Origin of the sequence: Pseudomonas marginalis (assembly GCF_001645105.1) — a bacterium.
GTDB lineage: Bacteria > Pseudomonadota > Gammaproteobacteria > Pseudomonadales > Pseudomonadaceae > Aquipseudomonas > Aquipseudomonas petroselini.
The window spans coordinates 1-113,761 of sequence record NZ_LKEG01000044.1 but is presented as its reverse complement, the minus strand read 5'-3'; the positions used below and the strand labels follow the sequence as shown (position 1 = coordinate 113,761).

Sequence of the window (113,761 nt, the reverse complement as noted above, 5' to 3'; positions counted from 1 at the left end):
CAGCTCGCCGTCGGTGCCGTATAGCTTCTCGGTGACGATCAAGCGTGTGCCGGGCGGCAAGGTCTCCAACTGGCTGCACGACACCCTGCACGAAGGCCAGGAGTTGGCGGTGCACGGGCCGGTGGGCCTGTTCAACGCCATCGATTATCCGAGCCCGAAAGTGTTGTACCTCAGCGGTGGTGTGGGGATCACCCCGGTCATGTCCATGGCGCGCTGGTTCTACGACACCAACGCGAATGTCGACATGACGTTTATCCACAGCGCCCGCTCGCCCAAGGACATCATTTACCACCGCGAGCTGGAGCACATGGCGTCGCGCATCGATAACTTCAGCCTGCACCTGATCTGTGAGAAACACGGGTTGGGTGAGCCGTGGGCAGGTTATCGCGGTTACCTGAACCACAAGATGCTCGAACTGATGGTGCCGGACTTCCTGGAGCGCGAAGTGTTCTGCTGCGGGCCTACGCCGTACATGAACGCGGTGAAGCGCCTGCTGGAAGTCGCCGGTTTCGACATGGCGCGCTACCACGAAGAATCCTTCGGCGCCACGCCACCCGAAGCCCGTGCTGATGCGGTGGAGCAAGCCGAACAAGCTGCCGACGCACCGGAAATCGATCTGGCGGATCTGCACCAGGTGGAATTCATTGCGTCGGGCAAGAGCATTCGCGTCGCACCGGGCGAAACCGTGCATGCGGCGGCGGCCAAGCTCGGCCTGTTGATCCCGAAAGCCTGTGGCATGGGGATTTGCGGCACATGCAAGGTGATGAAGCTGGGGGGCGAGGTTGAGATGGACCACAACGGCGGGATCACCGAGGAGGACGAAGCCGAGGGCTACATCCTGTCGTGCTGCAGTGTGCCGAAGGGTGATGTGCGGATCGAGTTCTGATTAACGAAGCGCGTCTAAATGTGGGAGGGGGAGCTTGCCCCCTCCCACAGTCAGTGCTTAACGCACAAACAGGTTGATGATGTACGCGCCGGATGCTGTCATTTCAAACTCTTTACCGGTGACGGTGAAGAGCCTTGAAGGCTCGACAATAGTGTCGCCGAGATTCGCCAGCTTCCTCAGGTCGTCCAGGCTGACGAGTGTGGCGTTGGTGCCGTCTCGAAGTTGCGAGTCCGTCGTGTAGCATTGAATTTCCATGATATTGCCCTCTATCGGATTTCCATTTCCAGCCGACTATTCGGCAGGCAGTCAGCCCCGAAAGAACGCGTCCGTTCGTTCGGGGTGCAGAGATCCTATCCAAGGCAGGGGGTAGATAGATACTGTCAGAAACACGTACAAACAGTCTCTGCTAAGAGGCTGAAAGGCCCGTCGTTTCAGGCCTCCATCACTTTCCGAATATCCGCCGCCAATTCTCTTACACGCTCTTCCTCGGTATCCCACGCACACATGAAGCGTGCGCCACCTTTGCCGATGAAGGTGTAGAAGCGCCAGCCCTTGGCGGTCAGCGCGGCGATGGCCGGTTCCGAGAGTTGCAGGAATACGCCGTTGGCCTGCACCGGGAACATCAGCTCCACACCGGGAATATCCGCCACCAGGCTGCTCAGCAACTGGGCGCAGTGGTTGGCGTGGCGGGCATGCTTGAGCCAGGCGTCGTTTTCCAGCAGGCCTACCCACGGGGCGGACAGGAAGCGCATTTTCGACGCGAGCTGGCCGGCTTGTTTGCAGCGGTAGTCGAAGTCTTCGGCGAGCTTGTGGTTGAAGAACAGGATGGCTTCACCCACGGCCATGCCATTCTTGGTGCCGCCAAAACACAACACATCCACGCCGGCCTTCCAGGTCAGGTCGGCCGGCGAGCAGCCGAGGAACGCGCAGGCATTGGAGAAGCGTGCGCCGTCCATGTGCAGGTTCAGCCCCAGTTCCTTGCAGGTCACGCTGATGGCGCGGATTTCTTCCGGGGTGTACACGCTGCCGACTTCGGTGGCCTGGGTCAGGGTGACGACGCGCGGTTTCGGGTAGTGGATGTCCTGGCGCTTGAGGGCGATCTCGCGGATCGATTCCGGGGTCAGCTTGCCGTTTTCGGTGCGGGCGGTGAGCAGCTTGGAGCCGTTGGAGAAAAACTCCGGCGCGCCGCATTCGTCGGTTTCGACGTGGGCGGTTTCCGAGCAAATCACGCTATGGTAGCTCTGGCACAAAGAGGACAGCGCCAGGGAGTTGGCGGCGGTGCCGTTGAAGGCGAAGAACACTTCGCAGTCGGTTTCGAACAGATTGCGGAAACCGTCGGCGGCGCGGTGGGTCCATTCATCATCGCCGTAGGCGCGCTGATGACCCTGGTTGGCTTGTTCCATGGCGGCCCAGGCTTCCGGGCAGATACCGGAATAGTTGTCACTGGCGAATTGTTGGCTCTTGTCGGTCATGGCCCATTCCTGTGGTCGATGTTGGTGCGCACTGTAACCAAGATTGTCGCGGGTGCGCACGCACTGTAAATGCAAAGTCACTGGGGAATTATGCACGGTACTGAAACGATGCCTGTCGGACGCGTCCGTGATGGCGCTCTGGATCTGCTCAAGTGGCTGGCGCTGGTGAGCATGGTGCTGGACCACCTGCGGTATGTCGGTTTGAGCCTGGATGGCCTGTATGTGCCGGGGCGCCTGGCGTTTCCGTGGTTTTGCCTGGCGATTGCGGCGAATTTGCATCGGGCGAGAAACGCACCTGTCACGGGCCAATGGCGTTACCTGGGATGGCTGCTGCTGTTCAGTGTGATCAGCGAAGTGCCCTATCGAATGTTTATCGACGATGCCGATACGTTGAATGTGTTGCCGACCTTGGCGCTGGGGTTGCTGGTTGCCCGAGGATGGCATCAGAAGACGCTTTTTGATCGAGGATTGGCGGTGATTGCCGTCATAATTGCCGCGGTATTTTCGACGAAGTTAATGTTCGGTTTCTTCGGTGTATTACTGCCATTGGCGATGTTGCTGGTGTTTCGTCGGCCTTGGTATTTCAGCCTGATGCCGGGCGTGGTTTGCGTCGCGGCCAATCAATGGCAGATTTTGCTCAATAGCGGCAGTCTGGTTGCCATGCTCGGGTTGGTGATGTGCCTGATCGCGCCATTAGCTGGATTGTTCTTGTTGCGACATGGGCAAAACATCTCGCCACCCGCCATGCGCCGCTGGGCCTACACCCTCTATCCCCTGCATTTCCTGCTGCTGCTACTCATCCGCCAGATCCTCGCGTAATCCCCTGTGGGAGGGGGCTTGCCCCCGATAGCGGTGGGCCAGCTTGCAGATGCAGTGGCTGACACCCTGCAATCGGGGGCAAGCCCCCTCCCACATTTTTTCCGCGTTGTTCCTGCTATGTCGTAAACGCACCTTTGCGTGGCGTCCGTAGGCATTTGACCTGCCTGCACCAGCCCTACCATCGCATCAAAGGGCCCTGCATGGGCCTCAACAATACGAAAGGCTGGGAGAGACGCGATGTTCAGCAAAAAAGACCAGATCCAGGGATATGACGACGCACTGCTGGCGGCCATGAATGCCGAAGAGCAGCGTCAGGAAGATCATATCGAGCTGATCGCGTCAGAGAACTACACCAGCAAACGCGTGATGGAAGCCCAAGGCAGCGGCCTCACCAACAAATACGCCGAAGGCTATCCGGGCAAGCGCTACTACGGTGGCTGTGAGCACGTGGACAAAGTCGAGGCCCTGGCCATTGAGCGCGCCAAGCAGCTGTTCGGTGCCGATTACGCCAACGTGCAGCCGCACTCCGGCTCCTCCGCCAACAGCGCGGTGTACCTGGCGTTGCTGAACGCCGGTGACACCATCCTCGGTATGAGCCTGGCCCATGGCGGTCACCTGACCCACGGCGCCAAGGTGTCGTCCTCGGGCAAGCTGTACAACGCCGTGCAGTACGGCATCAACACCGACACCGGCCTGATCGACTACGACGAAGTCGAACGCCTGGCCGTCGAACACAAGCCGAAAATGGTCGTGGCGGGTTTCTCTGCCTATTCCAAGACCCTGGATTTTCCACGCTTTCGCGCCATCGCCGACAAGGTCGGTGCGCTGCTGTTCGTCGACATGGCCCACGTTGCCGGCCTGGTTGCCGCCGGCCTGTACCCGAACCCGCTGCCGTACGCCGATGTGGTCACCACCACCACCCACAAGACCCTGCGCGGTCCCCGTGGCGGCCTGATCCTGGCCAAGGCCAACGAAGAAATCGAGAAGAAACTCAACGCTGCCGTGTTCCCTGGCGCCCAGGGCGGCCCGCTGATGCACGTCATCGCCGGCAAGGCCGTGTGCTTCAAGGAAGCCCAGGAGCCTGGCTTCAAGGTCTACCAGCAACAAGTGATCGACAACGCCCAGGCCATGGCCAGCGTATTTATCAAACGCGGCTACGATGTAGTGTCCGGCGGCACCGATAACCACCTGTTCCTGGTCAGCCTGATCCGTCAGGGCCTCACCGGCAAGGAGGCGGACGCCGCCCTCGGTCGCGCCCACATCACCGTCAACAAGAACGCCGTGCCGAATGACCCGCAGTCGCCGTTCGTGACCTCGGGCCTGCGCATCGGCACCCCGGCGGTGACCACGCGTGGTTTCAAAGTGCCGCAGTGCATCGAACTGGCCGGCTGGATCTGCGACATCCTCGACAACCTCGGTGATGCCGATGTCGAGGCCAACGTGGCCAAGCAAGTGTCTGCCCTGTGCGCTGATTTCCCGGTTTATCGCTGAGCGCGGTTTTGGAGTAATGACTATGCAACGCTACTCAGGCTTCGGCCTCTTCAAGCACTCACTCAGCCACCACGAAAACTGGCAGAAGATGTGGCGCACGCCGACCCCTAAAAAGGTCTACGACGTGGTCATCGTCGGCGGCGGCGGGCATGGTCTGGCGACTGCCTACTACCTGGCAAAAGAACACGGCATCACCAACGTGGCGGTGGTCGAGAAAGGCTGGCTGGGCGGCGGTAACACCGCGCGCAACACCACCATCGTGCGCTCCAATTACCTGTGGGACGAGTCGGCGCACCTGTACGAGCACGCGATGAAACTGTGGGAAGGCCTGTCCCAGGACCTGAACTACAACGTGATGTTCTCCCAGCGTGGCGTCTACAACCTGTGCCACACCCTCCAGGACATCCGTGATTCCGAGCGCCGCGTGAGCGCGAACCGCCTCAACGGCGTGGACGGCGAACTGCTCAACGCGAAGCAAGTGGCCGACGAGATCCCGTACCTCGATTGCTCGAAAAACACCCGCTACCCGGTACTCGGCGCCACCGTACAACGTCGCGGCGGCGTCGCCCGTCACGATGCCGTGGCGTGGGGCTTTGCGCGTGCCGCCGACGCCCTCGGCGTGGACTTGATCCAGCAGACCGAAGTGATCGGCTTCCGCAAGGAAAACGGCGTGTGCATCGGCGTGGAAACCAACAAGGGCTTTATCGGCGCCAAGCGCGTCGGTGTGGTGACCGCCGGTAACTCCGGGCACATGGCTTCGCTCGCCGGGTTCCGCCTGCCGATCGAATCCCACCCGCTGCAAGCGTTGGTGTCGGAGCCGATCAAGCCGATTATCGACAGCGTGATCATGTCCAACGCGGTGCACGGTTACATCAGCCAGTCCGACAAGGGCGACCTGGTGATCGGCGCCGGTATCGACGGCTACAACGGCTACGGCCAGCGTGGTTCGTACCCGGTGATCGAACACACCATCCAGGCCATTGTCGAGATGTTCCCGGTGCTGTCCCGCGTGCGCATGAACCGCCAGTGGGGCGGCATCGTCGACACCACGCCGGACGCCTGCCCGATCATCTCCAAGACCCCGGTGCCGAACATGTTCTTCAACTGCGGTTGGGGCACCGGTGGCTTCAAGGCCACGCCGGGCTCAGGCAACGTGTTTGCCGCCAGCCTCGCCAAGGGTGAAATGCACCCGTTGGCCGCGCCATTCTCCATCGACCGTTTCCACAACGGTGCGTTGATCGACGAACACGGCGCTGCGGCCGTCGCCCACTAACAGGAGAAATTCCCTATGTTGCATATCTTCTGTCCTCACTGTGGAGAACTGCGCTCCGAAGAGGAATTCCACGCGTCCGGCCAAGCGCACATCCCGCGCCCGCTGGACCCGAACGCCTGCACCGATGAAGAGTGGGGCGACTACATGTTCTTCCGCGACAACCCCCGTGGCCTGCACCACGAGCTGTGGATTCACGCCGCCGGTTGCCGCCAGTACTTCAACGCGACCCGCGACACCCTGACCTACGAAATTCTTGAAACCTACAAGATCGGCACCAAGCCGCAATTCACCGCCAAGGCTGCTGGAGAGAAGGTATGAGCCAGACCAATCGCCTGTCCAACGGTGGCCGCATCGACCGCAATAAAGTCCTGACGTTTACCTTCAACGGCCAGAGCTACAAAGGCTTTGAAGGCGACACCCTGGCTGCAGCCCTGCTGGCCAATGGCGTCGACATCATCGGCCGCAGCTTCAAGTACTCGCGCCCTCGTGGCATCTTTGCCGCCGGCGCCGAAGAGCCGAACGCCGTGCTGCAGATCGGTGCGACCGAAGCCACGCAAATCCCTAACGTGCGTGCCACGCAACAGGCGCTGTACCAGGGCTTGGTTGCCACCAGCACCAACGGCTGGCCGAACGTCAACAATGACGTGATGGGCATTCTCGGCAAGGTCGGCGGCAAGCTGATGCCGCCGGGTTTCTACTACAAAACCTTCATGTACCCGCAATCGTTCTGGATGACCTACGAGAAGTACATCCGCAAGGCGGCTGGCCTTGGCCGCTCGCCGACCGAGAACGATCCGGACACCTACGACAACTTCAACCGTCACTGCGACGTGCTGGTGGTGGGCGCAGGCCCCGCCGGCCTGGCCGCTGCCCTGGCGGCTGCGCGCAGCGGTGCCCGCGTGATCCTCGCCGATGAGCAGGAAGAGTTCGGCGGTTCGCTGCTGGACTCGCGCGAAAGCCTCGACGGCAAGCCGGCTGCGGAATGGGTCGCCAGCGTTATCGCGGAACTCAAGGCGCTGCCGGACGTGGTGCTGTTGCCTCGCGCCACCGTCAACGGCTACCACGACCACAACTTCCTGACCATTCACGAACGCCTTACCGACCACCTCGGTGACCGTGCGCCGATTGGCGTGGTGCGCCAGCGTATCCACCGTGTCCGCGCCAAGCGTGTGGTGCTGGCGACCGGTGCGTGCGAGCGCCCGCTGGTGTACGGCAACAACGATGTGCCGGGCAACATGCTCGCGGGTGCAGTCTCGACTTACGTGCGCCGCTACGGTGTAGCACCGGGCAAGAAACTGGTGTTGTCGACCAACAACGACCACGCCTACCGCGTTGCGCTGGACTGGCTCGACGCTGGCCTGCAAGTGGTGGCAGTGGCTGATGTGCGCCACAACCCACGCGGCGCCCTGGTTGAAGAAGCCCGCGCCAAAGGCATTCGTATCCTCACCGGCAGCGCCGTGATCGAAGCCCGTGGCAGCAAGCACGTCACCGCTGCCCGTGTGGCCGCGATTGATGTGAAAGCGCATAAAGTCACCAGCCCAGGCGAGTGGCTGGAGTGCGACCTGGTGGCCAGCTCCGGCGGCTACAGCCCGGTGGTCCACCTGGCCTCGCACCTGGGCGGCAAGCCGACTTGGCGTGAAGACATCCTCGGTTTCGTACCGGGTGAAGCCCCGCAGAAACGCGTGTGCGTCGGCGGCATCAACGGCGTCTACAGCCTCGGCGATTCGCTCGCCGATGGTTTCGAAGGCGGCGTGCGCGCGGCCAGTGAAGCGGGTTTCGCCCCGGTAGAAGGTACGCTGCCCAAAGCCCTGAGCCGTCTGGAAGAGCCGACGCTGGCGGTGTACCAAGTGCCGCACGACAAACCGACTGCACGGGCACCGAAGCAATTTGTCGACCTGCAAAACGATGTGACCGCCGCCGCCATCGAACTGGCGACCCGCGAAGGTTTCGAGTCGGTCGAGCACGTCAAGCGCTACACCGCGCTCGGCTTCGGCACCGACCAAGGCAAGCTGGGCAACGTCAACGGTCTGGCCATTGCGGCGCGCTCGCTGAACGTGACCATCCCGCAGATGGGCACCACCATGTTCCGCCCCAACTACACGCCGGTGACCTTCGGCGCGGTGGCGGGGCGTCACTGTGGGCACATCTTCGAACCGGTGCGCTACACCGCCCTGCAAGCCTGGCACGTCAAGAACGGCGCCGAGTTTGAAGACGTCGGCCAGTGGAAACGCCCTTGGTACTTCCCGCGCAACGGTGAAGACCTGCACGCCGCGGTGAAACGCGAATGCCTGGCCGTGCGCGACAGCGTCGGCCTGTTGGACGCGTCGACCCTCGGCAAGATCGACATCCAGGGCCCGGACGCGCGTGAGTTCCTCAACCGCATCTACAGCAACGCCTGGACCAAGCTCGACGTGGGCAAGGCGCGCTACGGCCTGATGTGCAAAGAAGATGGCATGGTCTTCGACGACGGCGTAACCGCCTGCCTCGCCGACAACCACTTCTTGATGACCACCACCACCGGCGGCGCCGCCCGCGTGCTGCAGTGGCTGGAAATCTACCAGCAGACCGAATGGCCAGACCTCAAGGTGTACTTCACCTCGGTCACCGACCACTGGGCGACCATGACCCTGTCCGGCCCCAACAGCCGCAAGCTGCTGAGTGAGGTCACCGACATCGACCTGGACAAGGACGGCTTCCCGTTCATGACCTGGAAAGAAGGCCTGGTCGGCGGTGTGCCGGCGCGAGTGTTCCGCATCTCGTTTACCGGTGAGCTGTCGTACGAAGTCAACGTGCAGGCCGACTATGCCATGGGCGTGCTGGAACAGATCGTCGAGGCCGGCAAAAAGTACAACCTGACCCCGTACGGCACCGAAACCATGCACGTGCTGCGGGCCGAGAAGGGCTTCATCATCGTCGGCCAGGACACCGACGGCTCGATGACCCCGGACGACCTGAACATGGGCTGGTGCGTCGGCCGCACCAAGCCGTTCTCGTGGATCGGCTGGCGTGGGATGAACCGTGAAGACTGCGTGCGTGAAGAGCGTAAGCAACTGGTGGGCTTGAAGCCGATCGACCCAACCGTGTGGCTGCCGGAAGGCGCGCAGTTGGTGTTCGATCCGAAGCAGACGATCCCGATGAAGATGGTCGGCCACGTCACCTCGAGCTATGCCCACAACTCCCTCGGCTATTCGTTTGCGATGGCGGTGGTGAAGGGCGGCTTGAAGCGCATCGGTGAGCGGGTGTTCTCGCCGCAAGCGGATGGCAGTGTGATCGAGGCGGAGATTGTGTCCTCGGTGTTCTTCGACCCCAAGGGTGAACGGCAGAACATTTGATAGACCGAGTCGCCTGCATCGGGGGCAAGCCCCCTCCCACATGTTGAAATGCATTCCCCTGTGGGAGGGGGCTTGCCCCCGATGAGGCCAGAACAGTCACCACAGAATTCAGGACAGGTGCTCTATGACAGCAGCCAACGTATACCAACAACGCCCCACCACCGGCGCCAAAGCCGAGTCGTCGCTGCACCATGCCGACCTCGCCAGCCTGATCGGCAAGGGCCGCAAGAACGCCGGCGTGACCGTGCGTGAAAAGAAACTCCTCGGCCACCTGACCCTTCGTGGCGATGGCCACGATGCAGCCTTCGCCGCCGGCGTACACAAAGCCCTCGGTATTGAGCTTCCAGGCGCCCTGCAGGTCATCGTCAAAGGCGAAACCAGCTTGCAATGGCTCGGCCCGGATGAGTGGCTGCTGGTCGTGCCAAGCGGTGAAGAATTCGCCGCCGAGCAAAACCTGCGTGCCGCCTTGGGCGACCTGCATATCCAGATCGTCAACGTCAGCGGCGGCCAGCAGATCCTTGAGCTCAGTGGCCCGAACGTGCGCGATGTGCTGATGAAGTCCACCAGCTACGACGTGCACCCCAACAACTTCCCGGTGGGCAAGGCGGTGGGCACGGTGTTCGCCAAGTCGCAACTGGTGATCCGCCACACGGCTGAAGACACCTGGGAGCTGGTGATCCGTCGCAGCTTCTCGGATTACTGGTGGTTGTGGCTGCAGGATGCCTCGGCTGAATTCGGCCTGAGCGTCCAAGCCTGAGGAATCACCCATGAGCCGCGCACCCGATACATGGATTTTGACCGCCGACTGCCCCAGCGTGCTCGGCACGGTGGACGCGGTCACCCGCTATCTGTTCGAGCAGGGTTGCTACGTTACCGAGCACCATTCGTTCGATGATCGGCTTTCCGGGCGATTTTTTATTCGCGTGGAATTCCGCCAGCCCGACGGTTTTGACGAGCAGGGTTTCCGCGATGGCCTGGCCACTCGTGGCGAAGCCTTTGGCATGATCTTCGAGCTTACGGCGCCGAACTACCGGCCAAAAGTGGTGATCATGGTCTCCAAGGCCGATCACTGCCTGAACGACCTGCTGTACCGCCAGCGCATCGGCCAACTGTCGATGGACGTGGTTGCGGTGGTGTCCAACCACCCCGATTTGAAACCTTTGGCCGACTGGCACCAGATTCCCTACTACCATTTCCCCCTCGACCCCAACGACAAACCGTCCCAGGAGCGTCAGGTGTGGCAAGTGGTGGAAGATACCGGCGCCGAATTGGTGATCCTTGCGCGCTACATGCAAGTGCTGTCGCCGGAGCTGTGCCGCAAGCTGGATGGCAAAGCGATCAACATTCACCACTCGTTGCTGCCGGGGTTCAAGGGCGCCAAACCGTATCACCAGGCGTACAACAAGGGGGTGAAGTTGGTGGGCGCCACGGCGCATTACATCAACAACGATCTGGATGAAGGGCCGATCATCGCCCAAGGTGTGGAGGTGGTGGATCACAGCCACTATCCCGAGGATTTGATTGCCAAGGGGCGGGATATCGAAGGGCTGACATTGGCGCGGGCGGTGGGTTATCACATTGAGCGGCGGGTGTTTTTGAACGCCAATCGGACGGTGGTGCTCTGACTGGCGCCAATCGGGGGCAAGCCCCCTCCCACAGTTGACCAAGTTCTGCCTTTGGAATGCGGTCGAATGTGGGAGGGGGCTTGCCCCCGATGAGGCCCTCACAAACAACGCAAGAAAACAGCATCTGTACCCGAGCACTTAAACGCGCTGCCCCCCAAATGGGCAACGCAGTTCCATAAAAACAACAGCGAGGTGAAAGCATGTCTGGTAATCGTGGTGTCGTGTATCTCGGCAACGGCAAGGTCGAAGTACAGAAAATCGACTATCCCAAAATGCAGGACCCCCGTGGCAGGAAGATTGAGCACGGCGTCATCCTGCGCGTGGTCTCCACCAACATCTGCGGCTCCGACCAACACATGGTGCGCGGCCGTACCACTGCCCAGACCGGCCTGGTGCTCGGTCATGAAATTACCGGTGAAGTGATCGAGAAGGGCAGCGATGTCGAAAACCTGAAGATCGGTGATCTGGTTTCGGTACCTTTCAACGTGGCGTGCGGCCGTTGCCGCTCGTGCAAAGAACAACACACCGGCGTGTGCCTCACCGTCAACCCGGCGCGTGCCGGTGGCGCCTACGGCTATGTCGACATGGGCGACTGGACCGGCGGCCAGGCCGAGTACGTGCTGGTGCCGTACGCCGACTTCAACCTGCTGAAACTGCCGGACCGTGACAAGGCCATGGAGAAAATCCGCGACCTGACCTGCCTCTCCGACATCCTCCCGACTGGTTACCACGGCGCCGTCACTGCCGGCGTTGGCCCTGGCAGCACCGTGTACATCGCCGGTGCCGGCCCTGTGGGCTTGGCCGCTGCGGCTTCCGCCCGCTTGTTGGGTGCTGCGGTGGTGATCATCGGCGACGTCAACCCTATCCGTCTGGCTCACGCCAAGGCCCAAGGCTTTGAAATTGCCGACCTGTCCCAGGACACGCCGCTGCACGAGCAGATTGCTGCACTGCTCGGCGAGCCGGAAGTGGACTGCGCTGTTGACTGTGTGGGCTTTGAAGCACGCGGCCACGGCCATGACGGCGTCAAGGCAGAGGCACCGGCCACGGTGCTCAACTCACTGATGGGCGTCGTGCGCGTGGCCGGCAAGATTGGCATCCCCGGCTTGTACGTTACCGAAGACCCAGGTGCTGTAGACGCCGCCGCGAAAATGGGCAGCCTGAGCATCCGTTTCGGCCTGGGCTGGGCCAAATCCCACAGCTTCCACACCGGGCAGACACCGGTGATGAAGTACAACCGCCAGTTGATGCAGGCGATCATGTGGGACCGTATCAACATTGCCGAAATCGTCGGCGTGCAGGTGATCAGCCTGGATGATGCCCCGCGTGGGTATGGCGAGTTTGATGCGGGTGTGCCGAAGAAGTTTGTGATTGATCCGCATAAGTTGTTCAGTGCGGCATAAAGAGCAGGGCAAATAATAAGGGCGACCCCAGGGTCGCCCTTATTATTTATTGTGAGTTGAGCCGCAGGTAGGGAGTGGCTGTTACACCCTCTTCAACGACAGTCTTTCCGCCATAGTCACAACGTAGCCTTCCCTCTGTCTGGGTGATGGTCTCTGCCTTGAGTGCGTACCTGGGGGCTAGATAATCGTCATCTGTTCCGGCTGTCTGGCCCTTCCATGTCCTGCCCCTGGTGTGGGCCGATTCGCCGTAGGGCGGTGGCAGGTCAGGGTCCGTGTAGGGTTTGGAGTGGATGTCGCTGACGGCTGGGCATTGGCCGATGTCGATGGCCTGGCCCGATGAAGCCTGGTGTGGCCTGCGAAAATCGAGAAGGTTGAGTGCGGTAGCGGCAGCAAAAATATTGGGTATCAATCCGATCATGTCGTCACAGTTCCTTTGTTTGTGGCTGAACCTTCGCGTCGAAAATCGTGAGAAGGCTGCCTTGGGTGGGCCGTGCCGGGCCTATAGTTCCGCAAGAACGTCGACGGCTGGCTGAGGATTTGTGAACGTGAACGGTCGGAATGATTCGGGTGACGTTTTTACTGATGCGTAAATGAGCACTTGGAAATTGCCAGGGCTTCGCAATACGTGCCTTTCCACTCGCCAATAGGAGGGATAAGGTTCCAGGCAGACACAGGTTTGAGCGCGACCGAAAAGCTCGCGTCGTTATTCATGGGGCCCTTATAGGTGCAGGTGACGGTTTTGTTGTTTGCATCGTACCGGGCATCGTGAAAGGTCGAATCATTCAAGTACGATGCGGCAGCCAACGGGTTTTCACCTGTCCAGGCCCGTCCATCAGGTTGTGACGCCTCATAGCGGTAACCACCCTTGATCATCTCCGTTTGTTTGATGGCTTGTATCGAGGGACAGGTGGAGGTCGCTGCACCAACAGTGTTCACCAGGGCCATCGTGGCCAACATACCTGCAAGTAGTGAGCTTCTCATTACCCACCTCCTGTGGGTTGCGGGAAGCCTTATGCTGGGGATTATTCTCCGTCGATGGCTACTGTGAGAACTGACAGTGCTTTAGAAGAAGTCGAGATCAAACCACGGTTTTTTATTGCCAGGGACGAAAGATGCTGGCCTATCGCGCTGCCAGCGCCCCTTGGTACACCGTCGGCCCCGTCGGTTGTTTGCTCACCGACCCACCCTTGGTCTCCGAACTCACCATCAACTCCACCGGCTTGCGGATGCTTTTCTGCTGACGCGGGTTAAGTCCGATAATGCCTTTGCCATCTTCCGGCAGCAGCCCAAGCGACACCGGTGCGCTGCCTTCGGGCATGGCCCACAGTTCCAGGCTGCGTTCCGGCTCAGCTGCTGCCGTGGCGATCGGTTCTACTTCGAGGTAATCCTTGTGCGCCATGATCTGTGCCGCAGGTTGCTGGGCAGTGGTCACCAGGGTGGCGGCAGACTTGACGTTGTCTTGGGTGTAGAGCGCGCCGCCAAGCCCGGCGACGATGGCCACGCAGACACCGATAAACAGGTGCGGGCGGCTCCAGAATGGGGTTTTTTGTTCAATTACTTGGGGGCGGGTGGCGCTCATATGGCTGTTCCTGGCGAGTCTTGAAGTCATTTCATGGACTCTGGTAGGCCGATTGGGTTCCTCGGCCGACCCGGAACAATGTGCCGGATACCCAGTCAAACGCCTGCTTTCGCCCCTACACCCAGAGGTTGTTTCGATGAAGATTTCACGCGGTTTCGCCCTTTCCTGCCTGATGACCCTGGCGGCCGGCCCGGTGTTTGCTGCAGGGTTCAGCCTTGGCGATGCGGCCAATGCCATTTCCGGCATGCAGGGTGGCAACAACAAGGCGGCTGCTGCGGCACCGTCTTCCGAGACGGCTGGGCTGCTCAGCGCCCTGACCTCGCAATTGAACATCACTCCTGAACAAGCCGTAGGCGGTACGGGTGCCATGCTGGGCCTGGCCAAGAACAAACTGAGCGGCAACGACTATTCGCAACTGGGCAATAGCGTGCCGGGCCTCGACCAACTGTCGGGCAACAATGCGTTGGGTAGCCTCGGGGCATTGAGCGGGATGCTCGGCCAGGCCGGCGGCAGCAAGACCAGCGGCCTGGACGGTTTGCTGGGTAACGTGAAGAACACCAACGACCTGAACACCGCGTTCAGCGCCCTGGGCATGGACAGTGGGATGGTCGGCCAGTTTGCCCCGGTGATCCTGCAATACCTGGGCGGGCAGGGTGCCAACAGCTCGTTGCTGGGCAAGCTGGCCCAGGCCTGGGGCACCGGCAGTTAAAGACGCTCCGCGCGCAGTTGCTCGATGCGTGCGTCTTTCTCCGTCCAGAGCTGGTTGACCCAGTTCTGGACGGTCTGGCGAAACGCCGGATCGTTTTCGTAATCCCCTTGCCACAATGCCGGATCCAACTCACGGGTCTGGATGTCAATGATCACCTTGGGCACCGCGCCGCTGATCAAGTCCCAGAACCCCGGAATCTTTTGCTGCGGATAGACCACGGTCACGTCCAGCACGGCGTCCAACTGTTCTCCCAGCGCCGCCAGCACAAACGCCACGCCGCCCGCCTTGGGCTTGAGCAAGCGAGTAAATGGCGACGCCTGCTGCTTGCGTTTGGCCTCGCTGAACCGCGTGCCTTCGAGGTAATTGACCACCGTCACCGGCTGGCGCTTGAACAGCTCGCAAGCCTCCTGGGTGATCTTCAAGTCCTGCCCCGCGAGTTCCGGGTGCTTGGCCAGGAACGCCTTGGTGTAGCGCTTCATGAACGGGTAGTCCAACGCCCACCAGGCCAGGCCCAGGAAAGGCACCCAGATCAGCTCTTTTTTCAGGAAGAATTTGAAGAACGGCGTGCGCCGGTTCAGGGCCTGGATCAGCGCCGGGATGTCGACCCAGGATTGGTGGTTGCTGATCACCAGGTAGCTGGTGTCACCGCGCAAATCGCCGCCGCCGCGAATGTCCCATTGGGTGGGGATGCACAGCGCGAAAATCAGCTTGTCGATTTCTGCCCAGGTCTCGGCGATCCACATCACCGCCCACGACATGTAATCACGATAGCGGCCGGGGGCCACTAGCTTGAGCAGGGCAAACACCATCAGCGGGCCGATCAGGACCAGGGTGTTGAGCAAGAGCAGCAGTGAGACAAAACAGCCGGTGAGCAGGCGGCGCATAAGTAACTCTTGGAATCCTGTGGGCGGGCCATGATAAGCAGCTTGAGTCTAGAGGCCAAATCCCAATTCGCCGGACGAATGTTTCACAATGTGCCGGTTATGCTGGGGTGAGCTAACTAAGTGCTGCCTTTGCGGTCTAGAATCCGCCTACTTCTTTCCGAGGAAATCACTTCGTGAAACTGCTCCTTGCCTCCCTCGCCCTGGCTGCCCTGCCTGTCATGGCCGCCGAACCGACCCTTTACGGTCGCTACGAATACATCCAGTTGCCGGAGATCGGCGAAACCTTCAAGGCCAAGATGGACACCGGCGCGCTGACCGCCTCGCTGTCGGCCCGCGACATCGAGACCTTCACCCGTGATGGCGACGATTGGGTGCGCTTCCGCCTCGGCGGCAAGGATGCGTCCAATAAAGTCTACGAACACAAAGTCTCGCGCATCAGCAAGATCAAGAGCCGCGCCGACGAAGACGACGACAAGGACGAGCCGACCGTGGCCAAACGTCCGGTGGTCGACCTCGAAATGTGCCTGGGCAACGTCAAGCGCACCGTCGAGGTCAACCTCACCGACCGCAGCAGCTTCAACTACCCGTTGCTGATCGGCGCCAAGGCCCTGCGTGAATTCGGCGCTGCGGTAAACCCGGCGCGTCGTTACACTGCGGACAAACCGGACTGCTGACGGACCACCATGCCGCATATCCTGATTGTCGAAGACGAAGCGGCGATAGCCGACACACTGATATTCGCCCTGCAAGGCGAGGGCTTCACCACCACCTGGCTGAGCCTCGGCCAGGAGGCGCTGGCCTATCAGCGCCAGACGCCGGCCGACCTGGTCATCCTCGACATCGGCCTGCCGGACATCACCGGGTTTGAAACCTGCAAGCAACTGCGCCGGTTCAGCGAGGTGCCGGTGATGTTCCTCAGTGCCCGGGATGGCGAGATCGACCGAGTGGTGGGGCTGGAGATCGGCGCCGACGATTATGTGGTCAAGCCGTTCAGCCCACGGGAAGTGACGGCGCGGGTCAGGGCGATCCTTAAACGGATCGGCCCAAGTGCTGCGCCTGCGGTGTTCCAGGTTGATCTGGAGCGCATGCAGATCAGTTATCGCAGCCAGCCTTTGAGCCTCACACGCCATGAATTCCGCTTGCTGCAAAGCCTGCTGGAACAGCCCGAGCGCGTCTTCAGCCGCGAGCAACTTCTGGATGCGGTCGGTGTGGCGGCCGATGCAGGCTACGAACGCAATATCGACAGCCACATCAAAAGCCTGCGCAGCAAGTTGCGCAGCGTGGCCGCCGATGCCGAGCCGATCCAGACCCATCGCGGCCTCGGCTACAGCTACAGCCCGAGCAACAGCTGATGCGCCTGGGGCTACGGATTTTCCTGGTGTATGCCCTGTTTATCGGCCTGACCGGCTATTTTGTGCTCAGCACCGTGATGAAGGAAATCCGCCCCGGTGTGCGCCAATCCACCGAAGAAACCCTGGTGGACACTGCCAACCTGCTGGCCGAGATCCTGCGCGATGACGTGAAGAACGGCACCCTCGGCCAAAGCCACTGGCCGGAACTGCTCAAGGCCTATGGCAATCGCCAGCCGGGCGCGACCATCTGGGGGCTGCCGAAAAACCAGGTCAACCACCGTATCTACGTGACCGACGCCAAGGGCACCGTGCTGCTCGACTCCTCGGGTGAAGCGGTGGGGCAGGACTATTCCAAGTGGAACGACGTGTACCTGACCCTGCGCGGCGAATACGGCGCCCGTTCCACCCGCAGCGAACTCGATGACCCTACCTCGTCGGTGATGCACGTCGGTGCGCCGATCCGTGACAACGGCCAGATCATCGGCGTGGTCACCGTGGCCAAGCCCAATAGCTCGTTGCAGCCCTATGTCGACCGCACCGAGCGTCGCCTGCTGTGGTATGGCGCCGGCCTGGTGATTCTGGGCCTGCTGCTGGGCGCACTGTTGTCGTGGTGGCTGAGCGTTGCGCTACGTCGGTTGACGGCTTACGCCGAGGCGGTCAGCGAGGGCCGGCGCGCCGAGTTGCCGCATTACCGTGGCGGTGAGCTCAAGCAGCTCTCCACCGCCGTGGAGCACATGCGCACGCAGTTGGAGGGCAAAGCCTACGTCGAACACTACGTACACACACTGACCCACGAATTGAAGAGCCCATTGGCCGCGATACGCGGTGCGGCCGAGCTGTTGCAGGGCGATATGACCCGCGAACAACAGCAGCGCTTCGTCGGCAATATCGACAGCGAAAGCGCGCGCCTGCAGCAGTTGATCGAACGCTTGCTGAACCTGGCGCAGGTCGAGCAACGCCAGGGCCTGGAAGCGCAGGCCAGCATCCCGTTGGCGGCCATGGTCGATGAGGTGCTCAACGCCCAATGTGCGCGAATTGAAGGTGCTGGGCTGCAAATCGAACAAGCGATTGCGGCGGATGTGAAGGTCTATGGCGAACCCTTCTTATTGCGTCAGGCACTGGGCAACTTGCTGGAGAACGCGCTGGACTTCACACCGCCCGGCGGCCTGTTGAGGTTCGGCGCACAGACGCGACACAACGACGTGCAGGTGAGCTTATTCAACCAGGCCGCGCCGATTCCCGACTACGCCCTGCCACGCTTGAGCGAGCGCTTCTACTCACTGCCACGCCCGGCCAGCGGGCGCAAAAGCACCGGCCTGGGCCTCAACTTTGTCGAGGAAGTGATGAAGCTGCACGGCGGCGCGCTGCAGATCGGCAATGTCGAAGGCGGCGTGCAGGTGGTGCTGCATCTCCACACAGTCTCCACATTGCCCACATAAATCCCCCACACAGGCTGCCCAGACTCTCCCCATCAAAACAGGGAGAGACCCATGAACCGCAGCCTGCTTTTCAAACTTGGCGCGATTGCGCTGCTGATCCTGCTGTTGCTGATTCCATTGCTGATGATCAACGGCATCATCAGTGACCGCCAGCAACTGCGCGATGGCGTCCTGATGGACATTGCCCGCAGCTCCAGCTACGCCCAGCGCCTCACCGGCCCAGTGATGGTGGTGCCGTATCGCAAGACCGTGCGCGAGTGGAAGCTCAATGAAAAACTCAACAAACGCTACGAAGTCACCCGTGAAGAGCGCGGTCGTCTGTATTTCCTGCCGGACCGTTTTGAGCTTGACGGTAAAGTGCAAACCGAGCTGCGTGCACGGGGCATCTACCAGGCGCGGCTGTTCCATGCCGACAACCGCATCAGCGGGCGTTTCGAGTTGCCTGCGCAGTTGGGCATCACCGAAGATTTTGCCGATTACCGCTTTGACCCGGCGTTTCTGGCGGTGGGTATCAGCGATATTCGTGGCATCGAAAACGCGCTGAAGCTGGAACTGGGCAGCCAGCGCCTGGAGTTCGAACCGGGCTCCCAGGTGGATTGGCTGGGTGAGGGCGTGCACGTGGCGCTGCCGGAGCAGGACAGCAAAAAGCCCTATGTGGTGGACTTTGCCTTTGACCTGCGCCTGCAAGGCACCGAACAACTGCAAGTGGTGCCGGTGGGTAAGACCAGCCAGGTGTCACTCGCCTCGAACTGGCCGCACCCCAGCTTCATCGGCAATTTTCTGCCGGCACAACGCGAGGTGACCGACAAAGGCTTTACCGCCAACTGGCAGACCTCATTCTTCTCCACCAACCTCGAGCAAGCCCTGCAAACCTGCCTGGACAAGCAAGGCTGTGAGGACTTCAACAACCGCAGCTTCGGCGTGAACTTCATCGACCCGGTGGATCAGTACCTCAAGAGCGACCGCGCGATCAAATACGCGCTGCTGTTCATCGCATTGACGTTTGCCGGTTTCTTCCTGTTCGAAGTGCTCAAAAGCCTGGCGGTGCACCCGGTCCAGTACGCCTTGGTGGGTGTTGCGCTGGCGTTTTTCTACCTGCTGCTGTTGTCGTTGTCCGAGCACATAGGCTTCGCTCTGGCCTACCTGATCTCGGCGAGCGCCTGTGTGGTGTTGATTGGCTTCTACGTGTGCCACGTACTGCGCAGTGTGACCCATGGCCTGGGCTTTTCGGCCGGGCTGGCGGCGTTGTATGGCTTGCTGTACGGGCTGCTGAGTGCCGAGGATTATGCCTTGCTGATGGGCTCGCTGCTGCTGTTCGGCCTGCTGGGCACGGTGATGGTGCTGACGCGCAAACTGGACTGGTATGGCGTGGGCAAGCGCAAGGTGGCCGCTCCATTGGAGTTTGATCTGGAGGCAGTGCAATGATCGGATTGCGGGAGGATCAGCAGATGAAGGCGCAGTTGGTGGCCAGGATAAATCAGCTATTTCCTGATCTACGCGGACCCCGTGTAGTGAGCGGGCTAGCCCCGCGCTGGGCTGCGCAGCAGCCCCAAAACCAGCCGCTGAGGAGTGCCTGATACACCCTTGGCTGCTTGATTAGGGCTGCTGCGCAGCCCAGCGCGGGGCAAGCCCGCTCACTACAGAAAGGCTGTCGGCCCGGCGTGGGGGGCTTGAGGTCACACGGGCGGTTGCGTCTCCAACATCGACGGCCGCTGGCTGACCTCGGCGTACCACGCGGCAAGCTGCGGGGTATCCGACCGCCATTGCATATCAGGGTGACGGAAATCGAGGTAACCCAAGGCGCAGGCCACGCTGATGGCGGCGATGTCGAAGTGGCTGGTCAGTTCGGCAATCGCATCAGCCTCTAACTCGGCCAGGGTGCGACGGATCTTGTTGCGCTGCTCGTCGAGCCACGGGGCCCAATGCTTCTCCACCGGGCGCAGGGCGCTTTCGTAACGCACCAGCACGGCGGCATCCATGATGCCATCGGCCATCGAGGCCAGGGTCAGGCGGCGCCAGCGGGCCGAGCCGTCACGAGGGATCAGCGGGTTGCCGACGTGCTGGTGGTCGAAGTAATCGAGGATCACCCGGCTGTCGTGCAGCACCGTGCCGTCGGCCAGGCACAGCGCTGGGATCTTGCCCACGGGGTTGTCTTGTACCAGCTGCGCATCCGGGTTGACCGGGGTCGGCATGCAGCCGTGAAGGGCGACGCGGTCCTGCTGGCCGGTTTCGATCAACAGCACGCGGACTTTGCGCACAAACGGCGAAGCGGGGTTGTGGAACAAGGTCATGCTGGGAGTGGACATGGGCATTCCTCGGAAAGAGCAGTGGGGTAACCGACGGCGTCCTCAGCCGCGCCGGGTTTATCGGCGGAGCACGCCAGGGCACCCAGTTTAATCAGTGCCCAATGAGGCCGGTGGTTAGTTTTTTTCTGGCGGGATTGCTCTCAAGTAGTTGTAAACCGTGGCCCGGGAAATATCGAAGTACTCGCCGAAATAATCGACGAAGTTGCGAATGTCCAGCAGGCCACTGGCTCTGGCTTGGGCCAGGGCGTACATGATCTCGGTGCGACCAAAGTCACTTCGCCGCACGCAGTGTTCGACGGATATGGCCTCGACGATGTCGTTGAGCTTTTCCCGCCAATCCGCGCTGAACAACGGCGCGGGTCGCGCTTGAGGTTGCAGGCCCACGGCGAAGCCGCTGAGTAGCTTTTGCACCTGAGATAACGCCGTCATATCGAAGTTCAGACACAGCAGGGCGACGATGTCGCCCTCTTCGGAGCGGGCCGCGATAGAGATTGAGCGCAGCGTGCGGTTATTGGGGCCAGCCTTTTCATACGGACCGATGACATCCAGCCCCTGGTCCAGCTCCGGCAGATTGCAAATCAGCGAGGCATCCCCGACTTTGCGCTTGGAGAAACCATTCGCGATGTGCACGATCAATCCGCTGCGGATATCGTGAACCACCGCTTCCAGGTCGGGAAAAAGCAAGGCAGCGATGCCGTCTGCCGCTGCATTCATGAACGCGATATTGGCCATGGGGAAATAAAGCACTTGAATGTGAAGGGACTGATTGTACGGAGTCGACCCTGCCTTTGACAGGTTGTCCGGTCTTGGCGATACCTGCGCGCTCAGCGGTGGATCTGCGCCAGGAAGGCTTGAGCCCGGTCGCTCTTGGGCTCGGTAAAAAACTGCTCTGGCGGCAGGTCTTCCACAATACGTCCCGCGTCGAGGAACAGCACCCGTTCGGCGACCTGGCGAGCGAAGCCCATTTCGTGGGTGACGCACAGCATGGTCATGCCGGTGTCGGCCAATTTGACGATGACGTCCAGCACTTCGTTGACCATTTCCGGGTCGAGTGCCGAGGTGGGTTCGTCGAACAGCATGATTTTCGGCTCCATGCACAGTGCCCTGGCGATCGCCACCCGCTGTTGCTGGCCGCCTGAAAGTTGGCTGGGGTACTTGTTCGCCTGGCTGTCGATACCGACCTTGCTCAGATAATGCCGTGCGTGTTCTTCGGCGCGCCTGCGTGACAGGCCGCGTACCGATATCGGGGCCAGGGTGCAGTTTTGCAGGACCGTCATGTGGGGGAACAGGTTGAAGTTCTGGAACACCATGCCAATCTCGCGCAACGCTTTATGCCTGGCCGGCGAAGGTTTCCCGAGGTCGGTATCCAGCGCTCGGATGACCCCGCTCTCGGCAATTTCAAGGCGGCTGATGCAGCGAATCAAGGTCGACTTTCCCGAACCGGAAGGGCCGCACAGAACGATGCGCTCACCTTGGCTGACGTTAAGGTCGATGGCGTGAAGGACCTGGAAGTTGCCATACCATTTGTTCAATCCACTGATGTGCACCACGGACTTTCGCGTGGGCGGGGCAGAAAGGGAACGACCGTCTGGTGCGGTGATGTACGAATTCATGACTAGCCCTCTGGACCGCAGTGTGTGGGGGAGACCGGATTACCCGATGTGCTTGCTCAGTGACCGTTCCAGTCGTTTGAGCGCGCGTCTGACGACTTCGACGATGACCAGGTACAGCACCGCCGCCCAGAGGTAGATCTGGAAATCGAAGGTGCGTGAGAAGGCCAGTTTGGTAACGCCCATCAGGTCATAAATAGTGACCAGCGAGGCGATGGAACTGGCCTTGATCATCAGGACCAGTTCGTTACCCAGCGGCCCGATGGCGACCAGCAGCGATTGCGGCAGGATGACTTTTCTCAAGGTGGTCCAGCGAGACAGGCCCAGGGTTTGCGAGGCTTCGCGCTGGCCCGGTGCGATGGCGGTCAGGGCACCGCGCATGATCTCGGCTTGATAGGCCGCCGTGTTCAGGGTGAAGGCCAGCAGGGTGCAGAGCCAGGCATCCCGGAAGAACCACCAGAGACCGAACTCTTGCCAGAAGCCTTTGAAAGACCCCAGGCCGTAATACAGCATGAACAGTTGGACCAGCAGCGGCGAACCGCGAAAGAAGTACACATAGACGCCAGTGAAGCCGCGCACCCAGCGATAGGTCGACAAGCGGCCCAAGGCAATCAATAGACCTAGTAATGCCCCGAGGCTGAAAGAAATCGCCACCAGTTTGCCGGTTACCAGCAAGCCGTCGATAAAGCGTGGGGCGTAACGTTCAAGCAACGCCACGTTGAGCAGCGTGCTCCACAGGTTCTCGCTGTTCATGGCTTGGCACTCTGTTGGTGGCGGCTGAAACAGCGTTCGAGCACATGGAACACGCGGCCGGACAACGCCGAGAAAAACAGATAGCCCAAGCAGGCCACGGTGTAGAACAGCATGGGTTCTTTGGTCACGCTGACTGCCAGGCTGGTCTGGCGCATCAGGTCGACCAGGGAGATAGTCGAAACCAGCGAGGTGTCCTTGAGCAGTGACAACCAGTTGTTCGACAGGCCGGGCAAGGCGATGCGTGTCAGTTGTGGCAGGACCACCCTGCGAAAGGTCGTGCCCTTGGACAAGCCCAGCATGGCGGCCGCCTCCAGCTGACCCTTGGGCAGTGTCTTGAGGGCGCTTAACCAGATCTCGCTGGAAAACGCGGCAAACACCAGGCTGAAGGCAATCATGGCCGCGACGAAGGTGTTGATGGCTACCTCGCCCTGGTAACCCATGGCGGCAAATAGCTTTTGTGCGGCGATCTGGCAGCCGTAATAAATGATCAGCAGGGTCAGTAGTTCGGGCAGTCCACGGAATACCGTGGAAAATGCCGTGGCACCAGTCCGTAGCCAGCGCCATCTGGACCGCGCCGCCAGCGCCACTGCCACGCCCAGCGGCAAACCGAGCGGCACGCAGGCAAGGGCCAGGGCGATCGTGACCAACGCACCTGCGAGCAGCGCCGAGCCCCAGCCATCGCTGGCAAAAGATAACAATGACAGTTGTTCGAGCATGCCAGAACCCTCTCGCGAAATTTGACCTGCACGGGCGCGCGGTGCTCAAGATCAGCACGGCGCCGCAGTGCCGGAGGAGCGTCCCGGGCCAGTGCCCGGGCCCCGAAGGTCAATAGATATCGAAGGCGAAGTAGCGGCTGGCGATCTTTTTGTAAGTGCCATCGGCGACGATTTCGTCCAGCGCCCGGTTCAGCCGCTCGCGCAACGCGACGTCTTCCTGGCGTACCGCAATGGCCGCATCGGTGTTGGTGCCGTCAATGTCCCCGAGGATCTTGCAGCAGTCTTTGCCGGCACTTTCTACCCATGCCAGCAGTGGGTATTTGTCGGCGATGACACCGTCCAGGCGCCCGGCCGCCAGGTCGCTGGCGGCTTCGTCCTGGGAGGGGTAGAGCTTCACCGTGGCGCCGGCCGCGCCATAGTGTTCTTCGGCGTAGATGGCTTGTGTCGAATAAGACTGGGCGCCCACCGTCAGGCCTTTAAAGTCGGTCTGGGCATCGCGGATGCCTGAGTCGTTGGCCACGGCGACCGACAACGGTGTGCGGTAATAGCGGTTAGTGAAGGCGATTTTCTTTTTGCGCTCTTCGGTGACATTCATCGAGGCCACTATGGCATCGTATTTTTTCGCCAGCAGCGCGGGAATCATGCCCTCCCAGTCCTGAGTGACAAAGGTGCAGGTGACCTTCATTCGCTCACACAGGGCGTTGGCAATGTCGATATCGAAGCCGTGCAGTGTGTTGGTGGAATCCACGTAATTGAACGGTGGATAAGCCCCTTCGCTGGCAATGCGCAGTGTTTCAGCGTGTGCCGCACCCGCGACGGTGCAGAGTAGCCAGAGGGATGCTATGGAAATCGTACTAAGCGGCTTTTTCATTTGAATACCTACCTTATTGTTATTGTTTATTCAGGTGTTGATTCGGTACCTAGGCGGGCGTGACGTTGTCCGCATCGCCAGGCGCCACGGCCCGGACCAACCCGACCGCCAGGGTGGCGATGGCAATGTCCTGGGCTGCGAGGCCGGTCAGGTCAGCGACGGTCACGTCGTCAGCGTTGATGCGCCCTTGGAGGCTGCCTGCCAACACGTGCCCCAGGGAGATGTCGGCAGTGTTGGTGACCAGCCCGGCGCGAAGGGCATGCCCCAGTTCACCGCGCTCGGCGCATTGGCGGTGGTCGTCGGTCATGATGACCTGGGCCATCGCCAGAATGTGCGGGTCAAGTTCCTGTTTGCCCTGGCTGTCCGCGCCCAGGGCGACGATATGGGTGCCAGGTTTTACGGCGGACACCGGAACAATTGCCTGGGTTGACGGCGTGCAGGTGATGACGACATTGCAGTGCTCGAACACCTCCTCAACCGTGGCCAGCGCGTGAACCGACAAACCGTGATGCCCCAGTTTCTCTGCCAGCCGGGCGGCTTTGGCCGGGTCCCGCCCCCAGATAAAGACCCGGTCGGTCCCCAGGAGGTGTGCGGCCCAGTGTGCCTGGTGTTCGGCCTGATGCCCGGTGCCGAGAATACCCAGCGCGGTGACCTGTGGCGGAGCGCCGGCCTTCGCCGCCAATGCCCCGGCGGCGGCTGTCCGCCAACTGGTCAGCCAGCCTTCATCGTTGAGGATGGCGATGATCTTGCCGGTGTGTGAGCTGAAGACCAGCATCAACCCGTTATTGGTGTCCAATCCCTTGGACGGGTTCTCATAGAACCCCATGGCCAGTTTGACGACGAAGGTTTCCCCGCCCCGCAAATAACCGAGCCTGATATGACAGTCCCCAGGAGGTTCCTGGAACAGCAGCTCGCCGGACTTGGCACTGATGACGTTGTTTTGGGCATGTTGCATACAGGCATCGCGCACCACGCGCAGCATGTCGTCGCGCTTCAGCACAGTGCGCAGGTCGGCAAGGTCATAGATGGGAAGCGTCATTACGTATTGCCCCGCAAACTGTCGGCACAGGATGTGTGACCTGGGGCAGAGATTAAGCGTATTTAGATGCTTTGTATAAGTTGTTATTAATGTCTAATTATTGCTGAGAAGCGATCTATTGATTGCCCCGATTCAACGGTGCAGCACCCCCCAGAGCGCAATGACTGCCGGAACCCCCAGCCCCAGCCAACTCAGCGAATCCCACAGCCCATCCCCCAATAACGCCGCGAACAACCCTGCCGCCGTAAGCAGGCCTATCCCCAGCGGGAAGGCAAACACCTTCCAGAAGTTCGACTGGCGCGGCTTCATGGCTTGCCCGCCTTGCGCCGGACAACCCACAGGTAGACGCCGCTGCCCAGCACGACAATGGTCAGCACATCCAGCACCGCCCAGAGGACCTTCATCGGCATGCCGCCGTAGTCACCGAAATGCAGCGGCTGGGACATGCCCATGGCGTCCATGTACCAGGGCCGTTCGGCAATGGCGGTGACGGCCAGGGTGCTGGCGTCGATCAGCACTGGTGTGAGCAGGTGCGAGGTCAGGTGGGTGCTGCCCTTCATGAACACGGCGTAATGGTGCTCACTGGAAAAGCGCGTGCCGGGGAAGGCGATGAAGTCCGGCTCCATGCCGGGCGCGGCTTTGGCAGCGATGTTCAGCAGCTCGGTGGCCGGTGCGCGCTGGGTCAGTGGCGGGGCGTTTTTGTAGGGCTCGATCATTGCGCTGAGACTGTCCTGGCGCCAGGCGGCGATGATCAGGTCGGCGCAGGCGCTGATCACGCCGGTCACACCCACCACCAGCGCCCAGGTCAATGTAACCACGCCGATCAGGTTATGCAGGTCGAGCCAGCGCAGACGGGTGGATTTGTCCTGGCGCACGGTGGCGAACTTCAAGCGGCGCATGAACGGCAGGTAAAGCACCGTGCCCGAAATGATCGCCACGACAAACAGCACCCCCATGAACGCCAGCAACCACTTGCCCGGCAGGCCGGCGAACATATCCACATGCAGGCGCAGCAGGAACAAGGTGAAGCCGCCGTTGGCCGCCGGGGTTTCCAGCGCGTCGCCGGTGCGCGCGTCGAGCATGAAGGTGTGCGACGAGTTGGGCTCAGTGCCTGCGGTGGCCGCCATGATCGCGATCACGCCGTTCTTGTCATCTTCGTCCCAGGCCAGGTACTGCATGGCTTCGCCGGGCCGATGAGCCTGCGCCTTGGCCACCAGCTGTTCCAGGTTGAGCTGCGGCGTGTCGGCAGGCATCTGCGCCAGTTCCGGCTCGTTGCCCAGCAGGTGGTCGATCTCGTGGTGAAACACCAGCGGCAGGCCGGTGAGGGCGAGCAGCAGCAGGAATACCGTGCAGATCAGGCTGGTCCAGGTGTGGATGAAGGACCAGCGGCGGATGGTTTTGCTTTTCATTTTTTCAACCTTCAGACACACCAAAGCCGCCCACTGGGGCGGCCTGGTGGTTAACTCAGCCGATTACCACTGGTAGGTAGCGCTGGCGACGACGCTGCGTTGGTCGCCGAAGTAGCAGTAGTTACCATCACAGGTGGACAGGTAGTCCTTGTTGAACAGGTTGGTGGCGTTCAACTTCACCGATGCACCTTTCAGGCTGTTGTCCAGCCGACCCAGGTCGTAGTGCACTGCACCATCGAACACGGTGTAGGCATTGGCCTTGCCCAGCCAGGTGTTGGCCTGATCGCCGTAGGTATTACCGGTGTAGCGGGCACCGAAGCCGATTCCGAAACCGTCGAGCGGGCCGGTGTGCCAGGTGTAGTCGGTCCACAGCGAGGCTTGCTGGTTGGGCATGAGTTGCAGGCGGTTGCCTTTGTATTGGCCTTTTTGCACTTCGGATTTGGCCAGCGTGTAGGCGGCGATCACCTTGAGGTTTTCGGTTACGTCAGACACCGCTTCCAGTTCCAGGCCCTTGACCTTCACTTCGCCGGTCTGGTCGGTGATGGAGACACCACCTGACTGGAAGCTGGTAACCAGCACATTTTTCTGGGTCAGGTCGTACACCGCTGCGCTCAACAAGGTGTTGGAACCGGGCGGCTGGTACTTGACCCCCAGTTCCCATTGCTTGCCTTCGGTGGGTTTGTACGATTCGGTTGGCGAGACGCTGGCGTTGCTCGCTGGCTGGAAGGATTCGGCATAGGACAGGTACGGCACGAAGCCCGAGTCGAACACATAGCTCAGCGCCGCGTTGCCGCTGAAGTTCTTGCTGCGGTCAGTGTTGGTTGCGTCGCTTTGGTTGAAGTAAGTGGTGCCTTGGTGCACCCAGTCTTCACGACCGCCCAAGGTCAGGCGCCATTTGTCCAAGGCCATCTGGTCTTGTACGTAAAGGCCGGTTTGTACGGTTTTCTGGTTGTAGTCGTAAAAAGGTCGGACAGTGGTCGGGCGCACCGTCGGCTGGGTGTTGATCGGGTTGAAAATGTTGGTATCCGACGCTGTTCCGAAAATTGCGCGGTAGGACGTATCGGTGCGCTGGTGATCAAGGCCAAGCAGCAAGGTGTGGGTGATATCGCCGGTAGCAAAATCCGCCTGGAAGTTGTTGTCTACCGCGAACTGTCCGATGTTCTCGTCAACGTTGGTCGTCGAACGGCTGATATCGCCCGCTGCATTAGCGGGAGAGAAGGCATAGGAACCCACGGTCAACTGCTGGAACGACAATTCCGACTTGGTATAGCGCAGGTTCTGCTTGAACTGCCAGGTGTCGTTGAAGCGGTGTTCGAAGGCGTAGCCCAGCGCGTAGTAGGTGCGGTCGTAGTACTCGTAGTCTGGATCGCCCAGGTTCTTGTGGTGGGAAACCTCGCCCAACGGTGATTTGATCTTGGTGCCCTGGATCGGCAGGAACTGGCTGGTGGTACCCGTATCGTCGCGGGTGAATTGCGAGAGCAGCGTCAGTTTGGTGTCGGTGTCAATGTTCCACGTCAGGCTCGGCGCAATGTTGTAGCGCTTGTTGTCGATATGGTCGACCTGAGTCCCTGCATCGCGCACCACGCCGCTGAGGCCATAAAGGAACTGGCCTTCATCGTCGATCTTGCCGGTGCTTGCGAAGTTGATCTGGCGGTAGTTGTCGCTGCCGTACTGCACTTGGATGGCGTGGCTGGATTCGTCGCTGGGGCGTCGGCTGACCATATCCAGCAGGCCGCCCGGAGGGGTCTGGCCGTAGACCGACGAAGCCGGGCCGCGCAGCAAGGCGAGGCGGTCGAGGTTCCAGGTTTCGGCTTTCGGGTTGGCATACACACCGCGCGGCAGTGGCAGGCCGTCGAGGAACTGGGTCGGCTCGAAGCCGCGCACACGCATCCAGTCATAACGGGTGTCGCTGCCGTAGCTGGCAGACACGATGCCGGGCATGTATTTGACCGCGTCATCCAGGTTCTGGACGTTGCGGTCCTGCATCTGCTCACGGGTGGCGACGGAAATCGAGCGCGGTGCCTCGACGAGCGCGGTGTCGGTCTTGGTGCCTGAGGCGGTGCGCTTGGCCAGGTAGCCGTCTACCGGACCCCAGGCGCTTTCATAACTGTCCTGGCCGGTGATATTGGTGGTGGGCAACGCCACGGCCCCCTCCGGCACAGCCACCAACGTATAAGTCCCCGCACTGCTTTGCTCCAACTGCAAACCCGTCCCACGCAGCGCCTCACGCAGCGCTCCCGGCGCATCGAACTGGCCCTGGACCGGCGCCGAGGTCTTGCCCGACGCCAGCGCCGGGCTGAGGGTCAGCGCGAGGCCGCCCTGGCTGGCGATCTGGTTCAGGGTGCTGGCCAGTGGCGCCGCCGGCAGGTTGTAGGCGCGCACGCTGGACGCCTGTTCGGCGGCGACCAGCGCGGTGCTGGCCAGCGGGGCGCTGAGGGCAATGGCCACGGCTAACAGGCTGGGGCGCAACAAGGTGTCTAGCGTGCGGGACATACGGCGGCTCCTGAATGGAAATATTTCTCAATTGCCTAGGTGCCGAACGAGAAGTGAAAAGTGATAGGGGGGGATGGAAATATTTTTTGTCTGGGGTATTTGAGGGGGTTGGCAGGGCCTCTTCGCGAGCAAGCGATAGCCAAGGCACCGCCAAACCTAAGGCTTACGCGTAACCGTCACCCACCACGGTGTGTGCTGCTCGATCTGCACCGGCAGCGTCGGCAGCAGCGCGTTGAGCGCCAAGGTGGTGTCGTGCAGCGGGAAGCTGCCGGTGATGCGCAGGTCGGCCACGTTTTTATCCACGCCCAGGTAACCGGTGCGGTAGCGGCTCAGCTCCTCGACCACATCGCCCAGGCGAGCGTTGTCCACCACCAGCATGCCGCGGGTCCAGGCGTCGGTGGCCGGGGTGACGGCAAGCGTAGGGCCCAGACCGTCGCTGCGCATCAGCACTTGCTGGCCTTCCTTGAAAATCTGTTCCCGGTGCAGGGCTTCGGGCTGAGCGGCCACCGCCGACTGCAGCACGCTCAAGCGCGTGGCGTCGTCTTCGCGCTTGACGATAAACCGCGTGCCCAGTGCCCGCAGGCTGCCGTCGCGAGTTTGCACATAGAACGGGCGTGCGTCGTGGTGGCCGGTCTCGACCAGGATTTCGCCTTCCTGCAACACGATCAGTCGGCGTTTTTCATCAAAACGCACATCGATAGCGCTGTGGGTATTGAGGTTGATCAGCGTGCCGTCCGCCAGTTTCAGCGTGCGCTGCTCGCCGGTGGCGGTACGTTGGTCAGCCAGCCAATAGTGGACCGGCACATAACGCTCACCGGCAAACAACGCCAGGCCAATTACCACGGCGATACTCGCCAGACCACTGCCCAACTTGCGCACACGCTGGCGAATGCCCTCACGCGATTGCAACAACGCCGCCCGCGCCGGGCCCGAGGCCGCACTGAAACGCTGGTCGAGCATGCCCAACTGCCGCCAGGCGCGGGCGTGCTCTTCATCGCTGGCCAGCCATTTGTCGAATTCTTCGCGCTCCACCACGCTGCCGTCGCCCGAATCGAAGGACAGTTGCCAGGCAATCGCCGCATCCAGCACACGGGCCGAGACCGGCTTGGAACTGATCACGGTCACTGCGGCTCGCCATACAGCGCGATGTAGCACTGGCGAATGCCCTGAGCCAGGTATTGGCGCACGCGCGGCACCGACACGCCGAGGCGTTGGGCGATGTCTGCGTGGCCCATGCCGTCCAGGCGGTTGTAGAGAAAGGCTGCGCGGGCCTTGCTCGACAATTTGCCGAGCAGGCGGTCGATAGCCTTGAGGTCTTCGAGGATCAGTTGCTGGGCTTCCGGCGAAGGGTGTTCGCTTTCCGGGATCAGCATCAGTTCGGTGAGGTAGGCCTGTTCCAGGGCGGCGCGACGGAAATAATCGAACAGCAGGCCCTTGGCGATCGCGATGAGAAACGCGCGGGGCTCGCGGGGTTCGCGCAACTCGTCACGGCCAAGCAGGCGCATGAAGGTGTCCTGGCTCAGGTCCTCGGCGCGGCTAGGACAGGCCACATTGCGTCGCAGCCACGCCAACAGCCAGCCACGATGGTCGCGATACAACGCGCCAACAAGCTCACTGTGTGGGTTCTGGATTGACGACAAGGCAGCACCTGGCAAACGCGATGTTTAAACTAACGAGAATTATTCGCGATTGTGTCAGAGCCGTGGGGTGGGCGCAATTGGCGTCTGTCGGTTTGAAGGGGGGACGCTTTTGGGGTGAGTGGGCTTGCCCCGCGCTGAGCTGCGTAGCGGCCCCAAAAACTGATTTCACGGTTTGCCGGGCAGAACGCGGTGTTTTTATTGGGGTGGCTGCGCCACCCAGCGCGGGGCAAGCCCGCTCACTACGAGGATCAGCGGCGTTAGAAAGAGGGCGCGTGTTGGCGCCGTTTCCATTGGCTCAAACGCTCTTGCAACGCCTGAGGCGTGTCGATGTGTTGTGCACGCGCGCGGCTGAACAGGATGAGCATCAGCTCGGCCGTGGCCAGGGCATCGGCGCTGGCGTGATGGCGTTCGCCCACGTGCAGGTTGAAGTGGTTGATCCAGTCGTCCAGCCCGGCTTCGCGGATATGGGCTTGCGGGCATAGCAGCGGGGCGATGTCGGCCACATCCAGAAACGGATGGGCCAGGCGGTAACCCAGGCTGTCCTTGAGCGCCCGGCACAGCATGTGTTGATCGAACGGTGCATGGAAGGCCAGCAACGGGCTGTCGCCGACGAACGACATGAAGTCCAGCAGGGCTTCCACCGGGTCGCTGCCGGCGGCGATCGCACTGGGGCCGAGGCCGTGGATTAATACGCTGGGGCTGAGTTTTGTCTCGGCGCGTTGCAGTGTGCGTTCGAACAGCTGGGAGAAGTCCACCGCGCCGTCCTCGATCACCACCGCGCCAATGGACAGCACTTGGTCACGGTTGAGGTTCAGGCCGCTGGTTTCCAGGTCCAGCACGACCCAGCGTTGGCTGCGCAATGAACCGTCGCCCAATGCCGCGGGCTTGGGCAGTTGCTCCAGTCGTCGTTGTTGCGCCGCGTCGAGCCCTGGTTTTTTCTTACGCAGCCAGCCGAACAAACTCACAGCTGATACCGCAATGTCAGGCTGCTTTGCAGGCGCTGGGCCTGGCGCAGGGATTCGCGCAGGATGCGCCGATCCAGGTGGTTGAGGCTCTCCGGGTCGACACGGTTGGAGTAGGGCTGGTTCTCACGAGTCTGCAACTGATGCTGTTGCATGCGGGTTTGCTGAATAAAGTGGTAAGCCTCTTCATAGGCCGCGCCGTCCAGGGGCTCGATCACGGCCTTGACCACCAGCTGGCGCAGGCGTTCCAGGGTGTTGTTGGCGTGGATACCGTTAGCCAGGGCCAGCAAGCGCGCGCCGTCGACAAAGGGCGTGAGGCCCTGCACCTTGAGGTCGAGGGTGGCTTTCTCGCCGCCTTTACGGGTCAGCACAAATTCGCGGAAACGTCCGACGGGCGGCCGCTGGCGCAACGCGTTCTCGGCCAGCATGCGTTGGAACAATCGGTTATCCGCGACCTGATCCAGGATGCCTTGGCGCAGTTGCTCGCAGCCACGTTCATCGCCCCACACCACGCGCAGATCGAAATAGATGCTGGAGCCCAACAGATTCTCCGGCGTCGCCTCGCGGATAAACGCCGCGAAACGCCGCGCCCATTCGGCCCGCGACAAACACAGCTCGGGGTTGCCGGCCATGATGTTGCCCTTGCACAGGCTGAACCCGCACAGCGCCAGGCTCTGGTTGATCTGCTGCGCGAGTGGCAGCAAACGCCCACGAATCTCGGCCGCTTCGGCGGCGTCCCTGGCGTCAAACAGGATGCCGTTGTCCTGGTCGGTGTACAGCGTCTGTTCACGACGGCCTTCGCTGCCAAAACACAACCAGCTGAATGGAACGCCGGGGTCGCCTTTTTCGGCGAGCGTCAGCTCAATCACGCGGCACACGGTGTGATCGTTGAGCAGCGTAATGATGTGGGTGATCTGGGTAGACGATGCGCCATGGGCCAGCATGCGCTCCACCAACTGGCCGATCTCACCGCGAATCGCCACCAAATTATCCACACGCGGCGCGTTGCGGATAGTACGGGCCAGGTGCACCAGGTCCACGCGTTGCAGGGAAAACAGGTCGCGCTCGGACACCACGCCGCACAGGCGCTGGTCCTTGACCAGGCACACATGGGCGATATGCCGTTCGGTCATGGCGATCGCGGCGTCGAAGGCGCTGTGGTCCGGGGTCAAGAAGAAGGGCGCCTGGGTCATGTGGCCGTCGATGGCCTGGCTGAAGTCGCTGGCGCCATCGGCCACCACCTGGCGCAGGTCGCGCAGGGTAAATATTCCCAGGGGGGCTTTGTGCTCATCGACGATTACGATGCTGCCCACCTGCTGCTCATGCATCAGCGTCACCGCTTCGCGCAGGGGTGTGCTTGGGCTGCACGTGACCGGATGGCGCATGGCCAATTCGCCGAGGCGGGTGTTCAAGGAGTATTGAGTGCCGAGGGTTTCCACGGCTTTTTGCTGAACCTGCTGATTGACCTGGTCCAACAGGCTGCTGACGCCACGCAGGGCAAAGTCGCGAAACGGGCTGGACAGCGCGAACAGCTTGATAAACGCAGGCTTGTTCAGCTGCAGGCAGAAGGTGTCTTCGGCGGCCTTGTGCTCGGTGCGGGTCGCCCGCTCACCCAGGAGTGCGGCCAGCGGGAAGCATTCGCCGGTGGTGATTTCGAAGGTGGTTTCAGCGGTTTCTTGATTGGCCACGGGCCGCTCACCGACGACCCGGCCCTGCTTGACGATGTAAAAGTGTTCAACCGGCCCGCCCGACGGTTTGAGGATGCTCTCACCGGGGCCATAGAAGCGTAACTGGCACTGTTCCACCAAAAATGCCAGGTGGGCGTTTTCCATCTGGTTGAAGGGCGGGAAGCGTTGCAGGAACTGCAGGGTGCCGTGAATGTTCTGCAACACAGCAGTTTTCCCCGCTTGGGCGAAAGCATCAGCTTTACTCATAACAGTGACCGCAATTTTTTTGTCGTTATCGTCCTTCATGGTCGACCCCTGCGCGGCGGGTGCCCATTGGACGTAAGTCTAGGTCGCTGAAAATGCCGCAGAACTAGGGAAAAACCTTACATGACTATCGTCCAAACCCCGTAGAACACCCACTAGGCAAACTTTCCGACGAAGTGCACATTGATCGCCCTCCCGCAGATGTCTGACGAGTGTGCTGGGAGATTGATGAGAATTGCTGAGAACCGTATGTCCGATCACGATATTTTGAGCGATGCCGAGCGCGAGGCGCTGAGCGCCGTGATGCTGGAGCCTGATTTACCGCCACAACGCGTATTGATTGTTGACGACGACAAGGATGCGCGTGAACTGCTGGCGGAGATCCTGGGGCTGGACGGTATTCGCTGCATGACCGCTGAGAATGGTGAGGCGGCGTGGAATTTGTTGAAGTCCAGCAGCTCTATCGGTTTGCTGATCACCGACCTGCGCATGGCGCCCAGCAATGGCTTGGAACTGATCCGCCAGGTGCGTGAATCCACCCGTGCGGCATTGCCCATCATCATTATGTCGGGGGATGCGGAAGCGCCGGATGTGATCGATGCGATGCATTTGAGCGTGGTGGACTTTCTGCTCAAGCCGATTGATAGCGTGAAGTTGGCGAAGTTGGTCAAGCGAGAGTTGGGGATGGCGTCCTGATTCTGCGGTGTATATAACGGCCTCATCGGGGGCAAGCCCCCTCCCACATGTTGCTGCGCCGCCTATTAGTTGTGGGAGGGGGCTTGCCCCCGATAGCGCCAGTTCAGCCACCACAAGCCCAAAGAAAAAGCCCCGATCTCTCGATCAGGGCTTTTTCATTTACAGGCCGTTTTTAGCCTTGAACTCCCGACGCCGACGGTGCAGCACCGGCTCGGTGTAGCCGTTGGGCTGCTGGGTGCCTTCAATCACCAACTCCACCGCTGCCTGGAACGCGATGTTGCTGTCAAAATCCGGTGCCAGCGGTCGATACAGCGCATCCCCGGCATTCTGACGGTCCACCACCGGCGCCATGCGCTTGAGGCTTTCCATGACCTGGGCTTCGGTGACGATGCCGTGGCGCAGCCAGTTGGCGATGTGCTGGCTGGAAATGCGCAGGGTGGCGCGGTCTTCCATCAGGCCGACGTCGTTGATGTCCGGTACTTTCGAACAGCCGACGCCCTGGTCGATCCAGCGTACGACATAGCCGAGGATGCCCTGGGCGTTGTTGTCCAGCTCGTTGCGGATTTCTTCGTCGGACCAATCGGTGTTGCTGGCCAGAGGAATGGTCAGGATGTCGTCCACCGAGGCGCGCTCGCGCTTGGCCAGTTCGGCCTGGCGGGCGAATACATCAACCTTGTGGTAATGCAACGCGTGCAGTGCGGCGGCGGTTGGCGACGGTACCCAGGCGGTGTTGGCACCGGCCAATGGGTGGGCGATTTTCTGCTCGAGCATCGCCGCCATCAGGTCGGGCATGGCCCACATGCCTTTACCGATTTGCGCACGACCTTGCAGGCCGGTGCTCAAGCCGATATCAACGTTCCAGTTCTCATACGCACCGATCCATTTTTCCGACTTCATGGCGGCCTTGCGCACCATCGCGCCGGCTTCCATGGAGGTGTGGATCTCGTCGCCCGTACGGTCAAGGAAACCGGTGTTGATAAACACCACGCGCTCGCTGGCGGCCTTGATGCAGGCCTTGAGGTTGACCGTGGTGCGGCGCTCCTCGTCCATGATCCCGACTTTGAGGGTGTTGCGCGGCAGGTTCAGCACGTCTTCGATACGGCCGAACAGCTCGTTGGTGAACGCCGCTTCTTCCGGGCCGTGCATCTTCGGTTTAACGATGTACACAGAACCGGTGCGGCTGTTCTTGCGGCTGCTGTTGCCGTTCAGGCTGTGGATGGCCGCCAGGCTGGTGAGCAGGCCGTCGAGGATGCCTTCGGGGACTTCGTTGCCGTCTTTGTCGAGGATCGCGTCAATGGTCATCAGATGACCCACGTTGCGCACGAACAGCAGCGAACGGCCATGCAGCGTCACGTCCTGGCCATCCACGCCGGTATAAACGCGGTCGGCGTTCATGGTGCGGGTGAAGGTCTTGCCACCCTTGGCCACTTCTTCGGCCAAGTCGCCCTTCATCAGGCCGAGCCAATTGCGGTAGATCACCACTTTGTCATCGGCATCCACGGCGGCGACGGAGTCTTCGCAGTCCATGATGGTGGTCAGCGCGGCTTCCATCAGCACGTCTTTGACGCCGGCTGCGTCGGTCTGGCCGACCGGGGTGCTGGCGTCGATCTGGATTTCGAAGTGCAGGCCGTTGTGTTTCAACAGGATCGCAATCGGCTCGGCCGCAGGGCCTTGGAAACCGATCAACTGCGCATCGTCGCGCAGGCCACTGTTACTGCCGCCTTTGAGGCTGACAATCAGCGTGCCATCGACGATCTTGTAGCCGGTCGACTCCGCGTGGCTGCCGGCGCTCAGCGGTGCGGCTTCATCGAGGAAGGCACGGGCGAAGGCGATCACCTTGTCGCCCCGCACCTTGTTGTAGCCCTTGCCCTTTTCGGCGCCGCCGGCTTCGCTGATGGCGTCGGTGCCATACAGCGCGTCATACAGTGAACCCCAGCGCGCATTCGAGGCGTTGAGGGCGAAGCGGGCGTTCATCACCGGCACCACCAGCTGAGGGCCGGCCATGCGGGCGATTTCGTCATCGACGTTTTGGGTCGTGGCCTGGAAGTCTGCGGCTTCTGGCAGCAGGTATCCGATGTCTTGCAGGAAGGCCTTGTAGGCCACCGGGTCGTGCGCTTTACCGGCGTGAGTCTGGTGCCAGGTATCGATCCGCGCCTGGAAATCGTCGCGCTTGGCGAGTAGGGCTTTGTTCTTCGGTGCCAGGTCGTGGATGACCTTGTCGGCACCGGCCCAGAACTGGTCGGCAGTGATGCCGGTACCGGGAATGGCTTCGTTGTTCACGAAGTCGAACAGGACTTTGGCGACCTGCAGGCCACCGACTTGAACGTGTTCAGTCATTGCTTGCCTCACTCTGCGGAGCTATGCGCTTTTTCAGATTTCATTATGTAGTGCACGGTTGGGCATACTACATGATGACTTGCGGTTGTGAAAATTAGACTAAATACGTCGATTAGCGACCCACTTTGGTCGTACGGTCACAGCGGAGAACCGGATGTTCTCAAAAAACTATTGGATTGTTCCAGATAAATATAAAAATGGTACACGATTTGTTATCGAGGGCCTTCGGGTCCACCTTGTAGGTTGAATTCCAGAGGGCTTTGCCATGGACCATCTTGTACTCACAATTATCGCCGCCGACAAACCCGGCCTGGTTGAACGTATTGCGCAGAACATTGCTGCCCACGGTGGCAACTGGCTGGAAAGCCGCATGGCCCATATGGCCGGGCAGTTTGCCGGGATCCTGCGGGTCAGCGTGCCTGCCGAGCACCGTCAGGCATTGGTGGGCGCGCTGGAGGATTTATCCACACACGGCATTCGTGTGTTGGTGGGCGAGGGCAGTAGTGGGCAAGCCTCGGCCTCTAAATCGATCATGATGACGCTGGTCGGCAATGACCGTTCGGGCATCGTGCGCGAGATCACGGCGCTGCTGAGTAAGCAAGGCGTGAACCTTGAGAGCCTGAGCACGGATGTACGCCCGGCGCCGATGAGCGGTGATCCGCTGTTTACCGCCGAGGCGCTGCTGCAGGTGCCGACAGCGTTATCCCTGGATACCTTACAACTGTCCCTTGAAACCTTGGCCGATGACTTGATGGTGGAGCTGCACCACGAGGAATAATCTACCCACAGGGTTATGCATGGAAATCTTGCATGGGCCTGTGGATAACCTGTAGAGACCCGGCGCCAGGCCACGCTGGCCGGGCTTCTTCGTCAGTTGAGCAAAAAACGAGCAGTTTCAAGGGCTTGTGCACAAATGGCGGGGATCAGGCTGTGGATAACCTTGGGGTGGATGTCTGCAAGCCATGACCGCTGTGGCTTGCAGAGGGTTGTGCGTTTTTTGATCAGCGTTTGCGCACGCTCAACCAGATATCCACGCTGTACACCACCAGGCCCGCCCAAATGAAAGCGAAGGCGGTCAACGTGCTCGGCGCCAGGTGTTCACCGAACAGCAGCACGGCTTCCAGCAGCACCAGGGTCGGCGCCACATATTGCAAGAAGCCCAGGGCGGTGTAGGGCAAGTGCCGTGCGGCGGCGTTGAAACATACCAGCGGGATCAACGTCACCGGGCCAGCGGCCACCAGCCACCACGCCTCGGACGTACTCCAGAACGCCATCTGTGCACTGTGGGCCGAGGGGTTGAACAGCAACCATGCCACGGCAATCGGCACCAGCATCCAGGTTTCTACCACCAGCCCCGGCAGCGCTTTCACCGGTGCCTGCTTGCGAATCAGCCCGTAGAAACCAAAGGTCAGCGCCAACACCAGCGACACCCAGGGCAGGCTGCCCACTTGCCACACCTGTTGTGCCACACCCACTGCGGCCAGCCCAACGGCAACCCACTGCAGACGACGCAGGCGTTCGCCCAGGATCAGCATGCCCAACACCACATTCACCAAGGGGTTGATGTAGTAACCCAGGCTGGCTTCCAGCATGCGCCCGCTGTTGACCGACCACACATAGGTCAGCCAGTTACCCGCGATCAACGAACCACTGAGTGCCAGGATCGCCAGGCGTTTGGGGTTGTCGCGCAGTTCGCGGAACCAGCCTGGGTGTTTCCAGACCATCAACAGCAACGCGCCGAACAGTGCCGACCACAGCACGCGATGCACGATGATCTCGGCGGCGGGCACGCTGGCGATGGCTTTGAAGTAGAGCGGGAACAGACCCCAGATGACATAGGCGCTCAGGCCCAGGATGTAGCCCTTGCGGGGGTTGGCGGCTTGCATTGCAGAATCCTTGCTTAGGCAGCTAACAAAGCGCGATTGTAAGGATATTTGTCCGGCGATGGGATCTGCGTTGCTTTATGTGAGAGGGGGCTTGTTCCCGATAGCGGTGTATCAGCCGACTTTTCATCAACTGACAGATTGCTATCGGGAGCAAGCCCCCTCCCACACGTTACCCACCCGTCAGAACAGTTTCAGGGGTTCTTCATTGAGCGCCGAGAGTTGCTCGCGCAGCGCCAGCACCTGGTCACCCCAATAGCGCTCGCTGCCGAACCACGGGAAGCTGTGGGGGAACGCCGGGTCATCCCAGCGTCGTGCGAGCCAGGCGCTGTAATGCATCAGCCGCAAGGCGCGCAGGGGTTCGATCAACGCCAGTTCACGTGGGTCGAAATCGTGGAACTCCTGATAGCCGTCCATCAATTCCGACAGCTGGCCCAGGCATTCCTGACGATCTCCGGCGAGCATCATCCACAGGTCCTGTACCGCCGGGCCCATGCGGCAGTCATCCAGGTCGACGATGTGGAACATCTCGTCGCGGCACATCATGTTGCCGGGGTGGCAATCACCGTGCATGCGGATGTTCTTGTGCGGTGTGGCCTTGTACACCTCTTCCACACGCTTGAGCAGGTCGCGGGCCACGGACTCGTAGGCCGGCAACAGGCTCTTGGGGATGAAGTTGCCTTCCAGCAGGGTGTTGAGGGAGTCGTGACCGAAATTCTTAACGCCCAAGGCTTCACGGTGTTCAAACGGGCGGGTGGAACCCACCGCATGCAAACGGCCGAGCAATTGGCCAAGGCGATACAGTTGATCGAGATTACCCGGCTCCGGCGCCCGGCCGCCGCGGCGTGGGAACAGGGTGAAACGGAAACCGGCATGTTCGAACAGACTTTCGCCGTTGTGGATCATCGGGGCGACCACTGGAACGTCGCACTCGGCCAGCTCGAAGGTGAAGCGATGCTCTTCAAGGATCGCTTCGTTGGTCCAGCGCTGCGGGCGGTAGAACTTGGCGATCAGCGGTTCCGAATCTTCGATGCCCACTTGATAGACGCGGTTTTCGTAGCTGTTCAGCGCCAGAACGCGAGCATCGCTGAGGAAACCGATGCTTTCGACAGCGTCGAGCACCAGGTCGGGGGTGAGTGTTTCAAACGGGTGGGCCATGCGAACTCCTGCGCGCAGCAGAGCGCCGCGTCCGGCCGGGTATGGTAACGCACAGAGGTCGAGATAGGGGGCGACTGTGCCATTGCTATCGGGAGCACGCCCCCTCCCACATTGGACCGCGTACTGTGGGAGGGGGCTTGCCCCCGATGAGGCCCGGTCAGGCGCCGACGATCCCACCATCATCCCGCCGAATCGCCATCACCGACGACCGCGGCTTGCCGTTCGGCAGATGCTCCGGCCAGGTCGAACCGCCGGTTTCGCCTGGGTGCTGGATGCCCACAAACAGCGTCTTCTGATCCGGCGAGAAGCTGATGCCTGTCACTTCACAGGCCACCGGCCCGACCATGAAGCGGCGTATCTCCCCGGTGGAGGGGTCCGCACACAGCATCTGGTTATTGCCCATCCCCGCGAAGTCACCGGCGTTGCTGTAGTCGCCATCCGTAAGAATCCACAAGCGCCCGGCCTTATCGAAGCCCAACCCATCGGGGCTGTTGAACATGTTCTGTGGGTTGATGTTCGACGAACCGCCCTTCGGCGTGCCGGCGTGAACGCCAGGGTTGCCGGCCACCACAAACAGGTCCCAGCTGAATTCGCTGGCGCCGTGGTTATCGGCGTCGGCCTTCCAGCGCAGGATCTGGCCGTAGACGTTTTTCTCGCGCGGGTTGGGGCCGCCCACCGGCTGGCCGTCCTCACCGCGCTTGGCGTTATTGGTGAGGGTGCAATAGACCTGGCCATCGGTGGGGCTGACCACGATCCATTCCGGGCGGTCCATGCGCGTGGCTTTCACCACACTGGCGGCCAGGCGCGCATGGATCAGCACTTCGGCTTGGCTGGCGAAACCGGTGCTGGCGTCGATGCCGTTTTTACCGTGCGTCAGCTCGACCCATTGGCCTTTGCCCTTGGGATGGTCGGCGTTGCCGTCGCCCGCATCGAAGATCGCTACGTACAAGGTGCCGTGGTCGAGCAGGTCTTTGTTGGCTTTGGGGTTCTTGTGGTTGATCTTGTCGCGGCTGACGAACTTGTAGATGAACTCGCCGCGTTCGTCGTCGCCCATGTACACCACGGCGCGGCCGTCACGGGTTTCGGCCAGGGCAGCGTTTTCGTGTTTGAAGCGGCCCAGGGCGGTGCGTTTGACCGGGGTGGAGTGCGGATCGAACGGGTCGATTTCCACCACCCAGCCATGACGATTCAGTTCGTTGGGGTTCTTGGCGATGTCGAAGCGTGGGTCGTGCGGGTGCCAGTTGATGTCTTTGCTGGCCGCCACAACGCCATAGCGTTTCTGCCCGGCGTCGAACGTCTGTTGTGGGTTACTGCTGCCGAAGCAGTCGGTGAAGTTCTCTTCGCAGGTCAGATAAGTGCCCCACGGCGTCTTGCCGTTGGCGCAGTTCTGGAAGGTGCCGAGGGCGTTCTTGCCGGTTTTGTCGGCGCTGGTCTTCAGCCAGGCGTGGCCGGCGGCGGGGCCGCTGAGGCGGATCGGCGAGTTGCCGTGGATGCGTCGGTTGTAGCGCGAGTCCTGCACGAACTGCCAGGTGTCGCCCTTGCGCCGTACTTCGATCACCGAGACGCCCTCGCTGGCCTGGGCCTTGCGCACGTCTTCGGCCGATTGCGGCGCGCCGCCGTGGGCGAAGAGGTAACGGTAATTGGTGTATTCGTTGTTGATCGCCATCAGCGCGCGGTTATCGTCGCCGGGGAAGGCGAACAGGCTCATGCCGTCGTTGTTGTCGCCGAACTGCTGTTCCTGGGCCTTGGCCGTGCCGTTGCCGGACGGATCGAAGGCCGGCGCGCTCCTGCTCAGCGGCTGGCCCCAGCTGATCAGCACCGACGCGCTGTAGCCCGGCGGCAAGGTGATGGTGTCGCGGGTGGCGGCGGCGATGCTGGTAAAGCCCAGCAACGGGCTGGCGCTGGCGGCGTTGACGGCGAGGGCGCTGCGCGTCAGCAGGTTGCCACCGAGGAACATGGCGGCACCGCACAAGGCACCGGCGCCGATGAAGCGGCGGCGGGTCAGGCCGACCATCTGTTCAAGGTCGGTGGCTTGGTTTTCTTCTAATAGGCTCATCTCAGGCTCCCTGCGGTTTTTGCAAACACCTTAAGGAGCGGGCGTGACGAAATTGTTGCAGTTTGAATACCGACAGCGGCTAAACCGGCGTGCCGAGCAGCACATTGTTCGGCGCGAATTGCACGTGGATTGCCTGGCCCTCGGCGGCGCCGATGGCGATGAGCGCGCCGGGCTGCGCCAGGGCGCATAAAACCTGGCCGTTGGGCAGGGCGATGCGGACTTCGCTGGGGCCGTCGTCGGCGTCGAGAATGGCGTCGACGCTGCCGCTCATGCAATTGTGTCCAGGTGTTGCAGAGTCGCCGGGAGCCAGCAATTCCAACCAGCCGGCCTTGATCAGCGCGACCACTTCCACGCCGGTTTCCAGTTCCAGCCGCTGCGTGCTGTCGTGGGTGATCTGCGCCTCCAGGGTTAGCCCGCCCGCCAGCTGCAGGCGGATCAGGTCGTTACGGCCATGCGGCTCGATGGCGATGACTTGGCCGTGCAGTTGGTTACGCGCACTGGTGCGCAGCATCAAGCGACCGAGCAGGTTGAAGTCGCTGGCGGCTTCGTCCGAGCCCAGCACTTCGGCCTGCAACACTTGCAGGCGCTGGTAAAGACGCAACACGCGTTCACCTTCGGCCGTCAGCTTGGCGCCGCCACCGCCTTTGCCGCCGACGCTGCGTTCCACCAAGGGTTTTTGCGCCAGGTTGTTCAGCTCGTCGATGGCATCCCACGCCGCCTTGTAACTGAGGCCTGCACTTTTCGCCGCGCGGGTGATGGAACCTTGCTCGGCGATATGCGCGAGCAAGGCAATGCGCTGGGGGCGACGGATGATGTGTTGGCTGAGGGACGCTGGCAGAGACATGTGGATGCGCTTCGATGTGATGAGCCGAACGTTGCGGGCAAGGTGGGCCGGAGTCAAGTCAGTTGCCCGGTTTGGGTGTGCGGGCCAGGCAGTACACATCGACCTGTCGTGCGCCAGCATTGATCAATAACCGCGCCAGGCTGTGGGCGGTGGCACCGGTGGTGAGCACATCGTCGACCAAGGCAAAGTGCCGGCCCTGCACCTGGGCGCCAGGCGCCAGGGCGAAGGCGCCGAGCAGGTTGCGCTTGCGAGTCTTGGCGTCCAAGGCTTGTTGGGCGACGGTTTCATGGGGACGTAACAACAGGTGTTCATCGTAGGCAATGTTCAAGTCGCTGCTGAGCCAACGCGCCAGCATCAACGCCTGGTTATAGCCGCGCTCGCGCAGGCGCTTGCGGGCCATGGGCACCGGCAACAGGCAGTCGGGGCGCGTCAGTTCGCTGTTGTCGAGGCGGTGTTGCAGATGCTGCGCTAAAAGCCGGGCGAGCATCTGCCCGAGAGGCCAGCGCGCCTGGTGCTTGAAGCGGCTGATGAGGCTGTCGATGGGAAAGCTGTAGGTCCAGGGCGCGGTCACCTGTTTAAAGGCGGGTGGTTGTTTCTGGCATTGGCCGCAGATCAGACCTTCCATTGGCAAGGGCAGGGCGCACACATCGCAGTGCTCCATCAGCCAGGGCAGCTCTGTTTCGCAGGCGTTGCACACACAATGGGCTGATTCCGTCGCCTCATCACAGACTAAACAGGATTGTATGTTTTTTAGCCAGATGTAAACCTGGTGTTTGTGCTTGAGTTGACAGTGCATGAATCTTCCTTAAATATGCCGAGCATCCGTGTCGTGCCTGTGGGTATTGCCCTTCCCGCAGCGCTTGCCAAAGCATAATCAAGGAATCGCCCATGAGCGCCAGCACCACCGCCACCTTGCGTCACGATTGGTCCCTCGCCGAAGTCAAAGCGCTGTTCGTGCAGCCCTTCAATGACCTGCTGTTCCAGGCGCAGACCTTGCACCGCGCGCATTTCGACGCCAACCGTGTGCAAGTGTCGACGCTGCTCTCGATCAAAACCGGCGCCTGCCCGGAAGATTGCAAATATTGTCCGCAGTCGGGCCACTACAACACGGGTCTGGAAAAAGAGAAGCTGATGGAGGTGCAGAAGGTCCTCGAAGAGGCCGCCCGCGCCAAAGCCATCGGGTCGACCCGTTTCTGCATGGGCGCTGCCTGGAAGCACCCGTCGGCCAAAGACATGCCCTACGTGCTGCAGATGGTCAAAGGCGTAAAAGCCATGGGCCTGGAAACCTGCATGACCCTCGGCCGTCTCGACCAGGACCAGACCGAAGCCCTGGCCCAGGCCGGCCTCGACTACTACAACCACAACCTCGATACCTCGCCGGAGTTCTACGGCAGCATCATCACCACCCGCACCTACGGCGAGCGCCTGCAAACCCTGGCCTACGTGCGTGATTCGGGGATGAAGATCTGCTCCGGCGGTATCCTCGGCATGGGCGAGTCCCTCGACGACCGCGCCAACCTGCTGATCCAGCTGGCTAACCTGCCGGAGCATCCGGAATCGGTGCCGATCAACATGCTGGTGAAAGTCGCCGGTACGCCGCTGGAAAACGCCGAAGACATCGACCCGTTCGACTTCATCCGCATGCTCGCCGTGGCGCGCATCCTGATGCCGCAGTCCCACGTACGGCTGTCGGCTGGCCGTGAAGCGATGAACGAGCAGATGCAGGCCCTGGCGTTTTTTGCCGGTGCCAACTCGATTTTCTACGGCGACAAGTTGCTGACGACCGCCAACCCGCAGGCCGACAAGGACATGCAACTGTTCTCGCGGCTGGGCATCCTGCCGGAAGCGCGCGAAGAGCACGCCGATGAGGTGCATCAGGCGGCGATCGAGCAGGCATTGGTGGAGCAGAAGAGCAGCGAGCAGTTTTACAACGCCGCCGTTTGATTGAAATGCCACCCCACTGTGGGAAATGACGTGTGTGGGAGGGGGCAATCCCCCTCCCACATCAGCTCCCTGCCCCATTCTTTAGCGCGTACATCCTGCTTAACCGAGGCCTGCATGTCTTTCGATCTCGCCGCGCGCCTCGCTGCCCGCCGTGCCGAACACCTTTATCGCCAGCGCCCGCTGCTGGACAGCCCCCAAGGCCCGGAAGTGGTGGTGGACGGCCAGCCGTTGCTGGCGTTCTGCAACAACGATTACCTCGGCCTGGCCAATCACCCGCAAGTGATCGAAGCCTGGCGCGCCGGTGCGTCCCGTTGGGGCGTGGGCGGCGGCGCTTCGCACTTGGTGGTCGGGCATGCCACGCCGCACCATGAGTTAGAAGAAGCCCTGGCGGACCTTACCGGTCGCCCGCGCGCGCTGCTGTTTACCACCGGCTACATGGCCAACCTCGGCGCAGTCACGGCGTTGGTGGGGCAGGGCGATACGGTGCTGGAAGACCGCCTCAACCATGCCTCGCTGCTGGATGCGGGCCTGCTCTCCGGTGCGCGTTTCAACCGTTACTTGCACAACGATGCTGACAGCCTGGCCAAGCGCCTGGAGAAAGCCACCGGCAATACCCTGGTGGTCACCGATGGCGTGTTCAGCATGGACGGCGACCTGGCAGACCTGCCCGCACTCGCCCGTGAAACCAAGGCCAAAGGTGCCTGGTTGATGGTGGATGACGCTCACGGCTTCGGCCCGTTGGGCGCCAACGGCGGCGGGATCGTCGAGCATTTCGGCCTGAGCCAGGACGACGTGCCGGTGCTGGTCGGCACCCTCGGCAAGGCGTTCGGCACGGCGGGGGCCTTTGTAGCCGGCAGTGAAGACCTGATCGAAAGCCTGATCCAGTTCGCCCGCCCGTACATCTATACCACCAGCCAACCGCCCGCCCTGGCGTGCGCCACTTTGAAAAGCCTGGAACTGTTGCGCACCGAACATTGGCGGCGTGAGCACCTCAACGGGTTGATCCGCCAGTTCCGCTCGGGCGCCGAGCAGCTGGGCCTGGACCTGATGGACAGCTTCACGCCGATCCAACCGATCCTGATCGGCGACAGCGCCAAGGCCGTGCGCCTGTCGCAGATGCTGCGCGAGCGCGGCCTGATGGTGACGGCGATCCGCCCACCCACCGTGCCCGCCGGCAGCGCGCGTTTACGCGTGACACTGACGGCGGCCCACAGCGCGGCGCAGGTGCAGCTATTGTTAAATGCGTTGGAAGCGTGTTTTCGCCTGTTAGGCAGTTCGGAACCCGACCATGCGTGATCGATTGGTATTGCTGCCCGGCTGGGGCCTCGGCGTATCGCCGCTGGAACCGTTGGCCGCTGCCTTGCAAGGTCTGGATGCGCACCTGCAGGTGCATATCGAGCCGTTGCCGGCGTTGGGTTCCAGCGACCTGAATGAGTGGCTCGATGAGCTCGACGCCACCTTGCCGGATAACGCCTGGCTGGGCGGTTGGTCCCTGGGTGGCATGCTGGCGTCGGAGCTGGCGGCGCGGCGCGGCGAACGCTGCTGCGGGCTGCTGACCTTGGCGAGCAACCCGTGTTTTGTCGCCCACGACGGTTGGCCGAGCGCGATGCCCGCTGAAACATTCGACGCGTTTCTCGCCGGCTGCCATGCCGACTCCCAAGTCACCCTCAAACGTTTCGGCCTGTTGTGCGCCAAGGGCGCCGAAGACCCACGCGGGCTGTCGCGGCTACTGGTCAGCGGTGCACCGAATACGCCGTCGAGCGTATTGATGCCTGGGCTTGAACTGCTCGCCCAACTCGACACCCGCGAGGCCTTGCTGGCCTATCGCGGCCCGCAGTTGCACCTGTTCGCCGGGCTGGACGGGTTGGTGCCCGCCGAAGCCGCCAGCGACCTGTTGGCGCTGCTGCCCGATGTTGAAATCGGCCTGATTGAACAGGCCGGCCACGCTTTTCTTCTGGAAGACCCCCACGGTGTGGCGGGGGCGATCCAGGCTTTTTTGCATGAGTATGTCGATGACTGATTTATCCCACGCCCCGCTGCCGGGTGCCTTGCCGGACAAGCGCCAGGTGGCGGCCTCCTTTTCCCGTGCAGCCGCCAGCTACGACAGCGTCGCCGAGTTGCAGCGGGCGGTGGGCAGCCAGTTGCTGGCGCGCTTGCCGGCGGGCACCGCGCCACAGCGCTGGCTGGACATGGGCTGCGGCACCGGGTATTTCAGCCGCATGCTGGCCGAACGGTTACCCGCCAGCCAAGGCGTCGCGCTGGATATTGCTGAGGGCATGCTTAACCACGCCCGCCCGTTGGGGGGGGCGCATCACTTCATCGCGGGGGATGCCGAACGCTTGCCGCTCAAGGCTGAAAGCCTGGGGCTGATCTTCTCCAGCCTCGCGGTGCAATGGTGCGCGAACTTCGAGGCGGTACTCAGCGAGGCCTATCGCGTGTTGCAGCCGGGCGGTGTACTGGCGTTCGCCAGTCTGTGCGTGGGCACCCTGGAAGAGCTGCGCGAAAGCTGGCGCGCAGCGGATGGTCTGGTACACGTCAATCGCTTTCGCACCTTCGAGGCTTATCAGCAACTGTGCGCGGCCAGCGGCCTGCGACTGGTCAGCCTGGAGCGCCGTCCCCATGTGCTGCATTACCCGGATGTACGCAGCCTGACCCACGAATTGAAGGCGTTGGGCGCGCATAACCTCAACCCCGGCCGGCCGGGAGGGTTGACGGGGCGCGCGCGGATTGTTGCACTGGTGCAAGCGTATGAGCGGTTCCGCCAGGCCCAAGGCCTGCCGGCGACTTACCAAGTGGTGTATGCCGTGCTGGAGAAACCTCTATGAGTACCGCTTACTTCATCACCGGTACCGACACCGATGTCGGCAAGACCACCATCGCCGCCGGGCTGTTGCATGCGGCGCGGCAAGCCGGCAAAAGCACCGCTGCCGGCAAACCGGTGGCGTCCGGCTGCCAGGTCACGCCCAAAGGCTTGCGCAACGCCGATGCCCTGGCGCTGTTGGCCGAGTGCTCATTGCCGCTGACCTATGCCGAGGTCAACCCGGTGGCATTTGAGCCGGCCATCGCGCCTCATCTGGCGGCGCGGGAGGCGGGTGTCTCGCTCACGGTGCAATCCTTGCTCAAGCCCATGCAGCAGATTCTGGCAAGGCAAGCGGATTTCACCTTGATCGAGGGCGCTGGCGGCTGGCGCGTGCCGTTGGCTGATCAGGACAATCTGTCGGACCTGGCCATGGCGCTCAAACTGCCGGTGATCCTAGTAGTGGGCGTGCGCCTGGGGTGCATCAGCCATGCCTTGCTCACTGCCGAGGCCATCGCCCGGGACGGTTTGCCGCTGGCGGGTTGGGTGGCGAATATCATCGACCCCAAGACCTCTCGTCTGGAAGAGAACCTCGCCACCCTGGCCGAGCGGCTGCCTGCGCCGTGCCTGGGGCGTGTGCCCAAACTCAAGCACGCCGGGGCCGAAGCGGTTGCTGAATACTTGCAGTTGGACCTGCTTGACTGATTTTGGCTATCGCTAAGGCATTATGCCATTAGTGTTTTTGACGGGCCCTTTACCGGGATATCTGCTTCAATTCAACTTCACGATTCTCTAAAGACAGGTTTACGCCATGGACATCTCTGGCAGCAGCGCGTTTTACTCGGGCCTGAGCACCATTCAGACCGGGCAGAGCCGTGTCGACCAGGCCGCCGGCAAGATCGCCAGCGCCGCGACTACCCAGCCGTCGGATGCGCAAGTTGACCGTCTGCGCGCCAACGACCGTGCACAGCCTTCCAACTCGGCCAGCAACATGGTCGAAATGGCCCAAGGCAAATTTCAGGTGGAACTGGGCGTGAAAGTCGCCAAGGCCTCGGATGAAATGCTCGGCACGTTGATCGACACCTACGCCTGATCTGCTGGCGCTAAAAAATGTGGGAGGGGGCTTGCCCCCGATAGTGATGGATCAGCCAACGTCTGTATGGCTGACACACCGTTATCGGGGGGCAAGCCCCCTCCCACATTTTTTATGTGTGTCGTACTTCTGCACTTCTACACTCCCGCAGTCTTGTGGCGTCTTGCCGCAAGCGTTGCCGTGCGCGCCGTTGATCTGCGTCATGACAAACGGCGTCCGGACGACGCTTGACATCCCCAGGTGGTAAACGTATGTTTCAAACACCTGTTTGACCGCCACAGCACAATTCCAAGCGGTTGTTCATTCCAGATACATCAGTAGAGGTTTATCGCTATGCCTGACTACAAGGCCCCCTTGCGTGATATTCGCTTCGTTCGTGACGAACTGCTTGGCTATGAAGCGCACTATCAGAGCCTGCCGGCTTGCCAGGACGCTACCCCGGACATGGTTGACGCCATCCTTGAAGAAGGCGCCAAGTTTTGTGAGCAAGTGCTGGCACCGCTGAACCGCGTGGGCGACATCGAAGGGTGTACCTGGAGTGAGTCGGGCGTTAAAACCCCAACGGGTTTTAAAGAAGCCTACAAACAATTCGTCGAAGGCGGCTGGCCAAGCCTGGCCCACGACGTGGAGCACGGCGGCCAAGGCCTGCCCGAATCCCTGGGTCTGGCAGTCAGTGAAATGGTCGGCGCCGCCAACTGGTCGTGGGGCATGTACCCGGGCCTGTCCCACGGTGCGATGAACACCATTTCCGAGCACGGTACCCCTGAGCAGCAAACCGCTTACCTGACCAAACTGGTGTCGGGTGAATGGACCGGCACCATGTGCCTGACCGAGCCACACTGCGGCACCGACCTGGGCATGTTGCGCACTAAGGCTGAGCCTCAGGCCGACGGTTCCTACAAAGTCTCCGGCACCAAGATCTTCATCTCGGCCGGTGAACACGACATGGCCGACAACATCGTCCACATCGTACTGGCCCGCCTGCCGGACGCACCGGCCGGCACCAAAGGCATTTCGCTGTTTATCGTGCCGAAGTTCCTGCCGAACGCCGATGGCTCGATCGGTGAGCGCAACGCGGTGACCTGTGGTTCCCTGGAACACAAGATGGGCATCCACGGTAACGCCACCTGCGTGATGAACTTCGACGCGGCCACCGGTTTCCTGATCGGCCCGGCGAACAAAGGCCTGAACTGCATGTTCACCTTTATGAACACCGCTCGCCTGGGCACCGCGCTGCAAGGCCTGTCCCACGCCGAGATCGGCTTCCAGGGCGGCCTGAAATATGCGCGTGATCGCCTGCAAATGCGCTCCCTGACCGGCCCGAAAGCACCGGACAAAGCCGCTGACCCGATCATCGTGCACCCCGACGTGCGCCGCATGCTGCTGACCATGAAAGCCTTCGCCGAAGGCAACCGTGCGATGGTGTACTTCACCGCCAAGCAAGTGGACATCGTCAAATACGGCACCGACGACGAAGCCAAGAAACAAGCCGATGGCCTGCTGGCCTTCATGACCCCGATCGCCAAGGCGTTCATGACCGAAGTCGGTTTTGAATCGGCCAACCACGGCGTGCAGATCTACGGCGGCCACGGCTTTATCGCCGAGTGGGGCATGGAGCAGAACGTTCGCGACAGCCGCATTTCGATGCTGTACGAAGGCACCACCGGCATCCAGGCCCTGGACCTGCTGGGCCGTAAAGTGCTGATGACGCAAGGCGAAGCGCTCAAGGGCTTCACCAAGATCGTGCACAAGTTCTGCCAGGCCAACGAAGGTAACGAAGCCGTCAAAGAGTTCGTTACACCGCTGGCGGCACTGAACAAAGAGTGGGGCGAGTTGACCATGAAGGTCGGCATGGCCGCGATGAAAGACCGCGAAGAAGTCGGTGCCGCTTCGGTGGACTACCTGATGTACTCCGGTTACGCCTGCCTGGCTTACTTCTGGGCCGACATGGCGCGCCTGGCAGCCGAAAAACTGGCGGCCGGCACTACCGAAGAGGCGTTCTACACCGCCAAGCTGCAGACCGCGCGCTTCTACTTCCAGCGCATCCTGCCGCGTACCCGCACTCACGTGGCCACCATGCTGTCGGGCGCCAACAACCTGATGGACATGAAAGAAGAAGACTTCGGCCTGGCTTACTAAGCCTTACCGGGTTCACTTCCTAAGCCGCCGCTCCTTCCCGGAGCGGCGGCTTTTTTGTGGGCGATAAAAAACCGCAGTACAGCGCTCAGGGATTGCCGCCCGCTGCCGTTACAGTGATGGCAATGTGATACATGCTCGGCAGGTTGTGCTTAACTGTCCGCATAAAGGCACAGTGCCATCATTTTTTTGCGGGTCGGAGTTTTACCCTTGTCGCGCGTGTCCGCTTTACGGTTCAGTCACTTTTTACCTTCGTTGCTGCTCTTGCTGGCTGGGCTTTCGGCTGCGTACGTCAAGGACCTCAACGTCTTCTTCACCTCGCTGTTCAATGTGTTGCCGACCTTGGTGCTGTTGCTCGGCGGTTCGTACTGCGCGGTGTATCGCCGTCAGCGTGAACTGTTCCTGATGATCACGGTGTACATCGCCTACTTCCTGCTCGATACCCAGACCGACTTCTATCGCGACAACGGTCGCGTGCGCGAAGACGCGGCCGTGGTGTTTCACTTGTGCTGCCTGCTGCTGCCGTTGTTGTTCAGCATCTACGCGCTGTGGCAGGAGAAGACGCACCTGTTCCGTGACTTCGTCGCACGTGGCGCGGTGTTGCTGGCAATCGGCAGTGTGGCCTTGGCGCTCGAGCAGAGTTATCCCCAGGCGGTGCTGAACTGGTTGGCGGAGATTCGCTGGCCGGCGCTGCATGGCAGTTGGATGAGCCTGATCCAACTGTCGTACCCGATGTTCCTGATCGGCTTCCTGACCCTGGCGGCGCAGTACTGGTACCAGCCGCGCCCGCTGCATGCGGCGCAACTGGTGGGGCTGCTGGGCCTGTTCTGGATGTTGCCGCAGACATTCATCCTGCCGTTTACCCTGAACATCATGTGCAGCCAGGTGATGCTGATGATCGCCGCCGGTGTGGCCCATGAGGCTTATCAAATGGCCTTCCGCGATGAGCTGACCGGCTTGCCGGGGCGTCGCGCGCTGAACGAGCGCATGCAGCGCCTGGGGCGCAACTATGTGTTGGCAATGAGCGACGTCGACCACTTCAAGCGCTTCAACGATACCCACGGCCACGACGTTGGCGACCAAGTGCTGCGGCTGGTGGCGAGCAAGCTGTCCAAGGTCAACGGCGGCGGGCGCGCCTACCGCTATGGCGGTGAAGAGTTTGCCGTGGTGTTCGCCGGCAAGACGGTGGAAGAATGCTTGCCGCACCTGGAAGAGATCCGCGAGATCATCGCCGATTACGACATCAAGCTGCGCAACTCGGACCGTCCTAACGACGACCAACAGGGCCGCCAGCGTCGCTCGGGCAGCGGCGCCTCGAGTGTTTCGGTGACCATCAGCATCGGCGTGGCCGAACGCCAGGCCGAGCAGCGCACGCCGGAGGAGGTGCTCAAATCCGCCGACCAGGCGCTGTACGCCGCCAAGGGCGCCGGGCGTAACTGCGTGGTGGCGGCCGGGCAAACCCGGCGTGGCGCGGTGCGCATGGAGAGCGCTGCCGGTTGAGTGATGGCGGTGTATTCAGCGGTTCTACAGTGATTGTCCGCGGCAGTGGCTGGCAGTAGGTTGAAACCATCTGCTGACGGAGACATTGCCATGCCTGAGTACAAAGCTCCCCTTCGCGACATGCGCTTTCTGATCGACAACGTGTTTGATTTCCACGGCCACTACGCGGCATTGGGCGCGACCGATGCCAGCCCGGACATGGTGGGCGCGATCCTCGAAGAAGGCGCGAAATTCTGCGAGAACGTGCTCGCGCCGCTCAATCGCAGCGGCGATGAAGAAGGTTGCCATTTCGACAATGGCGTCGTCACCACACCCAAGGGTTTCAAGGAAGCCTTCGCCCAATACGTTGAAGGCGGCTGGCACGGCGTGGCAGCGGACCCGGCCTACGGTGGCCAGGGACTGCCGCAGTCATTGGGCCTGGTGCTCAGCGAGATGATCGGCTCCAGCAATACCTCCTGGGGCATGTACCCAGGGTTGACCCACGGCGCGATGTCGGCGATCCATGCCCATGGCACTGCCGAGCAAAAAGACACCTACCTGAGCAAACTCACCGCGGGCGAGTGGACCGGCACCATGTGCCTCACCGAAGCCCACTGCGGCACCGACCTGGGCCTGATCAAGACCCGCGCCGTGCCCCAGGCGGACGGCAGCTACGCGGTCACCGGCAGCAAGATCTTCATCTCGGCCGGCGAACACGACATGAGCGCCAATATCATCCACCTGGTGCTGGCCAAACTGCCGGATGCGCCGGCGGGCACCAAGGGCATTTCGCTGTTTATCGTGCCCAAGTTCCATGCCGATTCCGGTGAGCGCAATGCGGTGCACTGCGGCTCCATCGAACACAAGATGGGCATCAAGGGGTCGGCGACTTGCGTACTGAACTTCGATGGCGCCAAGGGCTTCCTGATCGGCGAGGCGAACAAAGGCCTCAACTGCATGTTTACGATGATGAACCATGCGCGCCTGGGTACCGGTATGCAGGGCCTGTGCAATGGCGAGGCAAGCTTCCAGGGCGCGATCAAATACGCCAACGACCGCCTGCAAATGCGCTCGCTGACCGGCGCCAAGGCCCCGGAAAAGGTCGCCGACCCGATCATCGTGCACCCCGATGTGCGCCGCATGTTGCTGACCATGAAAGCCTTCAACGAAGGCAACCGCGCGCTGACCTACTTCACCGCGCAATTGCTCGATACGGCGCACCTGAGCAGCGACGCCACTCAACGCCAGGACGCTGAAGACCTGCTGGCGTTCCTCACGCCCATCTGCAAAGCCTTTATGACCGATACCGGGCTGGAGGTGACCAACCACGGCATGCAGGTCTTCGGCGGCCACGGTTACATCCGCGAATGGGGCATGGAACAACTGGCACGCGATGCGCGGATTGCGCCGATCTATGAAGGCACCAACGGCATCCAGGCCCTCGACCTGCTCGGACGCAAGGTATTGGGCAGCCAGGGCAAGTTGCTGCGTGGGTTTACCAGGATCGTGCATAAGTTCTGCGGGGCGAATGCCGAGCACCCGCAGCTCAAGGCTTATGTGGCGCAGCTTAATCAACTGAACGGGGAGTGGGGCGAACTGACCACCCAAGTCGGCATGGCCGCGATGAAGAACCCTGATGAAGTGGGCGCGGCAGCTGTGGATTACTTGATGTACAGCGGCTACGTCATTCTCGCCTACCTTTGGCTGCGCATGGCAATCGCCGCCCTTGAGCAACAGGACACCGACTTCGCCAAGGCAAAGCTGGCGACATGCGACTTCTACTTCAAACGTCTGCTGCCGCGTACCGCCTCCCACCGTGCTGCAGTGCAAGCGGGCAGCGAATGCCTGATGAGTCTGCCTGCGGAGGCCTTTGCGCTGTGATGACTTAAAAATACCAATCAGTCACAAGTGGACCCTATGTGTCTGAAAAGTTGTTCGGGTACACTCTGAGCCTGTAAAACCGACTCTCACCGAATCACTTTTCACGTTCTCACGAGGTTTGCCATGGCTGATTACAAAGCGCCGCTGCGTGATATGCGCTTCGTCCTCAACGAAGTCTTTGAGGTCGCCACCACTTGGGCCCAATTGCCGGCATTGGCAGACACCGTTGACGCCGAAACCGTAGAGGCCATCCTCGAAGAAGCCGGCAAGGTCACCGCCAAATCCATCGCCCCGCTCAGCCGCGGTGGCGATGAACAAGGTTGCCGTTGGGACAACACGGCAGTGTTCACCCCGGACGGTTTCCCACAGGCCTACAAAACCTACGCCGAAGGCGGCTGGGTGGGTGTGGGCGGTGATCCTGCCTTTGGCGGCATGGGCATGCCCAAGGCCGTATCGGCCCAGGTCGAAGAGATGATCAACTCGTCGAGCCTGGCGTTTGGCCTGTATCCGATGCTGACGTCCGGCGCCTGCGTGTCGATCAACACCCACGCCAGCGAAGACCTCAAGGCCACCTACCTGCCGAAGATGTATTCCGGTGAATGGGCCGGTTCCATGTGCCTGACCGAGGCGCATGCCGGGACGGATCTGGGGATTATTCGGACCAAGGCCGAGCCACAGGCGGACGGTTCCTACAAAGTCAGCGGCACCAAGATCTTTATCACCGGGGGGGAACATGACCTCACCGAAAACATCATCCACCTGGTACTGGCCAAGCTGCCGGACGCGCCAGCGGGTCCGAAGGGCATCTCGCTGTTCCTGGTGCCGAAGTTCATGGTGAACGCCGACGGCAGCCTGGGCGAACGTAACACGGTGAGCTGTGGTTCCATCGAGCACAAGATGGGCATCCAGGCGTCGGCGACCTGTGTGATGAACTTCGACGAAGCCGTGGGTTACTTGGTCGGCGAGCCGAACCGTGGTCTGGCGGCGATGTTTACCATGATGAACTACGAGCGTCTGGGTGTGGGTATCCAGGGCCTGGCGTCCGGCGAGCGTTCCTACCAGAACGCGATTGAATACGCGCGCGACCGCGTGCAAAGCCGTGCACCCACCGGCGCCCAGGCCAAGGACAAGGTGGCCGACCCGATCATCGTGCACCCGGACGTGCGTCGCATGCTGCTGACCATGAAGGCCTCGAACGAAGGCGGCCGGGCGTTCTCCACCTACGTGGCGACGCAACTGGACATCGCCAAGTTCAGTGAAGATGCTGTTGCCCGCGAGCGTGCGGATAACCTGGTGGCATTGCTGACGCCGGTGGCCAAGGCGTTCTTGAGCGACCTTGGCCTGGAAACCACCGTGCTGGGCCAACAAGTGTTTGGCGGCCATGGCTACATTCGCGAGTGGGGCCAGGAGCAACTGGTGCGGGATGTGCGCATCACCCAGATCTACGAAGGCACCAACGGTATCCAGGCGCTGGACCTGATGGGGCGTAAGATCGTTGGCAGTGGCGGGGCGTTCTACACCTTGTTTGCCGATGAGATCCGCGCGTTCATTGCGTCGCAAGGTGCTGAGCTGGCTGAATTCACCAAACCGCTGGGCGTGGCGGTGGATAACCTGGATGAGTTGACCGCCTGGGTGCTGGACCGCGCCAAGACCAACCCGAATGAAATCGGCGCGGCGTCGGTGGAGTACCTGCAAGCCTTCGGCTACATGGCGTATGCCTATATGTGGGCACGCATGGCCAAGGCCGCGCTGGGCAAGGAGTCGGAAGAAGACTTCTACGCCAGCAAGCTCGGCACCGCGCGTTTCTACTTTGCTCGTCTATTGCCACGTATTCATTCGCTGAGTGCGTCGGTAAAAGCCGGTAGCGAATCATTATTTTTGCTGGATGAAGCCCTGTTCTAGGGGCTGGGAGGGCGTGTAAGCATTCTCTTACATGACGTGCTGCTATTCGTCCTCTATCGCCAGATTGGATCCACCGATAATCTACTTCACATGGACGTCGCGCAGGAAGCGCAAAGCAACAACACGGACACGTAGGATTCTGCCAGGATGGCGGAGTGAAATGGATGTCAGGGAAACAGTCTGCAAAGCCCCGCTTCGGCGGGGTTTTCTTTTGCCCGCGAAAAAGTCAGGCGATGACCTGCGGGGCATTCATCACGTCTTCCAGCAACGTGCGCAGCAACGCCACCGTCGCCTGCTGGCGCTGCACATCGCGGCACACCAAGCCCACTTTCAGCGGCACCCTGGGTTCACTCAAGGGTTTCCACAGCAGCGACTGGCTATTGTGTTCATCCTGGGAACGCCCCGGCAGCACCGTCGCCAGTTTTGTGTGAGGCAAGCTGTCGAGAATCCCCACCATGGTATTCAGTTCCGCCTGCACTTGCGGGCGGCGTCCGAGGTTGGCCAGTTGGCCCTGCCAGATCTGCCGGACCTGAAACTCTTCGCCCAGCAGCAACATCGGCAACTCGGCCGCCTGCTTCAGCGAGACTTTCTTGAATTCGCGCAAGGGATGGTCCTCGGGGATCACCACCTTCAACTCATCTTCATACAACAACACGCCGTGCAGCCCTGGCTGGCGTGGCGGCAGGTAGCTGATGCCGATGTCCAGTGAGCCATTCAGTAAGCGCCGCTCAATCTCAAGTCCGGTCAATTCGTAGATCTGCACCACCAGGTGCGGCTGGGCCTTGCGCACGCGCTCGAGCATCTGCGGCACCAGGCTGGTGTGCACGGTTTGCAGCACGCCGATGGCCAGCGTGCGCATCGCCTGACCCTTGAAGTTGCGCAACGCTTCCACCGCCTGTTGCAGACCATCGATCAGCGGCAGGGCGTGGTTGTACAGCGTATGCGCCGCCAGTGTTGGGAGCAGGCGCTTGCTGCTGCGCTCGAACAGGCTGACATCCAAGTTCTGTTCCAGCTGGCGAATCTGTTGCGACAGCGCCGGCTGGGAGATCGACAGGCGCTCCGCGGCACGGCCTACGTGGCCTTCCTCATACACCGCGACGAAATAACGCAGTTGCTTGAAATCCATAAGGCTTACTTATCGAAAAAGCTGGAAAAACGAAATGGCTGTTGGCCCCTGAGGCGCCTAGTCTAGCGCCTATTCGCAGGGCTTACAGGGCCGGATCGGGCAATGAACAGCGTTTATGTTGATAGCGTTTACATAGGCAAGGCAAACAATCTTCAACCAAGTAACACCACGCGTACCGACCAAGGTCCGGTTGCCAGCGGGGGTGAGGTGTGAAGCTGTTCAATATGCGCCGCGCAGCGCCGAGCCTGGACGACCTGATCCTCGATACGCCAGGCGACAGCGCTTCCAGCGAGGCGCTGATGCCCACGGTGGCGCGGCCGGCTCAAGTATTTGTGCGTGGCCAGGGTTCCTGGTTGTGGGACAGCGACGACCGCGCGTACCTGGACTTCAGCCAGGGCGGCGCCGCCAACAGCCTCGGCCACAGCCCGCAGGTATTGATCAAGGCGTTGGCCGACCAGGCGCAGGCGCTGATCAATCCGGGCCACAGCTTGCATAACCGCACACAACTCAACCTCGTCGAGCGCCTTTGCCATCTTACCGGCAGCGACCAGGCGTACCTGCTCAACAGCGGTGCGGAAGCCTGCGAAGCCGCGATCAAACTGGCGCGCAAATGGGGCCAGCTGCATCGCGGCGGCGCTTACCGCATCATCAGCGCGAGCAGTGGTTGCCATGGTCGCAGTTTCGCGGCGATGTCGGCGTCGGCTGGGGCCATTGAAAACCGATTTGAGCCGCAATTGCCGGGCTTCAGCCACGTGCCGTTCAACGATCTGTCGGCGCTGCATGCCGCCGTGGATGCACAGACCGTCGCGATCATGCTCGAACCGATCCAGGGCGAAGCCGGCGTAATCCCCGCAACGGAACACTACCTTAAGGGCGTCGAGCGCCTGTGCCGTGAACTGGGGATCCTGCTGATCCTCGACGAAGTGCAAACCGGCATAGGCCGCTGCGGCACCTTGCTCGCCGAACAGCAATACGGCGTACGTGCCGACATCATCACCCTCGGCAAAGGCCTGGGCGGCGGCGTGCCCCTCGCAGCGTTGCTGGCGCGTGGCACAGCCTGTTGTTTCGACGTGGGCGAACTGGAAGGCACGCATCATGGCAATGCGCTGATGGCGTCGGCCGGGGTTGCCGTACTCGATACGGTGCTGGAGCACGGCTTTCTGGAGCAGGTGCGTGAGTCCGGGCTTTACCTCGGTGAAGGCCTGGCCCGCCTGGCCTACCGCTATGACCACGGTCAATTGCGTGGCCACGGCCTGATGTGGGGCCTGACGCTGTCGGATGATTCTGCGGACGCTGTCGTAAAGGCTGCACTGCACGAAGGCCTGATCCTAAACGCCCCGCAACCGAACTGCCTGCGCTTCACCCCGGCCCTGACAGTCAGCAAAAGCAACATCGACGAAATGCTCCTGCGCCTGGCTCGCGCCTTCTCCCGCGTGCGCACCGCACAGCTGCAATGCCGCAAGGGCATCGCCGTTTAATTCCCTATTCCTGAACCGTCTCGCGGCCTACGCGGCGCCTCCGGCCTGATTCTTTTGGCTGGGGGCGTTTTTTTGTCTGTGTAACAACGATGGATGGCCCAACGCCAGATCCCACTGAACCCTCACGAACCGCCAAGGTCGATTAGCTACACGGCTCACACGAGCCGATTTTTTGGAGCTGACCCATGGACATCATTCGTATCATCATCGCCATTCTGCTGCCGCCACTGGGTGTGTTCCTGCAAGTGGGTTTCGCCGGCGCGTTCTGGTTGAATATTCTGCTGACCCTGTGCGGTTACTTCCCAGGCATCATTCACGCGGTGTACATCATCGCCAAGCGCTGAGGCCCTCAGCCTTTTGCGATGAGTCGTGAATTGCGCTCATTGCGAAAGGCCAACTGTTCGATGGTCTGGGTCGCATGTTCAGCCTCTTCCCGTGCTTGAAGGATGATGCCGTGCTGCTCGGACTTGCTGCACACCGGGTCGGCATTGCTCGCATCCCCCGTGAGCATGAAGGCCTGGCAACGGCAGCCGCCGAAGTCCTTTTCCTTCTCGTCGCAGGAACGGCACGGCTCGGGCATCCAGTCGTAGCCGCGAAAGCGGTTGAAGCCAAATGAGTCGTACCAGATGTGCTGCATGCTGTGGTCACGCACATTGGGAAATTGCACTGGCATCTGTCGGGCGCCGTGACAGGGCAGGGCGGTGCCGTCTGGCGTTACTGTCAGAAAGATACTCCCCCAGCCGTTCATGCAGGCTTTCGGGCGTTCTTCGTAGTAATCCGGCGTGACAAAAATCAGCTTGCACGGGTGGCCTTCGGCTTCCAGCTTGGCGCGGTATTCGTTGGTGATGCGTTCGGCGCGTACCAGCTGTTCCCGTGTCGGCAACAAGCCCACACGATTGAGCTGCGCCCAGCCGTAGAACTGGCAAGTGGCGAGCTCTACGAAGTCTGCCTCAAGCGCAATACACAGCTCGATGATGCGGTCGATCTTGTCGATATTGTGCCGATGGGTGACAAAGTTCAGCACCATCGGGTAGCCGTGCGCCTTCACCGCGCGAGCCATTTCCAGCTTTTGCGCGAAGGCCTTTTTCGAGCCGGCCAGCAGGTTGTTCACCTGTTCGTCGCTGGCCTGGAAACTGATCTGGATATGGTCGAGCCCCGCCTTCTTGAAGTCGCTGATCTTCTGCTCGGTCAGGCCGATGCCGGAGGTGATCAGGTTGGTGTAGAACCCCAGCTTGCGTGCCTCTGCGATCAGCTCGGCAAGGTCCTGGCGCACCAAGGGTTCACCGCCGGAAAACCCCAATTGTGCAGCACCCATTTCGCGGGCTTCGCGAAACACCTTGATCCACTGCTCGGTACTCAGCTCTTTACCCTGCTCGGCAAAATCCAGCGGGTTGGAGCAGTACGGGCACTGCAACGGGCAACGGTAAGTCAGCTCGGCCAATAGCCACAGTGGCAACCCGATGGCTGGCTTTTCAGGCAAGGGTGATCCAGTGCTCAGCACGGGCGACCTCCATGAATTGCTCGATGTCTTCGCCGAGCTCTGGCACGCCGGGGAATTGTTTATCCAGCTCGGCAATGATTGCCGCCACGTCACGCTCGCCGTCGATCAAGCCGCCGATCAGCGCGGCGCTGTCATTGAGCTTGATCATGCCCTCAGGGTAGAGCAACACATGGCCTTTTTGCGCCGGTTCGTACTGGTAGCGATAGCCCTGGCGCCAGGTCGGTATTCTGCTGCGATCAAAGCTCATAGGGGGATCCCTTTATGCCACACCCGCTGCTCGGTCACGCTGTGATACGGCGGGCGTTTGAGTTCGTAGGCCATGCTCATGGCATCCAGCAAGCTCCACAGGATGTCCAGTTTGAACTGGAGAATTTCCAGCATGCGCGCCTGGCCTTCGCGGGTGGTGTAGTGCTGCAGGGTGATGGTCAGCCCGTGCTCCACATCGCGCCGGGCTTGGCCGAGGCGAGTGCGGAAGTATTCGTAGCCGGCCGGGTCGATCCAGGGGTAATGCTGCGGCCAGCTGTCGAGGCGCGACTGGTGGATCTGCGGCGCGAACAACTCGGTCAGCGAGCTGCTGGCGGCTTCTTGCCAACTGGCGCGGCGGGCGAAGTTGACGTAGGCATCCACTGCAAAACGCACACCGGGCAACACCAGTTCCTGGGAGCGCAGTTGGTCCGGGTCGAGGCCGACCGCCTGGCCCAGGCGCAGCCAGGCTTCGATACCGCCGTCCTCACCGGGAGCGCCATCGTGGTCGAGCAGGCGCTGGATCCACTCACGACGGATCTCACGGTCCGGGCAGTTGGCCAGGATCGCCGCGTCTTTCAGCGGGATGTTCACCTGATAGTAAAAACGGTTGGCGACCCAGCCCTGGATTTGCTCGCGGGTCGCGCGGCCTTCGTACATCGCCACATGGTACGGGTGATGGATATGGTAGAAGGCGCCCTTGGCCCGCAGGGCTGCTTCGAATTCGACGGGTGTCATCGGCGTGTCAGTCATCTCGTCAGCTCCTACAGTTCAATGCTCATGCCGTCGTAAGCCACTTCGACATTGCGCCGCACCAGTTCCGCTCGCTCGGGGGAGTCTTCATCGAGGATCGGGTTGGTGTTGTTGATGTGGATAAGTACCTTGCGCTGTTCAGGCAACTGCTCCAACACGTCGAGCATGCCGCCAGGGCCGTTTTGTGCCAGGTGGCCCATTTCGCGGCCGGTACGAGTGCCGACGCCACGGCGCTGCATTTCGTCGTCATCCCACATCGTGCCGTCCACCAGCAGGCAGTCGCTGCCGGCCATGATCTCCAGCAACGGCGCGTCGACCTTGCCCAGGCCCGGGGCGTAGAACAGTTTGCCGCCGGTGCGCAGGTCTTCGACGATCAGGCCGATGTTATCGCCTGGGTGCGGGTCGAAGCGGTGTGGCGAGTAAGGCGGCGCGGCGCTGCGCAGTGGCAGTGGGGTGAAGCGCAGGTTGGGGCACGCCGGAATGGTGAAGCTGGCGTCCAGCTCGATGCGGTTCCAGGCCAGGCCGCCGTTCCAGTGGGTGAGCATGGTGAACAGCGGGAAGCCGGTGCTCAGGTCTTCATGGACCATGTCGGTGCACCACACCTGGTGTGGGCAGCCTTCGCGCAGGCTCAGCAGGCCGGTGGTGTGGTCGATCTGGCTGTCCATCAGGATGATCGCGCTGATGCCGGTATCACGCAGGGCGCGACCGGGTTGCATCGGTGCAAAACCTTGCAGTTGCGCGCGGATATCCGGCGAAGCGTTGCACAGCACCCAGTTCACGCCATCGCCGGAGATCGCGATGGACGACTGGGTACGCGCCTGGGCCCGCAGGCTGCCATCACGAAAACCTGCGCAGTTCACGCAGTTGCAGTTCCACTGCGGGAAACCACCGCCGGCGGCGGAACCTAGAATCTGGACAAACATGGCAGCTCCATCAAGCTCAAAACAAAAACGCCCCGGGCGAACCGAGGCGTTGTATTACCCAGCGGATTAACGGCTGGCGAAGTACATGGTGACTTCGAAACCGATGCGCAGATCAGTGTAAGCAGGTTTGGACCAGGTCATATTCTTACTCCTACGAAGGGATGGGACGTTCACTACCAAGCAATACATATAGTCCACCTCCAGTCGGAGATGTTCAGCTTTGTGCGTAGGAATGTTACGCAATTCTTTTCAAGTTAGCGCTGTCTTGGCGGAAAAAGCTTTTTGCAGGGGCGGCAATGATCAGTCGGCCGCTTGCCATTCATCACTGATGCGCGGGCCATTGGCCACGCAGTGCCAGCCGCCGGCAGCGTCGTTCAATTGCTGGGCGGCGCGCTGCAGTGCTTCTCGGGTAGAGGTTTGGATGTGGGTCTGAAGGTGTTCCAAGTAGCCCGACGGATGGCCCGCCAGATGCGCATGCCACAGCAGTTCGGCGGCTTGGGCGTTGGGCAGCGTCTGCGCTGAGAACTGCTGCGCCAGGGCCAGGCGGCCCAGGTCGTCGTTGCCGTTGATCAGCGCCGGCAGTTGTTTCAGGAAGGTGTTCAGGTGATCAGCGATGCCTTCCAGGGAGAGGCTGGGGGATTGCACGCCGAATAGCAGGCCGGTCTGGCCGTTTATCTGTCGGATGCCGCTGAATACGGCGTAGCCGATTTGCAGCTCTACGCGCAGGCGCTGATAAAACGGCCCCTGGAGCAGATGGCTGAGCAGTCGCCATGCGGCTTCGTCCTCCAGCGAAGCGCTCGGTGTCGGGCAAAACAGCAGCAGGGCGGCTTCGGTTGAGTCGGTTTCCACCGCGTGCCAGATACGTTGGCCGCTGAGGGAGGGGAGTACGGGGTTGAGGTTCGCCGGTTGCCCTGGCAAACGGGTCACCGCTGTTTTGACCGCGGCTTCATTCACGGCGGAGAAGCCCAGCCCCAGGCCTTGCCACGATGTCGAGTCGGGCGTGCTCACGCTGCAGCAAGCGGGGAGCGCCTTTAATAAGGCTCGGATGGCAATCATGGGCGGCGAGACGGTTGGGGTAGCCTGCGGTTCGCCCAGGCTTTGCGCCAACACCTCCAGCACGGCTGGGATGGGCTCCTGCAGCCCGACCATCTTCACCAGCCCGTCATTGCCCAGGCTTTCGAACGACACGTCGACGCCCGCCTGCCGGGCATTTTCACGCAACGACTGTACTGCGCTTTCCAGGCCAGGCGGGGCAGACTGCCATTGCAGATACAGGGCGCCTTCATCATTGTCATCCGTCAGTGCCTGGCTGAAGACCAGCGCCGATACATCACGACGTCCTCGGGAGCGATCCTGGGCAAAGGTGCGCAACCCTCGGTGGGCGCTGGTCTGGCCGCGAATCAGGCCGGCGCGTTCTTCCTTGACCGGTGGACGCAGGAACGGATTGTTCGGCGGCAGTTGCCACGTGTGCGCGGCGGGTGGCAGGTGCAGTGACTTGAGCATGATCCTGAGGGCGATGACAGCCTGTTCCGAGAGTGCCTCGCTGTCGTGTCGCGCCAGTGCCAGGGCGCCTTGGGTCTGTTGTTGGCGAGCGGCCAGCAAGGCGAACTCTTCCCGCAAGGCTGTCCAGTCGCTGTGTGCGAAAAAGCTCAACCAGTCGTGCAGCAACGCCTCGATGTGCGTCGCCGATTCAACAGGATTACTGAGCGTAACGTCGATATCCAACACGGCTTGCCCGGCGAAGTGATACAGCACCGACGCCTGCAGTGTGCTGGCCAGCCCTTGAGTTTTCAGTTGCGCCAGCAACCCGCCGGGTGCCGAGGCGTTGAGACAGGTGCAGAGGAATTCCAGTGCTTCACGCGGAGCGTTACAGGTGATGACGTGGTGCAGGTGATCATTGGCGATGTGCTGATAGCGCTGCGCTTGCCCCTGCATCAATGCCGGTGGCGCGGAGTGTGGGCGAAGAGGTCCTGAGGTCAGTTGCTCGCTGAACTGCTGCGCCAAGCCTTCCAGCGCTTCCAGCGTCTGTGGACCTGCCAGGCTCAAGGTCATCTGGCCGCTCTGATAGAACTGCGTGTGGAATTCCCGCAATGCCTGCTGAAACGCCTCACGTTCCACCGGCAGGCTGTCGCGGTTGCCCGCATGAAAACCCCGCAGCGGGTGGTCAGCCGCCAGCCCTTCCAGTAACGCGACCTGCTGCTGCGCCTTCGCATCCTGGGACCAGGCGACAAACTCGGCGTGCAGCACTTCGCGCTCGCGCAGTTGATCCTCCCGCGTCAGGCGCGGGTGGGTCAGCATGTCCACCAACCGCTCCAGCCCACCGGAAAACATCGCGACCGGCAGTTCAAAGAAGAACTCCGTGGTGCGCTCGCGGGTGCTGGCATTGACCTGGCCGCCATGCCGTTGCACGTAGGCCATCAACCCTTCGCTGGTGGGAAAACGTTCGGTACCGAGGAACAGCAGATGCTCGAGGAAATGTGCCAGCCCCGGCCACGCCAGCGGCACGTCATGGCTGCCGGCCGCCACCCGCAGAGCGGCGGCACAACGCTTCAAGCGCGGCGCATGTTGCAAGGCAACCCGCAAGCCGTTGGCCAGGGTCAGGTGAAGGTGATGAGGCTGGGCCGGCGCAGGCATGGGCACTTCCGAAACGTAGAATGTGCCCATGTTAACAAACCGCTCACAAACCGGCTGGATCAGGGCTTGTGCAGTGCACCGTATAACTCGGGGCGACGATCTTGCAGGTAGTGATTGGCAGCACGGGCGTCGAGGATCGACTGGCGATCCAGCTCACCGACGATCAGCGCTTCATCCAGGCCCGCCTGGGCGATGCGCAGGCCATTCGGCGCGGCGATGCTGCTTTGCCCGCAGTACTGGATCTCGCCTTCGTGCCCACAGTAGTTGGCGTAGGCCACATAACATTGGTTTTCAAAGGCCCGTGCCCGCACCGTGACATCGGCGACAAAGTCGAACGGCACCATATTGGCGGTGGGCACCAGGATCAGTTCGGCGCCTGCGAGGGCCAGGCGTCGGGTGTTTTCCGGGAACTCCAGGTCATAGCAGATCAGGAAGCCGAGCTTCCAACCGTTGAGCTCCACCAGCGGGAAATCATCGTCGCCGGCGCTGAACATCGAATGGTCCAGGTCACCAAACAGGTGAGTCTTACGGTAGTTGCACAGGCGCTGGCCGTGGGCGTCAATCAGCTGCACGGCGTTGTAGATCTGGCCGTCCTCGGCGCGCTCCGGGTAACCGTACAGAATCGCCAGCCCGGCGCTTTTGGCCAGTTCGCCAATCGCCTGCGCCGACGGTCCGTCCTGTGCCTCGGCCAAGGCGCCAACGGCCTCGGTGCCGATGTTGTAGCCGCTCAGAAACATCTCCGGCAGCACCAGCACGTCGGCGTCGGACGCCTCGTGGGCCAGTTGGTGCAGGCGCTTGAGGTTGCCGGCCACATCCAGCGGCAACGGTGGGCATTGGTACAGGGCGACGCGCATGCTCAACTCCTTAATCGGCCAGGGCGATTGGCCCGATTTCATCGAATACATCACCCGGCCCTGGGTTCTCGGGGTGAGTGCTGCCACCGAAGTGAGTCATGATGCCCCACACCGCGTTCAGCGAGGTTTGCACCGCGCCTTCCACCCAGGCTGGGGTCCAGGACACATCATCACCGGCGATAAAGATCCCACGTTGTTCGGCGGGCATGTCCTTCTGCATGAAGTGCGCATACATCCGCTGGTTGTAGCGATAGTGGCCGGGCAACGCGCCTTTGAAAGCCCCGAGGAAGTGCGGGTCGGCTTCCCAGGACACGGTGATCGGGTCACCGATGATGCGCGCCTTGATATCGACCTTCGGGTAGATCTTGTTCAGGGCGTCGAGGGCCAGCTTCACGCGCTTGTCGATGGGCTGCGGGAGCATTTTCAGCGCGTCACTCATCCACGAGTACGACAGACAGATCACGCCAGGCTTGTCGTCGCCATTGTCGAACAGGTAAGTGCCACGGGTGAGGCGATCGGTCAGGGTCATGCTCATCAGGTCGCGGCCGGTTTCGGGGTCTTTGTCCTTCCAGAACGGGCGATCGACCATCACAAAGGTTTTTGATGACTGCATGTAACGCGTGCGATCCAGGGCCATCCACATCTTTTGTGAGAACAAGGTTTCGTCGCACTCAATCTGGGTGGTCAGCAGCCAGCTCTGGCAGGTGGTGAGCACGGCGGCATATTCGCGGGTGTCGCCGTAGTTGTCGGTCACCGCGAAACGGCCGTCGGCCGCGTGGGCAATCCGCTTGACCCCGGCGCGCGGTGCGCCACGGTGCAGCGAACTGAGGCTGGTGCCGGCCGGCCAGTGGGCGCACTGCTCCGGTACATGGCGCCAGATGCCCATCGGCACTTGGGCAACGCCGCCGACCACCAGGTGTTGGTGGTCGTCGCAGTTGGTCATCACCACGCGGAAGATTTCCAGCATTGAGTTGGGGAAATCCGAGTCCCAGCCGCCCGTGCCGAACCCGACCTGGCCAAACACTTCACGGTGATGGAAGGACAATTTGGCAAATGCCTCGGAGGTGGCGACGAAGTCGTAGAAGGTGCGGTCGTCCCACAACGGCACCAACGTGTTCCACAGTTCTTTGAGGCGCGGTACGTCACGGTCGCGGATGGCTTGCTGGATATCGCCGAACTGCGAGCCGGCTTCCAGGGCGTCCGCCCAGGCGTCAGCCACTTCCTGGAACAGGACCGGCAAATCGGAGAGTTTCTGTGCGTAGTGAGTCTGGCCTTCGAGGTCGATCACGGTGCTGCCGGACGCCGGGGTCAGCGGGTTGGGGAAGGGTTTGGTCTCCAGGCCGAGCTTGTCCACATAGTGGTAGAAGGCGGTGGACGATACCGGGAAGCGCATGCCACCCAACTCGGCGATGATGCCTTCGGCGCCCTCAAAAGCCTGGGAGCGCAAACGACCGCCCATTTTCGAGGCTTCGTACACCACCGGCTTGAGGCCCAGTTTCATCAACTCATAAGCAGCCACCAGGCCCGCAATCCCGGCGCCGACGATCGCCACTTCGGCGCCATGATTGGCGACGGGGATGCTGCCCAGGCCTGCAGGGTGTTCAATCCAGTCATCGAAGGCAAACGGAAAGTCCGGACCAAAGATGGTGATGGGTTTCTTGCCGTCGGCGGGGTGGCGATTGGTCTTGCTGAGGGTGCTGGACGGAATGCTCATGGCTGACCTTACTGGCGACATCGGCGGATGTGACCCGCTGAGTATAGGAAAAGATGGCAGCCAGTTTAGGGCGTGTAGCGTTCGTTAATAAGACGCAAAGTGTCGTCGAATTGATCTGTTTTTAGTCAGAATGACGAGCATGGTGATCAGATTGGTTGTCCGCGATCCAATTTGTTACTGAGGATGATCGAGGTGGTGGTTTTCTCCACCCCGTCGACGCTGCCGATCTGGTCCAGCAATTGGTCCAGCTGTTCAGGCGAATCAGTGCGCAGCCACGCGACGTAATCGAACTCGCCACTCACCGCGCATAACTGTTGCACCTGGGCCATGGCACTCAGCCTGCGCAGCACGTCCTTGCCCGAGCGCGCCTGCACGGTGATGCCGACGTAAGCCTGCAAGCCACCGTCGACCACACGTTGCCCGAGGCGCACGCCATAACCGGTGATCACCTGGGTTTTCTCCAGGCGTGCCAGGCGCGACGTCACGGTAGTGCGCGCGATGCCCAGCTGCCGGGCGAGCATGGCCACGCTTTCGCGGGCGTTGAGCTGCAGGGCGGCTATGAGTTGGCGATCGATTTCGTCTAGGGCGGGCAAGGTGGGCTCCAGAGTGTGGGCGGTGGCGGGAAGCATATTACAGGCTTCCAGACACACAAAAGCCGCGCAATGCGCGGCTTTGAGTATGGTGGGCCCACACGGACTCGAACCGTGGACCAAGGGATTATGAGTCCCCTGCTCTAACCAACTGAGCTATAGGCCCTCAGTAGGCCGCGGATTATAACGATGGTTTACCCGCTGTGCCATCCGAAAAATCCCCAATGCTCATACGAAGAAACGTCGTGGCAAAAAGCGCCGGTGGTAACGGCAGGCTTACGATGTAGCCCTGCATCTGTTCGCAGCCTTCGGCGGCCAGGAAGGCTTGCTGTGCGGGGTTCTCCACGCCTTCGGCGATGATGGTGAATTGCATGCTGTGGCCCAGGGCGATGATGGCGCGCACGATGGCGGCGTCGTGGGGATCGTCGGGTAAGCCGCGGACGAAGGATTGGTCGATCTTGAGGAAGTCCAGCGGCAGGCGCTTGAGGTAGCTGAGGGATGAGTAGCCGGTGCCGAAATCATCAATCGCCAGTTGTACGCCCAAGTGTTTGAGTTGGTGCAGGACCTCCAGCGCTTCTTCGGCCTGGCTCATGATGAAGTTTTCGGTGATCTCCAGCTGCAGGCGGCCTGGGTCAAGGCCATAGTCGCGCAGCAGCTGTTCGATGCGGCCCAGCAAGCCGGGGTGACGCAGTTGCGCGCCGGCGAGGTTGACCGACAGTGGGCCGAAATCATCGAATGTGCCTTGCCAGGCGTGCAGTTGTCGGCAGGCCTGTTCCAGTACCCAATCGCCAATCTGCAGGATTGTGCCGTTTTCTTCGGCCAAGGCGATGAAGTGCTCGGGGGGGACATCGCCGAAGGTGGGATGGTGCCAGCGGATCAGGGCTTCGGCGCCGATCAATTGCTGGGTGGCCAGGCTCAGTTTTGGCTGGTAGTACAGGCTCAATTCGTCGCGCTCTATGGCGCGGCGCAGTTCATGTTCCAGGGCCACGCGCTCGTTGGCTTGGGCCGTGAGGTCGCGGGTGTAGCTTTCGACCCGGTTGCGGCCCTTGGCCTTGGAACGGTACATCGCGGCGTCGGCATTTTTGACCAGGGTGGCGACGTCGGTGCCGTCCTCGGGGTATAGGCTGGTGCCGATACTGGCGCTGATAAAGAACTCGTGCTCACCCGCCTGGAAGGGGGGAGTGAAGCAGGCCAGCAGTTTATTGGCCAGGTGCTGGGCGTCGCTGGCGTGCTGGAGGCCGGGGAGCAGGATGATGAATTCATCCCCGCCCAGGCGAGCGACGGTATCGATGTCGCGCAATTGTTCCTTGAGGCGCACGGCAATGTCTTTGAGCAGCAGGTCGCCTATCGGGTGGCCGAGGCTGTCGTTGATGTGTTTGAAGCGGTCTAGGTCGAGAAACAGGACAGCGCCCTGCTTGCCGGTTTCCTGATGCCCGTTGAGGGCGGCCTGCAGTCGGCTTTCGAACAGCGTACGGTTGGGCAGGCCGGTCAATGGATCGTGGTGCGCCTGGTAGTCGAGGCGGGCCTGGGCCAGCTTGAGGCTGGAGATGTCGGCAAATACCGCAACGAAGTGCGTGATCAACTGTTCGCGGTTGCGTACCGCACTGATCGTCAGCCAGCTGGGGTACAGCTCGCCGTTTTTGCGTCGGTTGGAAATCTCGCCCTGCCAGTGACCCTGTGCGGTCAACTGGTGCCACATGGCGGCGTAGAAGGCGCTGTCATGCAGGCCAGAGGCGAGCAGGCGCGGGGTCCGGCCGAGGGCTTCGGCCTCGCTGTAGCCGGTGATCTCGCTGAAGGCACGGTTGACGGCGCTGATGTTCTGTCGGGTGTCGGTGATCAATACGCCTTCGGCCGTGCTCTCGAACACGGTGGCGGCCTGTTGCAGTTTTTCCTGCATCAGCTGGCGTTCGGTGATGTCCCTCGCAATCGTCAGCATGCAGTCGTCATCGCCGATGGGCAGTGGGCGGCTGGACAGCTCGCACAGGCGAATCTGCCCATCGTTGCGGCGTATATGGCAGATGAAGTCCCGCACAAAGCCATCGCGCGCCATCAGTTCCAGCATGTGTTTGCGTTCGTTGAGGTCGACCCAGATGCCCAGGTCCAAGGTTGATTGGTCCAAGGAGGCCGCGCTGTTGAAACCGGTGATGCGACTGAAACCGTCGTTTACTTCAAGCAACAGGCCATCGCGCTGTCGGCTCAACAGCAAGCCGTCGGGAGAGGCATGGAAGGCCTTGGCGAATTTCTCTTCGGAGGTTTGCAGTTGTTGCTGGGTTTCCTTGAGCTGGGTGATGTCGCGCACCACCACCACGATGGCCTCAGTGGTGTCGAGTTGAAACGGCTCGGCGGAGATAAGGCCGGTAAAGGCCTGGCCGTTGTTGCGCAGAAAGGGCATTTCCAAGTTGCGGATGCTGGTGGTCTGCACCCGTTTCAACAGGTCCGGGCCGATGCCTGGAATCCCCCAAATGTTCAGCGCGGTGGCCGTTTTGCCGATCACGTCTTCGGCCTTCAGGCCTACTTGATCCTCGAACGCTTTGTTGACCTCCAGCAGGCAGCCATCGGACAGTCGCGCGATCACCAGAATGTCCGGGCACTGTTGGAACACCGAGGCAAACTTCTGTTCGGAAAGCTGCAGCGCCTCTTCGGTGCGTTTGGCTTCGCTGATGTCGATCATCAAGCCGCGCAGCACAGGCTCATGGCCGTGCTCGATCAGGCTGACAATGTCACGCACCCACAAGCAACGGCCGTCGGCGGTGATCACCCGGTAATCAATGCTGTGGTCGCGGTTAGCACGGGTTTCGCGGTAGCAGTAGGCTTCGGCGCGGAGCAGGTCGGCGGGGTGGATGATGTTGCGCCAGAACCCTGGGATCAGCCAGTGCGCGCGCGGATAGCCGAGCAGTTCCTCGGCGTGCGGCGACACGTAGCTGTAGGTGAAATCGGTGACGCTGGCTTCCCAGGCAATGGCGGACAGGCTCTCCACTAGGCCGCGGTAGTGGTATTCGCTGCTGCGCAGCTCCTGTTCGAGGGCCACGCGGCGGGAAATTTCCGAACTGAGTCGGCGATTGATCCGAATCACAATGGCTAATACGGTAATCAAGAGCAGAACCGCGGGTAGGCCATACAGCAGCAGATCGGTCCAGAACGTACGGTTATCGGTGAACTTGCCTACCCAGTGTTGCTGGATGGTGTTGGTTTCTTCCGGGCTGAGGTCGGCGAGGACTTTGTCGAGGATGCCGACCAGCATCTTGTCGTCGCGCGGTACTCCCATCGCCAATTGATAGCGGTAGGGGGTTTCGCCGCTGACATACAGCCCGTCCAGCTTGAGTTCGCGCAGGCTCCAGACACTGGAGGCCAGGTCGCTGACCACGGCGTCCACTTCGCCGGTAGCCAGGGCCTGCAGGGTTGAGCTGACGTTGGGCATGGCCACCAGATTAAGGTCGGGGTGGTGAGTGCGCAGTAATTCGTGGGGTGCGTAGTTTTCCACCACGGCGATCTTCAGCCCGTACAGGTCCTTGAGATTGCGCGGTCGTACGCCGCCTTCGTGGGCAAGGATGACCATCGGGAAGTCGATATAGGGGCGTGTGAACGCCAAATAATTCTGCCGTTCGGGCGTCGACATAACGCTGGGGACAAGGTCGAGCTGATTGGCTCGGGCCAGTTCCAGGACGGCACTCCAGTTCGGCGTTTCGATCACCTTGATCCTGACGCCCAACCGATCCTGGATCAGGCGCACGTAATCGGCTGCCAAGCCTTGGTAGCGGCCGTCTTCGTCACGGTATTCAAAAGGTGGCCATGACGCGTCCACCCCGAGGCTCAGCTCCTGATGGTCCGCCAGCCAGCCACGCTCATCATCGGTAAGAGTCAACGCGCCAGCCGTTGCGGTCCAGGTCAGCAGCGACAGCAGTAGCACAGTCGACAGTCTGGGCATAACGGTCTCGTTATGGCACGGGGAATGTTTCGAGTGTAGACGGGCATTGCGGGGGAGGGGTGTCGCTTGGGATTTTATCTGTAGAAAGCAAAACCCCCGGCCTGGGCCGGGGGTTCTGGTATCACTCGTCGAGGAAGGAGCGCAGATGCTCGCTTCGCGTCGGGTGGCGCAACTTGCGCAACGCCTTGGCTTCGATCTGACGGATCCGCTCACGGGTCACGTCAAACTGCTTACCGACTTCCTCAAGGGTGTGGTCGGTATTCATGTCGATGCCGAAACGCATGCGCAGTACCTTGGCTTCACGGGCAGTGAGGCCGGACAGTACGTCGCGAGTCGCTTCTTTAAGGCTCTCAACGGTGGCGACATCGATTGGCGACTGCATGGTCGAGTCTTCGATGAAGTCACCCAGGTGGGAGTCTTCGTCATCACCAATCGGGGTTTCCATGGAGATCGGCTCTTTAGCGATCTTCAATACCTTGCGGATCTTATCCTCTGGCATTTCCATGCGTTCGCCCAGCTCTTCCGGGGTCGGTTCGCGACCCATTTCCTGCAACATCTGCCGGGAAATACGGTTGAGCTTGTTGATCGTCTCGATCATGTGCACCGGAATACGGATGGTGCGGGCCTGGTCGGCGATCGAGCGAGTGATCGCCTGACGAATCCACCAGGTGGCATATGTCGAGAACTTGTACCCGCGACGGTATTCGAACTTGTCCACAGCCTTCATCAAGCCGATGTTGCCTTCCTGGATCAGATCGAGGAATTGCAGGCCACGGTTGGTGTACTTCTTGGCAATGGAGATCACCAGACGCAAGTTCGCTTCGACCATCTCTTTCTTCGCGCGGCGGGCCTTGGCCTCACCGATCGACATGCGACGGTTGATGTCCTTGATCTCGGCAATCGTCAGACCGGTTTCGGTCTCGAGCGCGGTGAGCTTCTGCTGGCAGCGAATGATGTCCGGCTGCAGGCGACCAATGGCTTCGGCGTATTTCGCCTTGCCCTTGGCCAGTGCGTCGGTCCAGCTTTCGTCTACTTCGTTGCCAGGGAATTGGCGCAGGAAGTCGGTACGCGGCATGCGCGCATCACGGACACAGAGCTGCATGATCGCACGCTCTTGTGCACGCAAACGCTCCAGGGCACTGCGAACACGCTCAACCAGGCCTTCGAATTGCTTCGGTACCAGCTTGATTGGCATGAACAGCTCAGCCAGCGCCAGCAGCTCGGCAATTGCCTGCTTATTGGAGCGACCGTGCTTTTTCAGGGCCTTGCGGGTGATTTCCATTTGATCGGAAACCGCACCGAAACGCTGTGCAGCGATGACCGGGTCTGGACCGCTTTCGACTTCATCTTCATCGTCGCCGCTGGCTTCAGCGTCGTCGTCTTCGGTGTCGTCGTCGGCTTTCGCAGCCTTGGCGTCCACAGGCGGCGGCACTTCGGCGGCAGGCGGCGCAATGCCGTCGTCCGGGTCGATGTAGCCACTCAGCACGTCGGACAGGCGGCCACCTTCGGTGGTGACGCGGGTGTACTCGGAGAGAATGTGGTCAACCGTGCCGGGGAAGTGCGCGATTGCGCCCATCACTTCACGGATACCCTCTTCGATACGCTTGGCGATTTCAATTTCGCCTTCGCGTGTCAGCAGCTCGACGGTACCCATTTCACGCATATACATGCGCACAGGGTCGGTGGTACGACCGATATCGGTCTCCACAGCAGCCAGCGCGGCAGCAGCTTCTTCAGCGGCAGCCTCGTCGGTATCGGCGTCCGCCAGCATAAGGGAATCCTTATCTGGCGCAGCTTCGAATACGTTGATCCCCATGTCGTTAATCATGCGGATGATGTCTTCCACCTGCTCTGGATCTGAAATATCCTCAGGCAGGTGGTCGTTGACCTCCGCGTAAGTCAGGTAACCCTGCTCACGACCGAGAACGATCAACTCTTTGATACGAGACTGCTGTTGCGCTTTTCCGGACATAACACCCTATCCACTGAAGGTCTTGGCGGGCAAAAAACAAGCCGAGGATTATACCCGAGCTATGACCTCACACGCCAGCTGAGGTCGGGTTTGATGCGGAAACATTCTGTTTTAAGAGGTCACGCATCTGTTTTGCTATCTGAATTTTCTCTTCAGCCGATAAATCCGGCTGCCTGGCTCGCTTTATGAGCTCATCGAGGGTCTGCGTGTGCTGACCCGCGGATAACCTAGTAATGGTGTCTAAAAACTGTTGTTCAAGGTTATCGCCGTCAATTAGCCACTCCTTTTCTGCGAGTGCTTTCAACAATCGGCCTTGTTCGGTGCCATGCCAGCGAGCCATCAACTGAATTGAGTTTAGCTTAGGATTTTTCTGGACTGCCTCGATCAAGGCGATCAGGACCTGGGCGTACGTATTGCTCGCGTTGGCAAAGTGATCGGCGCTTTCAACCTTTTCCGCCAATTGCGGGTGATGGATGAGCGTGCGCAGGGCAATCAGCGTCGGCGCTTCTACGGCAACCGGGGTGCGTGGGGCATAGGCTTCATCGTTGTCACCGCGCTTGCCGTTCTTGCTCCAGGGTTTCTTGTCCCATTTCTTGCCGCCGGCGCCGGGCTTTTTCGGTGTCCACGCTTGCTGGGGCGTGTAGGCCTCCTGCGGTTGGTGGAAGTCGGAATAGTCCGGCATGGCGTCATAATCCATGCCTGGGTCGTAGGCGGGCGGGGCGTCCTGCGGCGCACTGTGCACCAGCTGGCTGACGGCCTCGCCACTCAATCCGGTGATTTCCAGCAAGCGCTGGCGCATCAGCGTACGCAGGTTGGCACCCGGTACTTTGTCGATCAGCGGTGCGGCGAGCGTGGCCATGTGGGCCTTGCCTTCGAGGGAGCGCGGGTCGGCTTCTTCGGTCAGTTGCTGGAAGAAATAGTCCGCCAGCGGCTGTGCGTGTTGATTGATGCGCGCGCGGAACGCATCGGTGCCTTCGGAGCGCACCAGGGTATCCGGGTCTTCGCCTTCAGGCAGGAACAGAAAGCGTGCGCGCCGCCCGTCCTGCAGGCTCGACAGCGTTGCTTCAAGTGCGCGCCAGGCGGCGTTGCGGCCCGCCTGGTCGCCGTCGAAACAGAACAGCACGCTGGGCACTACGCGGAACAGGCGCTTCAAGTGTTCTTCGCTGGTGGCCGTGCCGAGGGTGGCCACGGCATTGCGCAGGCCCTGTTGGGCGAGCGCGATCACGTCCATATAGCCCTCAACCACAATGATCTCATCGAGGTTGCGGTTGTTCTTGCGTGCTTCGAACAGGCCGTAGAGTTCCTGACCTTTGTGGAACACCGGGGTTTCCGGGGAGTTCAGGTACTTGGGCTTGTCGTCTCCCAGTACCCGGCCACCAAAGGCGATGATGCGGCCTCGGCTGTCGCGGATCGGGAACATCACGCGATCGCGGAAGCGGTCATAGCGTTTGCCCGTCTCGGCGTTTTCCACCAGCAGGCCTGCGTCGATCATGGCCTTTTGCTGGAGGGTGTCGCTGCTCAGGTGTTTGTACAGGTTGTCCCACCCGGGAGGGGCGAAACCGAGGCCGAAGTCGCGGGCGATTTCACCGGTGAGGCCGCGGCCCTTGAGATAGTCGACGGCGGCCTTGCGCTGCGGATGGCTTTTAAGCGCCTGACGGTAAAAGTCGGCAGCGGCGGTCAGCAGCGGGTACAGCGGCGAATCGGTGGGTTGTCGCGGTTTGTGTGGGCGACCACTTTCTTCGCGGGGGATCTCCATGCCGGCGGCTTTGGCCAGGTCCTCTATAGCCTGGGGGAAGTCCAGGTTGTCGTGGTCCATGAGAAAGCCGAGGGCATTACCGCCCGCGCCGCAACCGAAGCAGTAGTAGAACTGTTTGTCGGGGCTGACGCTGAACGACGGGGTCTTTTCTTTGTGGAACGGGCAGCAGGCGGTGTAGTTCTTGCCGGCTTTTTTCAGTTGCACGCGCGAGCTGACAACATCGACGATGTCGGTGCGGTTCAGGAGGTCGTCAATAAAGCTCTGGGGAATCAGCCCGGCCATGGCGTTCTCGTCGTCACTGCGTGTAAATGAGGGCCCGTGAAGAGCTCAAGCGCACAGGTTGAGTGGCTCGACCATTATCGTCTGCTTGGGCTGCATGGAAGTGTATCTGCCGAACATTCACTGACGTTAATTTCTATTCAGTCTTTGGCATGGAAATGTTACCCGGGCATCCGGTATTGGCCAACGGCGGGCCTCGGAGCTCGATGGGCGCAGTCGACCGATTTGATCGCCTGTTTACAGAATGAGTGTGCTCGTCAGTAGCCTTGTTAGGCTCGTCAGAAGAGACGTGCACCGCTGGCAAAAGAGCCAGTCCTGACGTGTGAAGCGGTTGTCTCGGTCGCATGTGCGGCGTCGACAGTGAAGCATCAAGCGATATCCGCAAATGCCAATAGCCCGGCTGAGGGCCGGGCTTGGCAGAAGCTTGCTACGAACGTCTGTGTATTAGTACAGACGAACGGCGCGGCGCTGTTCGCGCTGAACTTTCTTGGCGTGACGCTTAACAGCGGCTGCTGCTTTACGCTTACGCTCAGAAGTAGGCTTCTCGTAAAATTCGCGGCTACGAACTTCAGCCAGTACACCGGCTTTTTCGCAGGAGCGCTTGAAACGACGCAGAGCTACGTCGAAGGGTTCGTTCTCTTTAACTTTGACGGCTGGCATCCAGAGCTACCTTCTTTCATTACCGGGATCAACGTTCTCGTCGCAAAAAATTCGCGGCTGAGGTCGTCGGTTTTTAAGGGTTGCGGATGTTAACCCCTCATTGCCCGGAATGCAAAGCCTCTGATCGAAAACCGCTAGTCGGGAGGGGGAGTGGCGACTATTATGCGCGCCTTCGAATTCAGCCTCTACAAGGCGCAAACCCATGCTAGTACTGGGACTTGAAACCTCCTGCGACGAAACCGGTGTCGCACTTTACGACAGTGAACGCGGGCTCTTGGCCGATGCGCTGTTCAGTCAGATCGACCTGCACCGCGCCTATGGCGGCGTGGTGCCGGAGCTGGCCAGCCGTGATCACGTCAAACGCATGCTGCCCCTGATTCGTCAGGTGCTGGATGAAGCCGGCTGCGTGCCGACCGAGATCGACGCCATTGCCTACACCGCGGGCCCCGGATTAGTCGGAGCCCTGCTGGTTGGGGCCTCTTGCGCCCAGGCGCTCGCGTTCGCCTGGGGCATTCCGGCGCTCGGCGTGCACCATATGGAAGGCCATTTATTGGCGCCCATGCTGGAAAAAACACCGCCGCAGTTCCCGTTCGTCGCTTTGTTGGTTTCGGGCGGCCATACGCAGTTGGTTCAGGTGGATGGCATCGGCCAATACACCCTTTTGGGGGAGTCGATGGATGACGCCGCCGGCGAAGCTTTCGACAAGACCGCGAAGATGATGGGCCTCAATTATCCCGGTGGTCCGGAAATCGCCCGCCTCGCCGAAAAAGGTGTTGCCGGCCGCTACACCTTCCCGCGTCCGATGTGTGATCGACCAGGCCTGATGTTCAGCTTCAGCGGTCTGAAAACCTCCGCGCTGAACACCTGGCAGCAAAGCGTCAGCGCTGGGGACGACAGCGAGCAAGCCCGTTGCGACATCGCCCTGGCGTTCCAGCAGGCCGTGGTGGAGACTTTGACCATCAAGTGCAAGCGTGCCTTGAAACAGGCGGGCATGAAGCGCCTGGTGATCGCAGGCGGCGTCAGCGCCAACAAGGCCTTGCGCACCTCGCTGGAAAAAATGCTCGGCGACATGAAAGGCGATGTGTTCTACGCACGACCGGAGTTCTGCACCGACAATGGCGCGATGATCGCCTATGCCGGTTGCCAGCGCCTGCAGGCCGGGCAGCATGAAAGCCTGGCGATCAGCGTGCAGGCGCGCTGGCCGATGGAGCAGTTGTCGCCGTTGTAACACCATAACGTGAGCCGGGCTCAGCGAACGTATTTAAAAATGCCGTTCGCGCCCGGCAAACAGGTCGCGTAAATTGCCTCGGTGGCGCCAGACGATCAGCAGTGTCAGCACGCTCATCGGTACCAGCGCCGCCGGTTCCTGCCAGGCCAATAGCGGCAGGGTGAGCGGGGTGGCGATCAGCGCGGCAAGTGAACTGGTGCGGGTCAGGTAGAACGCCAGCAGCCAGGCGAGCACGGCCAGCAACGCCGCTGGTGGGTAGATCCCCAGTAACATGCCGGCTGCCGTGGCGACGCCTTTGCCACCGCGAAAGCGGAAGTACAGTGGAAACAAATGGCCCAGGACGGCACATACACCGATCCAGGCCTGTTGTTGCAGGGTAAGGCCGGCGAGGCTGGCGATCAGCACGGGCAACAAGCCCTTGCACATGTCGCCCAGCAGGGTCAGTACGGCGAGCTTCTTACCGGCCAGGCGCAACATATTGGTGGCGCCGGCATTGCCTGAGCCACTCATTCGCGGGTCGGGATTTCCCGTCAGGCGGCTGAGCAAAATGGCGAAGGACAGCGAGCCGAGCAGGTAGGCGAGAATCGCCAGTAACCAAAACATGCTAACTATTCCGGGCGAGGACGCCCTGATTCTAACGGGGCATCGCGCCCTTGTCGTGCAGCGGAGAAGAGTGCTTGGACAGAGTGTTTATCGAAGGCCTGGAAGTCGACACCGTCATCGGGGCCTACGACTGGGAGCGCGGAATCCGCCAATGCCTGCGCCTGGACCTGAGCTTCGCCTGGGATAACCGCCCGGCCGCTGCCGGTGACGACCTGACCCTGGCGCTGGATTACGCCAGTGTATCCGCGCGTATCCAGGCGTTTGCCGAGCAGTCCCAGTACCAATTGGTGGAGACCTTCGCTGAACGCCTGGCCGAGGTGCTCATGAGTGAATTCCAGATTCCCTGGTTGCACCTCAAGTTGACCAAGCCGGGGGCCGTGCCGGCTGCCAAGGGCGTGGGTGTGGAGATCGAGCGCGGATGTCGCTAACTCAGGTTTATCTTGGCCTAGGCAGTAATATCGAGCGCGAGTCCCATCTACGCGCCGGCCTTGATGCGCTGGCGGTTTTTTTGACCGATATGCGCTGCTCGGCGGTGTTCGAAAGCCAGCCGGTGGGCATCAAGAGCGGGCCTTTCTTCAACTTGGTGGTGTCGGCCTATACCGACCTGCCGTTGATGGAGCTGGATCGCCGGTTGAAATTCATCGAAGCCGATAATGGTCGCTATGCGCCGGACCGTAAGGGCTTGCCGCTGGATATCGACGTGCTGCTGTATGGCGAGCTGGTGGGTAATTTCGAGGGCCTGGTCCTGCCCCGTGCAGAGATCCTGAAGAACGCCTTTGTGCTGTGGCCGCTGTCGTTGATGGCGCCCGATCGCGTGCACCCTGAGGTGGGCAAGACCCTGGCCGAACTGTGGCGCGATGCGCAGATTGACCAGGTGTTGGCACCCGTCGGGTTTGAATGGCGGGGCCAGCAACTCACGCCAGGCACGCTCTTGTAGGCGCCGAGCGTCCTGTGGCGAGGGAGCAAGCTCCCTCGCCACGGGTGGGCAGCGTCTAGAGAATGGGCTGTTCTTTGTAGGCCTTCAACGCCTTAAGCCTTTCGCGCTTCAGCGCCTCACCCAGTTCCGGGCCTTTGTAGCCCTTCTCCAGCAAGGGCGCGACGGCCACTTCGCGGGCTGCCTTCGCAGCCCCACGCAAATAATCCGCCTGTGGATAAATGCGTTGCTCCAGGCCCTTGCGGCCGCGGGCGTCCATCTCGCAGGCGATCACAAACTCTTCAAAGCGCTGCGGCCGACGGTACACGTCAAAACTCTGCAGCAACTCCAGCAATGTCGAGGCTTTCAGCTCAAGCGCCCGATGGCCGTGAGTGTGGTATTGGCCCACCAGCAACGCAAGTTCCTGACAATCCCTTGGCACTTTGAAGCGCTCATTGACGGCCTTGATCAGCTTCAAGCCCCGATGTTCATGGGCAATATGCTGCGGCAACTTATCCACAGGCGTCGTGCCCTTGCCCAGGTCGTGGAGCAGGCAAGCCCAGCGCACAGTCAGTGGCTGTTTGTGCAAGGCCGCCTGTTCCAACACGCTCAAGGTGTGCACGCCGGTGTCGATTTCCGGGTGGTGGGCTTCGGGCTGCGGTACGCCGAACAGTGCATCGACCTCAGGCATCAACGTTTTCAACGCAGCGCAGTCGCGCAGTACCTGGATAAATACCTGCGGCTGGTCTTCCATCAATGCCCGAGAGATTTCTTTCCAGCTGCGCTCCGGTGTCAGGGCTTCCAGTTCACCGGACTCGCTGAGTTGACGCATCAGTTCCAGGGTCTCGGGCGCGACGGTAAAACCCAGGTGCGCGTAACGCGCAGCAAAGCGCGCGACTCGCAGTACCCGTAGAGGATCTTCGGCGAATGCCGGGGAAACATGGCGCAAAATGCGCGCTTCAAGGTCGCGCAGGCCGTGATAGGGGTCAGTCAAGTTGCCGTCATCGTCTTCCGCCATCGCGTTGATGGTCAGGTCGCGACGGATCAGGTCTTCTTCCAGCGTAACCTCTGGGCTGGCATGAAACACAAAGCCGCCGTAACCCCGGCCGCTCTTGCGTTCGGTGCGGGCCAGCGCGTATTCATCGCCATTTTTTGGGTCCAGGAATACCGGGAAGTCTGCACCCACAGGTTTGAAGCCTTTGGCCAGCATCTCTTCTGTGGTTGCACCCACGACGACGCGGTCGATGTCGGTGACCTTGATGCCCAGCAAGCGGTCGCGTACGGCACCGCCGACTTTGTAGATTTTCATGAAAAAGCCTCCATTAGCGTCACAGGATACCGCCTGTGCCTGGCCAATGGAGGCTTTGCTGTTTCAGAGATGAACGACGGCGAGGTCCAGGCGCCCGTAGTCGTTATCGTTATGATCGCTGCGCGGTGGCACGTGATGGGTTTTCATCACCTGATCGCCTTGCAGGGTTTCCAGGTGGATGTCGAACCCCCACAGCCGATGCAGGTGCTTGAGCACTTCCTCGGTGGATTCGCCGAGAGGTTTGCGGTCGTGTTGCTGATGGCGCAGGGTCAACGAACGGTCGCCACGCACATCGATGCTGTAGATCTGCACATTAGGCTCGCGATTGCCCAGGTTGTACTGCGCCGCCAAGGTTTCGCGGATGGTGCGGTAGCCGGGTTCATCATGGATGGCCGGTACCAGCAGGTCATCCTTGAGGTCGTCATCGAGGATGCTGAACAGCTTCAGGTCACGAATCACTTGGGGTGACAGGTACTGCAGGATAAAACTCTCGTCCTTGAAGCTGCTCATGGCGAACTTGATGGTAGACAGCCAGTCGCTGCCGGCGATTTCGGGGAACCAGCGGCGGTCCTCCTCGGTTGGGTGTTCGCACATGCGTCGGATATCGCGGTACATGGCGAAGCCCAGCGCGTAAGGGTTGATGCCGTTGTAGTAAGGGCTGTCGAAGCCTGGCTGGAAGACCACGCTGGTATGGGAGGTGAGAAACTCCATCATGAAACCGTCAGTGACCAGGCCTTCGTCGTACAGGTCGTTCATCAAGGTGTAGTGCCAGAACGTCGCCCATCCTTCGTTCATCACCTGGGTCTGACGCTGTGGATAAAAATACTGGGCGATCTTGCGCACAATGCGCACGATTTCGCGCTGCCACGGTTCCAGCAACGGTGCGTGCTTTTCCAGGAAATAGAGGATGTTTTCCTGAGGTTCGGAGGGGAAACGTGCATTGTCCTTGTCGCTGTTCTTGCCGGCGCGTTTGGGAATGGTGCGCCACAAGTCGTTGATCTGTTTCTGCAGGTGCTCTTCGCGCTCTTTCTGGCGCAGACGTTCTTCTTCGGCGGAAATCGGGTAGGGGCGTTTGTAACGGTCGACTCCGTAGTTCATCAGGGCATGGCAGGAGTCGAGCAGGTCTTCCACCGCATCGATGCCGTGGCGTTCCTCGCACTGCATGATGTACTGCTTGGCAAACACCAGGTAATCGATGATCGAACTGGCATCGGTCCATGTGCGGAACAGGTAATTACCCTTGAAGAAGCTGTTGTGCCCGTAGCATGCGTGGGCCACCACCAGCGCTTGCATGCAGATGGTGTTCTCTTCCATCAGGTAGGCGATGCAGGGGTCGGAGTTGATCACGATCTCGTAGGCCAAACCCATCTGGCCACGACTGTAGGACTTTTCGGTGCTGAGGAAGTGTTTGCCGTAGGACCAATGGTGATAACCCAGGGGCATGCCGACGGAGGCATAGGCATCCATCATCTGTTCGGCGGTGATCACTTCGATCTGGTTGGGGTAGGTGTCCAGGGCATAACCCGCCGCAATGCGGCTGATTTCCCGGTCATAGGCCTGGATCAGTTCAAAGGTCCACTCAGACCCCGTGGAAATGGGTTGGCGCTTTTGCTCTTTTTTGGCGGTCATGTCACTAACCTGCGCTGGAAGAGTTCACGGAAGACCGGGTAGATATCGCCGGCCGAGACCAGTTGCTGCTGGGCGAAGGTGTCGGCAAAGGCTTCGCCGATGCGTTCATATTCGAACCACAGGGCCTGGTGCTCACGGGGGGTGATTTCAACGTAAGTGTAGTACTGCACGAACGGCATGATCTGGTTGATCAGGATGTCGCGGCAGATAGGCGAGTCGTCGTTCCAGTTGTCGCCGTCCGAGGCTTGGGCGGCGTAGATATTCCACTCGTTGGCCGGGTAGCGCTCGGCCATGATCTCCTGCATCAACTTCAACGCGCTGGAGACGATGGTGCCGCCGGTTTCCCGCGAGTAGAAGAACTCTTCTTCGTCTACTTCCCGGGCGCTGGTGTGGTGGCGAATGAACACCACATCGATCTTGTCGTAGTTCCGCTTGAGAAACAGGTACAGCAGGATAAAGAAGCGCTTGGCGATGTCCTTGGTGGCCTGGGTCATGGAGCCGGAAACGTCCATCAGGCAGAACATCACCGCCTTGGAACTGGGATTGGGTTGTTTGACCAGCAGGTTGTATTTCAAGTCAAAGGTGTCGAGAAATGGCACACGATGAATGCGTGCGCTGAGTTTCTCTATTTCCGCCTCTATTTCTTGAATATCGCCGAAGTTGTCCGGCTCTTCACGTTTCAAACGCGCCAACTCTTCCTTGGCATCCCTCAGTTTGGCGCGGCTGCTGCCCGACAGGGCGATACGCCGGGCATGGGCCGAGCGCAGGGTGCGGATGATGTTGATGCGTGACGGGTTGCCCTCGTTACTGATCCCGGCGCGGACGGTCTTGAAGGTGTCGGTGCCGGTCAGGTTGCGCTTGACCAGGTTGGGCAACTCCAGGTCCTCGAACATGAACTCGAGGAATTCTTCCTGGGTGATCTGGAACACGAACTCATCCATGCCTTCGCCGGAATTACCCGCCTTGCCGGGGCCCTTGCCGCCGCCACCGCCTTGGGGGCGCTGGATATGTTCGCCGGTGGTGAACTCCTTGTTGCCGGGGTGCACGACGGTCTGTTTACCGCCCCGGCCGTGGTGCAGCACCGGTTCGTCGATGTCCCGTCCAGGAATGCTGATTTGTTCGCCATGCTCCATGTCGGTGATAGAGCGGCGGCTGACGGCCTCTTCAACGGCCTTTTTGATGTGGTCACGGTAACGCCGCAGGAAACGCTGGCGGTTTACCGTGCTCTTATTCTTGCCATTGAGGCGTCGGTCGATCACATAGCTCATGGGGAGCCCTCCGGGCAGCTTCACGTTACAAGCTTCAAGCAGCGAGCTGGAAGCTTAGAGACAAGCGGTCGGCTGCCAGGCCAGAAGCCCGGCAGCACACGCCTGTCGCTGCCTTACTGCGATTTGCGAACCCGCAGGTACCACTCGGAGAGCAGCCGTACCTGTTTGTCGGTGTAGCCGCGCTCGACCATTCGTGTGACGAAGTCGTTGTGCTTTTGCTGATCCTCCTTGCTGGCCTTGGCGTTGAAGCTGATGACCGGCAGCAGGTCCTCGGTGTTGGAGAACATTTTCTTCTCGATGACCACCCGCAGCTTCTCGTAGCTGAGCCAGGTCGGGTTCTTGCCGTTGTTGTTGGCCCGTGCGCGCAGCACGAAGTTGACGATTTCGTTGCGGAAATCTTTCGGATTGCTGATGCCGGCTGGTTTTTCGATTTTCTCCAGTTCTTCGTTAAGGGCCACGCGATTGAGGATCTCACCGGTTTCCGGATCCCGGTATTCCTGGTCCTGGATCCAGAAGTCGGCGTACAGCACGTAGCGGTCGAAGATGTTCTGGCCGTATTCGCTGTAGGACTCCAGGTACGCGGTCTGGATTTCCTTGCCGATGAACTCGATGTAGCGCGGCGCCAGGTATTCCTTGAGGAAGCGCAGGTAGCGCTCGCGGGTTTCTGCCTGGAATTGCTCCTGTTCGATCTGCTGTTCCAGCACGTAGAGCAGATGTACCGGGTTGGCGGCGATCTCGTGGGGGTCGAAGTTGAAGACCTTGGACAGGATCTTGAACGCAAAGCGCGTCGACAGGCCGTTCATGCCCTCATCCACACCCGCCGTGTCGCGGTATTCCTGGATCGACTTGGCCTTGGGGTCGGTGTCCTTGAGGTTTTCGCCGTCGTACACACGCATCTTCGAGTAGATGTTCGAGTTTTCCGGCTCCTTGAGGCGTGACAGCACGGTGAACTGGGCGAGCATCTTCAGGGTGTCGGGTGCGCAGTGGGCCTTGGCCAGCGAGCTGTTGAACAGCAGTTTGTCGTAAATCTTGATCTCATCGCTGACCCGCAGGCAGTACGGCACCTTGACGATATAGATCCGGTCGATGAAGGCTTCGTTGTTCTTGTTGTTGCGGAAGGTGTGCCATTCCGATTCGTTGGAGTGGGCCAACAGGATCCCGGTGAACGGAATCGCGCCCAGGCCTTCGGTACTGTTGTAGTTGCCTTCCTGAGTCGCGGTGAGCAGGGGGTGCAGCACCTTGATCGGTGCCTTGAACATCTCCACGAACTCCATCAGGCCCTGGTTGGCCCGGCACAGTGCGCCCGAGTAGCTGTAGGCATCGGCGTCGTTCTGCGGGAATTCCTCGAGTTTGCGAATATCGACCTTACCCACCAGCGCCGATATGTCCTGGTTGTTCTCGTCGCCCGGCTCGGTCTTGGCCACGCCGATCTGGTTGAGGATCGACGGGTAGAGTTTCACCACGCGGAACTGGCTGATGTCACCGCCGAACTCGGCCAGGCGCTTGGTGGCCCAGGGCGACATGATGGTGTTGAGGTAGCGCCGTGGGATGCCGAAGTCTTCTTCGAGGATCGCGCCATCTTCCGTGGCGTTGAACAAGCCCAGGGGCGACTCGAAGACCGGTGAGCCCTTGATGGCGTAGAAGGGCACCTTCTCGATCAGTTGTTTGAGTTTTTCGGCCAGGGACGATTTACCGCCGCCGACGGGGCCGAGCAGGTAGAGGATCTGTTTCTTCTCTTCCAGGCCTTGGGCGGCATGGCGGAAGTAGGAGACGATCTGGTCAATGCATTCTTCCATTCCGTGGAAGTCTTCAAAGGCCGGGTAGCGGCGGATCACCTTGTTGGAGAATATTCGCGACAGCCGCGAATTGTTGGCGGTTTCCACCAGCTCCGGCTCGCCAATCGCCAAGAGCAGGCGTTCGGCGGCAGATGCGTAGGTGCTACGGTCTTGTTTGCACAGCTCGAGATACTCTTGCAGCGTGAGTTCTTCCTGCTGTGTGGACGCGAAGCGTTGTTGGAAGTGGCTAAAGATACTCATGACGTCGTCACCTCGCTCGATACGTGGAGCCGACGCCGGATCAATCAGTCGATGCTGGCAGACATTGGCGAACACCAATGGCCGTTTTCCCCCCAAACACCCTGAAACGCTACCGATGACCCGCACGCCGGTGTACCGGCTCTCCCCTGATTCGGATGGCCTGCGCTTAAGGATAGTTCGGAATCGGAGAGGTCAAGGCGCGATACGTAATTAGTTTGGCTGCGCCGTTCGTCAGAAACGGCGCTAGCCCAAGCGTCACGCGGGGTAGCGGGGTGTGAAAAAAATTATTGCGAATTGCCTGAAGAAATTTCCGCAGGATAAGTCGTACGCCAAAGCTCAAAGCCACCGTCCAGGCTATAGACATCGGAGAAACCCTGGCTGACCAGGTAGGCCGCCGCGCTCTGACTGGAATTGCCGTGGTAGCACGCCACGATCACGGGGGCGTCAAGGTCGGCGGCGCGGATGAAGTCGGCGATGTTGACGTTGTCCACGTGCTGGGCACCGGTGATGTGGCCGGCCGCATACGTCGGCTGGTCACGGATGTCGACCACCACGGCACCTTGCGCGCGCAGGGCCTGGGCGTGTTCGGGAGGGATACGTTTGAATTCGCTCATGGCGGGCTCCTATGGCTTGGCCGTAGCCGGCAGTGTAACGGGAAGGGGAGATTCGCACTGGCAGCTATAACGCTCGCCGGTGTCGATATTCATCAGGGTCATGGCGCCGCCCCACACGCAACCGGTGTCGAGGGCGAAGACGCCGGGCTCATCGCACTTGCCTTCAAGCGCTGCCCAATGACCAAAAACGATCTTGGTGTCACGGGTCTTGCGCTCTTTGTGAGCAAACCACGGTTTGTAACCCGGCAGCGCGGTGTCGGCGCCTTCTTTGCTCTTGAGGTCCAGTTTGCCTTCAGCGGTGCAGAAGCGCATGCGGGTGAAATAGTTGGTGATCACTCGTAGGCGGGCGACGCCGGTCAGGTCGTTGTCCCACTTGACGGGATCATTGCCGTACATGCCGTCGAGATAGGCGGTGTACAGGTTGTCATCGGCCAGTGCGCTTTCGACTTCAGCGGCACACTTGAGGGCTTTCTTCAGTGTCCACTGGGGCGGGATGCCAGCATGGACCAGGGCCATGTTGCGGCCTTCGTCGTAATGCATGATTTTTTGCCGGCGCAGCCAGTCGAGCAGCTCGGCGCGATCCGGCGCTTCGAGGATTTCCCGCAGGGTGTCGCCCTTTTTCAGGCGCTCGATCGTGTTGCCGGCCGCCAGCAGGTGCAGGTCGTGGTTGCCCAGCACGCACACCAGGGAGTCACGCAGGCTATATAAGTAGCGCAGGGTTTCCAGGGACTCAGGGCCCCGGTTGACCACATCACCCACCAGCCACAGTCGATCCTTTGCCGGGTCGAAGGCTACGCGATCAAGCAGGCACTTGAGGGGCTCCAGACAACCTTGCAGGTCGCCGACCGCATAGGTCGCCATCAGTGCAGGGCTCCCGGCACCGCGAGGCGGAAGGGCGCAATGATGGCGTCGAACAATTTACCGTCAGTGGCTTTCATCTGATACGAACCCTGCATGGTGCCGACTTTGGAGGTCATCACTGTGCCGCTGCTGTAGGTGTGGCTGGCGCCTATGTCGATCAGCGGCTGCTGGCCTACCACGCCCGCGCCGCGCACTTCTTCGACCTGGCCGTCACCGTCGGTGATGACCCAGTGGCGTGACAGCAACTTGGCCGGCACCAGCCCGTTGTTTTTCACCGTGATGGTGTAGGCAAAGGCGAAGCGGTTCTGTTCGGGTTGCGATTGGTCCGCGAGGAAGCGGGTGACGACGCTGACGTCGATCTGGTAGCGAGGATCGGACATGCAAGAGGCCTTAAAAGCAAAAGCGGAGGACAGCAGATGCGGGTCAGTCTAGGCCAAGAAGCGGGCACTAGGCCAGACATGCTGTCCGGCCCAGGCACTACAGGCTTCAGTCCGCAGTGGGCGCAGGCTGGATGGCAAGCTGGTCGGCCAGGCGCACGAATGCGGCCAGGTCCAACTGCTCGGGCCGCAGGCTGCCATCGACGCCGGCGGCTTCGATTTCGGCCTGGCTCAACAGCGCCTTGAGCGTGTTGCGCAGGGTTTTGCGGCGCTGGTTGAAGGCTTCACGCACCACGCGCTCAAGCAATTTGTGATCCTTGGCCGGATGCGGCAGCACGGCGTGTGGCACCAGGCGCACGATGGCCGAGTCGACCTTCGGCGGCGGGTTGAACGCACCGGGGCCGACGTTGAACAGGTGTTCGACGCGGCAGTGGTACTGGACCATGATCGACAGCCGACCCCAATCACCACCCCCCGGCCCGGCAGCCAGGCGTTCCACCACTTCCTTTTGCAGCATGAAGTGCATGTCGCGGATGATCCCGGCGTTGTTCAGCAGGTGGAAAATCAGCGGCGTGGAGATGTTGTACGGCAGGTTACCTACCACCCGCAGGCTGTTGGGCGCTGCGTTGAGGGTATTGAAGTCAAACTTCAGTGCATCGCCTTGATGCAGGTTGAAGTTGGGCATGCCGGCAAACTGCTGGTTGAGGATCGGGATCAGGTCCTTGTCCAGTTCCACCACGTCCAGTTGGCCGCCGCTGGCCAGCAGGCCCTGGGTCAATGCGCCCTGGCCCGGGCCGATTTCCAGCAGACGGTCTTCGGGCTTGGCATGGATCGAGCGCAGGATGCGGTCGATCACGCCGGCGTCGTGCAGGAAGTTTTGCCCGAAGCGCTTACGCGCCCGGTGTTGGTAATGCTCAGTCATATACGAGTCTCGGCCATCTGATAGGCGGTTTCCAGGGCCACGTGCAGGCTGCCGGTATCGATCTTGCCGCTGCCCGCCAGGTCCAGGGCAGTGCCATGGTCGACGGAGGTACGGATGATCGGCAGGCCCAGTGTCACGTTGACGGCGGCGCCGAAGCCTTTGTATTTAAGCACCGGCAGCCCCTGGTCGTGGTACATCGCCAGCACTGCGTCGCAGTGCTCCAGATATTTGGGGGTAAACAGAGTGTCCGCTGGCAGTGGGCCGCGCAGGTCCATGCCTTCTTGGCGCAGACGCTCCAGGGTGGGTTCGATGATGTCGATTTCTTCATGGCCCAGATGGCCGCCTTCACCCGCGTGTGGGTTAAGCCCACAGACCAGGATGCGCGGTTGGGCGATGCCGAATTTCTGTTGCAGGTCGGCGTGCAGGATGCGTGTCACGCGCTCCAGTCGCTCGACGGTGATGGCATCGGCAATCTCACGCAGCGGCAGGTGCGTGGTCACCAGGGCGACCCGCAGGCCGCGTGTGGCCAGCATCATCACGACTTGAGCGGTGTGGGTCAGTTCGGCGAGGAATTCGGTGTGGCCGGAAAAGGCGATGCCGGATTCGTTGATCACGCCCTTGTGCACCGGGGCCGTGATCATGCCGGCGAAATCGCCGTCGATGCAGCCTTGCCCTGCGCGCGTCAGGGTTTCCAGCACGAACGCCGCGTTGGCCTTGTCCAGTTGCCCGGCAACCACCTTGGCCTGCAGCGGGGTGTCCCACACATACAAGCTACCGGCGGGGGCGGGCAAGTCGGGCCAGTTGCCTGGCGCCACGTCCAGCAAAGTGACAGCCACACCCAGCTGCGCGGCCCGCTCAAGGAGCAGGTCGCGGCTGGTAATAGCAATCAGGGGGTGTGGCTGAGGTTGCGAGGCGAGCAGCAGGCACAGGTCAGGACCAATGCCGGCCGGCTCGCCGGGTGTCACCGCGAAACGCTGGGGTTTCACTGAGCGGCCTGGTCGGTGCCTGTTTGCGGGGCGCCTGGCAGCTTGTTTTCCACGTAGGCTTCGTCACGGATCTGACGCAGCCAGGTTTGCAGCTCTTCGTCGTACTTGCGGTTACGCAGTACGTTCAACGCTTGTTGCTCGCGGGCTTGGTTGGTGTTGTCGGTGGCGCGACGGCCAAGGACTTCCAGCACATGCCAGCCATATTGGGTCTTGAACGGCTTGGACAGTACGCCTTGCGGAGTATCGGCCATCACCTGCTGGAACTCAGGCACCAGGGCCTTCGGGTCGATCCAGTTCAAATCGCCGCCGTTGAGGGCGGAACCTGGGTCTTCCGAGAAGCTTTTGGCCAAGGTGGCGAAGTCTTCACCGCTTTCGATGCGGTCATAGATCTTCTGGGCCAGTTCCTTGGTTTGGGCTTCGGTACGGATTTCACTCGGTTTGACCAGGATGTGGCGAACATGCACCTCATCCTTGAGCGAGGTTTCACCGCCGCGTTTTTCCAGGAGCTTGAGGATGATGAAGCCGCCCGGCGTACGCGCAGGCTGCGTGATACCACCCACTTCCATGGCGCTCAGTTCACGGTCGAACGGAGGTGGCAGTTGAGCGGCTTTACGCCAGCCCATGTCACCGCCTTCGAGGGCGTTGTCGCTGCCGGACTGGGCAATGGCCATCTGGGCAAAATCAGCACCAGCCTTGAGGCGATCATAGATAGCCTGGGTCTTGGCGGCGGCTGCATTGAGCTGCTCGGAGTTGGCGCTGTCCGGGGTTGGGATGAGGATATTGGCCAAGTGCAGTTCTTCGGAAAGCTGCATCTTGCCCAAGTCGGACGCCAGGAAGTTCTTCACTTCCTGCTCGGACACCTGAACCCGCTCGGCGACACGGCGCTGACGCACACGGCTGATGATCATTTCACGGCGGATCTGGTCACGGGCGTCCTCATAGGACAAACCGTCGTGGGCTAGGGCTGCACGGAACTGGTCAATGCTCATGTTGTTGCGCTGGGCAATAGTGCCCACGGCCTGGTTCAGTTCTTCGTCCGAAATACGGATGCCGGAACGATCACCGATCTGCAGTTGCAGGTTTTCGACGATCAGGCGTTCCAGTACCTGTTGGTCCAGGACGCTGGTAGGTGGCACGCCACCGCCACGCTTGGCGATGGTTTGCTGGACTTCCTTGACGCGTTGGTCCAGTTGGCTCTGCATGATCACGTCGTTATCGACGATGGCCACGACCTTGTCCAGTTGTTGAACCGCAGCGTGAGCCGATGCGGTCCCCAGGAGCAGTGCGCCCAGCACTAGCGGGCGCAGACAATCAGAAAGCTTGGTCTTCACGTTCACGATAACCTTCAATGCCTTTGTCGAGGAAGCTCTCTACCTTGGCGCCGGTCAGGCCGCCGAGTCCTTTGAGGACGATCTGGAAGAAGAGCCCGTGGTCACCCTTTTCGTTAAGCGGGGCGATCTGGCTGTATTCGTCGTTGGAAACCCAGTAACGGTTGATGACGCGCAGTTTCCAGCAGCAGTTGTCGTACTCGAAACCACCGAAGGCTTCCAGGGTACGGTTGCGGGCGTAGTCATACTGCCAGCGGGTGATCAGGTTCCACTGAGGAATGATCGGCCACATCATCGAGAAGTCGTGTTGTTGGATTTTGTAGTAATCCTTCACGAAGTTCGGATCGCCTGGCTGCCCGTAGTCACCACCGAACTGCCATTTGCCGGTCAGCTGGTTGTAGACCACCTGGTCGTTACGATAACGGTAACCGACGTTGATGATCTTGTTCGGGTTGTCTTCCGGCTGGTAGTGAAGCATCGCGCTGCCGGAACGAGGACTGTGTTCCTCGGTGTCCCAGTTGTAATCAGCGGTGGCGCGCCAGTCGCGGTTGAAGCGGAACTCGTAGTCCAGGGCGACTGGTGATACATCCGAGTTTGCATCGGCACGGTCGGAAGCCAGGATGCCCGGCAGTTGGACTTCACGATCCTTGAAGTACAGCGCCTGGCCCACGGAGACGCGCTGACGCTCGAAGCCGTTGTCTTCGATCCAGCGGCTGGTCAAGCCCAGGGACAGCTTGTTCTCGTCACCGATCCGGTCAGCGCCGCTGAAGCGGTTGTCGCGGAACAGCGAGGCGTAGCTGAACGAGTATTCGCTGGTGTCGAAGACCGGGATATCAGCCTGGTCCTTGTTCGGTACGTAGAGGTAGAACGCACGCGGCTCAAGGGTCTGGCGATAATCTTTGCCGAACCAGTTGGTGTTGCGATCAAAGTACAGGCCGCTGTCGACACTCGCCACCGGAACCGCACGGTCCTGGGAGCTCTTGAACGTGCCACCCGCGTAAGGGTTGGCGGCGGTTGCTGCAGCTTGGTCAGCAATAATCTGGTTCTTGCCGGTGCTGTCCAGGTCCAGGTCGTACTTGGTGTAGACGTACTTGAGCTTCGGCGTCACAAAGCCATAGGTCCAGTTCATCGGATATTCAACAGCTGGAGCTACGTTGAGGCGAGTACCGTTTGCACGGGTCAGGCCTCTGACGTAGGTGTCCAGGCGAGGCGACACGAGGCCGTCCTGATCGGTAAAGGTACCGTTCTCCAGACTGCGCTCAAAGCGAACAGCTTCAGTCTCGTAGGTAAAGTCCAGCCCGCCCGGATGATACGGGAGCGCACCATTGAAGGTGATTTGCGGCAACCGGTCATACGGCGTGATCTGGGAGATCGTCGCCAACTGATAAGCCTGGACGTTCAGGCGCGCCTGGTAAGAGTCGCCCCGGTAGGTCACGGAACCCTGTTGATTAAGGGCATCCCGGCTTTCAACGCCTTCCTGGAACGACTTCAGATCCTGGAAGTAGTAAGGATCGCTGATCCGGGTGTAGTCGACCTGGGTCAGTACACGCGAATCCAGCCCACCCTTGTGTTGCCAGTTGAGCATGTAGCGGGTTTTTTCGTAATCGGTCTGCTTGCTGCGCTCGTCGTTGTCGTCGTTCAGGTACGCGCCGCCGAACTGGCCTTCGCTGGACTTGGTGAGGTAGCGGAATTCGCCTTCCATCAACAAACCGCGCTTGGTCATGTATTGCGGGTACAACGTGGCGTCGTAGTTTGGCGCCAGGTTGAAGTAGTACGGCGTAACCAGGGTGAAGCCGGTTTCGCTGCCGGTGCTGAAGCTTGGCGGCAGGAAGCCGGATTGACGACGGTCGTCGATCGGGAAGTAGATGTAAGGGGTATAGAGGATCGGGATGTTCTTGATCCGCAACGTCGCGTTGGTGGCCGTACCGAAACCGGTGGCCGGGTTCAACGTGATGTTGTTGCCCTTGAGCTGCCAGGCGTTGCTGTCTGGCTCGCACGTTGTGTACGTACCGTCCTTGAGACGGATGATCGCGTTCTCGGCACGCTTGGCGTACAGCGCGTTACCGCGGATACGCGACTTGTGCAGCACGTATTCGGCGTTGTCGATCTGGGCCGCGCCGGTATCAAGTTGCACTTCGGCGTGGTCGCCCACGATCAGTGCGCCGTTGTCGCGCAGACGGACTTTGCCGTTCAGCTCGCCACGGTTCTCGGCTTGGTACAGGCTGGCTTCTTCCGATTCCAGCTGCATGCTGCCCTGGCGCATGACGACGTCACCGGCCAGGGTCGCGACCTGTTGTTCCTGCTCGTAACGCGAGGCCTTGGCGCCGATGAAGGTGGGCGCATCGCTCTTGTTCGTCTTGTCGTTCATGCCAGGACGAGTCGGCTCGATGTACGCACCGCCGCAGTAAGGGCCGGTTTCGGCCAGTTGCGCTGCGGTCAGCTTGTCGCGCGGTACCCAGTCCAGGTGGCTGTAGTCGGCGCTGCGCGAGCGCAGGCCACGGCCCTTGGATTCGGTGACCAGTGCGGTCTGCGGCACGGCCTCGGCTTTGCCGCCGGCATCGGCTTGCGCCGTGCTGTTGGCGGAGCTGATGGCTGCGCCATCATGCACCGGGCGTGGTGGCAACGGGGCTGCGGCGGTTTTCGGCGCGCAATCCCAGGCACCCGAAGCAGAGACTGAGCAGTCATACTGTTCCGCGGCGACCACGAATGAGGTGGCGAAGGGTTGCAGGGCCAGCAGACTGCCGGTTACCAGCAACGGAAATTTTCTACGAAACGCGGGGGATTTCAATGCCATCTTATTAGTCCGGGCTTCCTGCGTGCCATCTGCCCGCGGTTTGGGCCGCACGCCTCTCGATGGTCTGAAAAAGATGCGTGATAATAAAGCATGCCCCGCTTGACGGCTAGCGCCGTCGGAGACCCTTGTAATGCCCGAGCACGATCTACGTTTACAACAGCTGGAAGTCTGGCTGGATGAGCAGTTGCCGATCCTTTTCAACGCTCAAGGCTGGGGTGCCGTACCCCCGGCCACATTGACCGCGGCCAGCAGCGACGCGAGTTTCAGGCGCTATTTCCGTTGGGAAGGCGGTGGCCGGACATTCGTGGTGATGGACGCCCCACCCCCCCAGGAAAACTGCAAACCTTTCGTCGATATCGCGCATTTGTTAGCGAAGTCGGGAATAAATGTGCCAAAAATTTATGCAGAAGATTTGCCGCGAGGCTTTCTTTTGCTCAATGACCTGGGCACAAAAACCTATTTGGACGTGATTGACGAGCAGAATGCCGATCAATTGTTTGCCGATGCCATCGACGCCTTGCTGGCTTTTCAGCAATTGCCGATGGACGCGCCACTGCCCAGCTATGATGTAGCCTTGCTGCGCCGCGAGCTCGAATTGTTTCCCGAGTGGTATGTGCGCCGGCATCTGGGTATCGAACTCGATACGCAGCAGCAAGCGCTTTGGCAGCGTGTCAGCGATCACCTGATCGACAGCGCCCTGGCCCAGCCAAAGGTGCTGGTACACCGCGACTACATGCCGCGCAACCTGATGATCAGCGAACCGAACCCTGGCGTGCTGGACTTCCAGGATGCGGTCTACGGGCCTGTCACCTATGACATCACTTGCCTGTTCAAAGATGCCTTCCTCAGTTGGCCCAAGGCCCGCGTGCGGGATTGGCAGCGCGGTTACTGGCAGCGTGCCGGGCAATTGGGCATTCCGGTGCAGGCGGATGTCGAAGAATTCCTGCGTGCCAGCGACTTGATGGGCGTGCAGCGTCACCTCAAGGTCATCGGCATTTTTGCGCGCATCTGTCATCGCGACGGCAAGCCACGCTACCTGGCCGACGTACCGCGCTTCTTTGCTTATATAGAAGCGGTACTGGCGGACCGTCCGGAACTGAGCGAACTGGGTGAACTGCTGGCCAGCCTGCGTCAACCCGCCGAGGCGAGCGTATGAAGGCCATGATCCTGGCCGCCGGCAAAGGCGAGCGGATGCGTCCGCTGACCTTGCACACGCCCAAGCCGCTGGTGCAGGCCGGCGGCAAGCGCCTGATCGAGTATCACCTGGAGGCGCTGGCCAAGGCCGGCTTCACCGAGATCGTGATCAACCATGCCTGGCTTGGCCAGCAGATCGAAAGCTATCTGGGGGACGGCGCGCAGTTTGGCTTGCGCATCCGTTATTCGCCTGAGGGCGAGCCGCTGGAAACCGGCGGCGGGATTTTCCAGGCACTGCCGTTACTGGGGGATGAGCCGTTCCTGGTGGTTAATGGCGATATCTGGACCGATTACAACTTCACCCGGCTCAAGCAACCGCTCAAGGGCCTGGCTCACCTGGTGATGGTCGATAACCCGGCGCATCACCCCTCGGGCGGTGATTTCTACCTTGATCAGGGTTTGCTTCATGATGCCGCGCCCGGTGCCGATAACCTGACCTTCAGTGGCATTTCCGTACTCGACCCCAAGCTGTTCGCGGGTTGCAGCGCGGGTGCCTTCAAGCTGGCGCCGCTTTTGCGGGCAGCCATGGCCAAAGGTCTGGTAACGGGGGAACACATGGCAGGACGCTGGATTGATGTCGGCACGCTGGAGCGCCTGGCGCAAGTCGAAACCCTGCTGGCAGCGGGGCAGTAACATGCTGTGGCCAGGGACGCTGATCGGCGCCGGGGCTGGCTTTGCGATTGCCAGTATTCCGGGGGCTTTGTTGGGTGCGCTGTTGGGGCAGGCGCTGGACCGCCGTCTGCAACTGCACAGCTGGGCGCAGTTGCGCGAGCGCCTGGGCGGGCGCCCGGTGTTGCGCAATGACGAGTTGTTGTTTGTGTTGCTGGGGCGTCTGGCCAAGAGCAATGGGCGAGTGGTGGATGGACATATCCAGCAGGCGCGCCAGGAAATGCGTGGGCTGGACATGAGCGACTCAGCGCAACGCCGTGCGATTGCGGCGTTTAATCGCGGCAAGTCCGGCGCCGACCGGGTGCGCAGCTATCTGCGTGTGCTCAAGGCTCAACCCCATGCGGCAGAAGGGGTATTGCGTGCGTGCTGGCGCATGGCCTGGGCGGACGGCAAGGCCGGTGACGCCGAGCGTGACCTGATTGATCAATGGGGCAAGTGGCTGGGCTGGACGCCGCAACAACTCCAGGCATTGGCGGGTGACTACACGCCGGAGCGCAAACCCTTGGTGAGTCGGGGCGGCACCTATCAGGATGCGTTGCGCTTGCTGGGTGTGACGGCGACCACCGAACCGTCGGCGATCAAGCGTGCCTATCGCCGACTGCTCAGCCGCCATCATCCGGACAAGATTGCCGGTACCGGTGCGAGTCCTGCGCAAGTGCGTGAGGCCACGGAGCGCACTCGGGAATTGCACAATGCCTACACGTTGATCCGCGAGCGCCGGGATTTCCGTTAACGATCGGGAAGTGGCAATCCAATCCACATGTGGGAGCAAGCCTCCTCCCACATTGGATCTAGGGTGGTGTTGAAACCGGTCATCAGCCTGAAGTCGCCTGCGGGCTCAACCAGCCACGAACCCTGCGATACAACTGTTCCTGCTCTGCAGCACTGTTGCCGGGCAGGGTCTTCAGCGACACCTGTTTATAACCCTCATTCTTCAAGCGCTTGGCCGCCTGGGCACGTGCCAGGGCGTTTTTGCGTGATTGGGCGTCGTCTTGATAGAAGACATCGGCGGTCGGCAGTTTCAGGCCGGGCGCCAGTTGCTGCACATCCGGATGGCGCCCGGTGGGCGTCTGCGCCGCGACCATGACGAGCCTCTGCACCTGGGACGGTTGCTTCTCGCTCACATAACGTGCGGCCCACCACGCGCCGGTGCCGTGGCCGAGCAGCACGACGCTGCGTGCGCTCTGGGTCTGGGCGAAGGCCACGGCGGCGTCGATGCGGTCGAAGATGCGCGAGGCGTCAGTCTTGTCTTGCTCGTCTGCGCCAGGCATCACCGCAGGGTCGGTGCCTTCGGCCTCGGCGCTGGCGGCCTGCTCGATGGGTTTGTCGGCGGTGCTCGCTTCTTTACTGCTGGTGTCGACGGTGGCCTTGGGCGCTTCCATCACGCGCGGCGGCAGGGTATCTACGCTCACGTCCGGCAATGACAGGCTGAGACTGCCCCAATTGGCATCCGGCAATTTATGCCGCAACGGGCTGATTGCTTGCGGCCAGTCAGCATTTTCGCCGGCGCCGGGTACGATAATCACCACGCCTTCGGGCTCGGCGCTGTTGGCCGGTTTCCACAGCGCGAGAAAGGTATCGCTGCCGGCCTGCAATTGTTGCTGTTCCTGTTGCGGGATTTTACGTTCCAGGGCGCTGGCCTCTTCCTTGCTGCGCTCGGGCAAAGGCTGGCGTTCGACGGGTTTTTCGGCGGCAGGCTCAGGCGCGTCAGCGGCCTGTACAGAAAAGGCACTGGTAATAAGCAGCGACAGGCACAATGCTGGCAGTGCCGAACGGTGGAGAAAGGGCATCGTTAATTCCCGGCCAGAAGTGATTCCAGCAGCCTAATGGGTTGGTCAGTATTTGTCAGTGATGTGAGACGTGGATCATGGGTTTTCGCTGTCTGCTGGTTATCGGCTGTTTGTGCCTTGCCTTGATGGCAAATGCCGCCCCTGCGCCCGCCGCACCCCAGGCGCAGCTCACTGTGCAACAACGCGAATGGCTGGCCCAGCACCCGGAGCTGCGGGTGGGCCTGGTGTTGCAGGCGCCTTACGCGCAATACGATCGGCGTTTGCAGCGATTGTCCGGGGCGAATGTCGAGTTGATGCAGTGGCTGGCCAAGGCGCTGGGCATCGAGCTGACCTGGCGCAACTTCCCCAGCCAGGAGCAACTGGAAGCGGCCGTACGCGAGGGCGAAGTGGACATCGCCCCTGGCCTGCAGCAAACCCCGGCCGGTTTGCGCCTGTGGTTGTTCTCCGATCCCTACATGCGTGTGCCGCAGCACATCGTCGGCATCCGGGAGGGCGGCGGCGCGGTGGAGTTGGAAAAACTCGATGACCAATCCCGCGTCGCCGTGCGCATGCCCAGCGCCGTGGCCGATTACCTGCGCAGTACCTATCCGAGCCTGAACCTGCAAGGCGTGCCCATGGAGCGCCAGGCCCTGCAATTGCTGGTAAGCCAGCAAGCGCGCTACGCCGTGGTGGATGAGGCGCAACTTAGCCGTTTGTCCGGCGAGGCGGAGTTCGCCGGGCTGGCGGTCGTGGGCGATATCGGCCTGCCGCAATTGCTGCGGGTGGCTACACGTCGGGAATGGCCGGAGCTGGCCGGCATCATGGAAAGCGCCTTGCGCGCCATACCCGCCCGCGACCTGGACCAACTGCACAGCCGCTGGCTGCAGCCCAAGTACCCACGGCTGACGGAATCACCGGGCCTGTGGCAAAACGTCAGCCTGTTGCTGGGCCTGCTCCTGCTTGCCAGCCTGGCGCTGGTGTTCTGGCAGCGCCGCCAGCAGCGCGTGTTGGAGCACGGCTTACTGGCTGCGCGCGAAGAGAGCGAGGCCCGCGCAGCCGGCGCCGAAGCACTGCGGCTGACGCAATTCTCCATCGATCAAAGCACGGTCGGTATCCTTTGGGTCAACTGGGACAGCCATGTGCGCTACGCCAACCGTGCGGCCGAAAACATGCTTGGCTACGGCCCCGGTGCGTTGATCGAGCGGCCGCTGATTGACCTCGACCCCACCTTGGATATGGACCGCTGGCTCAACCTGTGGAAACGCGCGCGGGCCAGCGAAGAGGGCCCACAGAACTTTGCCACCGATTGCCGGCGTGCAGATGGCAGCATCCTGCCGACCAACGTGTCCTTGAGCTTTCTGCGCTTTGCCGAGGCCGAATACCTGGTGGTCTACCTCAACGACGTCACCGAGTTGCGCCGAACGCTGGCGGCCTTGCTGCAAAGTGAAGCGCAACTGCGCGAGCTGTCTGCCCACCTGGAAACCGTGCGCGAAGAAGAAAAGGCCCGTATCGCCCGTGAGGTGCACGACGAACTCGGGCAAATGCTCACCGTGCTCAAGCTCGAAACTTCCATGTGCGAGCTGGCCTATGCGCAACTCGACCCCGGTTTGCACGAGCGTTTGAACAGCATGAAACGCCTGATCGCCCAGCTGTTCCAGTTGGTGCGGGATGTGGCGACGGCACTGCGCCCGCCGATTCTGGATGCCGGCATTGCCTCGGCCATCGAATGGCAGGCGCGGCGCTTTGAAGCGCGCACACACATTCCTTGCCTGGTGCAGGTGCCGGATAACCTGCCGACGCTGAGCGATGCCAAGGCGATCGGCCTGTTTCGCATCCTGCAGGAAGCGCTGACCAATGTGATGCGCCACGCCCAGGCGCATACTGTCGAGCTGACCCTGGCGGTGGAAGGGACGGATTTACGGCTGACCATCAGCGACGATGGCGTCGGTTTCATCCAGGCCCAGGGCCGACCGGTATCATTCGGCCTGGTGGGCATGCGTGAGCGGGTGCTGATCATGGGCGGGCAACTGCGCCTGGACAGCGAACGGGGGGAGGGCACCACCCTGAGTGTGACGGTGCCGTTGGATGCATAACACCAAGAGGAAGTCCCTGTGATCCGCGTACTGGTAGCCGAAGACCACACCATTGTTCGTGAAGGTATCAAGCAATTGATCGGCCTGGCCAAAGACCTGCTGGTGGTTGGAGAAGCGAGCAATGGCGAGCAACTGCTCGAGACCTTGCGCCATGTGCCGTGCGAGGTGGTGTTGCTGGACATCTCGATGCCCGGCGTCAATGGCCTGGAAGCGATTGCGCGCATTCGTGCGTTGAACAATCCGCCGGCGATCCTGGTGCTGTCGATGCACGATGAAGCGCAAATGGCCGCCCGAGCCTTGAAAGTGGGGGCGGCGGGTTATGCGACCAAGGACAGCGACCCGGCGCTGTTGCTCACGGCGATCCGCAAGGTCGCGGCCGGCGGGCGTTACATCGACCCGGACCTGGCCGACCGCATGGTCTTCGAAGTCGGCCTTACCGATACCCGGCCGCTGCATTCATTGCTCTCGGAGCGCGAGTTCTCGGTGTTCGAGCGTCTGGCCCAGGGCGCCAACGTCAACGATATCGCCCAGCAACTGGCGCTGAGCAGCAAGACCATCAGCACGCACAAGGCGCGGTTGATGCAAAAGCTCAATATCACCTCCCTGGCTGAACTGGTGAAGTACGCGATGGAGCACAAGCTGCTTTAACCACATGCCTGTTTACGACGCCCTTTGAGCGGCGCTGAGCTGATGGCTGGCGCAGGGCGCTGCGGCACTGTTCTATCCCCGCCATCCGTGTAGGGCGATCCCTACCCCGAACCTTCCATCCGGCTGATGCCATTCTCTCCTGGCCCCCGATTTCCGGGGGCTCGTGCCTGGACTACGCTTGTTCCACAGCAGTCCAAAATACAAAGGTGCGGGTATGAGCGAGGTGGATACAAATGATGTGCTGGTCAGCTTTCGTGGCGTGCAGAAGAGCTACGACGGCGAGAACCTGATCGTCAAAGACCTCAACCTGGAGATTCGCAAGGGCGAGTTCCTTACCCTGCTCGGGCCTTCCGGTTCGGGCAAGACCACCAGCTTGATGATGCTCGCCGGCTTTGAAACGCCGACCGCCGGTGAAATCCAGCTGGCCGGGCGCTCCATCAACAACGTACCGCCGCACAAGCGCGACATCGGCATGGTGTTCCAGAACTACGCGCTGTTCCCGCACATGACCGTGGCCGAAAACCTGGGGTTTCCCCTCTCTGTGCGTGGCCTGAGCAAGACCGATATCAGCGAGCGAGTCAAACGCGTGCTGAGCATGGTCCAGCTCGACGCGTTCGCCCAACGCTACCCGGCGCAACTGTCCGGCGGCCAGCAACAGCGTGTGGCGCTGGCCCGAGCGTTGGTGTTCGAACCGCAGCTGGTGCTGATGGACGAACCCCTCGGCGCCCTCGACAAGCAACTGCGCGAACATATGCAGATGGAGATCAAGCACCTGCATCAGCGCCTCGGCGTGACCGTGGTGTACGTGACCCACGACCAGGGCGAAGCGCTGACCATGTCCGACCGGGTGGCAGTGTTCCACCAGGGCGAGATCCAACAGATCGCCGCACCGCGCACGTTGTACGAAGAACCCAAGAACACCTTCGTCGCCAACTTCATCGGTGAAAACAACCGTCTCAATGGCCGCCTGCACAGCCACACCGGCGACCGCTGTGTCGTCGAGCTGGCGCGCGGCGAGAAAGTCGAGGCGCTGGCCGTGAACGTCGGCCAGGTCGGTGGCCCGGTAACGCTTTCGGTGCGTCCGGAACGTGTGAGCCTCAATGGCTCCAGCGAAAGCTGCGTCAACCGCTTCTCCGGGCGGGTGGCGGAATTCATCTACCTGGGCGACCACGTGCGCGTGCGCCTGGAAGTCTGCGGCAAGGCCGATTTTTTTGTGAAACAACCGATTGCCGAGCTGGACCCAGCCCTGGCAGTCGGCGACGTGGTACCGATTGGCTGGCAAGTCGAGCACGTTCGCGCACTCGACCCACTTCTAGAGGCGAATTGATCGCCCCATGGCTTCACCAACCCTGCACGTGGAGAGAACAACAATGTTGAGTTCCTTGAAGTATTCCGTCCTGGCATTGAGTTTGATGGGCGCGACACAGGCCATGGCCGGCCCGGACCTGACCGTCGTGTCCTTTGGTGGCGCGAACAAGGCGGCTCAGGTCAAAGCCTTCTACGCACCGTGGGAAAGCGCGGGCAACGGCAAGATCGTCGCCGGCGAGTACAACGGCGAAATGGCCAAGGTGAAAGCCATGGTCGACACCAAGAGCGTGTCCTGGGATCTGGTGGAGGTGGAGTCGCCGGAACTGTCCCGTGGCTGCGACGAAGACATGTTCGAGCCGCTGGACCCGAAACTGTTCGGCAACGCTGCCGATTACGTGAAGGGGGCGATCCAGCCTTGCGGCGTGGGCTTCTTTGTATGGTCGACGGTGCTGGCCTACAACGCCGATAAGTTGGCGTCCGCGCCGACCAGTTGGGCGGATTTCTGGGACACCAAGAAATTCCCGGGCAAGCGCGGTTTGCGCAAAGGCGCCAAGTACACCCTGGAATTCGCCTTGATGGCCGACGGCGTAGCGCCGAAGGACGTATACAAAGTGCTGGCCGGCAAAGATGGCCAGGACCGCGCATTCAAGAAACTCGATGAACTCAAGCCGTCGATCCAGTGGTGGGAAGCCGGCGCACAACCGCCGCAGTACCTGGCCTCGGGTGACGTGGTGATGAGCTCGGCCTACAACGGCCGCATTGCCGCCGTGCAGAAAGAAAGCAACCTGAAAGTGGTATGGAACGGCGGTATCTACGACTTCGACGCGTGGGCCATTCCTAAAGGCCTGGCCAAGGATCGTGCGGAAGCGGCGAAGAAATTCATCGCCTTCTCGGTGCAGCCGCAGCAGCAGAAGACCTACTCGGAAAACATCGCCTACGGCCCAGCCAATACCCAAGCCGTCCCGTTGCTGGCCAAGGACATCCTCAAGGACATGCCGACCACCCCGGAAAACATCGCCAACCAGGTGCAGATCGATGTGAGCTTCTGGGCGGACAACGGTGAGCAGCTGGAGCAGCGCTTCAATTCCTGGGCTGCCAAGTAACCCATGTGGGAGGGGGCTTGCCCCCGATAGCGGAGTGTCAGTCAGCCTATTTATCAACTGATACACCGCCATCGGGGGCAAGCCCCCTCCCACAGGGGATCTGTATTTATCTTTAAGATCCGGAGTCAGCCATGGCCATCGCCGTTCCCTCGAACGAGGTCAACAGCCCCACCCTCAAGCAGCGCCTGGCGCGCGCCGAGCGGCTTAATCGCTGGAAGGCCCAGGCCTTGATTGCGCCGCTGGTGCTGTTTTTGCTGCTGGTGTTCCTGGTGCCGATCGTTGCGCTGCTCTACAAAAGTGTGGGCAACCCGGAAGTGGTGGGTGGTCTGCCGCGCACCGTGGTGGCGGTGACGGCCTGGGACGGTCGTGGCTTGCCGGGCGAGCCGGTGTACCAGGCCCTCAGTGAAGACCTGGGCGAAGCGCGCAAAAACCAGACCCTGGGCGATCTGTCCAAGCGCCTGAACATGGAACTGGCCGGCTACCGCAGCCTGCTGACCAAAACCGCGCGGGCGCTGCCGTTCAGTGAAGCGCCTGCCTCTTATAAGGAAGCGTTGGAAAACCTCGACGAACGCTGGGGCGACCCGGCCTACTGGCAGGCGATCCGGCGCAATACCAGCAGCCTGACACCGTTCTACCTGCTGGCGGCTGTCGATCACCGCATCGACGACCTCGGCGAAGTAGCGCCGGCCACGCCAGACCAGGCGATCTACCTGGACATTTTTGCCCGCACTTTCTGGATGGGCCTGGTGATCACGGCTATCTGCCTGCTGCTGGCCTATCCCCTGGCGTACCTGCTGGCCAACCTGCCGGCGCGCAAAAGCAATCTGTTGATGATTCTAGTGTTGCTGCCGTTCTGGACCTCGATCCTGGTGCGGGTAGCCGCGTGGATTGTGTTGCTGCAGTCCGGCGGCCTGATCAACAGCGCAATGATGAGCTTGGGACTGATCGACAAACCGGTGGAACTGGTGTTCAACCGTACCGGTGTCTACATCTCCATGGTGCACATCCTGCTGCCGTTCATGATTCTGCCGATCTACAGCGTGATGAAAGGCATCTCGCCGACCTACATGCGCGCCGCGATTTCCCTGGGTTGTCACCCGTTCGCCAGCTTCTGGCGCGTGTATTTCCCGCAGACCTACGCCGGAGTGGGCGCCGGTTGCCTGCTGGTGTTCATCCTGGCAATTGGTTACTACATCACCCCGGCCCTGCTGGGCAGCCCGAACGACCAGATGGTCAGCTACTTCGTGGCGTTCTACACCAACACCAGTATCAACTGGGGCATGGCGACGGCGTTGGGCGGCTTGCTGCTGCTGGCGACCGTGGTGCTGTACCTGATCTACAACCGGCTGGTGGGCGCCAGCCGCCTGCGCCTGAGCTAAGGAGACCCTGCGATGCTGAGCCCTTATATGTCGCCCGTTGAGCGGGTGTGGTTCTACAGCTTGCGGATCCTCTGCGGCTTGATCCTGTTGTTCCTAATATTGCCCGTGCTGGTGATCATTCCGCTGTCGTTCAACAGCGGCAGTTTCCTGGTGTACCCGCTGCAAGGTTTTTCGCTGCACTGGTACCAGGACTTCTTCGCCTCCGCCGAATGGATGCGTGCGCTGAAGAACAGCATCATCGTCGCCCCGGCTGCCACGGTGCTGGCCATGGTGTTCGGCACCCTGGCGGCGATCGGCCTGACGCGCGGTAATTTCCCCGGCAAGGCGTTGGTCATGGCGCTGGTGATTTCGCCGATGGTGGTGCCGGTGGTGATCATCGGCGTGGCCAGTTACCTGTTCTTTGCACCGCTGGGCCTGGGCAACAGCTTTTTCTCGTTGATCGTGGTGCATGCGGTGCTGGGCGTGCCGTTTGTGATCATCACCGTGTCGGCGACCTTGCAGGGCTTCAACCACAATCTGGTGCGGGCGGCGGCCAGTCTTGGCGCATCGCCGTTGACTGCGTTTCGCCGGGTGACCTTGCCGCTGATTGCGCCAGGCGTGATTTCCGGGGCGTTGTTTGCCTTCGCCACGTCGTTCGATGAAGTGGTGGTGACGCTGTTCCTCGCCGGCCCGGAGCAAGCGACCCTGCCGCGCCAGATGTTCAGCGGCATCCGCGAAAACCTCAGCCCGACGATTGCGGCGGCTGCAACGCTGTTGATTGCCTTCTCGGTGTTGCTGTTGCTGACCCTGGAATGGTTGCGTGGGCGCAGTGAGAAGCTGCGAACCGCTCAGGTCTAGAGCCTGTCGGCGATCCAAATGTGGGAGGGGGCTTGCTCCCGATAGCGGTGGGTCAGCCAGCATTGGTGTAGCTTGACACTCAGCCATCGGGGGCAAGCCCCCTCCCACACTGGTGTTGTGTTGTCCTGGAAATAACCATTCAGGCTGTGGATGCTGGGCAACCCCATTTTCCGAGCTACTCTTGTGCCAGCCCATCCCTGATAAGAGGCCGCGCACATGAGTACCTCCTCATTCAAGATCGCCCACAAACTGCTCACCGGCGCTGGCGCCATCGAACAACTGGCCTTTGAGCTCACCCGCCTGGATGTGGACAACCCGCTGATCGTCACCGACGCCGCGCTGGTCAAGTCCGGCACCGTGGCACTGGCACTCGAGCACTTGGGCGAACGCAGCTACGAGATTTTCGACCGCGTCCTGCCCGACCCGGAAATCGCCATTGTCGAGGACTGCATGCGTGTCTACCGCGAGGGTGGGCATGACGGCTTGATCGGCCTGGGCGGCGGCAGCGCCATCGATATCGCCAAAAGTGTTGCCGCCTATGCCGGATACCACGGCGCGTTGGCGGACTTGTTCGGCGTCGACCAGGTGCCGCGCAAGGGCCCGCCGCTGATTGCTATCCCGACCACGGCGGGCACCGGCTCGGAAGTGACCAATGTGGCGATCCTCTCCGACAAGGCCGCGCAGCTGAAAAAAGGCATTGTCAGCGACTACCTGCTGCCGGACGTCGCGCTGATCAGCCCGCAAATGACCCTGACCTGCCCGCGCAGCGTCACCGCCGCCAGCGGCGTTGATGCGCTGGTGCATGCCATCGAATCCTACCTGTCGCTGAATGCTTCGCCGATCACCGACGCGCTGGCCATCGGCGCCATCAAGCTGATCGCCAAGGCGTTGCCCAAGGCCTACGCGAACCCCGCGAACCTGCAGGCGCGAGACGATATGGCCACCGCCAGCCTGATGGCCGGTATGGCGTTCGGGAATGCCGGGGTGGGCGCGGTGCATGCGTTGGCGTACCCGCTGGGTGGGCGTTTCAATATTGCCCATGGTGTGAGCAACGCGCTGTTGCTGCCCTATGTGATGCACTGGAACAAGCTGGCCTGTGTGGAGCGTATGCAGGACATTGCGCAGGCCATGGGCGTGAATGTCGCTGGCTTGAGCGTCAATGATGCCGCCGACCAAGCTGTCGAGGCGATGACGCGACTGTGTGCCGCAGTGGAGATCCCGGCGGGCCTGCGCAGTTTCGGGGTGCCCGAGGACGCGATCCCCGCCATGGCCGTGGAGGCGGCGGGCATTGAACGGTTGATGCGCAACAATCCGCGCAAACTCAGCGCGGCGGATATCGAGAAAATCTATCGGGCTGCGTACTAGCCATTGAGCCAGGTCACGGTGCGCGCGGTAAAGCATGAGGTATACAATGCGCGCCATCGTGATTTAGCTCAAAAAAGGTGCGTCATGCAGCCCTTCGTCATTGCTCCATCGATTCTCTCCGCCGACTTCGCCCGCCTGGGTGAGGAAGTGGACAAGGTGTTGGCCGCCGGTGCCGACTTCGTGCACTTCGATGTCATGGACAACCACTACGTACCCAACCTGACCATCGGCCCGATGGTTTGCGCCGCATTGCGCAAGTACGGCATCACTGCGCCGATCGATGCGCACCTGATGGTCAGCCCGGTGGATCGCATCATCGGCGACTTCGTTGACGCCGGCGCGACCTACATCACCTTCCACCCGGAAGCCTCGCTGCACGTCGACCGCACCCTGCAACTGATCCGCGAAGGCGGCTGCAAGGCGGGCCTGGTGTTCAACCCGGCCACTCCACTGAGCGTGCTTGAGTACGTGATGGACAAGGTCGACATGATCCTGCTGATGAGCGTTAACCCGGGCTTCGGCGGGCAGAAGTTCATCCCTGGTACGCTGAACAAGCTGCGCGAAGCCCGCGCGCTGATCGACGCCTCGGGCCGTGACATCCGCCTGGAAATCGACGGCGGGGTCAACGTCAACAACATCCGCGAAATCGCCGCGGCGGGCGCCGACACTTTCGTGGCCGGCTCGGCGATCTTCAATGCGCCGGACTACCAAGAGGTCATCGACAAGATGCGCGCCGAACTGGCGCTGGCGCGTCCATGAGCGGCTTTGAGCAGCTGTTCCCCGGCAAATTGCCACGGCTGGTGATGTTCGATCTTGACGGTACCTTGATCGACTCGGTGCCCGACCTGGCGGCGGCGGTGGACGAGATGCTGCTCAAGCTGGGGCGCAAGCCGGCCGGGGTCGAGTCGGTGCGCGAATGGGTTGGCAACGGCGTGCAGATGCTGGTGCGCCGGGCCTTGGCCGACCACATCGATGCCGAAGGCGTGGATGAGGTGGAGGCTGAGCACGCCTTGGAACTGTTCAACGCCGCCTACGAAGACGGCCACGAACTGACCGTGGTTTACCCGGGCGTGCGCGACACCCTCAAGTGGCTGAGCAAGCAGGGCGTGGAAATGGCCCTGATCACCAACAAGCCGGAACGCTTCGTCGCACCGCTGTTGGATCAGATGAAAATCGGCCGTTATTTCCGCTGGATCATCGGTGGCGATACCCTGCCGCAGAAAAAGCCGGACCCGGCGGCGCTTTTTTTCGTGATGAAAATGGCCAATATTCCGGCCTCGCAGTCGTTGTTTGTCGGCGATTCGCGCAGTGATGTGCAGGCGGCAAAGGCCGCGGGTGTGCAGTGTGTAGCCCTCAGTTACGGCTATAACCATGGCCGGCCGATTGCCGAAGAGTCGCCGGCAATGGTCATTGATGACCTGCGCCTGCTAATCCCCGGTTGCTTGGGAGCTGGCGCTGAGATAACGTTGCCCGACACCGATCCGTCCCCTTCTGGAAATTCCATCGTGGTGGTCACTCGCAAACTCTGGATGAAAGTTATCAAGGCCCTGGCCCGCTGGCGTTGGCGCGCCTGACTGATCCTGGCCGCGCTCTGCGGCACGTTTGCATACCTGACTGTTAGATCCTCAAGCCACGAGGCATATCATGACCCGCGAAGAATTCCTGCGTTTGGCCGCTGCCGGCTATAACCGTATCCCCCTGGCCTGCGAAACCCTGGCCGACTTCGACACGCCGTTGTCGATCTACCTCAAACTGGCCGACGAGCCCAACTCCTACCTGCTCGAGTCGGTCCAGGGCGGCGAGAAGTGGGGCCGTTACTCGATCATCGGCCTGCCGTGCCGCACGGTGCTGCGGGTACACGACCATCATGTGAGCATTAGCCATGATGGCGTCGAGATCGAAAGCCACGATGTCGAAGACCCGTTGGCGTTCGTCGAGGCGTTCAAGGCGCGCTACAACGTGCCGACCATTGCTGGGCTGCCACGCTTCAACGGCGGCCTGGTGGGTTACTTCGGCTACGACTGCGTGCGCTACGTGGAAAAACGCCTGGGCAAATGCCCGAACCCGGATCCGCTGGGGGTGCCGGACATTCTGTTGATGGTCTCCGATGCGGTGGTGGTGTTCGACAACCTCGCCGGCAAGATGCACGCGATTGTGCTCGCTGACCCGTCCCAGGTCGACGCGTTCGAGCAAGGCCTGGCCAGCCTCGAAGCCCTCATGGAAAAACTGCGCCAGCCGATCACCCCGCGTCGCGGCCTGGACCTCAGCCGTCCGCCGGCGGCCGACCCGGTGTTCCGCTCCAGCTTTACCCAGGATGACTACGAGCGTGCGGTCGACACCATCAAGGAATACATCCTCGCCGGTGACTGCATGCAGGTGGTGCCGTCGCAACGCATGTCCATCGACTTCAAGGCCGCGCCGATCGATCTGTATCGCGCATTGCGCTGCTTCAACCCGACGCCGTACATGTACTTCTTCAACTTTGGTGACTTCCACGTGGTGGGCAGTTCGCCGGAAGTGCTGGTGCGCGTCGAAGACAACCTGATCACCGTGCGCCCGATCGCCGGTACTCGCCCACGGGGTGCGACCGAAGAGGCCGACCTGGCGCTGGAAAAGGACCTGCTGAGCGACGACAAGGAAATCGCCGAGCACCTGATGCTCATCGACCTGGGTCGTAACGATACCGGGCGTGTCTCGGAAATCGGTTCGGTGAAGCTCACCGAAAAGATGGTGATCGAGCGGTATTCCAACGTGATGCACATTGTGTCCAACGTCACCGGCGAGCTGAAAGCCGGCTTGACGGCGATGGACGCGCTGCGCGCGATTCTGCCGGCGGGCACCTTGTCGGGTGCGCCGAAGATCCGTGCGATGGAAATCATCGACGAGCTGGAGCCGGTCAAGCGCGGTGTCTACGGCGGCGCTGTGGGCTATTTCGCCTGGAACGGCAACATGGACACGGCGATTGCGATTCGCACCGCCGTGATCAAGGACGGAGAGCTGCACGTGCAGGCCGGTGGCGGGATTGTCACCGACTCGGTGCCGGCCCTCGAATGGGAAGAAACCCTGAACAAGCGCCGCGCGATGTTCCGCGCCGTTGCGCTGGCTGAACAGACCCCCAATTCTTGAGGTTTCCCCCATGTTGCTGATGATTGATAACTACGATTCCTTTACTTACAACGTTGTGCAGTACCTGGGCGAGCTGGGTGCCGAGGTCAAGGTGGTGCGCAACGATGAACTGACCGTGGCCGAGATCGCTGCCCTGAACCCGGAGCGCATCGTGGTTTCGCCAGGCCCGTGCACGCCGACCGAGGCGGGTGTCTCGCTGGAGGCGATCAAGTATTTCGCCGGCAAGCTGCCGATCCTGGGCGTATGCCTGGGCCACCAGTCCATCGGCCAGGCCTTTGGCGGTGACGTGGTGCGGGCACGCCAAGTGATGCACGGCAAGACCAGCCCGGTGTTCCATCATGATCTAGGCGTGTTTCATGGCCTCAACCTGCCGGTGACGGTGACCCGCTACCACTCGCTGGTGGTCAAGCGCGAAACCTTGCCGGAGTGCCTGGAACTTACCGCTTGGACACAGCTGGAAGACGGCTCGGTCGATGAGATCATGGGCCTGCGCCACAAGACACTGAATATCGAAGGGGTGCAATTTCACCCTGAGTCGATCCTGACCGAGCAGGGCTACGAGCTGTTCGCCAACTTTCTCAAGCAGAGCGGCGGCACGCGCTAAGGACTTTCCATGGATATCAAGACTGCCCTGAGCCGTATCGTCGGCCATCTGGACCTGAGCACCGCTGAAATGAGCGATGTGATGCGCGAAATCATGACCGGTCAGTGCACCGATGCGCAGATCGGCGCGTTCATGATGGCGATGCGCATGAAGAGCGAGAGCATCGACGAGATCGTCGGCGCGGTATCGGTCATGCGCGAGCTGGCGGACAAGGTTGAGCTCAAGACCCTCGACGGCGTGGTCGACGTGGTCGGCACCGGCGGTGACGGTGCGAACATCTTCAACGTCTCGACGGCGTCGTCTTTTGTTGTTGCGGCGGCGGGTTGCACCGTGGCCAAGCACGGTAACCGTGCGGTGTCTGGCAAGAGCGGCAGTGCCGATTTGCTCGAAGCGGCGGGCATCTACCTGAACCTGACCCCGGTTCAAGTGGCGCGTTGCATTGATAACGTCGGCATCGGCTTCATGTTTGCCCAATCCCATCATGGTGCAATGAAGCATGCCGCCGGCCCACGCAAGGACCTCGGCCTGCGCACCCTGTTCAACATGCTCGGCCCGCTTACGAATCCGGCCGGTGTGAAGCACCAGGTGGTAGGCGTGTTCAGCCAGGCGCTGTGCCGGCCTTTGGCCGAAGTGCTGCAGCGTATGGGCAGCAAGCATGTGCTGGTGGTGCATTCCAAAGACGGCCTGGACGAGTTCAGCCTGGCGGCACCGACGTTCGTGGCGGAACTGAAGAACGACCAAATCACCGAATACTGGGTCGAACCGGAAGATTTGGGTATGAAGAGCCAGAGCTTGCATGGCTTGGCAGTGGAAAGCCCGGCGGCGTCCCTGGAGTTGATTCGCGATGCGTTGGGGCGTCGCAAGACCGAGAACGGCCAAAAAGCTGCTGAGATGATTGTTCTGAATGCTGGCGCGGCACTTTATGCGGCGGACCATGCCTATAGTCTTAAGGAAGGTGTCGCCTTGGCCCACGATGCACTGCACACCGGTCTGGCTCGCGAGAAGCTCGAAGAACTCGGGGCATTCACCGCAGTATTCAAGATGGAGAATGAAGGATGAGTGTGCCGACCGTTCTGGAAAAAATCCTGGCCCGCAAAGCTGAAGAAGTCGCCGAGCGTCGCGCTCGTGTCAGCCTGGCCGAGCTTGAAGCCCAGGCGAAGGTCGCTGATGCACCGCGTGGCTTTGCCAATGCCTTGATCGCCCAGGCCAAGCTCAAGCAGCCTGCGGTCATTGCCGAGGTCAAGAAAGCTTCGCCGAGCAAGGGTGTGATTCGCGAGATCTTCATTCCAGAAGACATTGCCAAGAGCTATGAGAAGGGCGGGGCGACCTGCCTCTCGGTGCTGACCGATATCGACTACTTCCAGGGTTCCGACCTGTTCCTGCAGCAAGCCCGCGCTGCGTGCAAGTTGCCGGTGATCCGCAAGGATTTCATGGTTGACCCGTACCAGATCGTCGAAGCCCGTGCCCTGGGCGCCGACTGCGTGCTGTTGATCGTTTCCGCGTTGGATGACGTGAAGATGGCCGAACTGGCTGCCGTCGCCAAAAGCGTCGGCCTGGACGTACTGGTGGAGGTGCACGATGGCGATGAGCTGGAACGCGCCCTGAAAACCCTCGACACACCGCTGGTGGGGGTCAACAACCGTAACCTGCACACCTTCGAAGTCAGCCTGGAAAACACCCTCGACCTGCTGCCGCGTATTCCGCGTGACCGTCTGGTGATTACCGAGAGTGGCATCGTCAACCGTGCCGATGTGGAACTGATGGAAATCAGCGGCGTGTATTCGTTCCTGGTGGGCGAGACCTTCATGCGCGCTGAAAACCCGGGGGCGGAGCTGCAGCGCCTGTTCTTCCCGGAGCGTGGGGTGGCGGTCAGTGGTTCGACATTAGACTGACTTGAACACGGTCAAGATTTGAAATGCAATCGAGCATGTGAGAGGGGGCTTGCTCCCGATAGCGGGGTGTCAGTCAATACCTGTACTGACTGATCTAAAGCTATCGGGGGCAAGCCCCCTCCACATTGGGTTTTGTGTTTATTCAGATAGGTAAGTGTTTGATGGTCAAGCCGGTGTCGATGACGGTTGAAGCGGGCCTGGCTGCCGAGCAGGCGCTGCTGGCGGCTGTGTGCGCCGGCGAGCAGGAATTCGGCCTGCTGTTCTGGCAACCCAGCGATCAAGCGTTGGTGATGCCGCGTCGTCTGAGTCGGCTACCGGCGTTCGAAACCGCCAGCCAGGTATCATCCGACGCCGGCTGGCCGGTGTTGCTGCGTGAAACCGGCGGTGAGCCAGTGCCGCAATCGAGTGCCACGGTCAACATCGCCCTGGTCTACGCCCCGCCGCGCAGCGAAGGCGATCAGGGGCGCATCGAAACCGGTTACCAGCGGCTGTGTCAGCCCATCTGCGATTTTTTGATCGAGCTGGGGGGCGATGCCTCCGTCGGCGAAATCGATGGCGCGTTTTGCGACGGTCGCTACAACGTCAACCTCAATGGCCGCAAAATGGTCGGTACGGCTCAACGTTGGCGACAAAGTGGTGGCCGCCCGGTGGGGCTGGTGCACGGGGCTTTGTTGTTGGATAACGATCGCGAAGCGCTGATTGCGGCGGTCAACCGCTTCAATGAAGCCTGCGGTCTCGACCAGCGGGTGCGTGCCGACAGCCATATCGCCCTGCACGAAGCCTTCCCGGCGCCGGATGCGATCAGCCGGCTGGATACCTTGTACCGTCAAATGTTGACCAGCTTCCTGCCGGTTTAACGGGTACCGAACACCACCATCGTCTTGCCTTTGACGTGCACCAGGTTGCGTTCCTCCAAGTCTTTGAGCACGCGGCCGACCATCTCCCGTGAACAGCCGACAATACGCCCGATTTCCTGGCGTGTGACCTTGATCTGCATGCCATCGGGGTGGGTCATGGCGTCAGGTTGCTTGCACAAGTCCAAGAGGCAGCGGGCGACGCGGCCGGTGACGTCAAAGAATGCCAGGTCGCCGACCTTGCGCGTGGTGTCGCGCAGCCGCTGGGCAATCTGGCCGCTGAGGGCGTAGAGGATGTCGGGATCCTGCTGGGCCAGCTCGCGGAATTTGGCATAGCTGATCTCGGCCACTTCGCACTCGACCTTGGCCCGCACCCAGGCGCTGCGTTCCTGTTCCTTGCCGGCTTGTTCGAACAGCCCCAGTTCCCCAAAGAAGTCCCCGGTGTTCAGGTAGGCGATGATCATTTCACGGCCGTCTTCATCCTCAATCAGGATGGTGACCGAGCCTTTGATAATGAAGTACAGCGTATCGGAACGTTCGCCGGCGCAGATGATGTTGTGCTTGGCCGGGTGGCGACGGCGCTGGCAATGCATCAGCAGTTTGTCGAGATTCTTGATCTTGGGTATGGGAGTAAGAGCAACCATGGTTGTATCCCGAAAAGACTGCGCGAGGTAGTTGGAGTTGTAGTATTCATCGGTATCGGCATTGATACACGCTGTATAAAGGGTGGCAATACGCCATCGATTTGGCGCCAGCTTAACAGACACATTCTGTCTCGATTAGGCAATTTTTCCGCGTAGCCCCTGCAATTGATCACTTTTGTCGCAAGCGCTGACGCCAGCGAGCGCTGTGCTAAGCTGGCGACCCTTTTTTAGCAGTGGAGTCTGGGCGATGAAGGCACGCATCCAATGGGCGGGCGAAGCCATGTTCCTCGGTGAGTCGGGCAGTGGCCATGTGGTGGTCATGGATGGCCCGCCGGAAGCCGGTGGCCGTAACCTGGGCGTACGCCCGATGGAAATGCTCCTGCTTGGCGTGGGCGGTTGCAGCAATTTCGACGTGGTCAGCATCCTGAAAAAATCCCGCCAGGCCGTGGAAAGCTGCGAAGCCTTCCTGGAAGCCGAGCGTGCCACTGAAGATCCCAAGGTGTTTACCAAGATCCACATGCATTTCGTCGTGAAGGGCCGGGCGCTGAAAGAAGCCCAGGTCAAGCGTGCCATCGAGTTGTCCGCTGAGAAGTACTGCTCGGCGTCCATCATGCTCGGCGCGGCCGGTGTGGCCATCACCCATGATTACGAAATCATCGAGGTCGGTTGATCGCTCAATCGGCGGGCAAAAAAGAAAGGGCGCTTTGGAGGCCAATGCCAGTCAGTTAAGGGTGAGCACCGTACCTGTGGCGAGGGAGCTTGCTCCCGCTGGGTCGCGAAGCGGCCCCAGCTCTTTGTTTCAA

103 protein-coding genes and 1 tRNA gene (1 of these 104 cut by a window edge) are annotated in these 113,761 nt (G+C 61.1%); 49 read left to right on the top strand and 55 right to left on the bottom strand.

Features of this window, described 5'->3' with window-relative positions; translation table 11 throughout:
* Window positions 1–886 carry the 3' portion of a glycine-betaine demethylase subunit GbcB gene (gbcB, locus tag AO064_RS18705; protein ID WP_015886250.1) on the top strand. The gene continues 215 nt to the left of window position 1, outside the view, so 886 of the gene's 1,101 nt are visible here — the last part of the coding sequence; its start codon lies beyond the left edge, outside the window; its stop codon occupies window positions 884–886.
* Between the two features lie 57 nt (window positions 887–943).
* On the opposite strand, the gene AO064_RS18700 is transcribed toward gbcB, so the two are convergent.
* Window positions 944–1,141 carry a hypothetical protein gene (locus AO064_RS18700; protein ID WP_064054272.1) on the bottom strand — a complete coding sequence of 66 codons (198 nt, stop codon included), beginning with the start codon at window positions 1,139–1,141 and terminating at the stop codon, window positions 944–946.
* Between the two features lie 176 nt (window positions 1,142–1,317).
* On the bottom strand, window positions 1,318–2,358 hold the full coding sequence (locus AO064_RS18695; RefSeq protein ID WP_015886246.1) for a threonine aldolase family protein: 1,041 nt from the start codon (window positions 2,356–2,358) through the stop codon (window positions 1,318–1,320).
* A 90-nt stretch (window positions 2,359–2,448) separates the two neighbouring features.
* Here AO064_RS18695 and AO064_RS18690 point away from each other — a divergent pair, with 90 nt between their 5' ends.
* The 8 genes from AO064_RS18690 to fdhA all read left to right on the top strand — a co-directional run bounded on the left by AO064_RS18690 (window position 2,449) and on the right by fdhA (window position 12,298).
* Complete coding sequence (locus AO064_RS18690; RefSeq protein ID WP_064054271.1) at window positions 2,449–3,177, top strand: TraX family protein; 729 nt, start codon at window positions 2,449–2,451, stop codon at window positions 3,175–3,177.
* Window positions 3,178–3,414: 237 nt separating this feature from the next.
* Entirely contained in the window at window positions 3,415–4,668 is a 1,254-nt protein-coding gene (gene glyA / locus AO064_RS18685; protein WP_064054270.1) for a serine hydroxymethyltransferase, read from the top strand.
* A gap of 22 nt (window positions 4,669–4,690) precedes the next feature.
* Window positions 4,691–5,941: a sarcosine oxidase subunit beta gene (locus AO064_RS18680; protein ID WP_010207084.1), complete on the top strand. Its 1,251-nt coding sequence runs from the start codon at window positions 4,691–4,693 to the stop codon at window positions 5,939–5,941.
* Between the two features lie 15 nt (window positions 5,942–5,956).
* Window positions 5,957–6,259 (top strand): sarcosine oxidase subunit delta, encoded by a 303-nt coding sequence (locus tag AO064_RS18675; protein WP_015886243.1) that lies wholly within the window; start codon window positions 5,957–5,959, stop codon window positions 6,257–6,259.
* Window positions 6,256–9,273, top strand: coding sequence for a sarcosine oxidase subunit alpha (locus tag AO064_RS18670; protein ID WP_015886242.1), 3,018 nt, complete (start codon window positions 6,256–6,258; stop codon window positions 9,271–9,273). The genes AO064_RS18675 and AO064_RS18670 overlap by 4 nt, the downstream gene beginning before the upstream one ends.
* A 124-nt stretch (window positions 9,274–9,397) precedes the next feature.
* The gene (locus tag AO064_RS18665) at window positions 9,398–10,030 is read left to right on the top strand and encodes a sarcosine oxidase subunit gamma (protein ID WP_064054269.1); all 633 of its coding nucleotides are present in this window, start codon (window positions 9,398–9,400) and stop codon (window positions 10,028–10,030) included.
* Between the two features lie 10 nt (window positions 10,031–10,040).
* A complete protein-coding gene (gene purU / locus AO064_RS18660; protein ID WP_016977808.1) occupies window positions 10,041–10,898 on the top strand; it encodes a formyltetrahydrofolate deformylase in 858 nt (285 codons plus the stop codon).
* A gap of 200 nt (window positions 10,899–11,098) precedes the next feature.
* Window positions 11,099–12,298 carry a formaldehyde dehydrogenase, glutathione-independent gene (gene fdhA / locus AO064_RS18655; protein WP_015886239.1) on the top strand — a complete coding sequence of 400 codons (1,200 nt, stop codon included), beginning with the start codon at window positions 11,099–11,101 and terminating at the stop codon, window positions 12,296–12,298.
* 46 nt (window positions 12,299–12,344) lie between these two features.
* On the opposite strand, the gene AO064_RS18650 is transcribed toward fdhA, so the two are convergent.
* From AO064_RS18650 to AO064_RS18640, 3 genes are all read right to left on the bottom strand, one after another.
* A complete protein-coding gene (locus tag AO064_RS18650) occupies window positions 12,345–12,716 on the bottom strand; it encodes a hypothetical protein (protein ID WP_064054268.1) in 372 nt (123 codons plus the stop codon).
* 158 nt (window positions 12,717–12,874) lie between these two features.
* A complete protein-coding gene (locus tag AO064_RS18645; RefSeq protein ID WP_064054267.1) occupies window positions 12,875–13,279 on the bottom strand; it encodes a DUF3757 domain-containing protein in 405 nt (134 codons plus the stop codon).
* Window positions 13,280–13,418: 139 nt separating this feature from the next.
* Window positions 13,419–13,877 carry an anti-sigma factor domain-containing protein gene (locus AO064_RS18640; RefSeq protein WP_064054266.1) on the bottom strand — a complete coding sequence of 153 codons (459 nt, stop codon included), beginning with the start codon at window positions 13,875–13,877 and terminating at the stop codon, window positions 13,419–13,421.
* Between the two features lie 136 nt (window positions 13,878–14,013).
* Here AO064_RS18640 and AO064_RS18635 point away from each other — a divergent pair, with 136 nt between their 5' ends.
* Window positions 14,014–14,586: a DUF2780 domain-containing protein gene (locus AO064_RS18635; protein ID WP_015886237.1), complete on the top strand. Its 573-nt coding sequence runs from the start codon at window positions 14,014–14,016 to the stop codon at window positions 14,584–14,586.
* On the opposite strand, the gene AO064_RS18630 is transcribed toward AO064_RS18635, so the two are convergent.
* Window positions 14,583–15,470 carry an acyltransferase gene (locus AO064_RS18630; RefSeq protein ID WP_064054265.1) on the bottom strand — a complete coding sequence of 296 codons (888 nt, stop codon included), beginning with the start codon at window positions 15,468–15,470 and terminating at the stop codon, window positions 14,583–14,585. The two genes, AO064_RS18635 and AO064_RS18630, sit on opposite strands and share 4 nt — an antisense overlap.
* A gap of 173 nt (window positions 15,471–15,643) precedes the next feature.
* On the opposite strand from AO064_RS18630, the gene rloA2 reads away from it, so the two are divergent.
* The 4 genes from rloA2 to creD are packed head-to-tail and all read left to right on the top strand — an operon-like array spanning window position 15,644 to window position 19,686.
* Window positions 15,644–16,144: a retropepsin-like aspartic peptidase RloA2 gene (gene rloA2, locus AO064_RS18625; RefSeq protein ID WP_015886235.1), complete on the top strand. Its 501-nt coding sequence runs from the start codon at window positions 15,644–15,646 to the stop codon at window positions 16,142–16,144.
* A 9-nt stretch (window positions 16,145–16,153) separates the two neighbouring features.
* Window positions 16,154–16,822 (top strand): two-component system response regulator CreB, encoded by a 669-nt coding sequence (gene creB, locus AO064_RS18620; RefSeq protein ID WP_015886234.1) that lies wholly within the window; start codon window positions 16,154–16,156, stop codon window positions 16,820–16,822.
* Window positions 16,822–18,261, top strand: coding sequence for a two-component system sensor histidine kinase CreC (gene creC / locus AO064_RS18615; RefSeq protein ID WP_064054264.1), 1,440 nt, complete (start codon window positions 16,822–16,824; stop codon window positions 18,259–18,261). The genes creB and creC overlap by 1 nt, the downstream gene beginning before the upstream one ends.
* Before the next feature lie 51 nt (window positions 18,262–18,312).
* On the top strand, window positions 18,313–19,686 hold the full coding sequence (gene creD / locus AO064_RS18610; RefSeq protein ID WP_064054263.1) for a cell envelope integrity protein CreD: 1,374 nt from the start codon (window positions 18,313–18,315) through the stop codon (window positions 19,684–19,686).
* A gap of 251 nt (window positions 19,687–19,937) precedes the next feature.
* Here the strand turns inward: creD and AO064_RS18605 are convergent, their stop codons facing one another.
* From AO064_RS18605 to AO064_RS18545, 14 genes are all read right to left on the bottom strand, one after another.
* The gene (locus AO064_RS18605) at window positions 19,938–20,567 is read right to left on the bottom strand and encodes a glutathione S-transferase (RefSeq protein WP_064054262.1); all 630 of its coding nucleotides are present in this window, start codon (window positions 20,565–20,567) and stop codon (window positions 19,938–19,940) included.
* A 114-nt stretch (window positions 20,568–20,681) separates the two neighbouring features.
* Entirely contained in the window at window positions 20,682–21,299 is a 618-nt protein-coding gene (locus AO064_RS18600; protein WP_064054261.1) for a helix-turn-helix transcriptional regulator, read from the bottom strand.
* 92 nt (window positions 21,300–21,391) lie between these two features.
* Entirely contained in the window at window positions 21,392–22,180 is a 789-nt protein-coding gene (locus AO064_RS18595; RefSeq protein WP_064054260.1) for an amino acid ABC transporter ATP-binding protein, read from the bottom strand.
* A 39-nt stretch (window positions 22,181–22,219) separates the two neighbouring features.
* A complete protein-coding gene (locus AO064_RS18590; RefSeq protein ID WP_064054259.1) occupies window positions 22,220–22,930 on the bottom strand; it encodes an ABC transporter permease in 711 nt (236 codons plus the stop codon).
* A complete protein-coding gene (locus tag AO064_RS18585) occupies window positions 22,927–23,646 on the bottom strand; it encodes an ABC transporter permease (protein WP_064054258.1) in 720 nt (239 codons plus the stop codon). Before AO064_RS18585 ends, AO064_RS18590 begins: the two co-directional genes overlap by 4 nt.
* 109 nt (window positions 23,647–23,755) lie before the next feature.
* The gene (locus AO064_RS18580; RefSeq protein ID WP_064054257.1) at window positions 23,756–24,517 is read right to left on the bottom strand and encodes a transporter substrate-binding domain-containing protein; all 762 of its coding nucleotides are present in this window, start codon (window positions 24,515–24,517) and stop codon (window positions 23,756–23,758) included.
* Window positions 24,518–24,566: 49 nt separating this feature from the next.
* Window positions 24,567–25,556: an NAD(P)-binding domain-containing protein gene (locus AO064_RS18575; protein ID WP_064054256.1), complete on the bottom strand. Its 990-nt coding sequence runs from the start codon at window positions 25,554–25,556 to the stop codon at window positions 24,567–24,569.
* A 132-nt stretch (window positions 25,557–25,688) separates the two neighbouring features.
* Window positions 25,689–25,865, bottom strand: a complete 177-nt coding sequence (locus AO064_RS30955) for a hypothetical protein (RefSeq protein ID WP_015886224.1) — start codon at window positions 25,863–25,865, stop codon at window positions 25,689–25,691.
* Window positions 25,862–26,965 carry a PepSY-associated TM helix domain-containing protein gene (locus AO064_RS18570; RefSeq protein ID WP_064054255.1) on the bottom strand — a complete coding sequence of 368 codons (1,104 nt, stop codon included), beginning with the start codon at window positions 26,963–26,965 and terminating at the stop codon, window positions 25,862–25,864. Before AO064_RS18570 ends, AO064_RS30955 begins: the two co-directional genes overlap by 4 nt.
* A gap of 63 nt (window positions 26,966–27,028) precedes the next feature.
* Window positions 27,029–29,458: a TonB-dependent siderophore receptor gene (locus tag AO064_RS18565; RefSeq protein ID WP_064054254.1), complete on the bottom strand. Its 2,430-nt coding sequence runs from the start codon at window positions 29,456–29,458 to the stop codon at window positions 27,029–27,031.
* A 156-nt stretch (window positions 29,459–29,614) separates the two neighbouring features.
* Window positions 29,615–30,583 carry a FecR domain-containing protein gene (locus AO064_RS18560; protein ID WP_064054253.1) on the bottom strand — a complete coding sequence of 323 codons (969 nt, stop codon included), beginning with the start codon at window positions 30,581–30,583 and terminating at the stop codon, window positions 29,615–29,617.
* Window positions 30,580–31,098, bottom strand: a complete 519-nt coding sequence (locus tag AO064_RS18555; protein WP_015886220.1) for an RNA polymerase sigma factor — start codon at window positions 31,096–31,098, stop codon at window positions 30,580–30,582. The genes AO064_RS18560 and AO064_RS18555 overlap by 4 nt, the downstream gene beginning before the upstream one ends.
* A gap of 257 nt (window positions 31,099–31,355) precedes the next feature.
* Window positions 31,356–32,063, bottom strand: a complete 708-nt coding sequence (locus tag AO064_RS18550) for a 3'-5' exonuclease (protein ID WP_064054252.1) — start codon at window positions 32,061–32,063, stop codon at window positions 31,356–31,358.
* Window positions 32,060–33,994, bottom strand: coding sequence for a putative nucleotidyltransferase substrate binding domain-containing protein (locus AO064_RS18545; RefSeq protein WP_183143940.1), 1,935 nt, complete (start codon window positions 33,992–33,994; stop codon window positions 32,060–32,062). The genes AO064_RS18550 and AO064_RS18545 overlap by 4 nt, the downstream gene beginning before the upstream one ends.
* 246 nt (window positions 33,995–34,240) lie before the next feature.
* Between AO064_RS18545 and AO064_RS18540 the strand changes: the two genes are divergently transcribed.
* Window positions 34,241–34,687: a response regulator gene (locus tag AO064_RS18540; protein ID WP_064054250.1), complete on the top strand. Its 447-nt coding sequence runs from the start codon at window positions 34,241–34,243 to the stop codon at window positions 34,685–34,687.
* Window positions 34,688–34,846: 159 nt separating this feature from the next.
* Here the strand turns inward: AO064_RS18540 and AO064_RS18535 are convergent, their stop codons facing one another.
* Complete coding sequence (locus AO064_RS18535) at window positions 34,847–37,024, bottom strand: malate synthase G (protein WP_064054249.1); 2,178 nt, start codon at window positions 37,022–37,024, stop codon at window positions 34,847–34,849.
* A 265-nt stretch (window positions 37,025–37,289) separates the two neighbouring features.
* Here AO064_RS18535 and AO064_RS18530 point away from each other — a divergent pair, with 265 nt between their 5' ends.
* The gene (locus AO064_RS18530) at window positions 37,290–37,802 is read left to right on the top strand and encodes a glycine cleavage system transcriptional repressor (protein WP_064054248.1); all 513 of its coding nucleotides are present in this window, start codon (window positions 37,290–37,292) and stop codon (window positions 37,800–37,802) included.
* A gap of 223 nt (window positions 37,803–38,025) precedes the next feature.
* Here the strand turns inward: AO064_RS18530 and rarD are convergent, their stop codons facing one another.
* The 5 genes from rarD to AO064_RS18505 all read right to left on the bottom strand — a co-directional run bounded on the left by rarD (window position 38,026) and on the right by AO064_RS18505 (window position 43,761).
* Window positions 38,026–38,910 (bottom strand): EamA family transporter RarD, encoded by an 885-nt coding sequence (gene rarD, locus AO064_RS18525; RefSeq protein ID WP_064054247.1) that lies wholly within the window; start codon window positions 38,908–38,910, stop codon window positions 38,026–38,028.
* 180 nt (window positions 38,911–39,090) lie between these two features.
* Complete coding sequence (locus tag AO064_RS18520) at window positions 39,091–40,065, bottom strand: serine/threonine protein kinase (protein WP_015886213.1); 975 nt, start codon at window positions 40,063–40,065, stop codon at window positions 39,091–39,093.
* A 157-nt stretch (window positions 40,066–40,222) separates the two neighbouring features.
* The gene (locus AO064_RS18515; protein ID WP_064054246.1) at window positions 40,223–42,121 is read right to left on the bottom strand and encodes a PhoX family protein; all 1,899 of its coding nucleotides are present in this window, start codon (window positions 42,119–42,121) and stop codon (window positions 40,223–40,225) included.
* Window positions 42,122–42,200: 79 nt separating this feature from the next.
* Window positions 42,201–42,965, bottom strand: a complete 765-nt coding sequence (locus AO064_RS18510; protein ID WP_064054245.1) for a TOBE domain-containing protein — start codon at window positions 42,963–42,965, stop codon at window positions 42,201–42,203.
* Window positions 42,966–43,023: 58 nt separating this feature from the next.
* Complete coding sequence (locus AO064_RS18505) at window positions 43,024–43,761, bottom strand: ComF family protein (RefSeq protein ID WP_064054244.1); 738 nt, start codon at window positions 43,759–43,761, stop codon at window positions 43,024–43,026.
* A gap of 92 nt (window positions 43,762–43,853) precedes the next feature.
* Here AO064_RS18505 and bioB point away from each other — a divergent pair, with 92 nt between their 5' ends.
* The 10 genes from bioB to AO064_RS18450 all read left to right on the top strand — a co-directional run bounded on the left by bioB (window position 43,854) and on the right by AO064_RS18450 (window position 56,197).
* Window positions 43,854–44,909: a biotin synthase BioB gene (gene bioB / locus AO064_RS18500; RefSeq protein WP_064054243.1), complete on the top strand. Its 1,056-nt coding sequence runs from the start codon at window positions 43,854–43,856 to the stop codon at window positions 44,907–44,909.
* A 114-nt stretch (window positions 44,910–45,023) separates the two neighbouring features.
* On the top strand, window positions 45,024–46,205 hold the full coding sequence (gene bioF, locus AO064_RS18495; protein WP_015886208.1) for an 8-amino-7-oxononanoate synthase: 1,182 nt from the start codon (window positions 45,024–45,026) through the stop codon (window positions 46,203–46,205).
* A complete protein-coding gene (locus AO064_RS18490; RefSeq protein WP_064054242.1) occupies window positions 46,198–46,929 on the top strand; it encodes an alpha/beta fold hydrolase in 732 nt (243 codons plus the stop codon). The genes bioF and AO064_RS18490 overlap by 8 nt, the downstream gene beginning before the upstream one ends.
* Window positions 46,922–47,734, top strand: a complete 813-nt coding sequence (gene bioC / locus AO064_RS18485) for a malonyl-ACP O-methyltransferase BioC (protein WP_064054241.1) — start codon at window positions 46,922–46,924, stop codon at window positions 47,732–47,734. The genes AO064_RS18490 and bioC overlap by 8 nt, the downstream gene beginning before the upstream one ends.
* Entirely contained in the window at window positions 47,731–48,411 is a 681-nt protein-coding gene (gene bioD / locus AO064_RS18480) for a dethiobiotin synthase (RefSeq protein ID WP_064054240.1), read from the top strand. The genes bioC and bioD overlap by 4 nt, the downstream gene beginning before the upstream one ends.
* Before the next feature lie 106 nt (window positions 48,412–48,517).
* On the top strand, window positions 48,518–48,799 hold the full coding sequence (locus tag AO064_RS18475; protein ID WP_015886204.1) for a hypothetical protein: 282 nt from the start codon (window positions 48,518–48,520) through the stop codon (window positions 48,797–48,799).
* A gap of 333 nt (window positions 48,800–49,132) precedes the next feature.
* Window positions 49,133–50,938: a phenylacyl-CoA dehydrogenase gene (locus AO064_RS18465; protein ID WP_064054238.1), complete on the top strand. Its 1,806-nt coding sequence runs from the start codon at window positions 49,133–49,135 to the stop codon at window positions 50,936–50,938.
* A 207-nt stretch (window positions 50,939–51,145) separates the two neighbouring features.
* On the top strand, window positions 51,146–52,435 hold the full coding sequence (locus tag AO064_RS18460) for a GGDEF domain-containing protein (RefSeq protein ID WP_064054237.1): 1,290 nt from the start codon (window positions 51,146–51,148) through the stop codon (window positions 52,433–52,435).
* A gap of 90 nt (window positions 52,436–52,525) precedes the next feature.
* The gene (locus tag AO064_RS18455) at window positions 52,526–54,295 is read left to right on the top strand and encodes an acyl-CoA dehydrogenase C-terminal domain-containing protein (protein WP_064054236.1); all 1,770 of its coding nucleotides are present in this window, start codon (window positions 52,526–52,528) and stop codon (window positions 54,293–54,295) included.
* A gap of 123 nt (window positions 54,296–54,418) precedes the next feature.
* Window positions 54,419–56,197, top strand: coding sequence for an acyl-CoA dehydrogenase C-terminal domain-containing protein (locus AO064_RS18450; RefSeq protein WP_064054235.1), 1,779 nt, complete (start codon window positions 54,419–54,421; stop codon window positions 56,195–56,197).
* A 226-nt stretch (window positions 56,198–56,423) separates the two neighbouring features.
* On the opposite strand, the gene AO064_RS18445 is transcribed toward AO064_RS18450, so the two are convergent.
* Window positions 56,424–57,323 (bottom strand): LysR family transcriptional regulator, encoded by a 900-nt coding sequence (locus AO064_RS18445; protein WP_015886199.1) that lies wholly within the window; start codon window positions 57,321–57,323, stop codon window positions 56,424–56,426.
* Window positions 57,324–57,532: 209 nt separating this feature from the next.
* Here AO064_RS18445 and AO064_RS18440 point away from each other — a divergent pair, with 209 nt between their 5' ends.
* The gene (locus AO064_RS18440) at window positions 57,533–58,801 is read left to right on the top strand and encodes an aspartate aminotransferase family protein (protein ID WP_064054234.1); all 1,269 of its coding nucleotides are present in this window, start codon (window positions 57,533–57,535) and stop codon (window positions 58,799–58,801) included.
* 185 nt (window positions 58,802–58,986) lie between these two features.
* Window positions 58,987–59,145, top strand: coding sequence for a YqaE/Pmp3 family membrane protein (locus AO064_RS29890; RefSeq protein WP_010207008.1), 159 nt, complete (start codon window positions 58,987–58,989; stop codon window positions 59,143–59,145).
* Window positions 59,146–59,150: 5 nt separating this feature from the next.
* Here AO064_RS29890 and pqqE read toward each other — a convergent pair whose 3' ends face one another.
* From pqqE to rpsU, 14 genes are all read right to left on the bottom strand, one after another.
* On the bottom strand, window positions 59,151–60,281 hold the full coding sequence (gene pqqE / locus AO064_RS18435; RefSeq protein ID WP_015886197.1) for a pyrroloquinoline quinone biosynthesis protein PqqE: 1,131 nt from the start codon (window positions 60,279–60,281) through the stop codon (window positions 59,151–59,153).
* A complete protein-coding gene (gene pqqD / locus AO064_RS18430; protein ID WP_015886196.1) occupies window positions 60,274–60,549 on the bottom strand; it encodes a pyrroloquinoline quinone biosynthesis peptide chaperone PqqD in 276 nt (91 codons plus the stop codon). Before pqqD ends, pqqE begins: the two co-directional genes overlap by 8 nt.
* Window positions 60,546–61,298 carry a pyrroloquinoline-quinone synthase PqqC gene (gene pqqC / locus AO064_RS18425; RefSeq protein WP_064054233.1) on the bottom strand — a complete coding sequence of 251 codons (753 nt, stop codon included), beginning with the start codon at window positions 61,296–61,298 and terminating at the stop codon, window positions 60,546–60,548. The genes pqqD and pqqC overlap by 4 nt, the downstream gene beginning before the upstream one ends.
* Before the next feature lie 11 nt (window positions 61,299–61,309).
* On the bottom strand, window positions 61,310–62,221 hold the full coding sequence (pqqB, locus tag AO064_RS18420; protein WP_064054232.1) for a pyrroloquinoline quinone biosynthesis protein PqqB: 912 nt from the start codon (window positions 62,219–62,221) through the stop codon (window positions 61,310–61,312).
* Between the two features lie 66 nt (window positions 62,222–62,287).
* On the bottom strand, window positions 62,288–62,362 hold the full coding sequence (gene pqqA, locus AO064_RS30375) for a pyrroloquinoline quinone precursor peptide PqqA (RefSeq protein WP_003194766.1): 75 nt from the start codon (window positions 62,360–62,362) through the stop codon (window positions 62,288–62,290).
* Window positions 62,363–62,521: 159 nt separating this feature from the next.
* Complete coding sequence (pqqF, locus tag AO064_RS18415) at window positions 62,522–64,855, bottom strand: pyrroloquinoline quinone biosynthesis protein PqqF (protein WP_064054231.1); 2,334 nt, start codon at window positions 64,853–64,855, stop codon at window positions 62,522–62,524.
* Between the two features lie 59 nt (window positions 64,856–64,914).
* On the bottom strand, window positions 64,915–65,709 hold the full coding sequence (locus AO064_RS18410; protein ID WP_064054230.1) for a carbon-nitrogen hydrolase family protein: 795 nt from the start codon (window positions 65,707–65,709) through the stop codon (window positions 64,915–64,917).
* A 10-nt stretch (window positions 65,710–65,719) separates the two neighbouring features.
* A complete protein-coding gene (locus tag AO064_RS18405) occupies window positions 65,720–67,423 on the bottom strand; it encodes a flavin monoamine oxidase family protein (RefSeq protein ID WP_015886191.1) in 1,704 nt (567 codons plus the stop codon).
* Between the two features lie 146 nt (window positions 67,424–67,569).
* Window positions 67,570–68,016, bottom strand: a complete 447-nt coding sequence (locus AO064_RS18400; protein ID WP_043206337.1) for an Lrp/AsnC family transcriptional regulator — start codon at window positions 68,014–68,016, stop codon at window positions 67,570–67,572.
* A gap of 86 nt (window positions 68,017–68,102) precedes the next feature.
* Window positions 68,103–68,179: transfer RNA gene (locus AO064_RS18395), tRNA-Ile, on the bottom strand.
* 15 nt (window positions 68,180–68,194) lie between these two features.
* A complete protein-coding gene (locus tag AO064_RS18390) occupies window positions 68,195–71,938 on the bottom strand; it encodes an EAL domain-containing protein (RefSeq protein WP_064054229.1) in 3,744 nt (1,247 codons plus the stop codon).
* A 121-nt stretch (window positions 71,939–72,059) separates the two neighbouring features.
* Window positions 72,060–73,910, bottom strand: a complete 1,851-nt coding sequence (gene rpoD, locus AO064_RS18385) for an RNA polymerase sigma factor RpoD (protein WP_015886188.1) — start codon at window positions 73,908–73,910, stop codon at window positions 72,060–72,062.
* Window positions 73,911–73,977: 67 nt separating this feature from the next.
* Entirely contained in the window at window positions 73,978–75,948 is a 1,971-nt protein-coding gene (gene dnaG, locus AO064_RS18380; RefSeq protein WP_064054228.1) for a DNA primase, read from the bottom strand.
* Window positions 75,949–76,389: 441 nt separating this feature from the next.
* Complete coding sequence (rpsU, locus tag AO064_RS30370) at window positions 76,390–76,605, bottom strand: 30S ribosomal protein S21 (RefSeq protein ID WP_002551877.1); 216 nt, start codon at window positions 76,603–76,605, stop codon at window positions 76,390–76,392.
* A gap of 202 nt (window positions 76,606–76,807) precedes the next feature.
* Here rpsU and tsaD point away from each other — a divergent pair, with 202 nt between their 5' ends.
* Window positions 76,808–77,833 (top strand): tRNA (adenosine(37)-N6)-threonylcarbamoyltransferase complex transferase subunit TsaD, encoded by a 1,026-nt coding sequence (tsaD, locus tag AO064_RS18370; protein ID WP_064054227.1) that lies wholly within the window; start codon window positions 76,808–76,810, stop codon window positions 77,831–77,833.
* 33 nt (window positions 77,834–77,866) lie between these two features.
* Here tsaD and plsY read toward each other — a convergent pair whose 3' ends face one another.
* Window positions 77,867–78,436, bottom strand: a complete 570-nt coding sequence (gene plsY, locus AO064_RS18365) for a glycerol-3-phosphate 1-O-acyltransferase PlsY (protein WP_015886184.1) — start codon at window positions 78,434–78,436, stop codon at window positions 77,867–77,869.
* Between the two features lie 74 nt (window positions 78,437–78,510).
* Between plsY and folB the strand changes: the two genes are divergently transcribed.
* Together folB and folK are read left to right on the top strand one after the other, a co-directional pair.
* On the top strand, window positions 78,511–78,864 hold the full coding sequence (folB, locus tag AO064_RS18360) for a dihydroneopterin aldolase (RefSeq protein ID WP_015886183.1): 354 nt from the start codon (window positions 78,511–78,513) through the stop codon (window positions 78,862–78,864).
* Window positions 78,855–79,373: a 2-amino-4-hydroxy-6-hydroxymethyldihydropteridine diphosphokinase gene (gene folK, locus AO064_RS18355; RefSeq protein WP_064054226.1), complete on the top strand. Its 519-nt coding sequence runs from the start codon at window positions 78,855–78,857 to the stop codon at window positions 79,371–79,373. The genes folB and folK overlap by 10 nt, the downstream gene beginning before the upstream one ends.
* A 55-nt stretch (window positions 79,374–79,428) precedes the next feature.
* Here the strand turns inward: folK and AO064_RS18350 are convergent, their stop codons facing one another.
* From AO064_RS18350 to AO064_RS18300, 11 genes are all read right to left on the bottom strand, one after another.
* Window positions 79,429–80,658 (bottom strand): multifunctional CCA addition/repair protein, encoded by a 1,230-nt coding sequence (locus AO064_RS18350; protein WP_046035014.1) that lies wholly within the window; start codon window positions 80,656–80,658, stop codon window positions 79,429–79,431.
* Window positions 80,659–80,721: 63 nt separating this feature from the next.
* Window positions 80,722–82,287: a SpoVR family protein gene (locus AO064_RS18345; protein ID WP_015886180.1), complete on the bottom strand. Its 1,566-nt coding sequence runs from the start codon at window positions 82,285–82,287 to the stop codon at window positions 80,722–80,724.
* Window positions 82,284–83,555, bottom strand: a complete 1,272-nt coding sequence (locus AO064_RS18340) for a YeaH/YhbH family protein (protein WP_015886179.1) — start codon at window positions 83,553–83,555, stop codon at window positions 82,284–82,286. Before AO064_RS18340 ends, AO064_RS18345 begins: the two co-directional genes overlap by 4 nt.
* Window positions 83,556–83,668: 113 nt before the next feature.
* A complete protein-coding gene (locus AO064_RS18335; RefSeq protein WP_003194732.1) occupies window positions 83,669–85,591 on the bottom strand; it encodes a PrkA family serine protein kinase in 1,923 nt (640 codons plus the stop codon).
* A 284-nt stretch (window positions 85,592–85,875) separates the two neighbouring features.
* Window positions 85,876–86,205, bottom strand: coding sequence for a thiosulfate sulfurtransferase GlpE (gene glpE, locus AO064_RS18330; protein WP_064054225.1), 330 nt, complete (start codon window positions 86,203–86,205; stop codon window positions 85,876–85,878).
* 9 nt (window positions 86,206–86,214) lie between these two features.
* Complete coding sequence (locus AO064_RS18325; protein WP_064054224.1) at window positions 86,215–87,066, bottom strand: symmetrical bis(5'-nucleosyl)-tetraphosphatase; 852 nt, start codon at window positions 87,064–87,066, stop codon at window positions 86,215–86,217.
* A complete protein-coding gene (gene apaG, locus AO064_RS18320) occupies window positions 87,066–87,446 on the bottom strand; it encodes a Co2+/Mg2+ efflux protein ApaG (RefSeq protein ID WP_015886176.1) in 381 nt (126 codons plus the stop codon). Before apaG ends, AO064_RS18325 begins: the two co-directional genes overlap by 1 nt.
* Window positions 87,447–87,552: 106 nt before the next feature.
* Window positions 87,553–88,365 carry a 16S rRNA (adenine(1518)-N(6)/adenine(1519)-N(6))-dimethyltransferase RsmA gene (rsmA, locus tag AO064_RS18315; RefSeq protein ID WP_015886175.1) on the bottom strand — a complete coding sequence of 271 codons (813 nt, stop codon included), beginning with the start codon at window positions 88,363–88,365 and terminating at the stop codon, window positions 87,553–87,555.
* Window positions 88,362–89,351 carry a 4-hydroxythreonine-4-phosphate dehydrogenase PdxA gene (gene pdxA, locus AO064_RS18310; RefSeq protein ID WP_046035017.1) on the bottom strand — a complete coding sequence of 330 codons (990 nt, stop codon included), beginning with the start codon at window positions 89,349–89,351 and terminating at the stop codon, window positions 88,362–88,364. Before pdxA ends, rsmA begins: the two co-directional genes overlap by 4 nt.
* Window positions 89,348–90,688 (bottom strand): peptidylprolyl isomerase, encoded by a 1,341-nt coding sequence (locus AO064_RS18305; protein ID WP_043205983.1) that lies wholly within the window; start codon window positions 90,686–90,688, stop codon window positions 89,348–89,350. Before AO064_RS18305 ends, pdxA begins: the two co-directional genes overlap by 4 nt.
* On the bottom strand, window positions 90,663–93,473 hold the full coding sequence (locus AO064_RS18300) for an LPS-assembly protein LptD (protein ID WP_015886172.1): 2,811 nt from the start codon (window positions 93,471–93,473) through the stop codon (window positions 90,663–90,665). Before AO064_RS18300 ends, AO064_RS18305 begins: the two co-directional genes overlap by 26 nt.
* 130 nt (window positions 93,474–93,603) lie before the next feature.
* On the opposite strand from AO064_RS18300, the gene AO064_RS18295 reads away from it, so the two are divergent.
* From AO064_RS18295 to AO064_RS18285, 3 genes are read left to right on the top strand one after another with little or no spacing between them, the layout of a single operon-like run.
* Window positions 93,604–94,629, top strand: a complete 1,026-nt coding sequence (locus AO064_RS18295) for an aminoglycoside phosphotransferase family protein (protein ID WP_015886171.1) — start codon at window positions 93,604–93,606, stop codon at window positions 94,627–94,629.
* Complete coding sequence (murU, locus tag AO064_RS18290) at window positions 94,626–95,300, top strand: N-acetylmuramate alpha-1-phosphate uridylyltransferase MurU (protein ID WP_064054223.1); 675 nt, start codon at window positions 94,626–94,628, stop codon at window positions 95,298–95,300. Before AO064_RS18295 ends, murU begins: the two co-directional genes overlap by 4 nt.
* 1 nt (window position 95,301) lies before the next feature.
* On the top strand, window positions 95,302–96,069 hold the full coding sequence (locus AO064_RS18285) for a TerB family tellurite resistance protein (protein ID WP_064054222.1): 768 nt from the start codon (window positions 95,302–95,304) through the stop codon (window positions 96,067–96,069).
* 82 nt (window positions 96,070–96,151) lie between these two features.
* Here the strand turns inward: AO064_RS18285 and AO064_RS18280 are convergent, their stop codons facing one another.
* A complete protein-coding gene (locus tag AO064_RS18280) occupies window positions 96,152–97,126 on the bottom strand; it encodes an alpha/beta hydrolase family protein (protein WP_064054221.1) in 975 nt (324 codons plus the stop codon).
* Between the two features lie 77 nt (window positions 97,127–97,203).
* Here AO064_RS18280 and AO064_RS18275 point away from each other — a divergent pair, with 77 nt between their 5' ends.
* The 14 genes from AO064_RS18275 to AO064_RS18205 all read left to right on the top strand — a co-directional run bounded on the left by AO064_RS18275 (window position 97,204) and on the right by AO064_RS18205 (window position 112,317).
* A complete protein-coding gene (locus AO064_RS18275; RefSeq protein ID WP_064054220.1) occupies window positions 97,204–99,198 on the top strand; it encodes a PAS domain-containing sensor histidine kinase in 1,995 nt (664 codons plus the stop codon).
* An 18-nt stretch (window positions 99,199–99,216) separates the two neighbouring features.
* Entirely contained in the window at window positions 99,217–99,846 is a 630-nt protein-coding gene (locus AO064_RS18270; RefSeq protein ID WP_015886166.1) for a response regulator, read from the top strand.
* A gap of 214 nt (window positions 99,847–100,060) precedes the next feature.
* Window positions 100,061–101,173 (top strand): ABC transporter ATP-binding protein, encoded by a 1,113-nt coding sequence (locus tag AO064_RS18265; protein WP_015886165.1) that lies wholly within the window; start codon window positions 100,061–100,063, stop codon window positions 101,171–101,173.
* Window positions 101,174–101,216: 43 nt separating this feature from the next.
* Window positions 101,217–102,257 carry an ABC transporter substrate-binding protein gene (locus tag AO064_RS18260; RefSeq protein ID WP_015886164.1) on the top strand — a complete coding sequence of 347 codons (1,041 nt, stop codon included), beginning with the start codon at window positions 101,217–101,219 and terminating at the stop codon, window positions 102,255–102,257.
* A gap of 131 nt (window positions 102,258–102,388) precedes the next feature.
* Window positions 102,389–103,636, top strand: coding sequence for an ABC transporter permease (locus AO064_RS18255; protein ID WP_015886163.1), 1,248 nt, complete (start codon window positions 102,389–102,391; stop codon window positions 103,634–103,636).
* Window positions 103,637–103,648: 12 nt separating this feature from the next.
* Window positions 103,649–104,473, top strand: coding sequence for an ABC transporter permease (locus AO064_RS18250; RefSeq protein WP_017739612.1), 825 nt, complete (start codon window positions 103,649–103,651; stop codon window positions 104,471–104,473).
* 216 nt (window positions 104,474–104,689) lie between these two features.
* Window positions 104,690–105,838 carry an iron-containing alcohol dehydrogenase gene (locus AO064_RS18240; RefSeq protein ID WP_046035019.1) on the top strand — a complete coding sequence of 383 codons (1,149 nt, stop codon included), beginning with the start codon at window positions 104,690–104,692 and terminating at the stop codon, window positions 105,836–105,838.
* Between the two features lie 84 nt (window positions 105,839–105,922).
* Window positions 105,923–106,597 carry a ribulose-phosphate 3-epimerase gene (gene rpe / locus AO064_RS18235; protein ID WP_046035020.1) on the top strand — a complete coding sequence of 225 codons (675 nt, stop codon included), beginning with the start codon at window positions 105,923–105,925 and terminating at the stop codon, window positions 106,595–106,597.
* Window positions 106,594–107,412 (top strand): phosphoglycolate phosphatase, encoded by an 819-nt coding sequence (locus tag AO064_RS18230; RefSeq protein WP_064054218.1) that lies wholly within the window; start codon window positions 106,594–106,596, stop codon window positions 107,410–107,412. Before rpe ends, AO064_RS18230 begins: the two co-directional genes overlap by 4 nt.
* A 70-nt stretch (window positions 107,413–107,482) precedes the next feature.
* Window positions 107,483–108,964, top strand: coding sequence for an anthranilate synthase component I (gene trpE, locus AO064_RS18225; protein WP_064054217.1), 1,482 nt, complete (start codon window positions 107,483–107,485; stop codon window positions 108,962–108,964).
* A 10-nt stretch (window positions 108,965–108,974) separates the two neighbouring features.
* Window positions 108,975–109,568, top strand: a complete 594-nt coding sequence (locus AO064_RS18220; RefSeq protein WP_015886157.1) for an aminodeoxychorismate/anthranilate synthase component II — start codon at window positions 108,975–108,977, stop codon at window positions 109,566–109,568.
* A 9-nt stretch (window positions 109,569–109,577) separates the two neighbouring features.
* Window positions 109,578–110,627: an anthranilate phosphoribosyltransferase gene (gene trpD, locus AO064_RS18215; RefSeq protein ID WP_015886156.1), complete on the top strand. Its 1,050-nt coding sequence runs from the start codon at window positions 109,578–109,580 to the stop codon at window positions 110,625–110,627.
* Window positions 110,624–111,460 (top strand): indole-3-glycerol phosphate synthase TrpC, encoded by an 837-nt coding sequence (gene trpC, locus AO064_RS18210; protein WP_015886155.1) that lies wholly within the window; start codon window positions 110,624–110,626, stop codon window positions 111,458–111,460. Before trpD ends, trpC begins: the two co-directional genes overlap by 4 nt.
* Window positions 111,461–111,621: 161 nt before the next feature.
* Window positions 111,622–112,317 (top strand): lipoate--protein ligase family protein, encoded by a 696-nt coding sequence (locus AO064_RS18205; protein ID WP_064054216.1) that lies wholly within the window; start codon window positions 111,622–111,624, stop codon window positions 112,315–112,317.
* Here the strand turns inward: AO064_RS18205 and crp are convergent.
* Window positions 112,314–112,958, bottom strand: a complete 645-nt coding sequence (crp, locus tag AO064_RS18200) for a cAMP-activated global transcriptional regulator CRP (RefSeq protein WP_015886153.1) — start codon at window positions 112,956–112,958, stop codon at window positions 112,314–112,316. The genes AO064_RS18205 and crp overlap by 4 nt on opposite strands.
* Before the next feature lie 247 nt (window positions 112,959–113,205).
* On the opposite strand from crp, the gene AO064_RS18195 reads away from it, so the two are divergent.
* Entirely contained in the window at window positions 113,206–113,628 is a 423-nt protein-coding gene (locus AO064_RS18195) for an OsmC family protein (protein WP_015886152.1), read from the top strand.
* Window positions 113,629–113,761: the final 133 nt, after the last annotated feature.

Excerpts from the sequence above, each read along its gene's own strand:
- AO064_RS18700 (WP_064054272.1), bottom strand. The coding sequence starts at position 1,141 with ATGGAAATTCAATGCTACACGACGGACTCGCAACTTCGAGACGGCACC.
- AO064_RS18695 (WP_015886246.1), bottom strand. The coding sequence starts at position 2,358 with ATGACCGACAAGAGCCAACAATTCGCCAGTGACAACTATTCCGGTATC.
- AO064_RS18690 (WP_064054271.1), top strand. The coding sequence starts at position 2,449 with ATGCACGGTACTGAAACGATGCCTGTCGGACGCGTCCGTGATGGCGCT.
- glyA (WP_064054270.1), top strand. The coding sequence starts at position 3,415 with ATGTTCAGCAAAAAAGACCAGATCCAGGGATATGACGACGCACTGCTG.
- AO064_RS18680 (WP_010207084.1), top strand. The coding sequence starts at position 4,691 with ATGCAACGCTACTCAGGCTTCGGCCTCTTCAAGCACTCACTCAGCCAC.
- AO064_RS18675 (WP_015886243.1), top strand. The coding sequence starts at position 5,957 with ATGTTGCATATCTTCTGTCCTCACTGTGGAGAACTGCGCTCCGAAGAG.
- AO064_RS18670 (WP_015886242.1), top strand. The coding sequence starts at position 6,256 with ATGAGCCAGACCAATCGCCTGTCCAACGGTGGCCGCATCGACCGCAAT.
- AO064_RS18665 (WP_064054269.1), top strand. The coding sequence starts at position 9,398 with ATGACAGCAGCCAACGTATACCAACAACGCCCCACCACCGGCGCCAAA.
- purU (WP_016977808.1), top strand. The coding sequence starts at position 10,041 with ATGAGCCGCGCACCCGATACATGGATTTTGACCGCCGACTGCCCCAGC.
- fdhA (WP_015886239.1), top strand. The coding sequence starts at position 11,099 with ATGTCTGGTAATCGTGGTGTCGTGTATCTCGGCAACGGCAAGGTCGAA.
- AO064_RS18650 (WP_064054268.1), bottom strand. The coding sequence starts at position 12,716 with ATGATCGGATTGATACCCAATATTTTTGCTGCCGCTACCGCACTCAAC.
- AO064_RS18645 (WP_064054267.1), bottom strand. The coding sequence starts at position 13,279 with ATGAGAAGCTCACTACTTGCAGGTATGTTGGCCACGATGGCCCTGGTG.
- AO064_RS18640 (WP_064054266.1), bottom strand. The coding sequence starts at position 13,877 with ATGAGCGCCACCCGCCCCCAAGTAATTGAACAAAAAACCCCATTCTGG.
- AO064_RS18635 (WP_015886237.1), top strand. The coding sequence starts at position 14,014 with ATGAAGATTTCACGCGGTTTCGCCCTTTCCTGCCTGATGACCCTGGCG.
- AO064_RS18630 (WP_064054265.1), bottom strand. The coding sequence starts at position 15,470 with ATGCGCCGCCTGCTCACCGGCTGTTTTGTCTCACTGCTGCTCTTGCTC.
- creB (WP_015886234.1), top strand. The coding sequence starts at position 16,154 with ATGCCGCATATCCTGATTGTCGAAGACGAAGCGGCGATAGCCGACACA.
- creC (WP_064054264.1), top strand. The coding sequence starts at position 16,822 with ATGCGCCTGGGGCTACGGATTTTCCTGGTGTATGCCCTGTTTATCGGC.
- creD (WP_064054263.1), top strand. The coding sequence starts at position 18,313 with ATGAACCGCAGCCTGCTTTTCAAACTTGGCGCGATTGCGCTGCTGATC.
- AO064_RS18605 (WP_064054262.1), bottom strand. The coding sequence starts at position 20,567 with ATGTCCACTCCCAGCATGACCTTGTTCCACAACCCCGCTTCGCCGTTT.
- AO064_RS18600 (WP_064054261.1), bottom strand. The coding sequence starts at position 21,299 with ATGGCCAATATCGCGTTCATGAATGCAGCGGCAGACGGCATCGCTGCC.
- AO064_RS18595 (WP_064054260.1), bottom strand. The coding sequence starts at position 22,180 with ATGAATTCGTACATCACCGCACCAGACGGTCGTTCCCTTTCTGCCCCG.
- AO064_RS18590 (WP_064054259.1), bottom strand. The coding sequence starts at position 22,930 with ATGAACAGCGAGAACCTGTGGAGCACGCTGCTCAACGTGGCGTTGCTT.
- AO064_RS18585 (WP_064054258.1), bottom strand. The coding sequence starts at position 23,646 with ATGCTCGAACAACTGTCATTGTTATCTTTTGCCAGCGATGGCTGGGGC.
- AO064_RS18580 (WP_064054257.1), bottom strand. The coding sequence starts at position 24,517 with ATGAAAAAGCCGCTTAGTACGATTTCCATAGCATCCCTCTGGCTACTC.
- AO064_RS18575 (WP_064054256.1), bottom strand. The coding sequence starts at position 25,556 with ATGACGCTTCCCATCTATGACCTTGCCGACCTGCGCACTGTGCTGAAG.
- AO064_RS30955 (WP_015886224.1), bottom strand. The coding sequence starts at position 25,865 with ATGAAGCCGCGCCAGTCGAACTTCTGGAAGGTGTTTGCCTTCCCGCTG.
- AO064_RS18570 (WP_064054255.1), bottom strand. The coding sequence starts at position 26,965 with ATGAAAAGCAAAACCATCCGCCGCTGGTCCTTCATCCACACCTGGACC.
- AO064_RS18565 (WP_064054254.1), bottom strand. The coding sequence starts at position 29,458 with ATGTCCCGCACGCTAGACACCTTGTTGCGCCCCAGCCTGTTAGCCGTG.
- AO064_RS18545 (WP_183143940.1), bottom strand. The coding sequence starts at position 33,994 with ATGAGTAAAGCTGATGCTTTCGCCCAAGCGGGGAAAACTGCTGTGTTG.
- AO064_RS18540 (WP_064054250.1), top strand. The coding sequence starts at position 34,241 with ATGTCCGATCACGATATTTTGAGCGATGCCGAGCGCGAGGCGCTGAGC.
- AO064_RS18535 (WP_064054249.1), bottom strand. The coding sequence starts at position 37,024 with ATGACTGAACACGTTCAAGTCGGTGGCCTGCAGGTCGCCAAAGTCCTG.
- AO064_RS18530 (WP_064054248.1), top strand. The coding sequence starts at position 37,290 with ATGGACCATCTTGTACTCACAATTATCGCCGCCGACAAACCCGGCCTG.
- rarD (WP_064054247.1), bottom strand. The coding sequence starts at position 38,910 with ATGCAAGCCGCCAACCCCCGCAAGGGCTACATCCTGGGCCTGAGCGCC.
- AO064_RS18520 (WP_015886213.1), bottom strand. The coding sequence starts at position 40,065 with ATGGCCCACCCGTTTGAAACACTCACCCCCGACCTGGTGCTCGACGCT.
- AO064_RS18515 (WP_064054246.1), bottom strand. The coding sequence starts at position 42,121 with ATGAGCCTATTAGAAGAAAACCAAGCCACCGACCTTGAACAGATGGTC.
- AO064_RS18510 (WP_064054245.1), bottom strand. The coding sequence starts at position 42,965 with ATGTCTCTGCCAGCGTCCCTCAGCCAACACATCATCCGTCGCCCCCAG.
- AO064_RS18505 (WP_064054244.1), bottom strand. The coding sequence starts at position 43,761 with ATGCACTGTCAACTCAAGCACAAACACCAGGTTTACATCTGGCTAAAA.
- bioB (WP_064054243.1), top strand. The coding sequence starts at position 43,854 with ATGAGCGCCAGCACCACCGCCACCTTGCGTCACGATTGGTCCCTCGCC.
- bioF (WP_015886208.1), top strand. The coding sequence starts at position 45,024 with ATGTCTTTCGATCTCGCCGCGCGCCTCGCTGCCCGCCGTGCCGAACAC.
- AO064_RS18490 (WP_064054242.1), top strand. The coding sequence starts at position 46,198 with ATGCGTGATCGATTGGTATTGCTGCCCGGCTGGGGCCTCGGCGTATCG.
- bioC (WP_064054241.1), top strand. The coding sequence starts at position 46,922 with ATGACTGATTTATCCCACGCCCCGCTGCCGGGTGCCTTGCCGGACAAG.
- bioD (WP_064054240.1), top strand. The coding sequence starts at position 47,731 with ATGAGTACCGCTTACTTCATCACCGGTACCGACACCGATGTCGGCAAG.
- AO064_RS18475 (WP_015886204.1), top strand. The coding sequence starts at position 48,518 with ATGGACATCTCTGGCAGCAGCGCGTTTTACTCGGGCCTGAGCACCATT.
- AO064_RS18465 (WP_064054238.1), top strand. The coding sequence starts at position 49,133 with ATGCCTGACTACAAGGCCCCCTTGCGTGATATTCGCTTCGTTCGTGAC.
- AO064_RS18455 (WP_064054236.1), top strand. The coding sequence starts at position 52,526 with ATGCCTGAGTACAAAGCTCCCCTTCGCGACATGCGCTTTCTGATCGAC.
- AO064_RS18450 (WP_064054235.1), top strand. The coding sequence starts at position 54,419 with ATGGCTGATTACAAAGCGCCGCTGCGTGATATGCGCTTCGTCCTCAAC.
- AO064_RS18445 (WP_015886199.1), bottom strand. The coding sequence starts at position 57,323 with ATGGATTTCAAGCAACTGCGTTATTTCGTCGCGGTGTATGAGGAAGGC.
- AO064_RS29890 (WP_010207008.1), top strand. The coding sequence starts at position 58,987 with ATGGACATCATTCGTATCATCATCGCCATTCTGCTGCCGCCACTGGGT.
- pqqD (WP_015886196.1), bottom strand. The coding sequence starts at position 60,549 with ATGAGCTTTGATCGCAGCAGAATACCGACCTGGCGCCAGGGCTATCGC.
- pqqC (WP_064054233.1), bottom strand. The coding sequence starts at position 61,298 with ATGACTGACACGCCGATGACACCCGTCGAATTCGAAGCAGCCCTGCGG.
- pqqB (WP_064054232.1), bottom strand. The coding sequence starts at position 62,221 with ATGTTTGTCCAGATTCTAGGTTCCGCCGCCGGCGGTGGTTTCCCGCAG.
- pqqF (WP_064054231.1), bottom strand. The coding sequence starts at position 64,855 with ATGCCTGCGCCGGCCCAGCCTCATCACCTTCACCTGACCCTGGCCAAC.
- AO064_RS18410 (WP_064054230.1), bottom strand. The coding sequence starts at position 65,709 with ATGCGCGTCGCCCTGTACCAATGCCCACCGTTGCCGCTGGATGTGGCC.
- AO064_RS18405 (WP_015886191.1), bottom strand. The coding sequence starts at position 67,423 with ATGAGCATTCCGTCCAGCACCCTCAGCAAGACCAATCGCCACCCCGCC.
- AO064_RS18390 (WP_064054229.1), bottom strand. The coding sequence starts at position 71,938 with ATGCCCAGACTGTCGACTGTGCTACTGCTGTCGCTGCTGACCTGGACC.
- rpoD (WP_015886188.1), bottom strand. The coding sequence starts at position 73,910 with ATGTCCGGAAAAGCGCAACAGCAGTCTCGTATCAAAGAGTTGATCGTT.
- dnaG (WP_064054228.1), bottom strand. The coding sequence starts at position 75,948 with ATGGCCGGGCTGATTCCCCAGAGCTTTATTGACGACCTCCTGAACCGC.
- rpsU (WP_002551877.1), bottom strand. The coding sequence starts at position 76,605 with ATGCCAGCCGTCAAAGTTAAAGAGAACGAACCCTTCGACGTAGCTCTG.
- tsaD (WP_064054227.1), top strand. The coding sequence starts at position 76,808 with ATGCTAGTACTGGGACTTGAAACCTCCTGCGACGAAACCGGTGTCGCA.
- plsY (WP_015886184.1), bottom strand. The coding sequence starts at position 78,436 with ATGTTTTGGTTACTGGCGATTCTCGCCTACCTGCTCGGCTCGCTGTCC.
- folK (WP_064054226.1), top strand. The coding sequence starts at position 78,855 with ATGTCGCTAACTCAGGTTTATCTTGGCCTAGGCAGTAATATCGAGCGC.
- AO064_RS18350 (WP_046035014.1), bottom strand. The coding sequence starts at position 80,658 with ATGAAAATCTACAAAGTCGGCGGTGCCGTACGCGACCGCTTGCTGGGC.
- AO064_RS18345 (WP_015886180.1), bottom strand. The coding sequence starts at position 82,287 with ATGACCGCCAAAAAAGAGCAAAAGCGCCAACCCATTTCCACGGGGTCT.
- AO064_RS18340 (WP_015886179.1), bottom strand. The coding sequence starts at position 83,555 with ATGAGCTATGTGATCGACCGACGCCTCAATGGCAAGAATAAGAGCACG.
- AO064_RS18335 (WP_003194732.1), bottom strand. The coding sequence starts at position 85,591 with ATGAGTATCTTTAGCCACTTCCAACAACGCTTCGCGTCCACACAGCAG.
- glpE (WP_064054225.1), bottom strand. The coding sequence starts at position 86,205 with ATGAGCGAATTCAAACGTATCCCTCCCGAACACGCCCAGGCCCTGCGC.
- AO064_RS18325 (WP_064054224.1), bottom strand. The coding sequence starts at position 87,066 with ATGGCGACCTATGCGGTCGGCGACCTGCAAGGTTGTCTGGAGCCCCTC.
- apaG (WP_015886176.1), bottom strand. The coding sequence starts at position 87,446 with ATGTCCGATCCTCGCTACCAGATCGACGTCAGCGTCGTCACCCGCTTC.
- rsmA (WP_015886175.1), bottom strand. The coding sequence starts at position 88,365 with ATGACTGAGCATTACCAACACCGGGCGCGTAAGCGCTTCGGGCAAAAC.
- AO064_RS18300 (WP_015886172.1), bottom strand. The coding sequence starts at position 93,473 with ATGGCATTGAAATCCCCCGCGTTTCGTAGAAAATTTCCGTTGCTGGTA.
- AO064_RS18295 (WP_015886171.1), top strand. The coding sequence starts at position 93,604 with ATGCCCGAGCACGATCTACGTTTACAACAGCTGGAAGTCTGGCTGGAT.
- murU (WP_064054223.1), top strand. The coding sequence starts at position 94,626 with ATGAAGGCCATGATCCTGGCCGCCGGCAAAGGCGAGCGGATGCGTCCG.
- AO064_RS18285 (WP_064054222.1), top strand. The coding sequence starts at position 95,302 with ATGCTGTGGCCAGGGACGCTGATCGGCGCCGGGGCTGGCTTTGCGATT.
- AO064_RS18280 (WP_064054221.1), bottom strand. The coding sequence starts at position 97,126 with ATGCCCTTTCTCCACCGTTCGGCACTGCCAGCATTGTGCCTGTCGCTG.
- AO064_RS18275 (WP_064054220.1), top strand. The coding sequence starts at position 97,204 with ATGGGTTTTCGCTGTCTGCTGGTTATCGGCTGTTTGTGCCTTGCCTTG.
- AO064_RS18265 (WP_015886165.1), top strand. The coding sequence starts at position 100,061 with ATGAGCGAGGTGGATACAAATGATGTGCTGGTCAGCTTTCGTGGCGTG.
- AO064_RS18260 (WP_015886164.1), top strand. The coding sequence starts at position 101,217 with ATGTTGAGTTCCTTGAAGTATTCCGTCCTGGCATTGAGTTTGATGGGC.
- AO064_RS18255 (WP_015886163.1), top strand. The coding sequence starts at position 102,389 with ATGGCCATCGCCGTTCCCTCGAACGAGGTCAACAGCCCCACCCTCAAG.
- AO064_RS18250 (WP_017739612.1), top strand. The coding sequence starts at position 103,649 with ATGCTGAGCCCTTATATGTCGCCCGTTGAGCGGGTGTGGTTCTACAGC.
- AO064_RS18240 (WP_046035019.1), top strand. The coding sequence starts at position 104,690 with ATGAGTACCTCCTCATTCAAGATCGCCCACAAACTGCTCACCGGCGCT.
- rpe (WP_046035020.1), top strand. The coding sequence starts at position 105,923 with ATGCAGCCCTTCGTCATTGCTCCATCGATTCTCTCCGCCGACTTCGCC.
- AO064_RS18230 (WP_064054218.1), top strand. The coding sequence starts at position 106,594 with ATGAGCGGCTTTGAGCAGCTGTTCCCCGGCAAATTGCCACGGCTGGTG.
- trpE (WP_064054217.1), top strand. The coding sequence starts at position 107,483 with ATGACCCGCGAAGAATTCCTGCGTTTGGCCGCTGCCGGCTATAACCGT.
- AO064_RS18220 (WP_015886157.1), top strand. The coding sequence starts at position 108,975 with ATGTTGCTGATGATTGATAACTACGATTCCTTTACTTACAACGTTGTG.
- trpD (WP_015886156.1), top strand. The coding sequence starts at position 109,578 with ATGGATATCAAGACTGCCCTGAGCCGTATCGTCGGCCATCTGGACCTG.
- trpC (WP_015886155.1), top strand. The coding sequence starts at position 110,624 with ATGAGTGTGCCGACCGTTCTGGAAAAAATCCTGGCCCGCAAAGCTGAA.
- AO064_RS18205 (WP_064054216.1), top strand. The coding sequence starts at position 111,622 with ATGGTCAAGCCGGTGTCGATGACGGTTGAAGCGGGCCTGGCTGCCGAG.
- crp (WP_015886153.1), bottom strand. The coding sequence starts at position 112,958 with ATGGTTGCTCTTACTCCCATACCCAAGATCAAGAATCTCGACAAACTG.
- AO064_RS18195 (WP_015886152.1), top strand. The coding sequence starts at position 113,206 with ATGAAGGCACGCATCCAATGGGCGGGCGAAGCCATGTTCCTCGGTGAG.